Genomic DNA, 115,343 nt, shown 5'->3' with positions numbered 1-115,343 from the left:
CAAGCAATTTAATGTCACCTTGATTAATCGTAGTGAAAACTTCATTACTTACAGGACTAGGTATTTTAAATTCAGCTGGCACTATAGGAAGTTGAATAATTTGTTTACGATCCATCGTACTTAGAAAAATGTCCATTTGTTCAACCTCCTATAAATTAGCCAATCGCAATTGTAATAATGGCACAAGTTCATCGGCTACTTCCATTGCTGTTACGCCTTTAGCATTCAAGTTCTGAATAATAACCTGTACACCGCCAGTATTTGAAGCTGTTGGTTGTGGTGTACTTCCTGCAGGTGTAGGCGTTGCTACTACTCCTGGTGATGGTTGCACCATTTGATCCACATTATCGATTGATCCACCTGCAGCACGAATCCTTTCAGATTGTCGAGCAGGTATAACCATTTCGTCTTTGTGTAATTCTGCAATGTACCCATCGTATGGCACTCTGTTTAACCCATCGGCATGTGATCCTGAAACGAATTTACCAACGGCACCTGCAGCTTTTCCAATAACTCCACCTATTTTCGAAACCCATTCAGGCGGTTGGAAGTTGCTAATGGCATTTTTAAAGCCTATAAACTTATCATAAAGTCCTTTGAAAAAGCCTGTTACTGGCTGAATCTTTTGGGCAGCCCAATCATAAATACCTCCGAATACCTCTTTTGTTTTCTCCCACAAGCTTCCTGCAGCTGCTTTGACTGTATCCCAATTTCGATATAACAAGACACCTGCTGCTACTACTGCAGCTATCCCAACGACTACCCATGTTAAAGGACTGGCAAGCATTGCTGTATTCATGGCCCATTGTCCAGCTGTTGCTAGTCCCATTGCTGTCTTAAAGCCCTGTACCATGGTTGTTACTGTGGTAATCACCTTTAAAGCTCCCATACCAACAGCTACAACGCCTACAGCTGTTCCGACACCAATAAGCGTTTCTTTAATTGGCCCCCAATTATCACGGACTGTATTACCAAACTCGAAAGCTTTTTGTACAATTCCCTGAATTTTAGGCACCAATTCATCAGCTTTTTGAGCAACGCCCTGTAAAAACTCTTGCGCTCCTGCTCCGTTTACAACATCAGCTATACCGACCTGCAGATCTCGCCATGATTGTGTTAATTTCGATTTAAAGCTACTTTGTAGAGCATCGGCTGCTCGTCCTGTTGCTCCTTCGAAACCTTGTACAGATTTAGCGCTATCTGCCATCGATAAAACTACATCTTCGCGCAAATCCTCCCACATGGTCCCAAAAAGCGCAACGCCTGCAGCATTTTGTTCAACAGGATTTTTCATAGCTGCTAAACCTGCAATAGTAGCAGCAAAAGCATTGTTTGCTGTTTCTCCACCAGCAGTAAATTTCTCGGCCATTTCATCGGCATTTAATCCAATAGCTGCAAAACCTTCCTTTGTTCCTTTTGAGCCATCGATTGCGCGGATACCAAACTCTTTCACAGCGTCCCCGACTTTATCCATGTTCCAGGCTCCGTTTTCAGCGCCCGAAATTAAAATGCCTGTAAATTCTTCTGCAGACAATCCAAGCTTGCTAAAATGGACGCTATACTCATTAAACGTATCAAGTAAATCATCTGAGTAATCGCCTGTTTTTTGAAAGGCATGAGTCATTAAATCAAGTGCCTTTGTTTCACTCAGACCTTTGAAGTTACCTGTCATAGATTTAACAGTTTTTCCGACTTCTTTTGATTCAGCACCCCAAGCTTGTGAAATGGTTGCAGCTCCTTTGGCTACCTCTGTTAATGAATCTCCCTTTAAATTCTTAAACATAGCACTTAAAGTAGAAACATCATCAGCAACCTGATCCATGTTTTCACCAAAACCTGCTTTGAATACATCTTTGGCCACATTTTCAAGCCCTTTTAATTCGGCTCCTGTTGCTCCTGTGCGAGCTTCTAAACGCTTAAACGCTCCATCAGTATCAACTATCGACTTTGCAACACTTGCGCCAAATGCAGCGATTCCAGTTGCACCCAAAGCACCTGCGCCCATTGCTACTGTTTTAAAAACTCTTGCTGCTCCTTGTCCAAAGCGTTGTATTTGATTGCCCACTCTTGCAACGCCTCGTCCAAAATCATCAGCTCGATCACTAGCGCGCCTTAAATTACTAGAAAAATCGCGATCTTGCAATGTGAGAACAGCTGATATTACCCTTCTTCCCAATTCCTCACCGCCTTTTTACAAAAGAAAAAAAGCTAGAACGGTACTGTTACCATCGCTCCAGCTTTTAAATATTTGTTTCTTTCCTCTAGTTCCTTATCTAAGCTTGCTGTCATGAACAACTTTTCGTCATAAGGTAAATTTAGCAATTCATCTAACTTACGACCCTTTTGAACATAGTGATGAAGAAAATAAAAATCATCATCACTATTAATTAGTTTTTTATAATTGTAACGCCGCCATCTTTGTACTTAGCTAAATCAAATGCCATTTCTGATAGACTTGCTATTTCTCCTGGTTCAAAGATTTTTTCTACAATATCAGTAGGTAACACACAGCCGTATTCCTTTTGTAGTTCCTTATTCTTCAAGTCAGGTTCAGTCATAGTGTTATACACCATGTACACATCGGCATCTGTATCATTGTTTTTATCGCGATTCATTCGTAAGGCGTCAACACATAACGATTTTTCAGGTTTTCGAATAACGACTTCTGCGTTTAAACGCTCAACAAAAACTACTGCGACCTCGTCATTTTTTGTTTGGAATTTTTCCTTTTCCTTCATCAGATCTGTAACTGTTAATCGTTTTTTAGTTGTTTCACTCATTCTAATTTCCCTCCGATATTTTAAGCTGTAATTGAATCAATAAGATCATAATCTGCAAAACTAAATGGTAATTCCTCTGAACCAATTGTTTTTTGAGCGAACTGTAAAAGCATAAATTCACTAAATGTAACTTCATTAATAGCGATACGTTCAGTACCAAATGCGTCAGGATCAGCTAATTTACCCACCATGTTAATATCAGGAATACTGCCTTTTTTAACTGCCTCTGCTAATAATCCTGATCCACGGCTGTATACCTTTTTAACTTTCAAATTACCTTCGCCTGTCCAGCCTGTCATTTTCTTATGCGTGGCCAAATCTTCGGCCATGTTTACATCTTCATAATCAATTGTCACTTTAGCCTCAAATTCCTCAACATCAAGCCATTTTTCATTGTTGACCCATACGCTGCCAAATGTGCCGTTAATAACGCGATTAGATTTTAATTTACCCATGTGTCAATCCCTCCTTAAATCGCAATATCCATATCTAAATCCTCAATAGCATCCACAATTTTAATATTGCCCCCTACAAACACATTACGTTTAAAGGACATTTCTTTTACTTTTTGGTCATCCCACTCTGACGTATCTACTCCGATGCCTTCCCACGCCAAACGTTGTTTTCGGACATTAATTTCTGATTTATTATCATAATTTGGATCAAGGATTTCTTCACCTTCTAAACCATCAAAATAAGCATTAACTGATCGTAAAAACAAAACTTGATTATCGTAGATATTATTGTGTTTACCAATATAGTGCTTATTAAATGTTGTCCGAATATCGTCTTTTATCATATCCTGTACTTCCATGATACGGATTGATTTAAAGTCCTCCGTTTTCTTACCTGTTGTTGTTGTCAAACTGTTCACACCACGACCAATTTTGATGTTTTCCCCATCATTAATAAGTATAAGTTCTCCATCATCAACGGCCTTATCGGGATCTTCAATTTCTGTAAAAGAGTCAATTTCATTCAACTCATAGTAAGTAGCTGATCTTGTAAATGGCAGTCCAGCTAAGATGCCAGCAATTCGTGCTGTATACTCTGCAGTCGTATAATCTTTTTCACCGACTTTGATTCCAGTTGTAGTGAAATTAATGATTCCTTCATGATCTGCCTCACTGTTTGGCAATACTGCTTTGAACGTTTTCTTGTCATTTTCACGCTTTGTTTTTATCCAGGTAGAAATAGTTGTTGTGTCTTTATCTTCAATGCCTGGAATGGCCAAGTAATTGAATCGTTTATTATTTAAACGTGTTAAGGCTGCGTTGTAATCTGCTGCAGTTGTCGGTAAACGTTCAATAATAATTTTGCTTGGTGTCCCCATGAAAGTTTTTTGAATGTAATCTAAGTTTTCAGGTGACCACTGTTCTGTTTTTACTTCTTCAATGCTTTTGTATGTTACTGTATCAGCTGTTTGCACATCATCTTTTAGAATCAATGCTACAATCCCAAGTTGACTACGCTTAATCGCTGTAACGGCTTTACCAATAAACTCGATATTTATTTCAGGTAGGCCCATTCTTTAATCCCCTTCCTCATAATCCAACTCGCCCATAAGCTCAATTGGATGTTTTTCATAAAAATCTTTACCGTTTTTAATTTCATCTTCAATATTTCCACCTGGACTGCCTTCGCCATATTCACGGCCATCAAAGAATTGGAGATCAAATTCAAACTGCAACACACCATCTATTTCATCGAAATTAGGTTCGACTATATCCAAATGGCGATCTCCTACAGAAAATTTAAGATCAAATAAATTGCCTAACGCTTCTTGAACATCTAACAACTCAATCGCATTATCATTTTCATCTGTAGGAAAATAAAAAATGCGAACCGTACAAGACTTTTTAACTTGTGTTAAATAGCCCTCACGCTTCACATTATCTAATTCAACTTTGAATGATGGTCGTGTAAAACCTTTGCTTGCTGATTTACTAGAAACTTCAATATCAATAAAGTTTGACTGTAATTCCTCATTGATTGCTACCTTAATTTGCTTAAAAGTAATCATAATTTATTCTTCCTCAACAATTCATCTAGCCATTTTACCGTCTCTTTCTCAACGTCACCAGATGACTCAAATTCTCGCATCCCTTTGTCCATTGGTTTTTTACCTGGTACAAAATCACCTGTTTTATTGCCTTCATGGTCTACCATCCAATGGCCATCTTCCACTAAGTGCGCATGTGGTGAAGAATTATAAACACGAACAACAAGTTCGCCATGATAACCAACAAAAACTTTTCCTCGTTTCCACTTCTTGTGATAAATTCCTGTTTTCTTTTTTACAAGACTTCGAGATTTTTTAGCAACAGTTGTCCTAGCCTTTGAGCCAATTTTACGCATCAATTTTGGTGCCTCCTTTGGCACTTCCCTAGTGGCGACATTAAATAAATCTCTTTGAAAATCAGTTAAACCGTTCATTTGAATGCTCACTTCAACACCTCCTGGACAAAGATTTCTAGTGTCTCATTGCGAAAATAGGGATTAAGAATATATTTAATTTCAAATTCATGTCCTTTGTATCTGATCCGCATATCCTTTGTGATGTCTTTGCCAGCGTTGTATCGCACGATGATTTTATGTGTGACATTCGTTAAAATCGTATCGGCAACTTGCTTTTGTAATGAGCCTGTTTGCGGAATGATTGCTGCCCATATTTTTTTATCAGGTAGAAATTCGTAAACAGTTTCGTTCAATTGATTTTTTGTCTTTTGATTAGTGAGGATTTCAATTTTGTGTTTTAAATCGCCAGGATTCATAATGCTCACCTCAAAGTAAATTAATAGAATGCATGTCCAAAATAGATTGAACAACCTTATTTACGTTATTATCCTTCACAGTAAAGATGCGATTTTCATACATTTCATTAGCAAGAACAAATACAGCTATTGAAATATCCTCTTTGGTGTCCAATTGTTCATCTGATAACCCTGTGTAGCCTTTTATATAAGCTTTTACGGCTGAAAAAATAAGTGTGAATGTAGAAATAACATCTTGATCAGTTTCATCCTCACGTGCATATTTAGCAAGTTCATGAGGCGTGATTTCGCTAACCAGCATCAGTTTTCACCTGCTTTTTTGCAACAACTTCCTCTACATGGCCAGCTTGTAACAAGTCATCTGCCACATTTTTTGGTAGCACTTTTACTTCACCTTTTGACATTGTGACGCTACCCGAAAAGCTTACACGTGCTTTTACTTTCATTCTGTCACCTCCAATAAAAGAAGCGTAGAGTTTAGCCCCTACGCTGATTTCATCACTAATTTAGAGATTTTCTGTTCATTTTCAATCTTTGAATCAATTTCAATCCAGCCAACAACACCAATTGCATGTTGAGTAGCATATTTTTCGCGTAGAATTTCAATCGAAACATTCTCAGAAAGTTTTACTGCAAGGCCTGACATGTCACCGTAGTAAATTGCTGTTTTTCCAGCTTCCATGCCTGACATATTATCCGATGTATAAACATCTTTCCCTAGTAAAGTATACCCCCAACGTGCTGTGGCATCTTTGTTTAATAGATAGTTGCCTTGTCCATCTTTCAATTTTCGAATTGCTTTACGAGTAGTTTTATTCATGATCCAAATGGCATTGCCCTGGAAAGCATCAGGTACTTCTTCTTGTACATCAATCAATTCATCAGCTGTTAATACTGTAGCAGCTGCAGCAGTTACAGATTGCTTTACAGTTGAAAGGCCAGAAATCTTATTTAGCGTACCGTTTAATAATTGGTTTTCAATCCATTTTGCGATTGATTCAGCCATTTTCGCTACAACAAATGAAACAAGATCGAATTGTGAATTATTAACGAGTGACTTAGACACTTTACTTAATGCACCTGCTAAGAAGCCTTTTAACTCAATTGAAGTGAATCGTCCACTTGTAGATTCCAATTCAACAAATTCATCAGCATAAGCCATTTCGATTGTTCCTGCAGATTCATCATAATAAGGAATACTTAATGATCCAGCAATATTATAGCGAGTTGCTAATTGATAGATTGGTGAAATATCATATACCTTTTGAATGATCTTATTTGCAATGCTGGAAGGAATTACGGCACCGTTTGCCCCTACAGTTAAATTAACATCTGCTCGTTCCTCTACCACACCACGAATGTAATTTTCGAAAGCGCGTGTTTCAGCTTCTTCTTGTGTACGTTGTTCAGCTTGTTTAGCAGGTAATTTTTTGTCCAAAGAACGTGCTTCATCCAAAGCAGCGATTGTTTTATCAAGCCCTGCAATTTCGCTTTTAATTTCATCAAAACGAGTCGATTCTTGATCAGTTAGTGCGCGTGTTTCTTCTTTGGCACCCTTTAGTAAATTGTCCATTTCATCTAATAAATTGTTACGCTGCTCAACCAGTGACGGCATAGAACGTGTTTCAATAAATTTCTTAATATCTTTTTTCATGTTAGTTTCCACCTTTCAACTTTAAAAGCTCAATCTGTTTTTCATACAATGAGTAATCGACATCTTTTTTAGAACGTGTTTCTTCTGAGCGATTTTCAATCTCAGCTTTAAAATCTGCTCCGCGTGTTTCTGAAATCGTCTGATCTTCTCCGCGAGCTTCAATTGAAGTAGCAACATAAGCTGGCGTTTTATCTAAAATTGACACCTCTAATAACTCGATGTCCTCAAGTGTGCGTTTTTGGATACCATCTTCTCCGTCTTCCCATGATGGCTTGTTATCGACAAAACCAAATGACCAGCCTTTTAACTTGCCGTCTTTCGCCTTTTGAATGATTTCTTGGTCAGACACATGAGCAATAGCACGTAACCCGATGTTATCTTCATACAGTTGCAAATTGCCTTCTTGTAATGATCCAAGCTTACGGTTTTTGTCGTGATTGAATAATAGATCAACGTTTTCAGCCTTATCCAAAGCCCTTTCAAACGTTTTAGCACGTATTTTTTCTTTAAAACGTCCTCTTGGTGAAGGTAAAACACGACTTTCACGCTCGACAGCATTTACATAGCCATCGAGCAAGACCTGATTTTCTCTAATTTCAATCCTCAACTTCTTCACCTCCCTTCTCGGATTCCTGACCATTTCCTGAAATAGCAGCCTTTTTATTTGTATTTGGTGTGTAAATTGTCTTTGTTTTTGGATCATACAAGACATCTTGTAAGCCTAACTTAATGAAATCTAAACCAAGTGGTGGTTGATCTTCTAAATATCGAACCTCGTCTACTTGCATCCACCCATTTTTAAGGGCAATTTCATAAGCTTTATAGCGTTTTTCGGTATCACCTTTAACAAGCTCTTTCATATCGAAGGCAAAATAAAAAGACTGCTCTTTTTCCGATGGAAGAAGCAAGTCCTTGTTCAATGCCGTTTCAATTGCTCGAATAATCGGCAGTATGCAATTTTTGATAAAGTTTGTATGCACTTCTTCATTGGCCGATCCATCCAAAATGCTATCAGGTACTTTGAAAAGCTTATTTATTTCGCTTGAATTAGTCTTTTTGTTTTCATTCAGCTGCATTTCAACCGATGTACTCGACGCCTCTTTGAAATCTAAGCCATTATTTAATACAACAATATTCTCTGTATTGTTCTTGTATAAATTGTTCCAGGCTTCTTTTAATTCCTTGATTGCATCTTTTGACAATCGGCCCAATGACTTTAGGAAACCTTTTTTATTACCGCCAGTTTTAACAAGTGAGTCCTCAAAAACAAGCGTATTGTAAGCAACTGATAAAATTTTATTGTGATCCTTTATAATTCCACTACCTGTTACCCCATCTTTGGAATTTCGAGCGATTTTAATAAACTCAAATTCCCGATAGTTCACACCATTAACAGAAATATCATAGCTTTTAAATATTGGATCTACACCAACTGACACCGATACATTTCGATTCTCAACATAATGAAGACTTTCAACATTATTTCTTTTTCTGTTGATATACGCGTACCCTGCACCGTCCAATAGATAATCCATTACTAAAGCTTTTTTAAATTGGAAGCCGTCTAACGTGTCATGTGTCTCGTCATTAAGCAAAATGATACGTCTATCTTCTTCTATCTCTTCAACTTTACCGCTGTTTTCTTTGTACAATTTGATAGGTAGTGTTGCAATAAGGCCCGAAATTAAATCTACACAGGTGCCAACACTAGGAATACTAAGGGCTTCTTCTTTAGTTAAAACTGCATTTGCTAACCCTGCTTGCAGCAACAATTCATCCATTCCACTTTCACGAAACTCCTGAATACGCTTATAATCACGCCATTCACGCCACTCTTTAATAAATCCCACAATCTCACCTCCTTAAATGACTTGTGCGCCCCAATCAGCATCAGGATTAAAAATGACATCATGCTGCAGTAAATAGATTGCATTGATTAGGCTTACAACCATATCAACTTTGCCAGTGGATTTTTTCTTATTAACATAAATATTTTTGTTAGTATCCTCAGTGACTTTTGCATTTTGGAAGTTTTCTTCTAGCAATTCATTTTCGGTATAGTGAAACTCTTTATCTACAATCTTTTCTCTTAATAGCTTTGTAGCTGGATGCAACACGCTTGAATGCTGTTTGACCTCCACAGTAACGAGACCTTCCCTTTCTAGTTTTTGAGCCGTAGAAAGGCAGTTATAACGGTCATACGCTACGCCCATCACAATGACGTTGAATCGTTCTTCTACTTCCAAAACTTTTTGTTCAATAAAGCCATAATCGACAGTCATATCTCCGCAAGAAAAACACTTTCCTGACTTAATGTGATCGTAGTAATTAATCTTTTCCACTCGGTTTTTATCAGGAATACGCTCAGTTGGTACAAAGGCGTAGGAATCCGCATATATATGCATGTCTTCCTCTGTCACCATAGAGAATGAACAGTTATCATTCGTCATGGCCAAGTCTAAACCTAGCCATACTTGACGGCCTGACCAATCGAAATTATCCATTTTACATTTCCGAACGTCCTCTACATTCACATAAGCTTCACCACTATTAGAAGGTAAAAAGTGATTCATGTGTTTGCATAGATATTCCTCGCGCTCTGAGGGCTTTTCTATGGCTGATTTACGGCTATCTCGTATCTCGTTATAGTTTTCCTCAACTCTCAACGGATTAGCCTGTAACAGCCCCGTATCGTCCCACAAATGCTCGTCTTCAGCATAATAGAGCAACGCAAACATGCGATCATCTTCAATAAATCCATTAAAGACCTTCTTCGCATATGCCAACTCTTCCAACATGATCGATTTATCCTCAGCGTAGGCCGTTGTTAACTTAAAACGTAGTGGATTTTTAACGTTTAATTGCCCCGACTTCATGGCATTTATATTCTTGTAATCCTTAAATGCGCCCACTTCATCAGCTATAAAAGCAGATGGACGAATCGAGTTATTTCTATTTGCCTCTGCAGTACGTGCCTGGTAAAAACTATTTGTTAAAGTACATACAATTTTTCCACTTAACGTTTTTGGAATCACAAAGTATTTAGCAACACCTGGGCTGGCCATGATAATTTGAGTCATAGCCTTTTTAACTTCACCTGCAAGCTCACGGTCCAAACAGATAGAATAAAACTCCGAATAATCATCCTCAGTTAGCATTAAGATGATGATGATTAAGGCACAAATGAACGTCTTCGCATTCTTACGAGGAATAAACAGCGTAATATCACGGTATCTAAACTTTTCTTTATCGTTTTTAAATCGCCAACCGAATATATTGACAAGAAAAAAAGCCTGGAATCCTTCCAAGCCTTCTAAGATCGTTTTCCCTGCTACACCTAAACCTGTAGCAAAATTAAGTAATTCTAATAGACCTTCTATCTTTTCTATTTCTTCCATGTCGAAATAGTAATCAAAATCGCCCTCGTACTGCTTTTCTAAATCCTTTAGGAACCAATTACACTGAATAATGACCTCTTTTGTTGTAATTTCTTTGCCTTTTACAACTCTTTCAGCGTATTTTACAGCCTTTTCGTATATCATTTCTTACCACCACGCAATACTTTTAACAGCTGATCATCTTCTTCAACTCGAACTTGAAAATTAATATTACCTAGCTTTGCTCGACTTTGTGGTGACAGACTTAATTCATTACAGCAACGGAAAAACTCTTTTGAATACTTATCTTTAGCACTCAATAAGTTACGATCTAAAAGTCTTTCAATATCCCTGTTAATTATTCGTTCAATTTGTTGTACTCGATCAATGGCTACCGCACAGGTGCTTAGAATATAAATATCGAGATTCCCAAGAATCCCACTTGCCTGTAACTCCTTCACAATGAAATTGAATATTTTCTTTTGCCTTGCATTCAGGTGTGTAGGAGGCAAGATTTCATCGGCAGCACCTTTTAATTTATCTTCTGTTTGAGTACGAATTGCGATTTCTTCCTTCGTTAAATTCTTGCTCATTGTTTTCACACTTTTTGACGGTCTAACCAATTTCCTCACCTCCTTAAAAATTTTCATTTAGGGAATTTTTTTAGAGCAAATGGGGGCAGTCGGTGTACAGGAATTTCAGATTTTTTCACCAAATACCAGGGGGGTACTCTCCAAAATAATATTTTTTAATTCTTCTGCAGGTATTGTTCCCTTCTCTGCCAGCTCATGATGATAACGACACAATGATATAAGGTTGTCATCCTCTAGCCTCTTGTCCCATGCGTTAGCTATAGGCTCAATGTGATGCACCTCTAAGTCTGTAAAGTTATATTGCATCTGAGTATTGTATAAGTTGCGCAAGCATACCTGGCATAAGTGTTTATCACGATCAGCTATGTGTGCTCGCTTATTCTTCCATGCCCTTGACCATCTGAATCTATCAATGTATGTGGTCTGCTTTGTAGCAACTGGCTTAGATACACAGCGTTGACCACGCTTATGAATACCACCGCAATAAGTACAACTCTTTAACATCTAACTACCTTGCGTTACAGGACACTCAATATCTTTGTCGATAGTATCCAACTCATCAGCCAATGCACTAACATGCTTTGCGATTGCTCGTAACTTTAACTGCATCTTGTCTGTGTCCATATCTACTGAAATGGATAATGATTTACTTGGCTTTTCATTTCGTTTATTCGTGTTGTTCTGATACTTGTGTAACTTCCATACATCTACCATCGCACCATTACACTTTGGACATACACATACTTCTCTGTATTCCTTTTTAGTATGGAATATCGTTTCGCCATGACCACATGATAAGCACTCTGCTTTATGCTGATAACGTTTTACTTCCTCGTAAAACGGAATTTTTCCAAGGTCACTTTTATCTACTTGAGTAGCCCCTACAGGACCATTACAAATAGGACAACTAATGCCATCACAAATATTACTTCTCACTTTAAATAAATGGTTATTATTTTCATAACACATAAGAACTATCATTGTTCATCCCTCCACCATTTTTTAGAATAAAACAATTACTAATGGTTAAACTAAAATTACCCTTGAAAAGGAGGTGATTAATATGTTGAAGATTGAAGTAAAAATTTCAATCAATACAGTGTTGCTATTAGCAATCCTGTTACAACTACTTTAGTAACAAATTAAATAAAAGACAGAAGCAACAAAGCAACAGCTCTTATGAAAATAAGTGTTGTCGCTCGAAAGATAAACTAATAAATACATAAAATTAATAAGTACACAATTCAAGGCATAATAAAAAGCCACATCGTGATTGATGCGACTTGATAGTTTTATTATATTAATCTTATTTCCTTTTCTAAATCCATTAAGATTTTTTGATACTCCACCTTAAACATCTCTTTAAACTCTTCTTTCACACTATATTCAGAACTATAGTTTTTACCAGATAAAACACGTTCACCTCGATTTTCTCCCGAATAGAAAGGTATAATATCTAGTTTTACTGAGCCTTCATTGCCATGCCCTTGTAACTTTTCTTCAAAATATTTTTCAACTAAATATTTTACACACTGTTCAGCTTTCTCGAATGAATTAAAAACACCTAATGTTTTACCATTCAAATCTAGATTATACTTATATTCATTTACATTTATCATTTAATCAGCTCCTTAATTATTTATACTTTTATTATAAACAAATTAGTAGATTTTCTTCACGAAGGTGCAAAATGTAAAAAGCCACACCTTGTTAGATGTGACCTTATGCCTTACTTACTTTTTAAACGTGCTGATTCTGTATCAAGTATTTCTTTAATTTGGGAATCAAAATCTCTACTTTCTAATGGTTTATTAATAGTAGTCCCTGTCTGATATTCTATTGCAATAAAATGTGCTTCCTTGGTTAGTCCAAAATAAAAGTATTTATATTCCCAGATGAATTCATCACGTGTTACATAAACTCTTTGCTTATATATATCATGGAAACCTTTTGGTATAGACATTTAATCACCTCACATCTACCTATATCATAGAATAAGTGAGATATATTGTCATTATAAGAAATTAAAAGAAAGAAGATGAACAATACAGAAATACATTATTATTTTTATTCAATTATAAATAGAAAAGAACTTTAAGAGCTAATTATTTTTTTCTCTATCTACTTTAAACTCATCTTCTCTAGAAAATCCTAATTCATTGAATTGTTTATTTTTAATTATTGATTTTATTTTTGTTTCTCTCTCTTTAATTTTTCCTTGAATTAGTTTTGCCTTTTGTCTACAAAAAACTAGTTCACTCCAATAATGAATTTTATCTTTTTTTATAGTGTTAATTAAATTCAGTTTTTCAGAAGCTTTTATTATATTTAATGCCTCGGATGATGATTTTAAAGTTTGAATTTCAGATTGTAAATCATCCAAATTAAAAGCTATTACCTCTAGCATCCTTTTCGTACTTTCATTAAATTTCAACAATTCTACCAGCAATATTGGATCAGATATTTTATTTATGTTATCCCACCTTTTCCAAATAAGCGCATCTGGAGGTAAAGAATGATAATATAAATTCTCATTTATTTTTCCATCTCCAAAAATATCAAGAAATTCTGTTTGAATATTTATATATTCATCTAATTGAGCAATTATCTTTTCCAATTCTAAGGATACCCCTATTTGTATAGGCAACTCGGAAGTAAGTTTACTAAAATTCTCAATTTCTCTTTCTTTTCTGATTTGAAGATTTGCAGCAGTATATGCACCAATTGCTCCCATAGCTCCACCTACCATACTTAACAATCCACTTATAATAGTACTTCTATTGGCTTTATCTTTTAATCCTTCAACACCGATTTGATAGGCTATGATAAAAAGAATTATCGCAAAGAATATGGTGATACCTGCCAGTATTTTTAATATGTTCAAAAGTTTACTTTTATCTTTTTCCACTATAATACCCCCATAATTTACTAAATAGATAGTATCATGAGAGCAAAAGAAAGACTACACTCCTATGAATGTAGTCCTGATTGGCTAGGTTCAAGTAAAAATAAAAAGCCACACCTAGTTTTTTTTAGATGTAACTTCTATTTATTTTATTGTTCACTTTTAACTGTGTTTACAACATCTAAAAATATTTTAACAACTACATCTATTAATAAAAGTGAGTAAATTAGTAAACCCACCCAACAATAAAAAATTATATCCTTTAATATTTTCAACTCTTCGATTGAAGTTATCAACAGAAGTACTAAAGAAAATATTGATATAGCCAGCAACAATCTAATTGTAATAGTTAATATTTTCAATAATTTAATATCAGTTCCTAATGAAGTAAGTTTCATAAAAAACTTATTACTTTCAAGTGTAGACAACATTGATACTGCAGCTACTAGAAAACCTATACCTATTGATGCTAATGTTATTGTACCGAGAAGAACGTTATCTAGATTAGTAATATCTTTAGGAGTAATTTGAAAGTAAATCATAGAGAACACGATAAAAATCGAGATTGCTGGGTATATGATTTTTTCACGTCTCCCCAATATTACCACCTACCTTATACTAAGTATTTGAAATAAACATATCATTCAGTGTTCTAAATTTCTCTTTATACGCCTCTTCAATTGACTCTTCAACTTGAACAAAGGTTAATTTCTTTCCTTTTGTTAAATTAATGTATTTCGTAGCTTCAAATTTCCCATGAATCAAATCTAAAGTGTCAGTTTCATCTGATAAAACACCTTTAACTTTAAGCACAGTGACCTCTTGTTTAGCAAATGGTAATAATGATTTAATTTTCTTTAAAGCATTACTTTTGTCTATTTTGTCCCCTTTTTCAGGTCCAATACATACTTTCATTCTGCCAGCATTTAATTTTTGGGCCAAAAGTAGATCACTATTTATGTCCCTAGATGCAGAAGCCATTTTGCCCCATTTTTGAGGAGCTGCAATACTATACTCTATTTCTTTTATTTCAGGTATGTTCTGTAGTTTTGAAATCACATTAGGGTCAACTATCACCTCTAAAGAAAGCTCATCATCGTTTGTGATACTTCTAAGATACGAATTTAATTGCATGTAACTAAGTGTATTAGAACGATGAGATGAAATAATATTAATAAAAGGATCATATAAAAAGATTGAATCTTTTATTGGCCCCTCATCATCCCCTTCGGCATAAGTATTTCTATTACCAGTTAAATCTCCGACATACGCTTCTGAGTATGTATCTATCTTTTCGATATGTCCAATCCAACAATACCTATTTAGATTTTTATCATCTACATTTACCTTTTTTATGCTTCTGATCCTTAGGATATAACCGCTTACCTCAATATTACGAAATACTTTCGGGTTACTTTTAAGTTCAGTTTCCAGTTCAATTAATACATTTTCTAAATACTTACCCTTTGATGATTGTGTTAATTGGTAGTAATCAAATTTAATTTGTCTTTTTACCATTATATCCCTCCTATACCACGATGATATAGGAAATTTGTCATAATGACAATGAATAAATAAAGGTAAAAGTAAGTTCACACTAGTCTAAGTACAAGCTTACTTTTTTAACTTCTTAAATTGCATTTTAACTACATGATCTAAAGTTATAAGACGATCTTGAATATACAAATATTTATTCCTATTTTTTGTTGCTACTAATACATTGGCCCAAAAGACTTCTGAAACTTTTAAAACATCTTTTTCTCCAGTAGAGTAGGTAATAGTAACTTCAAGATTTTTAGGCAATTATTTATGGTCAATATCTTTTAGCAATTCTTCAATCTTATTAAAGAATAAATCCTTATCCAATGTGATCACTCCATAAAGATTTATTGATGGATTTAGTATAACACAAAAACAGGAACATTTGTTCTTTTTACTAATAATAAAAAGTCACACCTCATTAGTGTGACTCTAGTGTTGACGTTCCAGCAAACGTCTATTATGTTGTTTGCCTGTTTAAGAAACAGGACTTCACGTGTGAGTTGGAAGACTCTTGATGTAAAGTAAATCCAATTACTCTACATTTACACTATATAATATTTACAAAGCATTTAAAACGACATCTTTACGACACAGTTATAACTGTAACCGCAATCCATCTGTGCCGAAAAAAAGGACTGACATCGCATGAACTGCCTCTTTCAGATCCCGTTGAGCAGTACGTTCATGTACATTATGCAGTTTTGCTATTTCTGCGTAAGTCTTTCTTTCATCGTTTATATAAAAGTGTAAAAGTGTTTCATATCTTCGCACCGCTTCTGTACCCAAGTGTTTACAGTCCATTTTGTATACCCTAATCATATTGTCGATAAATCTCATCATTGCAAGCGTACGAGCTTCGCTTCTTTTTATAGATTCTAATGTAAGATATTCTTTATCAGGTGAAATTATTTCTTCTTGCTCCTCACCCTCTAAATCCATGTTTTCTTTCATTTCATCGCAATACACTTTTAAGTGACGGTAATTCTTCAACAATATTCTTGTGTTAAAAAGTCGTCTATCCAATCTTTTAGTTTTTTCTTCTTGTTGAAGCTCGTTGAATTTGGCTATAGCAACTTCTGCTATAGCAGCTATTTGTTCTTGTGCGATGCTACTCATCGGCACACCTCCAATTATTATTTATCCTTCTAACATTCTTTTTAGTAATTACTCAATGATGATAAATATGCACCTTTGTAATTGGCACAGGTGAAAATACTATAATAGCCATTAATATTCCAGTAAAAATAAACATTGTTGCTATTACTGATCTTGGGGGCATATAAACCTTAAATACAATTAATAGTCCAAGCATAATCCAATACATAATAAATAATATTTGTAACAAAAATATCACTGTCTGCATTTTTCACCTCTCTTTTCATGTTTGCTTCTGTACAATGTATTTAACCAGTCCTCAACTACGTTAGATACGTATCCCTCTCAATTGTTCTTGTTTTCCGCTTCGAAACGTTTTTAGGTTGACCATATTTCTCTTTTACTTCCTCTCGAGTCATACCGTGTTCAATTCGGCAGTGAGCTGCAGTAATGACGATGCCTATATGCTTACAACCTTCCACAGGACACTTAATATATTCACCTTGAGCAGCACTCCAATATAGTCCCGACATTACTACACCCCTCCCTCCAAAGTCGCACGCATTTTATCCATTAACTTATGGACAGCATTTGTATACTTGGTCTTCGTACCTTCGTCAACAATCTCTTCAAGGACCACCAATGTCGAATTAAATTCATCCACTAATGACTCGAAACGCAATTTGAATTTTATCTCAGCAGGATCCGTTGACTCATTCACTTTGCTACGAAGTTGATCTAGCTCTTTTTGCACATCATCTGGAATAACCTCAACAGTGGTCGCTTCTATTGGTTTGGCTTTTAAGCTCTCTTCTAATTTTTTCGCCCTAGACTCAGCAACAGCCAACTCTTGCGTTAACCTATTAATCTCTTTTTCCGAAACCTCATTCTGAACAGATTGTTCTTGAGCAGTTTCTAACTGCTGTTTAAGATCCTGAATATCCTTTTCTAATAAACTCTTTTCTTTTGTGGCATCCGCTTCACGCTTGGCCATTTCCTTTTCAAGTTTCTGTTTCTCCTTAACAATCTTTTGAAGCTCTCGAGTAGACATTTCATCTACATCGTTTTCTTGCAAAAACGCCTCTCGATTTTCCGCCTCTATGCCCAATAAAGCCACTGCTTTTGAATAACTCAAATTCCCAAACGCTTGGGAATTTGAACTATACTCTACATGGATTTGCATTAAGTTATTTGCTGTTGATTGACTGTACTCTACATTCTCCTTCAGCCATTTTCCCCACTCACCGTGAGGTAATTGCTCTTTTGCCTCAATAAGTCTTTTTCCTATTTCGGATGAAGCCTGTAACATCATTGTTTGTGTTTGAAATTTAATCGCATTGATTTCAGCTGCAATAACATCTGTAGACCTCTCTGTAATTAATTGCGTCATACTGCTTTCCTCGCTTTCTTAGTCAGTTTTTGTTTTTTAAATGTATCTATGAAAGCCTGCACATCTTTTGTAGATGGTTTATTATTTCGACCTCGCACTTGGGCGACTTCGCTCCCCCTCAATTCCACCGTATAAAATGGAACGGACGGTGCATCTTTTTTTCGTACAAACAACAAAGTACATTCTCCTTTGCTGTAACGATCCGCATAAGTTCCTACACAGTGTTTTAACTTTTTACCTTCATCCACAATTTCTTTAAATGTCTCAGGCGGCCTGATTATCAAACCATTCGACTCAAATACAAAGTGCTTTAAGGCCTCATAACGTTTTTGGATTTTTAAATTAGCAATCTCATCATTTTTTATTTTGATTAATTTAATCGTCTTTTCATGAGCTTTTTTCAAATTCTTGGGATACAAAATAACTTCATCATCCAAATTCAACTCAAGCTTCATACAATCGTTGATATAATCAGACCAGGTAACTAAAACCTGCGAAGGCAACATGTAATGTTTACTACTTAGTTCAAATTGCTTTTGTGCATAATTGAAAATACGATGAATTGTGCAATACCTTTTTATCTTTTTAAACTGGCTAAAGTATGCATGCACATTAAACGTGTTACACCCTTTTACAATTTTTTCGTATGACATTTTCGACTTCTCTTTTCTCGCTTGCTGCCACATCCACAAACCTATCGCAAAATCAGGAGCATGCATGACATGAATACCTGTTGCATCCGTCCGCTTCATCATTAAATAGTCCTGTTTAGATATTTTGAAAAAATCATGTAGCTTAAAAGCTTTCCAGTTAATTGTTCTATGAAGTGAGTTGCCATGAATTTTTGCTTCTACAACATTTTTAAAACCATTCTTGCTCAAAATCTCGATATTCGGCATCTCAGAAAATAAAGCAAGATATTTCAATAAAGTGTAGTGACTATATTTCTCCCAACCCGAATACTCGAATGGTGTACCTGGTATTGCATCTATTAAGCTTTGAATAGAAACCTTAACTAGTAGGCTGCTAGTGTTATAGTTATATATAGAACCACGCTTTTCTAACTTGTCATTGTGCCATGTATAAACTTCATACATTTCACTTTTCCCTAACTCAAATGTATAAAGAGCCATTCTTTTACATACTGTCTTAACATCTTTGTAAGCCCCACTATAATTTCTACTGCAATACACCCAACTTGCCACAATTGCTTTTGGATTTACTAAGGACTTTTCAAACCACAAAAAATAAGCTGAATCCGTTAAATATTTACGGCCTAACCAATCCTTTTTGTAAGTACATTTCGAATCACACTTAGGACAAGTAGCCGAAGCATTTTGCTTCACAGCCTCTTCTACATAAAATGATGCGTGGCAATGCGTACAGTATCCCTTTTTCATCTTCCCACTGGATACAAAAATGTACTTACTCCCTTTGAGCGCTTCATTCGTTGCATAATCAATCATTTTTTCATCAATCATCGGAAAGTGATTCCATACTTGTTGTTCTTCTGCTTTAGTTAAACTCGCCACTTTAATACACCCCAAATCACAGGAATTCATCTAGCGAAGCTTCAAAACGCGGTGTGGCTCCACTCGATAGAACTGTTGGCTTAGTCGGTTTAGATACATCCATTTGACTATCTGATGATAAAATCTTATTCGGCTTGGCACCTGTCTTTTTAATACCAAAATATTTCAACACAATATCAAATCCTTGATCACTAGTTAGAACTGCGCAATTATCCTTCTTTACTTTTTCAGCTTCTTTGCGCATTTCTTTCATACTTCCGATGATCGTTTTACCTTCAGCCATGATTTTTTCTGCAGCTGATGGGTTGTCCTTTAAAAAATCCAACAGGAAATTACCTATTGCCGAAATGTAAGGATGCACCCCTTCCATTCTGAGTTCTGTCATTAATTTTGCTGTCGCTTGTTCTACCATCTTTAAAGCCTCCTGTTCTTTCGCTTGGTATTCCGCTTCAAAAATATTCATTTGCCCTTCTTGTATCATTTCAATGTGATGGTCCATCTTATCCATCCCTATCGCCTCCACGATTTGTATTTCTTTTGACATAATTGTCAATACGCTTCATACGCACGTACAAATAAGCTCCTGAAACAAAATCAGAAAACTTCACTTGCATGTCTTTGAATTGATAATCCTTGTACCACTTTTCAAAAATTTCATGTGCCGATACTTCATCCTTAGCGATCTTCTCTGCACGTCTACGAGTTAGCTTTGTATCCGCCACTGTAACTGTTGGTTGCTTTAAATTGCGAGAAGGTGTATAACGCTTCATCGTTTTGCTACCTTTTTCTTTTGTGATATAACGAGCCATTCCCTCAAAGCCAAAATCATCACTTTGCAGTCGTCTTGATTGAGTACGTCCTCCACAATTCCACAACTTTTCAGCAACATCACGATTTGGAAAATTTGTAACCATATGATGGTGAGCTCTCACTTTACTGCCGTCCTTTGTATGCTCTGTCACATAGATATACTTCAACTCAAAATCCTTGTACTGCTCCTGTTTTTTAAGCCAATTTTTCATTCGTCTGATAAGATTTGTCATATCCTTTTTGGCCTGCTCAAAATCTACTGGCATTTTCCCTTGTGGGTAAGTGTACGTAAGCCAAATATCCACATAGTTTCTGAAATTTGCGTTAATAAGTCGTGTAACATGTTTCTTAGTGTTTTTATCATTCAGATTCTTTTGTGCTTGGCTACTCTCACTTTTCTTTTTACGTAAACCCTGTGGTACTTCCCAAAAAGGGTAGGCTTCAACTTCCAATATTTCTCCACTCTTAATCGTTTTCACACGATACCCAGCTAAAGAATTGGCACGTAAACTCTCAATATGTTCTTCTCTACTATCCTTTTTCTCTATCGCAAACGAATCCTCATATGCTGCTAATACATGCTTAATGTTGCGTTTTCTCTTCATGAAACTCTCTCCCCATGCTGTTAATAATCTATTATCCTTGTCATTTTCAGGGCATCGTCGTAAACCTAATATCTATTACAAGGACGCTAATTGACTAATTACCATGAGGGTTGCTATACTAGCGTTAAGGTATTTGGCAATAGTCAAATAAAGCCGTACCTCTCATAAGTACGGCAAAGGTTGTAAGGTTTCTAACTATGTCCAGTAGTTAGTAATTGAGATCAAATTTTCAAGATTTACATGCTGTTTAATCGCTCCAACGATTAAGCAGTTTTTTTATGCCCTCAACAGCTAGGGTTGACATCATATCTCACCACTTTTACTGATTTTCCCTGCTTACATAAATGACTAGCAATCTCGAATAATTTGTTACGACGCTGTTCTTTTAAATAACCTTCAAGCGACTTTATATAATCGACTCTATCTGTCAGAACGTCTATCCGTTCCTTCACTAAATCGAAATCTCCTTCGCGAAAATGTAAATTAATAGCCGTTATGATGTCTCTGCAACAAGCACTTTCTTTCGAATACTCCATTTCTAATGCATTTAATCCTCCCACACTTATCACTTTTCTATTAGCAAAATCTACGAATACTAGATTTTTTAAAGCTTGTCCGTATGCTGTTTTCAATTGCTCTAACATCACTGTTCCTCCAATACAAATTTTTATTTTCACCATATCTCACTTGCCCTCATAACCAAAAATCGAGCTATAATTTTCATCTATAAAGTTTGCCATCTTCATTGCATGAAACGACCACTTTTCCCCTATTCCTTTTGGATAATAAACACATCCACCGTTTTCGGTATCAAGTATTTCTCTAAACTTTGAAGGGAAAAGGACATTATCTTTAATCCAGTCACGCTTTTTCTTAATACGGCTTTCTAAATCCTGCATAGTCCAGCAAATACCACTTAAACTCTCCTGTTTAAGTTCTTCTAGTTCCACTTTTTTTACCATCACATAACCTTCTGGAACTGGAATTGTTAAATTGACTTGAAGTTGTTGCATTTATTATCACCTCGCTTCCATGTATTTTTTTAACGTTGCTTCCGTGGCATAAGTATCACAGCACATAGGTAATTTGGTATAATTCACCTAGAAAGGTAGGTGATAGAATTGATAATCATTAACATGATTGATGGAGAAAAAATTACTGTTTCTCCTGATACAGTTTTAGTTGGTATTAACAACTATTCTTCTGACAAAGGATTCTACTTAAAACAGAATTATGTTGGCGATATAGATGGTAACTTTGATAAAAAAGGTTCACCACTTAACACTACTGATGAAAGATTAGGAATTGGCGGATTCTTACTCTCCCATCAAGCATTTTCGATTGGTGAAGGTGAAGACAAAGAAATATATTTTACCTCTGCTGTTAAATCTATATCTGTAGTTGACTAATCATCAGTCCTCTCTAATTGAGAGGGCATTTTTTTCACTCTCTATTAATTGATAAAGAACATCAAACACAGGCTCCAATCTCTGAAACTTTTTCTGATACAAAACATCTCTTTTGAATTTATGGATAAGACAATCAAGCTCCCCATAAGTTGAGCAGTTCTCTTTCATACACTTCAACAATGAATCAGCCCGTTCCTGGATCACGTCTTGAGTATCTGATAGCCAAATCTCAAATTTTTCTTCCACACTATTCACCTCACTTTCGTTTTGATTAACATTGCTACCGTCTCTTGACGAATTTGTGAGTAGCTTACTCGACTAATCACACTGTTCGGAAACTGGATATTCACCAATAGACAAATTCTTTCTATCTCCTTCGCATTCTTCCGCTTAGGAGATTTTTGTTTTCCTCCCACCTCTCTCACCTCGCTTTCATGTTTTTTGACGTTGCTACCGTCTTATCAGCTATAAGGACTTATATACCGTCATTGGCTCGGTATCACATCACTTTGGTAATTTGGTATAATTCACCTAGAAAGCGAGGTGATATACAGTGATAAACACAGCCAGCGTCTTTAAAGATTTAAATGACTATGATAAAACACTAGTAAATATTGCTCTTGATTGGGCTATCAAAAATTGCCATTTATATTCTTGTGGTGAATCTGACGAAAGACGTACCAGAAGTAATACGACATTTGCTAAATTTAAATTCGAAGCCGAAAATTACACTTTTCCAAAAGAAGAACTAGATGCGCTAAATAAAGCTCTGAATTATTTTCACACCGAGTTAATCAAACGCAATATAAGTCCTTATGACGAAGATGAAAAAACTCTTGATATAATGCATATTTCATTGAGGAAAATTACTAGACAACTTGAAGATTTTGTATTTGTTGACTATCAATCTTAAGTTAAAATTTCCTTTCAAGCTGATTGCCCCGCTCCGGATACAATATTCGATACCATATGAGCATTTTTTCTCTCATTATTTCATTCAGCTCTTGGCTGTACTGCTCCATTTTCGTTTTAAACTCTTGCCCATTTTGCTCTTCTGGCGAATGGGCTTTTCCGTATGCCAGAACCTCATCCATTTTTTGGTGATGCTTTTCAGATAACTCCCGGAACCTTTGTTTATTCTTTTCTGCATCCATCCTCTCACCCCACTCCCAGTAATCTAACGTTGCTACCGTCTCATCAGCTATAAGGACTTATATACCGTCATTGGCTCGGTATCACAGCGCTTTAGTTATTTGACTACTTAACACGCTATAAATTAACTTAAAGTTAATTCATGTTCAAAAAAATTTAAGCAGTAATTTTAATTTCATCTAGTTCAACTTCATATAACTTTGCAAGAGCGTAAATAACTAATTCTTTAGCAATACTGTTATTTTCCCATTGTGCCACTGTTTGGCGAGATACACCTAAGCGATCTGCTACATCTTGTTGCGTCATGTTTCTATTAACTCTAAGTGCAGCTAAAGATAATCTTTTCATAGACTTTCTCTCCTCTCATAATTCTATTAACACAAATATAATAAACTTAAAGTTAATAGTCAACACTTAAAGTTAATTATTCTCACAAAATGTTAAAAATCATTTACCCTAAATAACTAAAAGTTTATAATGTTAGTAGAAAGGAGGTGCTATATTGCGAACTCAACGAGAGATTTTTGCAGATAACTTGCAAGCTCTATTAAACAGCCGTGATGTTAGTCAAAAGGTTCTTGCAGAACACTTAGGAGTTAGTGAAACTTCGGTATCTTATTGGTCACGGGGAGAAAAATACCCTCGAATAGATAAAATACAAAAAATTGCTGACTATTTTAATATCACAATGCGAGATCTCATGGAAGACAAAAGTAAATCGAGTATTGATGATACTAGCTTAGATCATCCACCTAATTTAATAGAAATATCTCCAGCAACTATCAAAATACCTATTTTAGGTAAAATTGCGTGTGGTGACCCAATCACGGCAGAGGAAAATTTAATTGGTTACAGGTATGAATCCCCTGAGAATTTACCAAGTGGAAAGCTCATTTATTTACAAACAAAAGGCGACAGCATGGAACCAACCATCCCTAATGGAGCATACGTTTTAATACGTGAACAACCTGAAGTGGAGAATGGTGAAATTGCTGCTGTCCTAGTTAATGGGGATACAGAGGCAACACTTAAAAGGGTTAAAAAACAAGGTGATACAGTTTTTTTAATGCCTGATAACCCTAAACATGAGCCTTACGTAATTTCAGCTGAAAATCCTGCTCGTATCATAGGTAAAGCAATTCGTTACACACAAGATCTTTAATTCTTAACGTTAAGTATTAAAAGTAAGAGCAGGCTCATCCGCCTAGCTCTTTTCTTACATTGAAGGAAGGAGAATGTATATGGCGAGTTTCACGAAACGCGGCAAGACATGGCAATATATCGTCAGTCGCATGATCAACGGTGAATCTAAACCTATACGCAAGGGTGGTTTCAAAACGAAGAAAGAGGCACAGATTGCTGCTGCTGAAATAGAATCTAAATTAAATAAGGGCTTAAATCCCATTATGAAATTAGAGCCAATCGATGAGTATTTTGAACAATGGGTGTCTATTTACAAATCTAATACTGCCCCACCTACAAAAGTACATTACAAAAATACATTGAAGGTGATTAGAAAGCACTTTTCTAACACCCCCTTACAGCATATCAAAAAGAGTGATTATCAATCTTTTCTTAATGAATATGGAAAGACCAAATCTAAAGAAACGGTTAAAAAGATAAATGCCCACATTAGAGCATGTGTACGTGAAGCTGTCGATGAGGGTATCATCCCTTCTGATTTCACAAGAAATGCAACAATTTCTGGCCAGGACTCCAAAAAGAGTGATGAAAAGCATATTAACTATACTGAAAGTAAATTGTTATCCAGTTATCTAATTGCATCACTAAAAGAAGATAACAGACCTGTGTATTATATTATTTTGCTGGCTTTGAAATCAGGTATGCGCTTTGCCGAAATAATCGCACTCACTAGAAATGATTTTAATTTCAAAGACAATACGATCAACATTAACAAGACATGGGGATATACAAACTCCTATGATGAAGGTATTAAAAAGACAAAAACGGAAAGTTCAAACCGCATTATTAAAATGGACAAAGTAACGATGCGTCTGTTCAATCATTTTTTTGAAGTGACTCCCGAAAACATTCATAAATTGGTGTTTTATAATCCCGCTTCTAAATACAAAGTCTTCAGTAATACAGGTGTTAATAAAGCATTAAAAAAAATATTATGTGAATTAAAGATAGAAGAAATTTCTATCCACGGTTTACGTCATTCTCATGCCAGCATTTTATTTTATAAAGGAATTTCAGTTCAGTATATTTCCGAAAGACTTGGCCACGCAGATGCAGATACAACCATTCGAATTTACACACACCTTATCAAAGAACTTCGTGAAGAAGATGAAAGAAATACAATGAATATTTTAGCCGCTTTATAATTTTACACATAATTTACACATAGGTATTTACAAACCCGCATGAATATTGATATGATTGCTCTTGCTCTACGTGGTTCGTAACCATCCCACGAAAAAAAACTAAGGAGAAATGAATATGAAGCTAAAATTTTTAGCAGCAAGTGGTATCATTGCGGCTCTCTATATAGCTGTAACCATGCTTGTTGCACCATTTGGTTTTACAGAGGTTCAGTTCCGAGTTTCTGAGATGTTTAACCATTTAGTGGCCTTTAATCCACGCTTTGCCGTAGGGATTATTATTGGAGTATTGATCTCTAACCTATTTTCACCACTTGGCATTTACGATTTAGTGTTTGGTGTAGGTCATTCAATGATTACACTCGGACTGTTTATTTTAATCTGCAAATTTGTCAAAAATATTTGGGCACGTTTAATTATTAATACATTGCTCTTTACCTGTACTATGTTTATTATTGCCTTTGAGCTGAACTTGGCTTTAGAGCTACCATTCTTTTGGACTTGGCTAACAGTCGCGGCGGGTGAATTTGTTGTATTAGCTGTAGGTGCACCGATTATGTATGTATTAAACAAACGCCTTCACTTTAAAAGTTTGATTTAACTGACGGGTCTTTTTAGATTCGTCTTTTTTCTTGACACTATTCTGAAAATACTCTACAATTCTTTCTAATAAATGCAAGGAAGAAGAGTAGTAGCAAGCATTGTTACTTCAAGAGAGCTGGTGGTTGGTGCAAACCAGTAGTACAAACTTGTGAATGGACTTCAGAGCAGCCTTATCAAATGTAAGGCCGTTTCGCTCCCCGTTACCGGAGCAGGAAAGCGCGCAAAAATTGCGAATGAAGGTGGCACCACGGTTACTCGTCCTTTTTATAAGGGATTGGAGTGGCTTTTTTTTTGGAAAAATTAGCATAGAGGAGTCGAGGAAAGATGAGTACAGTAGTAGAGAAAAAGGGATATTTCGGTGAATTTGGTGGAAGCTTTGTTCCAAAGGAGCTTCAAAATGTTTTAAATATACTAGATGAGAATTTTCAAAAGTATAAAGAAGATGATGACTTTAAACAAGAATTAGATTACTATTTCCGTGAATATGTCGGTCGTAAATCCCCTCTTTATTTTGCAGAAAATTTAACAAAGCAATTAGGTGGCGCAAAAATTTATTTAAAACGGGAAGACCTTAACCACACAGGCTCCCATAAAATCAATAATGTATTAGGACAAATTCTACTAGCCAAACGTATGGGCGCAAACCGTGTGATCGCAGAAACTGGTGCAGGTCAACATGGTGTAGCAACAGCTACAGCGTGTGCCATGTTTGGAATGGATTGCACGATTTATATGGGCTTGGAGGATACAAAACGTCAGGCATTGAACGTATTTCGCATGGAACTTCTCGGCGCAAAAGTCGTAGCGGTTGATAAAGGGCAAGGCCGCTTAAAGGATGCAGTAGATGAAGCATTTGCTGACTTGGTAGAAAACTATGAAACAACATTCTATTTATTAGGTTCGGCAGTTGGACCACATCCCTTCCCATCAATGGTTAAACATTTTCAATCAGTGATTAGCCGCGAAAGTCGTGAACAGATTTTAGAAAAGGAAGGAAAGCTGCCAACAGCTGTTCTTGCCTGTGTAGGAGGCGGTAGTAATGCCATTGGGGCATTTGCTGACTATATTGCAGACGAAGATGTTCGTCTGATTGGAATAGAGCCGGATCAAGCTGCTACCTTAAACGAAGGAACACCAGGAGAGCTACACGGCTTCAAATGTTTAGTTCTTCAGGACGCAGAAGGTAATCCACTTCCTACCTATTCAATAGCAGCTGGTTTAGATTATCCAGGTGCTGGGCCTGAGCATAGCCATTTGAAAACAATTGGCCGTGCTGAGTATGTGACCGTGACAAATGAAGAAGTTTTAGAAGCCTTCCAAGTACTTTCTAAGGTAGAAGGTATTATTCCTGCTCTTGAAAGCTCACATGCAGTTGCCCATGCTCTAAAATTAGCACCAACTTTATCACCTGAGGAAAGCATTATTATTAATATCTCTGGTCGTGGCGATAAAGACGTTGAACAAGTTTTCCACATGTTAGCTAAATAATAAAAAAAGAGCGACTTCCATTTATGGAAATCGCTCTTTCACCTATACCAATGATTTAGGATAAATTTCAGCTACATTATCTCGCAGCTTCGCTTTCAGGAATTTCCCGACAGATGTCTTTGGAATTTCTTCTAGAAATACGACTGCATCTGGTACCCACCACTTGGCAAATTGATTTTCTAAAAAGGCAAGAAGCTCTTGTTCAGTTACTGATTGTCCCTCTTTCAATACAACACAAGCTAATGGACGCTCCTGCCATTTAGCATGAGGCATGGCAATGACAGCTGCTTCAAAAACTGCATCATGCGTCATTAGTGCATTTTCCAAATCAACAGAGGAAATCCATTCCCCACCTGATTTTATAAGATCCTTTGTACGGTCCGTGATTTTAATAAAGCCATCCTCTGTTCGTACTGCAATATCACCAGTATATAACCAACCATCTCGATAGGCATCTGCTGTTCGTTCATCACGATAGTATTCGTCGGAAATCCATGGGCCTTTTAAACGTAATTCCCCCATCGTTTCGCCATCCCAAGGAACCTCACCCGCCTCATTAATAATACTAGATTCGATACCTGCCATTGTCATCCCTTGCATCGCTCGAGCTTCAATACGTTTTTCAATCGGCCAATCATCCATCCACGACATATAATTGGACAATGCCACGATTGGTGTAGTTTCCGTCATGCCGTAGACAACAATATAAGGAATTCCGTATTTTTCCTCAAATGTCCGAATGAGTCGAGTTGGTGAAGCCGATCCACCACAGCAGATCGCTCTTAAAGAACTAATATCTCGTTCTTTCTTTTCCTGCTCCTGTAAGGCGCCTATCCAAATGGTTGGTACACCAGCAGTTAATGTAACCTTTTCTTGTTCGATTAAATCCATTATTAATGCTGATGTAAATTGTGGACCTGGCAAAACTTGTGTAGCACCAACATTAACACTAGCAAAAGGTAAGCCCCATGCATTTGCATGAAACATTGGTACAATTGGCATCACGACATCTCTTTCCGCAATTCCCATAGAGTCAGACATACTCAGCATGATACTGTGTAATACTAGACCCCGATGGGAATAGACAACTCCCTTTGGATTCCCTGTCGTGGCACTTGTATAGCACATACCGGCAGGTGCTTCTTCGTCAATATCCTCTGGAAATTGAAATTCTTCATCAGCAGTAGCTAATAAGTCCTCATAGGATAAAACATTTTGTAGTGTAGTCTTGGGTAAAGCTGGTTCATCCGTCATAATAATATAGTGTTTCACTGTCTTAAGTTTTGGCGCAATATTTTCAATGATCGGTAATAAATCAACATCGACCATTAAAATCTCATCTTCTGCATGATTAATAATATAGATCAAATGCTCTTCTGATAAACGAATATTTACCATGTGTAAGATTGCCCCTGAGCAAGGTACAGCAAAGTAGGCTTCTAAATGCCGATGCTGATTCCACGCAAAAGAGCCGACTTTTGTTCCTCTTGTCATCCCAAGCTTCGTAAGGGCATCTGCTAAACAACGCGTTCTTTTCGCCCACTCCCCATATGTTAAACGATGTATTTTGTGTGGGCTTGTCCGTGAAATAATTGATTTTCTTGCAAAATAGCTCTCTGCTCGCTTGAAAAAACTAGTTAAAACTAATGGTGCTTGCATCATAAAACCCATCATCCCTTCATTTGTGAATTTCCCCTTGTGAAATTGTTATAGCATTAATTAAACTGAATACTATTAATATTCCGAATATTATTATATTTTAATTTCATAATTTAATCTATATATTCCAATAATTTTCTTTTATATATAAAAAAAACGGATGAAGTTTAGATCTTCACCCGTTGCCCATCTTTTATGAAATGGCTTTTTTATGCAGTTTGATTTTCAATTTTTCTAACATATCTACTGTCATTTTAGCTAAATCATATTCTGCTTTGAAGCCCCACTCTTTTTGAGCCGCTTCAATATTTAAAGAGTTTGGCCAGCTATCTGCAATGGCCTGACGAACTGGATCTACCTGATAGCTCATTGTGAAATTTGGTAAGTGTTTCTTGATTTCAGCCGCGATTTGCGAAGGTTCGAAGCTCATGGCTGTAATATTAAAAGCATTGCGATGAACAAGCTTACTACCGTCTGCTTCCATTAAATCCACAATAGCTTGTAAGGCATCTGGCATGTACATCATATCCATAAATGTACCTTCCTGAATATACGATGTATATTTGCCTTGTTCGATGGCTTCATAGAAAATTTCTACTGCATAATCTGTTGTACCACCACCTGGAGGTGTTACATAAGAAATTAGTCCTGGGAAGCGTACGCCACGTGTATCAACACCAAAACGATTGAAGTAATAATCGCATAATAACTCACCCGCTACCTTATTTACCCCATACATAGTTGTTGGTCTTTGCAAAGTATCCTGTGGTGTATCTTCCTTAGGTGTAGACGGACCAAACGCACCAATTGAGCTTGGCGTGAAAAATTGCATATTTAACTCACGTGAAACCTCCAACGCATTCATTAATCCACCCATATTTAAATTCCAAGCTAACAATGGATTTCTTTCTGCTGTAGCTGATAATAATGCTGCTAAATGCATCATTGTATCTGCACCGAAGTCCTTTGCTAAATCATGCATTCTTTGTCCATCTGTCACGTCCAATATTTCAAATGGGCCCTTAGTATGTTCAAGCTTTCTAATGTCTGTAGCAAGTATATTGTCCTCTCCATAAATACCACGAAGTTTTTCTACAAGCTCAGAACCAATTTGACCAAGTGCTCCAGTAACAATAATCTTTTTCATTTCCCAAAACCTCCACATGTGAACAATTGTACTTTCCGAAAGTACAAAAATACATTAATAAACATTGATTTAATAACACTTTCAATGGAATTCATTATAATGTGTTCGTTTTGAAAATACAACAATTATATTAATAATATTCCTTACAAAGAACATACAATCCCTTATTAACAGTATATGAGAACATGAAAAATATTGTGCTACAAAAATATATAAAACACATTTGTACATCTCAAAAACACAAAAAATTTATACTTTCATAAGCTAGTTTTGTAACCATGCAAAAAAAGAATCTTCTTTGCTATTTTTTGCAAAGAAGACCCTTTTCGAATATTATTCTTTAATATTAAATTATATCGAAAAACGTTTGACAGCTATTTGCAAAACTTTTGATACTTTGCGCAATTCCTTTATATAATTATGGAACTGTTGCTGAGCTGTTAATTGATCAGCTGTTAACGTAGCAACATGCTTAGTAGACACGGCATTCGTATCGGATAAGGCTGTCAGCATACCTGCATCCTCACTTACCTTCTTCGTGTGATTGGCAATCTCTTGAACCGTAGCAGATACTTCCATCATATAAGGCTTAATAGTATGTACTTTTTCTAAAATTTGATCAAAACTTGATGCAGTTTGTCCTGTAACAGCTACACCTTTTTCAGTCGCCACTAAAACGCCTTCCATCATTTGTACCGCATAACTCGAATCTAAATGGATGTTCTGTACAATGGATGTAATCGTTTGTGTCGATTGAACAGTTTGCTCTGCAAGCTTACGAACCTCATTAGCCACTACTGCAAAACCTTTACCATGCTCTCCTGCTCTTGCGGCTTCAATTGACGCATTTAAAGCCAGTAAATTAGTTTGTGCTGTTATTCTTTCTATTACTTCAATCATTTGATCGATCGATGCAGCCCGCTCTACTAAATTAAAGATAGCTGTATTAGATTTTTCAACCGCCTGCTTAATAGCTTGCATTTGCGTTAAATTAGCCTGCACAATTTCAGTTCCACTTTCTGCATCTCTGGCCGTTTTTTGCGCAAAACTTTCTACAACCTGAACCTTTTCTAAAATAACCTGTACATCATTTAAAACCTCCTCTAAGGAAGCCGTATTCGAAGCTAATTTACTAGAAGAAGCAGACGTTGACTCTGAGATAGATTGTACATCCTTCGCTATTTTTAATGTCGTTGTTGATGATTGCTCAGAGGAGTTCTGCAATTTCCCTGTCATTTCTTCTACTTCATAGGCACTGTCTGTCACAGTATGGAGTAGTCGTTTCACCTCTGTTACCATTTGATTGTATGACAGTACTACTTCACCAAGCTCATCATGAGCTACATAACTTGCATTGGCAGTGAAATCACCTTGTTCTGCACGTTTTAATAATGACTTTAGTTGACGGGTTGGTATATTGACTGCCTTCGTTGCGATAAAGCCGATAAGGATAACAAGCAAGACAACCGCTAAGCATACACCACCTAGTAACCAGTAGCCGAATTGTACATCTTTCAGATAAGCATGCTGTTGGTCTTTTGCTCGTTGAACCAAATAATTTTGCGTGTCTTCTAATAATGCATGACTCTCCTGACTAATTGGTAAAAATGTTTGCACATAAAACTGATCTAGCTCACCATGGTTCAATTGCTTAAAGTTCTCGATGGCTTCTTCCTGCTTCTTAAGCAATGACTTATACTTCTTAATTTGATGACTCATCTTTTTATCAATTTCTTGGCTATCTAGATGCTCTAAAGGCTGTGCCATATTTTGTAAAATGGCTGTCATTTCTTTATCGTTGCCTTTCGAATCTACTATTAAATCTAATCGACGCTGTGATTCTTCTAGCTCATTTAGCCATCCAATTGGGACAAGTCCCTGTGTATAACTCTCACTTGCATGCCACGACATTTTCCTTAAGTAATCTACACTGAATATACCTAGCAATACATTCGATAATACACAAACAATCATGAGTACAAGTAACTTGTCCTTCACCTTAATGAAACGGAAAAAATGCATGATCCCTGGCTCCTCCTCCAACTCTTACCAATAATGATAGTATAGAGATATAAAGCCAGTGTTATATTTTTGTAAATTTTAATCGAAACATTAAGAATTTATACCCATCATTTAGTTTTATCTAGGTAATTTAACTCGCTAAATTAGCCGGATGATTGCTTCTTATTCATACTATTTTCAGAAAAACATCCGCAACCTTCCATACATTGTCAGCGTTCATAATAGAGAATGGAGGTGTTACATTTGACGCAATTCAAGAAGTTAGATTGGAGTTTAGTAATAAGTCTTCTTTTACTCGGCGCTATTAGTTGCCTTTTTGTCCATTCTAGTAGTGTAAATTTTGAACAGTATTCAAGCTCCTTTATTATCAAACAGTTTTTATTTTATATCATCGGATTAACCATCATGTTTGGAATATCTTTGCTTGATATTGAACAGTTGAAGAAGATTGGATGGCCATTTTACTTCCTAATAGTTGCTTTAACGGCTGGTCTTATTGTTGCACCTGAAAGCATTGCTCGAACGATCAATCAGGCAAAATCATGGTATCAAATCCCGTTTTTAGGCTCCCTCCAACCATCGGAATTTTTAAAATTCGCTTTTTTAATAGTTGTGAGTAAGGTCATTATTGCTCATCAAGAGAAAAATGCCCGCCCCTCTTATCTAGCAGATTTTTGGTTACTTATAAAAATCGGGCTAATTGTCATTCCTCCTACGCTACTTGTTTATAGACAACCCGATACAGGTATGGTCATGTTGTATATGGCAATGATTTTACCGATGATTTTCTTTTCAGGTATTCATAGAAAGCTTCTTGTTGTATTTACGGCCGTTCCTCTAGTTATCGTCAGTACGATGGTAGTGCTCTATGTCAGATTTAATGAATTTTTTACAGAGAAGGTTTTGGGCGCTCTATCAGGACATCAGATTTCTAGAATTTATGGATGGCTTCAGCCTTATGAATATACAGATTCTTCTTTTCAAGTACGCCAGGGCTTTATGGCTATCGGATCAGGAGAATTTGTGGGCAAGGGCTATCTACATAATAATGTCTATGTACCAGAAAAACATACCGACTTTATATTCTCTGCTATTGCAGAAGAGTTAGGTTTTATTGGAGGAGCATTTGTAATAGCGCTACTATTTTTTGTTATCTATCGTATTGTCGTTATCACGGTAGTAGCGCGAGACCCCTTTATGACTTTAATGGGGGCAGGTATTTCAAGCTTACTAGCCTTTCAAATTACTCAAAATATCGGTATGACCATTGGGCTTTTACCTGTCACAGGTGTCACCCTACCCTTTTTAAGCTATGGCGGAAGTTCATTATTATCCAATTTTATGCTTATCGGAATCGTCATGATTATTCATAATTCATATAAGGGGTATATGTTTAAAGTAGGAGACTAACAAAATACAAGTAGAGATATAGTACATACTATTCTCTACTTGCTAAGTTAAGGGGGGATTAATTCGTTAAAAACTTCTTCATACTTGCATCATATTGATCGATAAATAACTTTGCTTCATCATATGGTAAATTTAAAGCAGCTAAAGCGGCACCACCTACTGGTAAGCTATAAGCACCCACGAAGTCATACTGATTACTATTCTTTTTATCAATAGCGATTAATTTTTTAGTAAATAGCTCCAATTCATTAAAAACTCCACCAGCCAGCACTACTTTGACTTGCTTATCTGCAAACGGGTTTTTTTTGTAACAAGCATCTATACTTTGATAAAAAACATGGCACACTTGATCAATAATTGTATTGGCTTCTCCATCACCACGTTTAGCGCATTCAATTGCAACCTTACTTAAAGGAGATATGGTATCCCGCGGATGTCCTTCACCATATACCACTTCAATTATCTCTGGAACGGAATGTAATCGAAAATATTCTAATACCGCTGTTGTTAGAAGCGTTTCAGGACCTCTTTTATCGAATGCTTTAAATACCGCTTTTAATGTGCGTATGCCAATATCATAGCCACTGCCCTCATCATCAAAAATATAACCCCATCCTGCTGTGCGCTCAATTCTTCCAGATGCATCTATACTGAGTGTAATCGCACCCGTACCAGAAATTTGTACAATGCCTGGCTGCCCCAAGGTCCCCGCATACAGCGCGTTCATTCCATCATTCGATAGTGATAGTTGACAGTCTTTCGGTAAAAGCGAGGTTAATAATGCATAGGTAATTTTCTCATTATTATTTTCTGTTACACCAGACAGGCCCGCATGGCACTTTGTAATGTGTTGAAATTCCTGAGGCTGTTGTCTTTTTAAATCATTTATTAATTCTGTTATCGTCTCTGTAAAATGCTCAAAGCTCATGGACGTGGGATTACTTTTGCCTGTTTCTGCTAGCGCCATAATTTGCCCATGACATGTTGAGATTGTTGCAATCGTTTTCGTTCCACCACCGTCTATTGCCAAAACATGCAAGTGCCTTCACCTCTAGACAATTTTAATTGTAGATACAATTTCTCCTACCTCTACCCCTGCATCATTACGCACAAATGTAGGAGACAATGCTTTAATACGCTCAATTGTTTCTTGATTTTTATACTGAATTTGTTCCAATACAGAAGCAATTACATTCGGCCATGGACTTTCTGAGCCATTCATTATTTTCAAGGCAAAACTTACTCCTTCATCTCTAAGAGCAAAACAGTATACACCCTGTGCTCCGCCCTTTGCCACAATATTAGGGTCCTTTAATAATGCCGTACAAATAAAGTTTTGTGCTGCAATGATATGATTCTCATGATTCATCACTGACGTAAGCTTGATTACTGCTTCACGAATTAGTTGATCATCAATTAATTCTGGTCGTGCTAACTTTAAATAGGCAATGGCCATGTTTTTTAACGGAATCGCAAAGACGGGCGCACCACAGCCATCAATCCCTGTACGAATTCTCTCTATCTCATATTCACTTAAATAAGCAATATATTTTTTTATCATCTGTTGCAGTGGATGTTCGGGATGACAATATTGCTTGACATCATAGCCATTTGCTAGACATGCAGTTAAAAATCCTAAATGCTTACCAGCGCAATTATGAAAGAGTTTCCTCTTTTCAAATCCCTGTTGAATATACTGTGTTTTAGGTTCCTCATTTAATGGATAGGATGCTGCACAAATTAATTCATTTTCATGAATTGGGAGTTTTTCCAGCAGAGAAACTAATGCCTCTTGATGGTAAACTTCGCCTCTTTGTGAAGCCAGAAATAGTGCGCTTTCTTTTGAAGTAATTTCGTACTTTTCTATAAAATCAGTCAGAAAAATAGGAATGGCTTGAAATGGTTTTGCTGCAGAACGAAAATATACAGGCTTATAATCTTGACCTACTGAGACGAATTCTTCCTTCGCTAGATTCACAGCACTCATTTGACCATAATGCACATTTTCCATTAATCCTGAACGATACTCCTTTAAAAATTCTGAGTAAGCCACGAATCAACCAACCTTTCTTTAAACAGACAGCAACTGCTTTTGTGCTTGTAATGCCGCTCCTTTAACAACCCCTTCTTTTAATTGATTGGAAAACTGCAAATCAAAGTAGGGTTGTAATTCCTTCCATATATACTGTTTACACTTATCACTAAGCAGTTTTTGAAATGTCACATTGTGCTCAATAATTTCTCCACTGACAATGACAGCCTCTGGCTCGTATAAGCAAACTAGATTATTGATGGCAATAGCTAGAAAAGTAGCTACATCGTGCTGAATATCGATCGCCCATTGCTCGCCTTGATCAACACAATGCAAAATCTCTTCTATTGATTGAATATTAAGATTTTTTGGTGTTCTTTTTAACAGCGTAACTTCAGAAACATACATGGATAGGCACCCTCTTTTACCACAGTGACACATCTCACCAAATGGATTAATTGTTATATGGCTTATCTCTCCAGCTTTATTTTGAATGCCACGATACACTTCTCCATTTAATAATATAGATGCTCCTATTCCTGTTCCAATTCCGACTAAAATACAATTTGAATACAGTGGTGTGTAGATATCTCCAATTTCAGCAATGATTTGCATTTTTAATTCATTATCTACGATGACTTCACAACCAAAAATACCATTTAAATCTTCTCTTATATGGCAGTTTTCCCACTTCAATTGCTCAGAGGAAACGATTATCCCTTCCTCGTTATTGATTACTCCTGGAACGCCTATCCCAATGCCTAGTAATTTATCCGAAGCAATCTGATATTCTGTCATGATATTATCTATAGACTGTTTCAGTAGGTGTAGAGCTTCCTCATATTGGTGTCTAATGCTACATTTGACTTCCTGAAAGGCAATAAGCTTCCCTAAGAAATCTAATATACCTATTCGAATAGTAAAACAGTCAATTTCTATCCCAATCGTATATAAAGCATCTTCTCGCATATGAATTAACGTAGGACGTCTACCAATGGCTGTTTCTTCCGATACCCCTTCAAGAATAAAGCCTTCCGCTTCTAGCTCCTGCACAATACGAGTAATGGTCGTAGGGCTCATTTTTGTATATTTTGATAATTGAATTCTTGAAATTGGCGCCATCTGCCTTATTGCGTCAAGCACAATATATTTATTTTGTCTTCGCATTTGTACTTGATCTTGCTTTTTCAAATTAGATTCAACCCCTATTTAAACTTTTCTATGAATTGTACAGCTTCTTTGATGTCTTTTTCGGGATTTGATCTCACTTCTCGTTCAATAGTTAAATAGCCATTGTATCCGATTTCTTGTAAAGCTGAAAAATAAAGCTCGAAATTGACATCTCCATGACCTAATGGAAGTTCTCTGAAAAACTCTCCATTTTCCACCATTTCTTCTATTTTATCATGAGACGTTCCAGAATCGTATCCTAAGTACCCGTACACATCTTTAGGATTCGTTGACTGTAGTTGAATACCATCCTTTACATGTGTATGTACAATATACTTCTTTAATAGTTTGACTCCAGCTACAGGATCATCTTTTGTTACCATCACCATATTGGCAGGATCAAAATTAACCGATACACCATTCGTTGATAGCTTATCTAAAAACCCTTTTAATGTTTTACTCGTTTCTGGTCCTGTTTCAATCGCAAAGTAAGCGTCTAATGATGTAGCATATTGTCCTAATTCTTCACAAGCTTCCAGCATTGTTTGATAGATTGGGTCATTTTCATCTTCAGGAATAATGCCAATATGGGTTGTAACAATGGATGTTCCTAGGTCCTTGGCTAATTGCAGTATGTCTTTCGATTTCTTTATTTTCCAGGCATTTTCTGCTTTATCTTGGAAGCCATGTCCTCCTAAATCTCCACATAATGCAGAGATTTCTAGACCTAACCCTAAGATATACGCCTTCAATTCTGCTCTCTGTTCAGCACTTAGGTTATCGGGGTCCAATTCTCCTGAAACGGCATACATTTGTACCCCCTGTGCACCAACTTCTTTCGCCTTTAACAAACCTTCAACAATAGGTAAACGAAAGCTGTCTACTATCACACCGATTTTATTATCCAATTTCACCATTTTAATAAACAACCTCCTTTCCTTCAGTTGCAGAAATATAAATACCTTCTAAGATTTTCATAATTTCTACCCCATCTTCCACAGGTGCAACTGATTCATAATGATGAAGGCAACAATCAACAAATGAATTGATTTCATTTTGAAAGGCAGTCGCAAAATCAAATGTTAGATCGTTAATTTGAGGATGAATATTTAAAATCGTATTATGCTCTTCACTTACAATTTTTAATTCAGGCTCTAGCTCTGCTCCACCGTTCGTGCCATATAGCTTAATACTTATTTCTTCTTTTATAGCATGTAGTGTATAGGAAACGTCTACCATTAGCGAAGCCCCATTCTCAAATGTAATGAGGGCATTTGCTAAGTCTTCTACTGTGTTTTTAGTAGCATCATAGTCTGCAGCCTTGTAAAAGGATAAATTTTCAATATGATTTCGATTTCCTAATTGATTGTAAGTATGACCTGTTATACGCTTCACCTTTGGTCTACCCATTAAATACCAACATATATCAATTACATGTACCCCTAGATCAATTAAAGGTCCGCCACCAGACTTATCAATTTCTGCAAACCAGCCTCCTGGATTCCCTAATCTTCTTAGGCAGGAAGCTTTGGCATAATAAATATCGCCCAATTTGTTATCGTCAATGAAGCTTTTCAGTACTTTGGTATTTGTTGCAAACCGTCTTACATAGCCCACTTGAAATACTTTCTGATGCTTTTCTGCAACCTTTTGGATATTTAGAGCCTCTGCATAAGTCATAGATAGCGGCTTTTCTATTAGAACATGTAAGTCATTTTCCAAAGCAAGAATCGCCAATTCTGCATGCGTATTATTCCATGTACAAATACTGACAGCATCCACATTTTTATCTGCGAATAGCTCTTCTTTCGTAGAAAAAACATGCGTTGCTCCAAATTGGGCTGCTTTCGCTTTGCCTCGTTCAATAGAAGCATCATACACGCCATATAATTCAACGAATGGATTATTCGTATAGGAACCTAAGTGAAAATCTGAAATAGAACCTGTGCCAATGACACAAACTTTTAATTTGTTCATGTACTTTCCCCCTTTAGAGCTTGCATTCGTCCCATAAACGACGTACATTATCCATTCCTATTTTTGAACCAACTTGACAATCTTCCATTCCTTCAAACTCAATAGTAAGATAACCATCATATCCACTGCCTTTTACGAGCTTAATAATTTCTCGAATATTTATATCGCCATGTCCGACAATAGCACCTCTGATGTAGTTGTTATGAACTGTACGGAACCACTCGCCCTCACCTGGATTTTCATAATAAGGACGAATATAAAAATCTTTAAAATGTACCGTAGCAGCATAAGGAATGTTTTTCATAACACCAATGAGAGGTTCTTCATCAATACATAAAAAATTACCGATATCTAAAGTTGTTTTAAAGTTGTCTCTGTTTACCGCATGAATTAATTGTTGTACACGATCACTTGTTTGAACATTAAAGCCATGATTTTCAATCGTTGTCGTAATATTAAATTGTTTCGCGTAATCTGCAATTAGCTGACAGCCTCTAACCATTTCTTCAAAGTGCTCGTTGTAATAATGAATGGATGTTTGCTCCTTTGGTAAGGTAAAAAGAGTAACGTCATGGCGCATAATCTGAATACCCATATGATGTACTACATCAATATGTTTCTTTAAACGTTCAACTTCTTCTAAAAAAGCTTCTTCTGTATCCTGAATAAAGTTAGCTGGTAAAGAATAGGCGGATAACTCTAATCCTAGCTCTGCTGCTTTATCTTTAATTTCAGTTGCAAGTTCATAGTTATCTACAACCGTAAATTCGTAGGGCACTAATTCTACATGCTGACCACCGTTGTCTGCTACCCATTGTAAAACATCCAGAACATCCATCTCTCCCTGTCTCATTTTTTTAACCATGCTGTATGTGCTTAACCCTATTTTCATTTATAAACATCCTCTCCATTAGTTAACAAAGTGACATGCAACACTTTGCTCTTCGTTAATTTTCTTCATTTCTGGTATAGCTTGCTTACATATATCTGATGCAAAGGGGCACCTTGTGTGGAAGGTACAACCACTTGGCGGATTTTTAGGATTTGGAATATCACCAGTTAAAACGATCTTCTTTTTTCGTAACGTTGGGTCTGCAATTGGTACGGAAGCAATAAGCGCTTGTGTATATGGATGCTTTGGTTCATTAAATATGGTTTCTTTACGCCCAATTTCTACAATGGATCCTAAATACATAACCCCAATATAATGGCTAATATGCTCTACAACACTTAAATCGTGAGAAATAAAGAGATACGATATTTTATATTCTTGCTGTAATTGCTTTAATAGATTCAATATTTGCGATTGTATAGATACATCCAACGCAGACACAGGCTCATCAGCAATAATTAATTTTGGCTTTGTTATTAAAGCACGTGCAATACCTAAACGCTGTCTTTGTCCACCACTGAACTCATGTGCATAGCGATCGGCATGTTCAGCATTTAATCCAACGACTTCCAGCATTTCAAGCACTAGTTTTTCACGCTCTGCTTTCGAAAGTTTTGTATGAATTTCTAAAGGTTCCCCAACAAGCTCCTTGACCTTCATTCTTGGATTCAATGAGGCATAGGGGTCCTGAAAAATCATTTGAACAGTTTGCCTTAAGTGCCTTAATTCAGATGGCTTTGCAGTAGTTACTTCTTTCCCATCCACAACGATACTTCCATTCGTTGGTGCTATTAATCTAGTAATTAATCTGCCTGTAGTAGATTTCCCACAACCACTTTCTCCTACTAGACTGAATGTCGTACCTTCCTCTATTTCAAAGGAAACATCTATAACCGCGTTAACATATTGCTTTTTTTGAAATAACCCTCCGGCTATTTGAAAGCTCTTTTTTAAATTCTCCACTTTTAATATACTGTTAGGCATTTACTTCCACATCCTTTTTCACATATAGCCAGCAGCTACATTGGCGTGTAGCTGAAATTTTTACTGTCGGTGGACTCTCCTGATGGCATATAGACATCGCTTGATTACAACGTGGAGCAAATTTACAACCATTCGGCATATTTTGTGGGGATGGTACTTGACCATTGATAGAATCTAATACTTCTTTGTTATCACCAATTTTCGGTACAGATGCAATTAAACCTTTTGTATAGGGATGCTTGGGGCTAGCAAATAATTCAAAGACATCTGCTTCCTCTACAACCTGCCCTGCATACATTACCACTACCCTATCGCACATTTCCGCAACAACACCTAAATCATGTGTAATTAATAAAATAGCTGTCTCATTTTCTTCTTTTAGCTTTTTCATTAATTCTAAAATTTGAGCTTGTATCGTGACATCAAGCGCAGTGGTTGGTTCGTCAGCAATAAGTAAATTAGGGTGGCAGGCCATAGCCATTGCAATCATTACACGCTGGCGCATTCCTCCTGAGAGCTGATGTGGATATTCATAAATGATTTCCTCGGCCCTTCCTATGCCCACGCTTTTTAACATTTGGATTGCATGATGCTTACTTTCGTTCTTCGGCAGTTTCAAATGCATCTCAATTGCTTCCATTAACTGCTTGCCTATTTTTAAGACAGGATTTAAAGAAGTCATGGGCTCTTGAAAAATCATGGCCATTTGCTTGCCACGAATCTTCCGAATTTCTGATTCGGACATTTTCGTCAAGTCATGCCCATTAAAATGTATAGAGCCATTGACGATTTTGCCTGTAGTACCGTGAAATAATTGCATGATGGATAACGATGTTAAGCTTTTTCCACTGCCCGATTCTCCCACTAAGCCTAATATCTCTCCTTTACCGATGGAAAAATTGACACCTCTTAAAATCTTGATTTCCTTATTATCACGCGTAAAGGACGTTTCTAAGTCACTTACTCGCAATACATGTTCTGGCATAGGCATTCTCCTTAATTATTCTTTATTTTTGGATCTAACACATCTCGTAATCCATCACCTATTAAGTTAAATGCTAGTACGGTTAAAAATATGGCAATGCCTGGCATGATGACTACGTGCGAAGATGTTCCTAAATAGTCACGCCCACTACTTAGCATTACTCCCCACTCAGGCATTTCAGGGCTTGCACCTAAGCCTAAAAAGCTTAAACCAGAAGCTGCTAAAATGGCTGTCCCTATACGCATTGTGACAAAAATGATTAACTCACTAATCGTTTCAGGGAAAATATGTTTCCACAGCACTCTAACATGCGAAGCCCCCATTGATTGTGCTGCCTCTACGTAGACATTCTCCTTCGCATTCAATGTAGCACCTCTGACTAAACGGGCAAAAGATGGCACACTAAAGATCATCACAGCAATGATGACATTATTAATACCAGGGCCCAATAAGGCTACAATGGCAATCGCTAATAATAAATCAGGGAATGAAAACAACACATCACAGCTGCGCATGATGATTTTGTCAATCCACCCACCAAAGTAACCGCTAATTAAACCTAAAATAGTTCCTAGTATTAAGCCTAAAAATACGGCACTAAAACTCACCATTAAGGATATCTTTGCGCCTACTATTAAACGACTAAATATATCTCGACCATACTCGTCCGTTCCTGCCAAATGACTTGCACTTGGTCCCTCTAATAAAGCATCATAATTCGGTTCAAAAGGATCGTAAGGTGCGATATAAGGACCAATAATGGCGACTACAATTAACAATCCTATAAAGATACTTGCTACCAAAGCAGCCTTTTGTTTTTTAAAAGACTTCCAAAATTCTTTAAGAGGAGAGTATTTTCTTTGTGTATTTTGCACTTGGCTATTTTGCATAGTAGTTGGTGAAGTCATTTTGTTCCCTCCCTTAAGAATTCAATTGGATTTTTGGATTTAACACGGTATAAAGCACATCAACAATTAAATTGACTAAAATAAATTCAAATGCAAATAACAGCAAGGCAGACTGAATGACGGGATAATCTCGAAAGGCAATCGAATCAATTAAAAGTCGTCCCATTCCTGGAAAACTAAAGACTGTCTCCACTACCACCGATCCTCCTAAGAGAAATCCGAATTGCAGACCTGCTACTGTTACCACAGAAATCAAGGAATTTCTTAAAGCATGGGTCACAATAACGGAGTGTTCTTTCAATCCTTTTGCTCTCCCTGTTCTTATAAAATCTGCTTGTAACGTTTCTAGCATGGAAGAACGAGTAAATCGAGCAATCATTGACATAATGCCAGCCCCTAAGGTCAAGGAGGGCAAAATATAACTAGTAAAGCCATCTAATCCACCTGTCGGAAATAGCCCTAGCTGCACTGAAAATAATTGAATCAATAATAAGCCCAACCAAAATCCTGGAATTGAGATGCCAGAAACAGCCGTTACCATACCAAAATAATCAGGCCATTTGTTTTTATTGATGGCAGAAAGAACACCAATCACCAAACCCATTAATGTAGCCCAAAACATGGAAAGGAAAGTAAGATGAAGAGAAGGCATAAACCTTGTTTTAAACATATCTATGACAGGTAGTCCGGTTGTTAAGGATGTTCCAAGCTCACCCGTCACAAGATTTTTCATATAATCCATGTATTGTTTAAGAATGGGTTTATCTAAACCTAACTCATGGCGTACATTTTCAACATCTTCTAGCGTGGCATCCTTACCAGCTACTAATCGTGCAGGGTCACCTGGTATGAAATGAATAAATAAGAATGTTAATATGGAAATGACAATTAATATCGGTATCATTTCAACAGTTCTTCTTGCTATATACTTCCACATGTTGCCTTCCTCCTTTCTATTTTTGTAGAAAAGGAATTGACGAGTATCAATTCCTTTTACTGTTCATTACTCCACTTTGGCATTCTTCACATCAAGTCCACCTGTAGGGTTTACTAGCACACCGCTTACATTTGAACGTACACCATATACAACCTCATCTACCCCTAAGAAAATCCAAGGTGTATCTTGATAAACGATTTCCTGTAATTTTTCATATAGTTCAGCTTGGCGATCTACATCTGAAATGGAATTAGCTTCATCCATTAATTGATCTGCCTCCGTATTATGATAATAAGCTGTATTTGCACCATTCGGTGGGAATGATACGCTATGGAAAAGAGGCTTTGTTGCATTCGTTATATCCGAAGCATACGCTGACCAACTCACATACCACATTTGTAATTTCGCATCATCTGGTGTTTGTGCACCATAGATTTCGTCTGATAAAGTTCCTTCTTCCATTGATTTAATTTCTACTTTTACACCGATTTGACCTAACTGTTGTTGAATAAACTGCATACCCTTCATCGTATCTGAGTTTGTGTTCCCCCAGATTTCAATATCGAAGCCATCTGGATAGCCTGCCTCAGCCAATAATTCTTTTGCCTTTTCAATATTGTGTTCATACATTTTTTGCTGCTTATAATAAACGGTTTTAGAAGGAATAATGGAGTCTAATGGTAAACCCAGCCCTGCATTCACCACTTTTAAATAAGCATCCTTGTCCACCGCATAGTTAAAGGCTTGTCGAACTTTAATATCATCCAAAGGCTTTTTATAGGTATTTAATGAAACATAATGTGCAATTGTAGAAGGAACCTTATTCACCTCTACATCTTTACTATTAGAAAGCTCATCAATATTTTGTGCTGGCACTGGATAGATAACCTGAGCATCACCTGCTTTTAGCATCGCTACGCGCGACCCATTTTCTGGCACTGGTTTATAGGTGATTTTAGCAACACGTTCTCCACCATCCCAATAGCCATCAAAGTTTTCAATTGTTAAATGGTCTCCTTGTACCCATTCAACAAATTTATATGGTCCTGTACCAACAGGTTTTTTAGGTATATCTGCTGAATTTTCTTTAATCATTTTTGGACTAATCATTTTGGCAACGCCGAATCGCGTAATCATTGGTCCATAAGGTTCTTTTAAAGTAACTTTAATTTCATAGTCACCTAGAATTTCAACATTGCTGATTAAGCTAAAACCACGAGAATATAAACGTAAGCTTTCATCATTCATGATCCGTTCAATGTTGACCTTTACAGCTTCAGCATTAAACTGTTCCCCGTCATGGAAAGTAACCCCTTCTTTAAGTTTGAACGTATAGACTAGAGCGTCTTCACTAATTGAATAGTCATCTGCTAGAACCTTAATAATTTGACCATCTGCATTAAAGCCTAACAATCCTTCTAGCATTGTCTCCTGAACAGAACTCGAATTCGTATCCCCTGTGTTATGCGGATCCATTGAAATAAAGTTTTCATTTACAGCGATAACAAGTTCATTTTTTGAACTAGCTGTACTTGAATCTGTAGTAGACTTGTCCCCAATATTTGATGCGTTAGAATTGTCTTTCTCTGCGCATGCCGCTAAAAGCAACGTACATAGAATTACAAAAACCAATTTTTTAACATAATTCATCTCATCTACTCCCTTTGTAAAAATATATAAAAATATTTCTTATAACTTAAATTAAGAAATATAATTACCAAAAAGCATTTATTTTCTCCACTGATGAAAATAATTAAGCAAAAAATAAACTATATTTTCTTACGATTAGACAATTCAATTCAGGAAAAATTTATCCCTCAACTATCACAATTGCTTTTAATCAGAAAGTATAGTTCAACATACAAGATGTATTTATTCCACTGCTGAAAATAAGTGATTAAAAAAATATTCCCTCTTAGGACATTTTTATTATCAGAAAATTAATTATTTTTTAACAACTATAAACTATGAAATCTAATATTTCCACTATTTTTTTGATAAATTTCAGAATTTTATAATTATTTTTATTGAACTATAATAATTATTCCTAGAATTTTTGTTGCCCCAAAGGCCAATAATAAAAGTTCTAAAAGCCCTTATTACGCGGCTTTTAGAACCTACATGAATAGTTGCTATAGCGTATTTATACTATTCACAACCACATTTAGTATGCGGTCAAGATCTTCTTGTGCAATATTAAGTGGTGGTGATAACGTTAAGACGTTATTAAACCCTGCTACAGTGGCTCCATTTTTCCCAATGATGACCCCTTGCCCTTTACATGCTGCAATGACAGCATTCACTTTCTCCACAGGTAAAGGTTCTTTCGAAACTTTATCTACCACTAATTCAATTCCAATCAATAAGCCTTTGCCTCGTACATCTCCTACATTTGGGTGATGCTGTAATTCTTGTTGCAGTGTTTTTAGTGTTGCTGGACCAATTTCCTTGGAACGGTCAAATAATGCCTCTTGTTCAAGAATCTCAATATTTTTTAATGCGACTGCACATGCCACCGGCGAGCCACCGAATGTATTAACATGGCGGAAATAGCCGTATGCATCTGATCCAGTAAACGCCTCATATATTTCACGCTTTACCGCTGTAGCTGATAATGGTAAATAGGCACTTGTAATTCCTTTAGCCATTGTAATAATATCAGGCTTTACACCATAATTCATAAATCCAAATGGCTTCCCTGTACGACCAAAGCCACAAATAACCTCATCTACAATCATTAAAGCGCCGTGTTTTTTACATACTTCTTCAATACCTTTTAAATAGTTTTCTGGAGGCATAATGACACCTCCACCTGTAATAATAGGCTCTAAGATCATCGCTGCAATGGTGTCGCTCAGCTCCCATGTCATCGTTTTGTCTACAGCCTTTACACTCGCTAAATCTAATGACGCAATTGTATCACTTTCATGCTCGCGATATTGATCAGGTGGTGCAACATGGATAAAGCCAGGTGATAGAGGCTCATATTTATATTTACGCTCCGCCTGCCCTGTTGCCGCTAATGCACCGAATGAATTCCCATGATAAGCACGGTAGCGAGAGACAATTTTATAGCGCGAGCTTTGTCCTTTTTGCTGGTGGTATTGTCGCGCTATTTTAAAAGCTGTTTCATTCGCCTCTGAACCACTGTTAGAGAAGAAAATAACATAATCTCCACCAAGCATTTCATTAAGTTTTTCGGCTAGTTCGACTGCTGGCAAATGTCCCTGAGATAAAGGTGCATAAGCATTTTTCATCATTTGTTCATGTGCTGCATCCGCTAATTCTTTACGACCATAGCCAACATTGACACACCATAGCCCAGCCATCGCATCAATATATTCCGCACCATCTGTATCAGTAATTCTTGCGCCATCAGATTTCTCTACTACATACGTGGCTTGTGGATTATAGGGTTTCATCGAATGCCATACATATTGCTCATCCTTTGCTAATACATCACTTTTAAGATTGATCTGCGTCATCGCCAAACACCCCTCATTATTATTTTAGTTTTTCGCATCGTTATTACTTGGAAACGCAAAGGAGCTTGCTGTATCCTCTGTCTCATCGGGCCAACGTTCAGAAATCGTTTTTGCCTTTGTAAAGAACCTCGCCTGATCTGGGCCAAACATATGCCCTTCACCAAACTTAGAGCGTTTCCACCCACCAAAGTTATGATAGCCAACTGGGATTGGGATGGGCACATTTACCCCTACCATGCCCACCTCTATTTCTTCTTGGAATTTACGCGCCGCCGCGCCACTGCTTGTAAACATTGTGACACCATTGCCAAGCTCATGACCATTTATTAAATCAATAGCCTCTTGTAGTGAATCAACCCCTACTACAATACGTGCTGGACCAAAGACCTCCTCTTTGAAGATCGTCATTTCTGGTGTGACATGATTAAGTAAAGTGGGACCAAGATAAAAACCATTTGACGTTTCACATACTTTTGGATTTCTTCCGTCGATGACAATATTGGCTCCTTCACTTATGGCCCCATCGATATAACGTATAATCGTTTCCTTTGATTGTTTAGTGATGACAGGACCAAAATCGACGCCTTGCTCTGTATAAGGCCCTACTTTTAGTTGGGAAATTTTATTTTTCAATATTTCTGTAAATCGTTGCTCTGTATCCTTCCCTACAACGAGTGCACCAGAAATAGCCATGCAACGCTGAGATGCTGCGCCATATGCTGCTCCTAAAAAGGCATTTGCTGTCTGTTCTAAATTGGCATCTGGCATAACAATCATGAAATTCTTCCCACCACCAAATGCAGCGACACGTTTATTGTGCTTTGTCCCAGTTTGATAGATATATTCAGCAACAGGCGTTGAGCCAACAAATGAAATTGCTTGAATCTCTTTGTTTTCTAATAGTTCATCGACTGCCTCTTTATCTCCATTCACCACTGTCCAAATACCGTCTGGTAGTCCTGCCTCTTTCCATAATTGGCTCAAATATAATGCTGAAATAGGTACACGTTCAGATGGCTTTAGAATAACAGCATTTCCTACCGCAACAGCCATACTTGTAATAGCCAGTGGTACCATAACAGGAAAATTAAATGGTGCAATGGTTGCTACTACACCAAGTGGCGATTTGGCAGAAAAAGCATTAATATTTCCACCTACATTGACGGAATACTCTCCTTTTAGCATTTGTGGGGCACTGATCGCCATATCCACAGATTCAATCCCACGAACAATTTCACCTTTTGCATCTTCCTTAGTTTTTCCACTTTCTTGGCAAATCAAATTGATAAGTTCTTCCTGTCTTTCTACTAACAGCTGACGGAAACGATGTAGCACTTCTACCCGCTTCCCAATTGATGTTTTTTTCCATGCTGGAAAGGCTTCCTTAGCAAGCTGAATAGCATGCTTTACCTCGGCTCTTGAAGCAAGGGGCACTCTTGCAATAACCTCACCTGTTGATGGATTATATACTTCAGAGAATCTGTTACTTGTACCTGCTACCTCTTCTCCTTTGATAAAATGTGTTAGCGTTTTCATTTCTTGTTGAACTGTCATACTGGACCACTCCTTTTTCGTCTTATTGTTCAAAATCAAACTCGTCTTTTGTGAAAAGGGAACTTGATTCATCGGCTTGTTTGATCACCTTTTTCTTTTGAGTCAGCATATAGAAAATCATCACAATGGCCACAATAACGCATGTAAATAATATTTGTGAGCGCATAGACTCTATAAAGAACATCGCAATGAGTAATGCTGTTGTTGCTAATATTGTTAAATATGTTAAATATGGAAATAGCCACATTTTCACCTTTAATAGCTCTGGATTTTCTTGCTCAATCTTCCGGCGCATTCTTAACTGTGAAAAGGCAATGATTAAATAAAGGATCAACGTAATAGCACTACAAGAACTTAATAAAAACATAAATACTTTATCTGGGGACACATAGTTCATAATGACCGCAATATATGAGAAAAATGTTGCGGCAAGTATGGCATTGACAGGTGCACCATTTTTGTTTAATTTTAAAAATGCCCTTGGTGCTTCTCCTTTTTCTGCTAAAGAAAATACCATTCTTGATGTAGCATAAAGTGCTGAATTTAGGCATGATAATACAGCAGTTAAAACAACAAAATTCATAATTTGTGCGGCTGCAGGAATACCAATATAATCAAGTACAGCTACATAAGGACTTGTTAAAATATCTGAGGAATGCCAAGGCAATAGCGTCACTACAACTGCAATAGAGCCTACATAGAAAATTAAAATACGCCAAGTAATAGAATTGGTAGCTTTTGTGACAGCGGCTAACGGTTCATCCGATTCACCAGCAGCAATCGCAACGATTTCTGTCCCCATAAATGAAAAAATAACTATAACGACACCCATTAGAACAGCGCCAAAACCATTTGGTAAAAAACCACCCTGCTCAACTAAGTTGGTCATACCAACAGCATTAAAGTTTGGAGCAATACCAAAGATAATAAAGGCACCAAGACCTAGAAAAACGACTATACTTGCAACCTTAATAAGAGAGAACCAATACTCAAACTCACCAAAAGCTTTGACAGAAAGAACATTTGTTAATGTAAGTGCTACAGTTAATAACAGACTTAATAGCCATAAAGGAATCCCATCATACCAATATTGAATAATGGCAGCTGCTGCTGTTGCCTCTAAAGCAATGGCAATCACCCAGAAAAACCAGTACAACCATCCAATCATAAAACCTGCCCACGGACCAATGGCTTCATGTGCATAGTGAGCAAACGATCCACTCGTTGGATTGACTGCCGCCATCTCACCTAGCATACGCATAACTAATACAACGATAATTCCTGCAAATATATACGATAAAATTGCCCCTGGACCAGCTAGGTTAATGACCGAGCCACTCCCCATAAATAGTCCAGCACCGATTACACCGGCAATCGCAATCATCGTCATATGCCGCTTCTTTAATCCTCTTTGTAAATGCGTTTGTTGCCCCATATCTGTCACCTCTTTTAGTAGATTGCTTGATCGCTTACAAAAATCTTACATCTTTCATAACGTTGAAGTAATAGACAAACTGTAAAATTCTATACTTTTGTTTTATACATAATGTAAAATAGACTAAATATTCTTAAAATAATTTTTAAACGATTTTATGAGTAAATTTATAGCACTAAGCAGAAATTATTGAATATCAATCACAGAGATGCATGTCAAAAGGAGGGGCAAAAATGAGCTCATTTCAACTAAAAGTACTAGACGTTTTACAGAATAAATATTTTCAAAATGCAGAGGTAGTTGCAGGTCATGAGGGACTAACAAGGAGCGTTAAATGGGTACATGTACTAGAAATCATACATGTTGATAATTTTTTAGTTGGTGAAGAGTTAGTATTAACTACAGGGCTTAGTCTTCAACATAGTATTGAGGACTTTGTATCCTTTATAGAAGCCATCATTCAAAAAAATTGTGCTGCACTTTGTATTGAATATGGCACCTCTATTCAAACAGTACCTGAAGCGATTTTAACGCTTGCCAACCGCCACCAGTTTCCTATTATTGTTTTCCATGAAGCAGTTCCTTTCGTTCGTATTACACAGGATTTACATAGCCAAATTATCAATCAGCAATATCTATTGATTTCTTCACTAGAAGCTTACTCACAAACATTGAACAAAAATGCACTATTGGGACAAAACACGGATGATATTTTACAAAATATGTATAATGAATTGAAAATACAAATTATGTTTTCCATTAAGGGAAGAGAGCCTATCTTTTTCCCCAATATGGCTCATAAAAAGCGGCAGCAATTCCTAACATTGAATATATCGACTCAGCAATTTAAACATGAGCCTATTTTTCTATTTGATCAACATTATGCTGATTTATCAATTTATCGAGAAGATGGGCTTTTCTCCGAATTTGAATTATTAATATTAGATCGCACGGCAACAGCGTTGGCACAGCTTTTAATGCGAGAGTTTTATATTGAGGAAAAAAAGAATATTGAGGATGCTTCGATTTTAGCTGATTGGATTGATCAAAAACTGTCTAAGGAGGAAATTTATAAATTTATCGTTACACATTATGCTAACTATACACAATCTAGTGGCACTGTCTTTATTTTGGCTTCTCCTAATACATTGACAAAGGCACAGGAGGATGTTGTCTATAGTAAGCTTTATTACCGTAATCTGTTTGAGCAACATGGCTTTATTCCATTTTTATTTGAAAGAAAAAGCTATGTTATTTTTATTTTACTGCATACAAAAGATAGTAAAGCCATTCGTGATATGTTGAACAACATGTTTTCCTCCTTGGCCAAAACTGAATTTTATAAAAAGCAGCAAGCACAAGGTTATCAGATAGCTATTGGGAAGGTTGTTTGTGATGTAGATGAAATTCCTAAAAGCTATCAAACTGCACAAGAAACCTTATATATTTGTCGAAAAGTACAAACGTCCTCGTTCTTTTACGATGATCTGCATTTATATCATTTAATCTATAAATTACAAATGCAAGTGGATTTACAGGAAGTGATTTACGACTATTTACAGCCAGTTATTGAATACGATGAAAAATATAATAGTAAGCTTCTCGAAACATTGCAGGTGTATTTACAAACAAATGGCTCTAAACAGCAAACAGCGAATCAATTGTTTATTGTTCGTCAAACACTCTATCACCGCTTAAAAAAGCTTGAAAGTTTACTAGGTAAAAATTTTATGAATGGGCATAACCGCATTACACTTGAATTTATGCTACTAGCCAATTCATTGATCGAGGATAAGAGCTAGAAAAAAGTTGGCACGCTCAAAAGGCTATCTACCTTCCTAAGCGTGCCCTTTATTACCCTTTCACAACTACATCCTGATACAGTTCAGGTCTGCGATCATCGTAAACAGGGATTCTTCCACGTACTTCATCGACAATAGAAAAGTCTACATCGATCACCGCTATTTCCTCGTCCTCAGCACCAACCCAAAGTACTTCTCCCCAAGGCTGAATAATCATGGATTGCCCATTAAAATTTTCTACCTTTTTTGAAATACGATTAACGGCTATGACAAAGCATTGATTTTCAATTGCCCGAGCCTGTAGCAATGTTTTCCAATGGTCAATCCTTGGAGTTGGCCACTGCGCTGGTACAAATAATACCTTTGCTCCTTGTAATGCATGGGCTCGTAACCATTCTGGGAAGCGAATATCATAGCAGATAACACCAGCAGCTTCAATGTCACCTAGAGCAAAACGATTCATTTCATTCCCTGCCTCTAAGTAAAGATGCTCGTCCATTAAACGGAAAAGATGTGCCTTGCTATATTCCCCAACAAGTTCTCCATTACGATTAAAGGTATACATTGTATTATAAAATTTGTCGCCTTTCTTTGTTGAAACAGAGCCCCCTACAATATGTACATCAAGTTCCTTAGCAAGTTTAGCCAAAAAGGCCTTTGTCCGCTCACCATTGATATCTGCTAGCTCAGACAGTTTTTCCAAAGCATAGCCTGTATTCCACATTTCAGGTAACACAATAATTTCTGCCCCTTGTTTTGCAGCTTCACGAATCTTATCCTCAGCAAGCACAAAATTTTCTTCAACTTTGCCAAAGCCAACATTTAATTGAATACATCCGATTTTCATATCCATTCCTCCTCTAGACAATTAACAGAAAAAGTAATACTATTTGCTTCATATTCTTCAATAATAATTATTATATTCTGAAAAAGGTGATCATGCATGGAATTCTCTAAAAAACTACAGCAACTACCCACTCAATTTTTTGCAGCACTTGTACAAAAAGTAAACTTGGCTCTAGAAGAAGGGCGTGATGTCATTAACCTTGGGCAAGGAAATCCCGATCAGCCAACGCCTACTCACATCATTCAAGCATTACAGGAAGCGGCTGAAAATCCTCAAAACCACAAATATTCACCATTTAGAGGTCTCGCTGAATTACGCCAAGCTGCTGCCGACTTTTATCAACGTGAATATCAGGTAGAACTAAATCCAGATACAGAGGTAGCGATTCTCGGTGGAACAAAAATTGGTCTAGTTGAGCTACCTTTAGCAGTGTTAAACCCTGGTGACACGATGCTCTTACCAGACCCTGGCTATCCAGATTACCTATCAGGTGTCGTACTAGGAGATGTCAATTTTGAAGTGATGCCACTTTTTGCCGAAAACGATTTCTTACCTGATTATGATGCATTACCTGATGAAGTGAAAGAAAAGGCAAAGCTTCTTTACTTAAATTACCCGAACAACCCTACAGGAGGTACAGCATCACTTGCGTTTTTTGAAGAGACTGTTCGCTTTGCGAAGGAACACAATATTATCGTATCACATGATTTTGCTTATGGGGCAATAGGATTTGACGGTAATAAACCAGTTAGCTTCCTTCAAGCAAAGGGTGCAAAAGAAGTAGGAGTTGAAATGTATACATTATCGAAAACCTATAATATGGCTGGCTGGCGTATAGGCTTCGCTGTAGGGAATGCCGAGATTATCGCTGCTATTAATCTTATTCAGGATCATCTGTTTTGTAGTCAATTCCCTGCCATTCAACAAGCCGCAGCAGTAGCACTGACAGCTTCCCAACAATGTTCGGATGAACTACGAGCTACTTATGAGCGTCGCCGCAATGTACTCATTGAAGAAGCTCGACGAATTGGCTGGCATGTTACGGCTCCAAAAGGCTCCTTCTTCGCATGGCTTCCTGTACCACTAGGCTATACAAGTGAACAGTTTGCTGATCTTTTGCTCGAAAAAGCTGATATCGCTGTAGCAGCAGGTAATGGCTTCGGTCAATATGGTGAAGGCTATGTACGCGTAGGGTTGCTAGTTAGTGAGGAGCGCTTACGTGAAGCAATCCATAGAATCGAGCAATTACAATTGTTTAATAGATAATGATGAGGGCGTATCCTGTAGCTATCCCTAGCTACAGGATCATTAATATTTTTCAATTTTCCTTGGTTGCCCTAAATCATTTTCTAATGGATAAAATTGAGCATGACCTGTTTCATCATCCCATTTTCGAATATGTTGAATACCTTGTACCTCTGCCAACACGATGTCAGCAGTAATAACAGGGTTTCCCCCTTTTATTAAATGCCCACCCGATACAACACCCCATTGATCGCTCATAGAGCCATGGAAATGTGTCTCATATCCACCATCTCGTTTACACACCACACCTGAACCTTGAATAAATTCTAATGGTCCCTCTTTTTCCATCACATCACTAAAACGAACTTGAATTTGAGCTGTTTCATCTGGCACTAAATAAACAAAGCTACTTTTTTGAAAGCTGCCAATACAGCTTACAATTGTGGCTGACTCTATATTATTCTCTTCGCAAAGCGCTTCAATCCCTTCAATGATATCTGTTCCCGTTAGAAAACGAGCACTAATAACCTTACCAAATGAACCTATACCATAATTAACTCTAACAGACATTGTTATCCCTCTTTTGCGTCGAAATATTATAATTATATAAAAAATTTAAAAATTATTTATTGACTTACTATACCCTATAAATTATATTAGTTCTATCGGAATTACAAAAAAATATTATAAATCTCTTATCAAGAGTAGCTGAGGGACTGGCCCTATGAAGCTCGGCAACCTCCTTTTTTAAAGGAAGGTGCTAAATCCTGCAAACGAACTTCGTTTGATAGATAAGAGAGGACATCTTTTCATGAGCCTCTCTTAATTTGTAAGAGAGTTTTTTTATTTTCAAAAAACCGATAAAAACAATCTTGGAGGTATTTTCATGAAAAAGAAAAATAAATTTTTAGTAGGTTTAGCAAGTCTAACATTAGTAGCAGCTTTAGCAGGCTGTGGCTCTAAAGAAGATAGTAAAAGCCAAGCTGAAGGAATTGATGAAAAGAAAATCGTTGTAGGCGTCACTTCTGGTCCACACGAACAAATTGCAGAAGTAGCCGCTAAAGTAGCAAAAGAAAACGGGCTAGAAGTAGAGCTAAAATCATTTTCTGACTATGTTTTACCTAATACATCCTTAGCTGAAGGTGATCTTGATGCGAACAGCTATCAACACGAGCCTTTCCTGGATACATTTAATAAAGATCATGATACAGATTTAGTACCAGTGGGCAAAACGATTTTAAATCCAATGGGTATCTACTCTGAAAAATATAAATCCTTTGATGACATTCCTGACGGTGCAACGTTTGGCTTACCAAATGACCCAACGAATGGAGCGCGTGCCCTCTTTGTTTTACAGGAAGCTGGCTATATTCAGTTAAAAGATGGCGCAGACTTAACAGCCTCGATTCGTGATGTAGAAGAAAACAAAAAGAATTTAAAATTCATTGAATTAGAGGCAGCTCAAATTCCTAAACAACTTAGTGAAGTAGACGTAGCAGCTATTAATACAAACTTTGCATTAGAAGCTGGTATTAACCCTAAAGATGACTCTATTTTATTGGAATCTACTGATTCTCCATACGTGAACTATATTGTTGTACGTGCTGAAAATGAAAATGATCCAACAATTAAAAAGTTCGTTGAGGCTTACCAATCTGATGAAGTACGTCAATTCATCGAAGAAGAATTCAAAGGTTCAGTAATCCCTAGTTGGTAATACATTCAGGAAGCTTCTATAAAGCCGAAGAATCTGTCGAAATTCCTCTATAGGAAAACGAGCAGATTCTTGCTTTTTAGAAGGTGGAGAAAGGAGCAAACAGTCGCATGATTCAATTACAAAATATCTCAAAAGAATTCAAGTCTAAAAAAGGCATCATAAAAGCTGTGGATGGCATTAATCTTCATGTAAAAAAGGGACAAATTCATGGTGTAATCGGCTATAGTGGTGCTGGTAAAAGTACACTCATTCGTTGCGTTAATCTACTCGAACGTCCTACAGCAGGAAAAGTAGTGATAGACAATGTAGATATTACGACCCTTTCTCTTCAAGAATTACGTCAAACACGCCAAAAAATCGGGATGATCTTCCAGCACTTTAATCTATTAAAAACAGCAACAGTTTACAATAATATTGCAGTTCCCTTAAAGCTTCTAGGCTATAAAGAGGCGGAAGTAAAAAACCGAGTAGCTAAGTATGCTGAAATTGTCGGTTTAACAGATAAACTTGATAGTTACCCAAATCAACTTTCAGGTGGTCAAAAACAGCGTGTGGCTATTGCACGTGCCCTAGCACAGGAACCAGAGATTTTACTTAGCGACGAAGCAACAAGTGCACTTGATCCTGAGACAACGGAAGCCATTCTTGAATTGTTGTTAAAAATTAATCGTGAATTAGGCATTACGATTCTGCTCATCACACATGAAATGAATGTAATTCAAAAAATTTGTGATGAGGTTTCTGTTCTAGAATCAGGGAAAGTTGTGGAATTTGGCACAGCGATTGAACTTTTTGCGAAACCGAAGCACCCTACAACGCGAAAGTTTTTAAATACAATTTCACAACGTAATTTATCCCCCTCTCTTATTGAGCAATTAAATGTTTCAGGAAGTGTAATCCGTTTAACATTCCTTGGTGAAAGTACTGGTAAGCCATTATTAGCAGAAGTCACTAAGGTATACGATGTGCAACCAAATATTTTAACAGCAAATATTATTGAATTAAAAAACGGTATTGTCGGCAATATTGTGGTGCATTTACATGGCGAAACGCAGATTGTCCAAAAGGCGTTAACTTATTTTTCAGAAAATGGCGTGGCAGTGGAAGAATTAGGAGGTGCGTTCAATGAGTAGTATCCAAAGTTTCTTTACAGATTGGTCAGATGTTATTGGCAAAGCAATTATCGAAACATTTCAAATGGTCGGAATTTCATTGTTATTCTCCATTCTGATTGGTATTCCATTAGGGCTATTAATTGTTTTAACACGACCAGGACAATCCTTTGAAAATAAATTTTTCTATCAGTTTTTTAATCTATTTATCAATATTGTTCGCTCTGTTCCATTTATCATTTTATTATTCTTCATCTTACCTTTTACCAAGTTAATTGTAGGTACAACAATTGGTGTTAAAGGTGTAATCGTTCCGCTAGTTGTTTACACAGCTCCTTATATTGCACGACTGATGGAATCTGCGCTTTTAGAAGTGGATTCAGGAGTAGTAGAAGCCTACACAGCCATGGGTATTAAACGTCGCCATATCATTTGGCATGTCCTATTACGTGAAGCTCGACCATCTATTATATTAGGCTTAACGATTGCCACAATAGGATTAATTGGTGCAACAGCAATGGCAGGAATGGTTGGTGCTGGCGGTTTAGGTGACCTTGCCTATCGTTATGGTCATTTACGCTATGAGGTTGATGTGATGTATGCAACTGTCTTTATCTTAATCATCCTTGTGCAGAGCATTCAATCCATCGGTAACCGCTTCGCCGCGAAGTTGAAAAAAGACTAATAGGAGAATGAAGATGACAAACGAAATTTATGTAGAGAAAAATGGCTATATTGCAACGTTAGTATTAAATCGCCCGGAAAAACGGAATTCTTTATCAAGGGCAATGTTTCAAGCCATAGTAGACCAACTAGAGCTGCTCAGTGTAGATTCTTCCATCAAACTTTTAATTGTTCGCGGTGTCAATGAAGTAGCCTTTTCTTCCGGTGCAGATATTACCGAGTTTTTAGATGTTCGTTATGCTACAGACAATGCCAAAGCCTATAATGAATTGGCTCTAAAGGCGATCGATGCTCTCTATAAATTTCCACACCCGACAATTGCTATGATTCAGGGCTTAGCAATTGGTGGTGGATTAGAGTTAGCAAACGCTTGTGATTTTAGAATAGCAACACCTAAGAGTAAGCTAGGCATCACCGCTGCAAACATAGGTATTGTCTATAATTTAGAAAGCACAAAACGTCTCATCAATATTGTTGGTGTCGCTAAGGCAAAGGAAATTTTGTACACAGCTACTATTTTTACAGCTGAAGAAGGAAAAAATATTGGTTTAATCACGGCCCTCCACGAACCGGAGGATATTGATGAGGCGACATTGCAATTCGCTGAACATTTATTAAGTAAATCATCCATTGCAAACACTGGCATCAAAAAAGTTATCCAGGCAATTGTTGATGGTGAAAATGAAGAAAACGATGCGTTGGCACAGTTAGTTTTGGATTCATTTAGTTCAGACGATTATAACGAAGGTATTCAAGCCTTTTTAAATAAAAGAAAGCCTATTTTCAATAAATAAGTGAGGTAGTAACGATGACAAACATAACTGATGGCGATCTACTCTTAAAAAATATAACTGCACAAGCCCCCTTCCCCATTTGCTTTGCAGATTTAGAAAAGGCCGTAGCGGAAAAAATCGAAGCTGGACCTTATGGCTATATCCGTTCAGGTGCTGGCGGTGAACAAACACTGCGCAATAATCGAGCAGCTTTTGAGAAGTATTCCATTGTTCCCCGTTTTTTAAATGATGTGTCAAACGTTGATACATCCGTTCATTTGTTTGGTAAAACATATCCAACTCCTTTGCTTTTTGCTCCTGTGGGCATGAACGGAATGGTTCACGATGAAGGTGAGCTTGCCGTTGCACGTGCTGCCCAGTTTTTAAATATCCCTTATATACAAAGCACTGTTTCCACTTTTGCTCTTGAAGAAGTTGCTCAAGCTGCGCCTTCTGCAACAAAATGGTTTCAATTATATTGGTCTACTAATGAAGAAATTGCTTTTAGTATGGCTGCACGTGCGGAGGAAGCTGGATTTGAAGCGATCGTTTTAACTGTCGACACTGTAATGCTTGGCTGGCGTGAAGAAGATGTACGCAATCAGTTTTCACCATTGAAGCTAGGCTATGCAAGAGGAAATTATATGAATGATCCCGTTTTTACAGCCTCTTTACCTGATGATTCATTCGAGTCCTATGTACAAGGTGTCTTGCAAAATATCTTCCACCCAACACTTAATTGGGAGCATGTTCGAGAGTTAAAAAAACGTACAAACCTTCCTATATTATTGAAGGGAATTTTACATCCTGAAGATGCAAAGCTAGCTATCGACAATGGTATTAATGGCATTATTGTATCAAACCATGGTGGCCGTCAATTAGATGGCGTGATTGGTTCACTTGATGCCCTTCCCGCTATTGCGAAAATTGTGAATGGACAAATTCCTATTATATTAGATAGTGGTGTATATCGTGGCATGGATGCCTTAAAAGCACTTTCTTTAGGAGCGGATGCTGTTGCAATAGGACGTCCTTTCGTCTATGGACTAGCCCTTGAAGGACAACAAGGCGTCGAAAAGGTGATGACCAATCTTTATGATGAATTAAAGGTTTCTATCGCATTAGCCGGTGCCACCTCTGTCAAAGGATTACGCAACATCACATTAGTCAAACAGGATGGGACTGAGGGTAAATGAAACAAGCATTACAAGGATTAAAGGTTGTCGATTTATCACAAGTCTTAGCTGGTCCCTATTGCACCATGGTATTAGCAGATATGGGTGCAGAAGTTATCAAAATTGAAAAATACCCAAATGGAGACGATACCCGTACAATGGGTCCATTCGTTAATGAAGAAAGTCATATGTATATGATGGTTAATCGTAATAAAAAAGGTGTCTGCATCAATTTAAAAACTACTGAGGGACTGGCTTTATTTAAAGAATTGATTCAATCTGTTGATGTACTTGTGGAAAATTATCGACCAGGTGTCACGAAAAAGCTTGGTATCGATTATGATACATTAAAAGCCATCAATCCAGGCCTAATTTACTGCTCTATTTCTGGTTATGGTCAAACAGGTCCATATAGTCAAAAGGGTGGCTATGATATTATGGCTCAGGGTCTGAGTGGCTTAATGCATATGACAGGTGAAGCAGATGGCCGACCTGTAAAAGTTGGCTTTGCGGTGAATGATATTGCTGCTGCACAAACAGCCTTACAATCCATTTTAATGGCCTATATTTATAAGCTTCGTAGTGGCGAAGGTCAATATATTGATGTGTCCTTAGTGGAGTCAGGTCTTGCGTGGACTGTTTGGGAGGCCGCTGCTTACTTCGGAAAGGGTGAGTTACCTGAGCGAACTGGAACCGCCCATCGTGTGTCAGCGCCCTATCAAGGTTTCAAAACACAGGATGACTATATTCTAGTAGGTGCTGGCAATCAAAAGCTATGGGAGATTTTTGCCGTAAAAGTTGTCAATCGACCTGATTGGTTAGACAATCCTCTCTTTGCTACCAACTATTCACGTGCCCAACATGTGAGGGAGCTGGAAGCAGAAATTGAAAGCGAGCTAATCAAGCATAAGGCTTTCTACTGGCTCGAACTATTGGATAAGCACGGTGTACCATCTAGTCCAATCTATTCCTATGACCAAACATTAAATGACCCTCATATACTAGAGCGTGACATGGTACTGTCCTATGAGCACCCGATTGCTGGACCGATGAGAACATTGGGCTTCCCAGCTAAGTTTTCACAAACGCCTGGACAGCTAACAAGTGCAGCACCTACATTAGGACAACATAATGAAGAAATTTTACAGGCATTAAATATTTCTGATCAAGCTATTCAACAGCTCAAGGCAGGAAAAATAATTGGGTCAAAATAAAGAAATTGTCTATTTTTAGATAAGATCGCTATCAGTTAGATTTAAGCTTCTATCGGTCACTTTTTTGGTTCTATCCTTCACTTTTTCTTTTCTATCATGCAAAAAAGGCTTCCCCATCCATGAGGAAGCCTTTTTCTTATTGAATAACGCCTAATTCACGACCAACCTTCTCGTAAGTCGCAATTGCATCATCAAGCATTTCTTTTGTATGTGCCGCTGTTGGCATATTCCGAACGCGACCTGTACCTTTTGGAACTGTTGGGAAGACAATCGATTTTGCATAAACGCCTTCTTCAAATAAACGTTTTGAAAATTCCTGTGTTAACTTTTCATCCCCAATGATGCATGGTGTAATTGGTGTTTCAGACGCACCAATATTAAAGCCAAGCTTCTCAAGCCCCGCTTTTAAATAATTACCATTATCCCACAGCTTATCGTGTAGCTCTGTTGAATCAATCAGCATTTGCACGGCTGCTGTAATAGCGGCTACATCACCTGGTGGTAATGCTGTTGAAAATAGGAATGGGCGTGAGCGAACTTTTAGCCAATCAATTAAATTTTTCTTACCTGCTACATAGCCACCTACTACACCAATAGCTTTTGATAATGTACCAATTTGGAAATCAATTTCTTTTTCTAATCCAAAATGCTTCACAGTTCCTTTTCCTTTACCTGTTACACCCGAACCATGTGCATCATCCACATACGTAATTAAATCAAACTCTTTAGCTATTTCCACAATTTCAGGTAATTTAGCAATATCACCATCCATTGAAAAGACACCATCTGTGATAACCATGATTTTATTGTATAAACCTGATTCCTTTGCCGCTTTTGCCTTTGCACGTAAATCCTCCATATCAGAGTGATTAAACGCGATGATTTTTGCCTTCGATAAGCGACATCCATCAATAATAGAGGCATGGTTTAATTGATCAGATAGAATGGCATCATTTTTATCCATTACAGCAGAAATAGCTGCCATATTACAATTAAATCCAGATTGATAAGAAATAGCCGCTTCTGTTCCTTTAAATTCAGCAAGCTTTTCTTCTAATTTTACGTGCAAGTCAAGTGTCCCGTTGATTGTACGAACAGCACCTGCTCCAACACCGTATTTATCAATTGTCTCTTTGGCAATACGCTTTAATTCTTCATTTGTTGCTAAACCAAGATAGTTGTTAGAGGATAAGTTAACAAGATTTTTGCCACGGACCTGAATAATTGGACCATTTGCTCCCTCTACTGGATCGATTTCATTGTATAAGCCTTGTTCATGTAGGGCTTGTAGGTTTTCATCTAAAAATGCATTCAATACTTTTGACAAGCGTATCATCCTTTCCTAGGAAAACTGTTCTCGCTCCTAGTTTAGCACATGCAAGCCATTAGCTACATTACTTTGTTAATCTTTCGAATAGTGGCGCTGTTTTTTCGCGCCATAAAGAAGCCGACAGACAATTATCTAATAAACGACGAACAGTATATTCAGCTTCTGCATATCGTTTAGAATGGCCCATTGCATCCTGTATAGCCTCTTTGTATTGTGCTCGCACTGCCTCGATTGCAGTTTCTGCTTCCTCTGAAAGCGTACAATGTTGACCAATATCAAATATCTTATCCCCTAACCTACCATCCTCTGGATTAAAGATATGAGGCTCTGTGCTATCAAAAATACAGAAATTGAGCTCTGGGATAATGACCATATCCACAGATCCTGCATCTAAGCCACACCAAACAATTTGTGCATCAAGCCCTCTTGCATTTGCTTCATCTGCTAAGCTTTTCATTAGTGAAGATTTGCCTGTACCTGGCTTACCTTTAATCATAAAGCGAGTCGTGATACTTTTGGTGATACTATCCACTGTATTTTCCGCACCTCTAGGAGTTAACGTTCCCAGTAAACGATGTGTCCGCATACCTGTTTTATTTAGAACAATGGATTGGAACACATCCGACTTTAAATTTTCCACCTGTTCATTTAATGCCTGCCAGTCCATACAGCTTTGTGTAACAACCTCCCAGTCATCATGTAACTTAATTGCTTGATTCAGTTTCGCTATGCATTTTTCACGCCATGTTACACGCTCTTGCATGGCCTCTGCAAGCTGTTCTCCAATCTTTTTAAGTTGTAGGTCCTCTAAACAATCGTAGAAAGACATGACACGATGCTTTGTACCGAGTAAAGTTGGCTCAATATTCCACTCAGATGCCCATACAAAAAGTCTGTTACAGCCTTTTATATAAACGGCCTCAACAACCTCCTCTAATAAAGCATGCTTAAACCACTCGACAGCAAAACCCTGTTTTACATAGAAGTATCCAAGTTCTTTTAACAGTTCTGAACCTTTAAATGTGGCAGGCCCTTGCAAAAAATAAACGAGAGACGCCTCTTCCATCATTTCTTTATATATATGCTTCACACCTTGGCCAGTCAATGCGTGTCCAAAATAATACGTTACATTTCCGTTCAAATGTTGTTCCTCCTTTAGCTTGTGCCCTGCATTATATGAAAGAACGCTAAAAAAAATGAAAAGCTACTTCTATTCTTTACAGATCTAAGTAGCTTCTTGGTTTAATAGAATGGCTTTATGCCCTCCATATTTCCAATACATTTCATCAATATTTTACGACAATACGGTAATGAATATTGCACAATATAGCCTGAAGTTAAGGCAATCAATACTGTCCCTACTCCAACTGGTCCTCCTAGAAGCCAGCCCACAATGGTTACAAGTACTTCAATTCCCATTCTTGCTGTTTTAATAGATCCACCAAACTTTTCGACAAGTATCATCATTAAGGTATCCCTTGGTCCTGCGCCCATATTCGGTGCAATATACATCCCACAGCCAAAGCTCAAAACAAATAAGCCAATAATAAAATATGTAATTTGTAAGCCATATACATCCGTCGAGGGTAACATCCAGTTAAATACATCAATGAACGAGCCAATTAACAGCATATTGAGCCAAGTACCTATCTTTGGCCATTGACGCAATACAATGGATGTTGAAGCAACTATAAAGAGTCCTGTTACAATAGACCATGTGCCAATACTTAACCCAAAATTTTGAAATAGACCTACATGTAAAACATCCCATGGGCTTGTGCCCACAATTTTCCCCTTTATCGACATCGTGATGCCAAGTGACATCACCATTAAGCCACCAATAAAAAAGGTCCAACGCCACCCCATTATTCTACGCATTCCTTATCCTTCTCTCTATGAATAATATTGCTATTACTGTATCATACTTTCAACCAAAATTAAGATATAGTGCTTGAACTAAACCGTTTATCTTACCACATAAAAAACTACCCATTCTCTCACTCATGGGTAGTTGTAATTGAGGCAAGTTGTGCCTTTGTTATATTCTTCAGATCTTCTATTTGTACATGAATTTGCATACCAATTTTCCCGGCACTAACGATTATACTACCTTGTTCTTGAGCAGATACATCGATGACCGTTGGATATAACTTCTTCATCCCTACTGGTGAACATCCACCGCGAACATAACCAGTATGGCTAAGTAGATCTTTTACCGCTAACATTTCAATTTTCTTTTCCCCAACTACCTTGGCGGCAGCTTTTAAGTCTAGCTCTTCAGCTACTGGAATTACAAATACAAACAACCTTTGTGCACTTGCTTTTGCTACTAATGTTTTAAATACCCGAGCAACAGGCTGCCCTATTTTCTCAGCTACAGAAACACCATCTACTTGACCGTCCCCTGTTTCATATTCCATCACATCAAAATGAATTTTTTGTTGTTCTAATAAACGAATCGCATTCGTTTTCGCATACTTTGCCTTTGCCATGTCAACAATCTCCTATCTACAGCATCAGGCTATCAAAGAGAACATAGAATCCTTGTCTGGACGATAGCCATTTTTCGTCATTTGAACGTGAGCCGCATATCTTTCCGATGCCTGTTTAAATACTCTTAACTTGAATGCAGTCTCATAGTTCTTACCGAAAATTGTATCTGCAAATGGGTCCAATTTCAATTCCTTCGAGTAACGTTCAGGAACCTTCACTTCAATGATGTCACGTACAAAATATGGTTCGCTTTCATTTGTGGCAACATCATCAAAATTTGCATTATTTAACATATGCTGTATTTGAGCGTCAACACTTTGCGCCACACGTAAATCTAGAGGAGAAGGCTCTGCTGATGACAATGCTGCATTACGTACCTGCTCTAAAATGTGCAGTGTGTCACCTTGTTCTGAATCGGATATATTCGAGGAATCAGCGTTATCATTCATTCCTACTTTATAAGTTTGCTCATGGGCCCGTACATTCTTTTCTGTTTGCTGTAAATCTTCCATAATGGCTTTCTGCTGAGGAGTTACTTCTTTTGACTCTTCTTGCTGTTGATCGTACAAATCTTGGTCAGTACGTCCTAATAATAAATTTTCAAGTTCAATCAATAATGGATTTTTCTTTGGCTGAAAATACATCGCATTTTTTCTATAGGCATCTCCTGCCTCTTTACGCTGAAGTATTTTTTTACGATTATGCTGGGATGAAATTCTTTCTTGCTCCATTAGATTTGATATTTTCATTGTTTTCACCTCGCCCTTCTATCTTCATATGCTAATAAGTTAATAGATATGAACATTCTTCCTCACACTCTATCTATACCATTTTAATAGTTTCTGTACACTCATTATCGGAATTTTCACTATTAAATTCAAGCACTAATGACTACTAAGCTCCTAAAGAGATACTAATTATTTTCAAAAATAGGCAGAAAGAACCTCATTCAGCTCATATTTTCATATTCATTTATTAGCTCCATACACTTTTCAATAAAATTTATTACCATATACACTAAACAAATGGTGTTAATCAACATTAAATAAAAAAACAGCCCCTTCATACGGGACTGTTTTTCTCATTTTTTGGGTCTAATCAATATACCTTTATAGGCTAAGTAACCAAGCCATGCACCAATTGTATTTAAAATTAAATCATCAATATCTGCAGAACCAACGGTAAAAATAAATTGAACGGTTTCAACAGCAAGACTAGAAATAAAGCCTAAACAAATAATAACCCACGCTTTTCGGAATTTCTTCGATAGTAATGGCAGTAAAAAGCCCATTGGAGTAAAAATTAATAAGTTGCCAAGTAAGTTAACGATTATAATTTCCCAATTAAAATACTGAGAGTAGTTTATATAACGGAGAATCGTTTCGAAGGGCATAAAATTAGTAGTTAATCGCCAGCTACTATAATCAAACAATCCTAAGTCACCTATAGAGTAATCTCCCTTTAATAAAATGACGACTACATCTACTAAGCGATCAATAACCAATTTATAAAAAGCCATAAATGAATAGATACTAAATAAAATCCAACCTGCAACCTTTAGCGGCAAATAATATGTATCAATGACATCCCGATATGGTAATGGGAGCTTGGCATTATTTTGAACATCCGCTATGTTGTTTTTAGACAAGCTTAACACCCACTTCCCTTTTATTCCTTCCCATATTTTAATATGCTCAACTATAGCTTGCAAGTAGCTGAAAAAATTATCACCCAAAAAGGCTGTCTCCTACCAGCAGAGACAGCCTTATAATAAGTATGTTTAAACTGGGTTTACCCCATGCTTACGTTGTGAGAATAATAAGTATTTTGACATATAAAGTTCTAAGCGATTTTCTAGTACCTTACGCAGCTCATTAGGCTCAATCACATCATCAATGATAAGCTCTGAAGCTAAGCGATACACATCAATTTCCTCTTGATATTCTTTACGTTTCTCGGCAATGAAGCTTGCTTGCTCTTCTTTTGGAAGTTCTGCAATTTTATTGGCATAGACTGCATTGACAGCAGCTTCTGGTCCCATTACGGCAATTTGTGCATTTGATAAGGCAATACAGCAGTCTGGTTCAAACGCAGGGCCAGCCATTGCATATAATCCTGCACCATACGCTTTACGCACAATGACTGTTAGCTTAGGAACAGTTGCCTCACTCATGGCAAAAATCATTTTAGCACCATGACGGATGATTCCTGCTTTTTCTACCTGAGTACCAATCATAAAGCCTGGAACGTCTGCTAGGAATAACAGTGGGATATTGAATGCATCACAAAGTGAAATAAATTTCGCCGCTTTATCAGCAGAATCATGGAATAGCACGCCTCCCTTGACGCGTGGTTGGTTAGCGATAATGCCGACTGATTGACCATTAATTCGGGCAAGGCCTGTAATTAATTCTGGTGCAAATAATTTCTTAACCTCACAAAACGAATCTTCATCGATAATACGATCAATTAGCTTATACATATCAAATGGAACATTTTGATTTTGAGGGATTAATTCTTCAATAGATTTATCAAATGAAGCCGGTGGTTTAGGAGCCTCTACCTTGCTACGCTCTGCATAGTTATTAGGGAAGTATCCTAAATATTTGCGCGCATAAGTAATAGCCTCCTGTTCGGATTTAACAAGCACATCTCCACAACCCGAAACGGAACAGTGCATTTTTGCGCCACCCATTGTTTCTAAATCTACTTTCTCACCGATAACCATTTCGGCCATACGAGGAGATCCTAAATACATAGAAGCATTTCCTTCTACCATCACCACGATATCGCAAAATGCAGGAATATAGGCACCACCCGCTGCGGAAGGACCAAATAATAAGCAAATTTGCGGAACTTTTCCTGACAGCTTGACTTGATTGTAGAAAATGCGTCCTGCACCTCTGCGTCCTGGGAACATTTCAAGTTGATCTGTAATACGCGCACCCGCTGAATCCACTAAATAGAGTAATGGACAATTCAACTTTTCAGCAGTTTCTTGAATGCGAATCATTTTTTCAACTGTGCGTTTTCCCCAAGAACCAGCTTTAATTGTTGAATCGTTCGCTAGCACACAAACCGTACGACCATGAATTTTACCAATACCAGTGATAACGCCATCTGCTGGTAAATCCCCTGCTAAACAGTTTGCATAGAGCCCATCCTCCGATTGAAGACCATCATCAAGTAAAAGTTCAAGACGCTCACGTACAAATAGCTTGCCTTGTTGTGCATTTTTATCATGATATTTTGGTAATCCACCTGCTAAAATTTTATCTTTCATTGTAGGTGGTGTATTTTCTGTCGAGATATTGCTCATGTTTATTTCCTCCCTTTGCCCAATCGATTACACCAAAATGATTTCTTGGCGTTTTATTTCCCTGAATATTGTGGCGCTCGCTTCTCTTGGAAGGCAAGTAAGCCTTCTAATCGGTCTTCTGTTGGGATCAGTGCACTATATGCAAGTGATTCAATTTTTAACCCGGTAGCTAAATCTACCTCAACACCTTGATTGATCGCAACTTTGGCTTGCACTAAAGAGAGTGGTGCATTTTTTGCCATTTCCAGTGCAAGCTGTTGTGCCTTATCTAATACCTCATGTCCTTCATAAACATATTCGATAATGCCATAATTTTCAGCTTCTTCGGCATTGAGCCTACGTGCTGTATAAATTAATTCCTTTGCTTTACCAAGACCAATTAAACGTGGAAGTCGCTGTGTCCCCCCAGCACCTGGAATAATACCGAGCGAAGTTTCTGTTAAGCCAAGCTTTACATGTGTAGCAGCAATTCGTAAATCACAAGCTAGTGCCAACTCCAAGCCTCCACCAAAGGCTACACCATTTAGGACAGCAATGACAGGCTGTGCAAGTGTTTCAACTTTTGCCACAGTGGCACCAATCAGCTGCACGATCTTCTTCACTTGTTGATCAGACATTCCTTTACGTTCCTTTAAATCAGCACCTGCACAAAATGCCTTTTCGCCCGCACCTGTTAGAAGGACTACACGCACTGCTGGATCTCCATTGATTTGATCAAGCGTGTCAGACAGCTCATGCAGTAATTGAACCGACATAGCGTTAGCAGCTTCTGGTCTTGAAAGTGTAATAAGTCCAATACTATCCTCTAGTAATTCAAAACGAACGAGTTGTGTCATCCCTGAATTGCACTCCTTTCATTGCGGACAATAGCCATTTGCTTTGATGCAACAGCCTTGCCTAACTTCTCTTCAATAAAGAGTGCCGCCTCTAGCACCTTTTGTCGATCTACGCCTGTTTCAATGCCCATCTCATCAAATAAATACAATAAATCTTCTGTGGCTACATTACCTGAGGCACCCTTTGCATATGGGCAGCCCCCTAGCCCACCAAGCGCACTATCAAATTTGCTAATACCCATCTCTAAGGATTTCATAATATTGGCTAATGCGGTCCCACGTGTATCATGAAAATGCATGGCAAATTTTTCAGCAGGATACCTTTTTAGTAATTCCTCTAAAAGAAACTCAACCTGCGTCGGTACACCAACACCAATTGTGTCACCAAGCGATATTTCAGTCACACCCATCTCTAATAATTTTTCCGTTACTCGTAATACCTTGTCAGGGTGCATATACCCCTCATAGGGACAACCAATAACCGTTGAGATATAACCTCGAACATGTTTCTTTGCAGCCTGAGCTCCTACTACAACTTCCTCTAATATGGGAAATGTATCATCTATGGTTTTATTAATATTACTTTGGTTATGACTTTCACTAGCAGACATAAAAATACTTACTTCATCTACTTCAGCCTGCAATGCGCGTTCTAAGCCCCGCATATTGGGTACAAGTGCCGCATAGGTAATATCCTTATGTCTTTTAATGGCTTGCAGAACCTCGACTGCATCTGCCAATTGAGGAATCCATTTGGGATGCACAAAAGATGTCACTTCAATATAATTTAATCCTGTTTGACCTAATAAATTTACTAATTGCACTTTATCAGCTGTTGAAATATGCGTTTTTTCATTTTGTAAGCCATCACGGGGACCAACTTCTTTGATTGTGACTTGCTTAGGTAGCTGCATAAACAAGCCTCCTCTTATTCAATTTCTAAAATATCATCATCAACGTTAATAAAGTCTCCCTCATTGGCAATGATTTTCGTCACTACGCCATCCTCTTCTGCTGCAATTGGAATTTCCATTTTCATCGATTCTAAAATGGCTACATCTTGACCTGCTGTCACTTTCTCGCCCTCTGTTACGACGATTTTCCATACTGTTCCTGCCATGCTTGCTTTTACTGTTGCCATAATCATTCACTCCTAATTTTTTTATCATGTATTCGTCCCTCTATGGAAGCACGAATACATGATCATTGTTATTTTGTTTCTGCTAATTGTGGTAAATAATATTGCTCTACAAATTTTGTTGTCGTATGCCCTTTTAAAAATTGCTCATGTGTGATGGTATTTAAAAGCATCGGGATATTCGTTTGAATCCCCTCCACTTTATACGCCTTTAGCGCTTGTGCTAATCTTTCACAGGCAATTTCTCTTGTTTCCCCCCACACTACCAATTTACTAATCATCGGATCATAGAATGGTGTTACCACTGAACCAGACTCTACGCCACATTCATGTCGAATTCCTTCACCGGTCGGTAATTCAAGAGTCGTAATGGTACCTGGAGACGGGAAAAATGTCGAAGGATTTTCAGCGTATATGCGCACTTCAATCGCGTGCCCTTCTTTAGTAATATTTTCTCTAGTAAATGTAAGAGGTTGTTTTGCCGCAATTTTTAATTGCTCTTCTACTAAATCAAGCTTCGTAATTTCCTCCGTAACGGGATGCTCTACCTGTAGTCTTGTATTCATTTCTAAAAAATAAAAGTTTTGATCTTCATCAACCAAGTATTCGATTGTTCCAGCATTGACATAACCAATATGCATTGCCGCCTTAACTGACGCTTCTAGCATTTTTTCTCTTGTCTCTTGTGAGATGAACGGGGATGGTGCTTCTTCTACTACTTTTTGATTTCTTCGTTGAATAGAGCACTCACGTTCAAATAATGGAACAACATTGCCTTGATGATCTGCAATAATTTGCACCTCGACATGGTGAGGGTTAGCAATGAACCGCTCCATATACATCGTGCCATCACCAAAGAATGATTGTGCACGCTTTTGATTGCCCTCAAAAGCTTTGGCTAGTTCCTCGGCATTTTCAACTAGTTGCATACCGATACCGCCACCGCCTGCAGATGCCTTTAACATAATAGGATAGCCTAAACGCTCCGCTATGCTAGTGGCTTCTTCTACATCCTTCACAGGCGCTTCTACACCCTCTACAATCGGTACACCTGCAGCTTTCATTGTTTTACGTGCCTCTAATTTACTGCCCATTGAAGCAATCACATCAGCACTTGGCCCGATAAACACTAAACCCGCCTCTGCACAACGTTTCGCAAAATTTGCATTCTCTGATAGTAAACCATAGCCAGGATGAACAGCCTCTGCGCCACTTTCTAGTGCAATTTCAAGAATGCGGTCGATATTTAAATAGCTCTGTGCAACCGGTGGCTTCCCCACACAGAAAGCTTCATCTGCATCTTTCACATGTAAGCTTTCTGCATCTGCCTCTGAATAGATAGCAACCGTATGAATATTTAGGCGCTTGCATGTTCTGATCACACGTCTAGCAATCTCCCCACGATTTGCAATTAATACCTTGTTGAACATATTCACTGCCCCTCCTTACTTTACGGTCATAACGAAATCTTCTCGTAATTTATATTTTTGAACTTTTCCAGATGCAGTCATTGGATAGTTATCAATAAAGAAAATATGTCGCGGAATTTTATGTCTAGAAATTTTATCTCGACAATAATCTCGGATTTCATCCGCTGTAGCCTGCTCCCCTTCTTTTAAAACAATCCAAGCTGCCGCCTCCTCGCCATAAACAGGATCAGGGACACCTGCAACCTGAACATCTGAAATTTTCGGATGTGTATAAAGGAACTCCTCAATTTCACGAGGATATAGGTTTTCGCCACCACGGATAATCATATCCTTTAAACGACCTGTTACACGGACATAACCTGCTTCATCCATTGTTGCTAAATCACCTGTATGCAACCAACCATCCTCGTCAATAGCCAGATCTGTTTCCTCCTGGTTTTTATAATAGCCCTTCATCACATGATAGCCCCTTGTACACAGCTCTCCCTGTTCATTTGTCAGAGCTTCCTCGGTAGTTCCAGGAACAACAATCTTTACTTCTAGGTTAGGTAAAGCACGGCCAACCGTCTCCACCTTTAACACTAGCGGGTCATCCGTTCTTGTCTGTGTAATAACAGGTGATGATTCTGTTTGACCGTAGCATATTGTTATATCTTTCATGCCCATCTTCTCAATGACCGCTTTCATAACCTCAATTGGACAGTTTGATCCTGCCATGACGCCTGTACGTAAAGTTGAAAGATCGAAAGATGCAAAATTTGATAAATTAAGTTCACTAATGAACATCGTTGGCACGCCATGTAAGGCAGTGCATTGCTCTTGTTGAACGGTTCTTAGTACCTCTTCAGGTGAGAACTCCTGTACTGGTACCATCGTTCCACCACTCGTTGTGATGGCTAATGTGCCTATGACACAACCAAAGCAATGGAAGAATGGAACTGGGATACATAGACGATCCTCTGCCGTTAAACGCATACATTCAGCAATATTGACAGCATTATTGACTAAGTTAAAATGCGTTAGCATTACTCCCTTAGGAAAGCCTGTTGTACCAGAAGTATATTGAATATTAATGACATCATCATAATGGAGAGATTGCTCTCTCTGATCTAACTGTTCCTCGGTTACTTGCTCGGCAGCTGTTAAAACATCTGACCAATTAAGTACGCCGGGGTATTTGGTTTCACCGATTAAAATAACATTTTTTAATAAAGGTAGTCGCTTTGATTGCAAATTACCTGGTTCACAATGTTCAAGCTCTGGACATAACTCTTGCAGTGTATTGATAAAAGAATGGTCTCGATAATTTTCAATTAAAAAAATCGTTTTAGCATCAGATTGCTTCAATAAATACTCCAACTCACTCGCACGGTAATTCGTATTTACCGTTACAATTGGAGCACCCATCTTCCCTGTACCAAATTGAAGCTGTACCCACTCAGGAACATTCGTCGTCCATACTGCGATATGATCTCCCTTTTCAATTCCAAGAGCCATTAAACCTCTCGCTACGTATCGCGCTTGACGATTTAGCTGTTCATAAGTCATGCGTAAATTTCTGTCAGCATAGACCAATGCTTCATTCTGCGGGTACTTTTTTGATTGTTCATCTAGCAATTGACCAATTGTTTGATACACAAGTTCTGCCATGAAGATCCCCCTTATTTATGCTATTTAACTTAACTAATGATGATTAACAGCCAATTAGACGAGAAATAACAAGACGTTGAATTTCAGATGTCCCTTCACCGATTTCCATTAATTTAATATCACGTAAATGACGTTCTACATCGTATTCTTTCATATATCCAGAACCACCATGAATTTGGATTGCTTGATTACATGTACGGAAGCCCATTTCAGAAGCAAATAGTTTAGCCATCGCAGCTTCTTTGCCAAATGGCTTCTTTTGATCTTTTAACCATGCCGCTTTATGTACTAACGTACGAGCTAGCTCTATTTCCATCGCCATGTCAGCTAATTTAAATTGGATCGCCTGTAACTTCGAAATAGGTGCACCAAATTGCTCACGTTCCTTCGCGAATTTTAGTGCCTTTTCATAAGCAGCCTGGGCAATTCCAACAGAAAGAGCAGCGATGGAAATACGACCACCGTCCAATGTATTTAAAAACTGGCTAAAGCCACGTTTTTCATCCCCTAATAGATTTGTTCTTGGGACACGAACATTTTCTAACACAATCTCACATGTATTGGAGCCACGTACACCCATTTTGTCATAATTACAGTTGATTGTTACACCTGGTGTGTTTGTTGGCACAATAATAGAAGAAATAATCTTTTTACCATCCTCACGTTTACCTGTTACCGCCGTTACAATAATTTGTCGAGCATATCCTGCATTGGTGATCCAGCATTTCTCTCCGTTAATGATGTAGTCATCACCATCAATAATAGCTGTAGTACGTGTGCCCCCTGCATCTGAACCAGCATTTGGCTCTGTTAAACCGAATGATCCTAATGTCTCACCCTTAGCTAATGGAACTAGCCACTCTTGCTTTTGTTCCTCTGTGCCGAAGTTGTAAATTGGTGAGGCTCCTAAGCTAACAGCAGCTGCATAGCTTAACCCTGTGCCCCCACATGCTCGACCAATCTCCTCTACAGCTAAAGCATAGGACACCGTATCACCACCTGATCCACCATATTCCTCAGGAAACGGGATACCCAATAAGCCTAGTTCTGCCATCTTCTTAAAGCTCTCTATTCTCATTGTTGATGTCTCATCAACCTCACGAGCATACGGTTTAATCTCCTTCTCAGCAAAATCACGCACCATGTCTCGAATCATTTCTTGCTCTTTTGTTAATTCAAAATTCATCCCTAGTCCCCCTAATGTCGAATTTGCCATAGTAAATGTAGCTTAAGAATAATTGCTTACAGTTAATACCGACTAGTCGGTTTGTAAAAACAAATAATAAAACCAGTGTTTCCTACTGGCTACCCCTTTATTATAAATTGCTTCGCTTCTTCCATGGCTTGTTCTGTCACAATTGCCCGTAATACCATATCGGTAAAAACATCTGTGATTTGCTCCATCGTTAATGGTCCTGATTGCTTAAACCATTTGTATGTCCAGTTAATCATCCCGACAATTGCCATTGTCACAATTGTACAAGGTAATTCGGTACGAAAAACCTTTGCTTCCTGACCCTCTGCTATCACTCTTTGTAAAATATCACGATAGTGATCTCGCTTTTTATGGATGATGTCACTATATTCATCTGAGAGTGAACGACTTTCTTCATAAAAAATCGTAATATGTGCTTGATACATATCAAATACTTGTGTCAGTGTTTGCAGCATGGCACACAAACGTGTGATAGGTGTATTGAATTTGTCATATGCAGCTTGCGATTGTTGAATGACATATGAAATAAAGACATCATGAATTTCATACAACAGTTCATCTTTTGATTTAAAATTATGATAAAATCCACCCTTTGATGCCCCAATGTATTCCACAATACGATCCACTGTTACATTGTGATAACCATCTTGTTGAAACAATTCAACGGAAGCGTCTACAATTCTTTGTTTTAAAGTTTTCTTTACCATAGGCACCTATCATCCTTCATCTAGCTCTATACTTCATCACTCCTTATAATCAGGAAAAATCATTCAAACCCATAAAGTATTCTATTTTTTCCTAATTATAAAAATACTATGACAACATAAATATAGCATTCTCAAAATTTGGTGTCTAGCAACAAAATAGATTTTTCGCAAAATTACGAGCATAATTTTTACATAGAACAGAAATTAAAAGGCTAAAATCACATATACACCATATGAAGTTTCTTTGCTCTTCATGACAATTTTTCTTCCCTTTCTTTTCTTTGCCTATTAAATGCATTTTACATTGCAGTTAAACTGCGAACCCACTCAACCTATGCTATATTTAAAACCATGGAACTATGAAAGGGTGTTAACAATGGCAAAGAGCGTAGTAATTGCTGAAAAACCTTCTGTAGCACGTGATATTGCACGTGTACTGAAATGTAATAAAAAAGGAAATGGCTTCCTTGAGGGAGATAAATACATTGTGACTTGGGCGCTTGGACATCTTGTAACACTAGCTGACCCAGAAAGCTATGATGTGAAATATAAAACATGGAATCTTGAAGATCTACCCATGTTACCTGAACGCTTAAAACTAACGGTTATAAAGCAAACTGGAAAGCAATTTAATGCGGTCAAAAGTCAGCTTACACGTAATGATGTTAATGAAATCATCATTGCTACAGATGCTGGACGTGAAGGTGAATTAGTAGCACGCTGGATACTCGATAAAGTGAAAATTAAAAAGCCTTTGAAACGCCTATGGATTTCCTCTGTTACAGATAAGGCAATTAAAGATGGGTTTGCCAATCTCAAGCCAGGTAATGCATATGATAATCTATATGCCTCTGCTGTAGCTCGCTCAGAGGCAGATTGGTATATTGGGCTGAATGCTACTCGTGCTTTAACTACCCGCTTTAACGCACAGTTGAATTGCGGACGTGTACAAACACCAACAGTAGCGATAATTGCTGCACGTGAAGATGAGATTAAAAACTTTAAGGCACAAACTTATTATGGTATTGAAGCGCAAACAGCTGACAACTTAAAGCTCACATGGCAAGACCAAAATGGTAATAGTCGTAGCTTTGATAAAGATAAAATCGATACACTGGTGAAAAAAATAGGAAATAGCAATGCCATCGTTGCGGACATTGAAAAGAAACCTAAAAAATCATTTGCACCTGGCCTTTATGATTTAACTGAATTGCAGCGTGATGCCAATAAAATCTTCGGCTACTCAGCGAAGGAAACATTGAATATCATGCAAAAACTTTATGAGCAACATAAAGTGTTAACTTATCCACGTACGGATTCTCGCTTTATTTCACAGGATATCGTTGCTACACTACCAGAACGCTTAAAGGCCTGTGGTATTGGTGAATATCGCTCCATCGCCAATAAACTGCTCACTAAACCAATCAAGCCAACAAAGGCCTTTGTCGACGATAGTAAAGTATCCGATCATCATGCGATAATTCCAACAGAGGGCTATGTAAATTATTCAGCTTTCACAGATAAAGAACGTAAAATTTATGATCTTGTTGTAAAGCGTTTCCTAGCTGTTCTACTTCCTGCTTTTGAATATGAACAATTAACATTACGTGCAAAAATTGGCGATGAAAGCTTTATTGCTCGTGGAAAAACGATTTTATCATCTGGCTGGAAAGAAGTTTATGAACATCGCTTTGATGATGAGGACACAGCAGATGACGTAAAGGAACAAATATTACCACGCATTGATAAGGGCGATATGTTAAAAGTAAAGCTTCTTGCCCAAACTTCTGGTCAAACAAAGCCACCTGCTAGATTTAACGAAGCTACTCTTTTATCAGCCATGGAAAACCCAACAAAATATATGGCAACGAATGATAAAAAATTAGCCGACACATTAAAATCTACGGGTGGTCTTGGCACAGTCGCAACACGTGCAGATATTATTGAAAAGCTTTTCAATTCCTTCTTAATAGAAAAACGTGGTGGCAAAGATATTTATATTACCTCTAAAGGTCGTCAACTACTCGACCTAGTGCCAGAGGAATTAAAATCCCCTGCCCTGACAGCAGATTGGGAGCAAAAGCTTGAGCTTATTGCAAAGGGTAAGCTAAAAAAAGATGTATTTATTAGCGAGATGAAAAATTACACAAAGGAAATTGTTACAGAGATTAAGGGTAGTGACAAAAAGTATAAGCATGATAATATCTCTACCAAATCATGTCCTGATTGCGGTAAACCGATGCTTGAAGTGAATGGCAAGAAAGGAAAAATGCTTGTCTGTCAAGATCGCGAATGTGGTCATCGTAAAAATGTCTCACGTACCACAAATGCACGTTGTCCACAATGTCATAAAAAATTGGAGCTTCGCGGAGAAGGCGATGGTCAAATTTTTGTTTGTAAATGTGGCTATCGTGAAAAATTATCTGCCTTTGAAGCAAGACGCAAAAAAGAAGGCGGAGGCAAGGTCGACAAGCGCTCAGTACAAAAGTACTTAAAGCAACAAAACAAAGAGGAACCTGTGAACAATGCACTTGCTGAAGCGTTGAAGGGGTTAAAGTTCGATTAAAAATAAAATATAAAAGAAGAGCATGTTTTGAAAGAAATCGTCAAAACATGCTCTTCTTTATATTAATAGAACTAGTTATCTAAAATTAAATTGATTATCGTACATAATTTTAAACGTTATAGCCAGCAAACCTATTTACTGTGCTTTCTTAAAAGTAAGTGATTTTCCTTTTGTTTCCTTCACCAGCATGATACATGAAATAGAAATGATACTTGATATAACCAAGTAAATTGAAATTGGGATGGAGCTATTAAATTTATTTAAAAGACTTAATGAAATTAATGGAGCCAATGAGCCTGCTAAAATTGGTGCTACTTGATAACATAAGGACAATGCTGTATATCTGATATGAGTTGGGAATAACTCTGTCATTAATGCTGAGTATGGAGAATACGTCATCGATTGAATGAATAAACCAAGAGTAATAGCAGACATAATGATCCAATCATTTCCTGTATCCATCATCGGAAACCCAACAAATCCCCAAAACGCTGTTAAAATTGCTCCTGTAATATAGATAGACTTTCTCCCCCAAATATCACTTAAGTGACCCATTAATGGTATGAAGAAAAAGTGAATAGCATGAGCACCAAACATTAATAATAAGATTTGGGTAGTGTCTTTATTGACGACAAGTTTTAAATAACTAATGGAGAAAGTAACCACCATATAGTATAAGATATTTTCTGCAAAACGAGCTCCAATACCTGCAATTATCGCTTTTTTGTGGTATTTAACCACTTCAATAATACCTAATTGTTGTTTTTCTAATTGCGCTTGTTTTTCTTGTGCTTCTTTGAAAACAGGGGCATCATCTACACTTTTGCGAATCCAAAGTCCAATCAGTACAACAACTGCTGAGAACCAAAATGCTACACGCCAACCCCAATCCATAAATTGCTCAGGGCTTAAGTTTTTAGATAAAAGTAAAAGGATAATTGTAGCTATTAAATTTCCCAGTGGCACACCCGCCTGTGGCCAACTTGCCCAATAACCACGACGATTGTTTGGGCTGTGCTCAGATACTAAAATAACAGCACCACCCCATTCTCCACCAAAAGCAAATCCTTGAATTAAACGTAAAGTAACAAGTAAGATAGGAGCCCAATAACCAATACTATTGAATGTGGGAATACATCCCATTAAGAAAGTCGTTATTCCAACGATGATCAAGCTAATTTGTAATAAATTTTTACGTCCGATTTTATCACCATAATGACCAAAAACAAGTCCACCGATAGGTCTGGCTAGAAATCCTACTGCATAGAGTGCAAATGCAGCTAAGATGCCATCAATAGCATTCCCTGTTTTCTGGAAAAACAATTCTCCAAAAACGAGAGCAGATGCAGTACCATATAAGAAAAATTCATACCATTCAGCTACAGATCCAATCATTGATGCAGCAACAACTTTTTTTAGTTGCTTATTGTCTGTTTTCTCCATATACACTCCCCCATAAAGGCCGATTCAAATTATTATGACTGAACGTACCAAATTACTTTTGTTTGCACATATTGCTCAAGTGCTTCCAAGCCATTGTCTTTACCACCAAAACCTGATTGTTTAAAGCCTCCAAACGGGGTAGTGATATCGCCCTCGCTAAAGCCATTCACAGAAACAGTTCCTGCTTTTATCTCACGTGCCACACGCATCGTTCGCTGAACGTTTTGGCTATAAAAAGATGCAGCCAGACCATAGGTAGTGTTATTGGCAAGTTCAATGGCCTCTTCTTCCGTTTCAAATGTACTAACTGCTAAAATCGGACCAAATACTTCATTTTGGAACAAGGTCATGTTAGCGGTTACATTGTCAAATATAGTGGGTTCAATGTACCAACCACTGCCCATCTCACAGTGAATATTACCACCAGTAACTAAGCGACCACCTTCTTGAATAGTAATGTCGAGGAATGATTTTACTTTATTAAAGTGCGCTTCTTCAATCATGGGACCAATGGCGACCGACTCATCCATTGGATTTCCTACTTTCCAGCTCTTTAAGCCTTCCTTTAGTTTTTCTAATAACACCTCTTTAATAGATTCATGTACAATCAATCGAGAACCACAGCTACAGTTTTCACTCATATTCCAGAAAGCGGCTGATAAAATATGTGGAACTGCCGCATCCAAATCTGCATCTTCAAACAATACTTGTGGACTCTTACCACCGCACTCTAAAATGATTTCTTTAAGATTACTTTCTGCTGAATATTTTAAGAAATATCTACCCACTTCTGTTGAACCAGTGAACGAGACAACATCCACATCCATATGTCTTCCCAAAGGTTCACCTACTTTTTCTCCCAAACCACACACCAAACTTAATGCTCCTTTAGGCACCCCCGCTTCATAAGCAAGTTCAATCATACGGAATGCGCTAAGTGACGTTAATTCCGCCGGTTTTACAATCACAGAATTACCTACTGCCAAAGCAGGTGCTACTTTCCAAGCAAACATTTGCGCGGGGAAATTCCAAGGTAATACTGCACCAACTACGCCAATGGGCTCAGTGACAATCAAACCCAGAGCATCTTTACCTGTAGGAGCAACTTTGCCAAAGACTTTATCAATGGCTTCAGCATACCAATAAAATGTATCAATGGTTGCTGGCATATCAGTATTCAAACATTCTGTAATAGGTTTACCTGCATCTACGCAATCCAAGGCGGCCAATTCTTCACTGTGTTTTTCTAGTAATTGTGCCCATCTAATCATTACTTTTTTTCTCTCACTCGGGGATAATTTACTCCAAGTACCTGTTTCAAATGTTTCTCTAGCTACCTTAACAGCCGCCTCTACATCCTGTGAATTACCATCGGCTATATAGCCAATTATGCTGTTGTCGATTGGAGTACGATTTTCTATTTTACAGTCTGTAGTCGAAAAACCATCAATTAAGTTACCAGCCCAAAGCTTCCCTTCTTTAGCAAGGGCAAAGATTTGTTCTTTTGATACGGTCATTTTATCTTTCCTCCAATTTATTTATTAAAAAAAGCCAAAAACTCCTCTTTTTCCTCTTCTGACAAATCAGATAAAGGTAGGCGCACTGTACCAACTTTGATTTCACCTTTCAGGCAACCTAACTTGGCCTTTTGGTTGTAGTTACCAGATTCCATCGAGTGGATAGCAGGATAGATATCCCTCATGATTTGCCGTGCTTTGTCCCAATCCCCTGCTATGGAAGCATTGAACATAGCTACTTGCTCCTCTGGGAACACATTACCTGCTCCAGCAATCCAACTTTTTGCGCCCCAAAAGAAAAAGTCAATTGGCTGATCGTCACAACCACAAATCACTTCAAAATTCTCAAATGGAGTTTGTAGCAAACGTAATGCACGGCTAAAATCACCACTACTCTCTTTAATAGCAACAATATTCTGATTTTTAGACAAATGCACCACCGTTTCATACTCAATTTCAATGCCGATACGAGCAGGGAAATTGTACATGATAATAGGTAAATCAGTTGAAGCCGCCACTGTTTCGTAATGGGCAATCAAACCACTTTGGTCAGGCAAGCTATAAGGTGTGGGTGATAACATTAAACCTTCATACCCTAAATCTTTAGCCTGTTTGGCACGGTTAACTGCCCCATCAGTTGATAAATCATTAATACCTGCAATTAAGGATATTCGACCTTTAGCAACTTCCGACACCGTTCTTAAAACGGTTTCACGTTCCACTTCATTCAAGGCGTAATATTCACCAGTTGTGCCACACACCACTAAACCATTAACACCTTTGTCAATAAATGTGTTTGTCAATTGCTTTAAAGTTTCTAAATCTAGGCTTAAATCCTGTTTAAATGGAGTCACTATAGGAACCAAAATACCATGAAAATTCATCTTCATTCTCCTTTATTATTTAATAGAATACTTGATTCAACAAATACAATATTGAAGTACAGCTTCAATTATTGAAGATAATAGCACACCGAATTTTCTATGTAAACTAAATTTTCCGAATATTTTTAAATGAAATCTTCTTTTATTTATATATTACACATATTTATTTAAGTGACACTTAAACTCGAATGATCAATCTTTATTGATGATTTAGATTGATTTACACCCAAATTTTGTAACCGTTCTGAAATTAAAGCTTTTGTGTTATCCTTATCAACGTGGCTTCTTCTATTTGGTGAAATATGTAGATAAACGAACACTGCAATAAGAATCATGAGAAGGTAACTACTATTGTATGGTTACTTTAGGGTCTAATTAGTTCTCGGAGTTATTGTGACTAGTCAAATTACAAAATAATAAAATAACCCTTAACATACACCTATGAAATAAATTTACTTAATGAATTTCACCCAAAGATATTTTTCTTGAATAGTAAATAGAACTAATATTTGTACAGGAGTGGAGAACAGTGACTGATATAATTGGAGCAAAAATAAAAAGTTTACGAAAAGAACGGAAGTTAACATTAAAACAAATAGCTGATCAAACGAATCTTTCAATTAGCTTTTTGTCCCAGGTTGAACGATCAAAATCATCCATAACGCTAGAATCATTGAAAAAAATATCTGAAGCACTTGGTGTTAATCCGAGCTATTTTTTTTCAGAGTCTGATGAAAAAATCGCACCTACAGTTATGCGTAATATTATTAGTAAAACGAACACCATGAATAACCAATTTTTTTATAGAGATTTAGCAGGAAACATTGAAAATCCACTCTTTAATCCCATCTTAGTATTATTGAATCCAGGTGCAAATCGAGAGGATTCTTATTCTCATTCTGGTCAAGAATTTCTTTATGTTTTGGAAGGCATACTAACCATTGTCATTGACAAAGAGGAGCATGATTTACATCCTTATGATTGTGTTTTCTTAGATTCAACCACCCCTCATAATTGGATAAATAAAACAGATTCAATTGTAAAGTTCCTTTGTATTTCAAGTATTCCGATATAATGTTTAGCAGGTTCGTAATACACTTTGCTTGATTAAAAAAATACTCACAGCGCATTGCACACTGTGAGTATTTTTCATGTATACAGTTAATTGCAGACAGTTAGTAATAGGCAAATTCACAATTAAAGTGAATTTGCTCTTTTATTATGCATACTCATCCCTTCGAAACATATCTTGAATTGACTGAATATTCTATATCGAGGGAGGTTTTTAATGGAAGCAAAAAATTTTAGGCCACGTAATGTGATTTTTATGACGGTTGTTGTAGGTGTTTCATTGTTAATTGGCCAAGCTATTTATGTCTTGTTTATTGATGTACCTTTTCCATAAGAAAGATTTATATCTTTAACTGACTAAGTAAATATTTTTCATTATTGATTATTTCTTGATGATTCGGTTTCCATTTTTGTGCCTCTAGATTATGCTGAAAGGCATTTTCAAATAACCGTAACTCCCTGTACAAAAGGCTTAATTGTAGATGTGGAATCCATGTTGAATAAGCACGCTTTTGGATAGTCATTGTATCGGCAGGAGCTTGTTGCAAGGCTTGAGAGTACCAGTAAATAGCCTCTTTATGTTTTAATTGCTCCATAAAAAATTGGCCCATTCGGCAACATGCTTCTGACTTTGGTCGATCATATAAGAAAGATTGCAAAACAGCTTGCTGTGCTTGTTGATCATCATGTAAACGTCGATAGCATTCCCCTACATGTAAACAAGCCTCAATGCGATTATCTGTAGTGCCTAAGTTGCTATCCAAAAATAGGTTGTATTGATTAATAGCTTCTAGGTAACGGTGATGTAATTTTAGTTCATTCGCATAATGAAATGTCTCAATTGCTGAAAGAGAATGTCCATTCTTTATTAATCCCTCATAAATATTTATATTGCGATGAATATCTTTCGTTAACGGTAAATGTGTGACAGCAATATCACTATGATAGAGCTGCCCTGACACCCTTAAATTCTCATGAACAGCACCCTCCCATTGAAAATGATTCGCCCTTTTTACTAGACGAAACTTTCGTTCACTACACTCCACTTCCCCATCACAATCAAGCGTCAAATAATAATCCATTGTTACAGCATCAATAGAGGGAAATAACGATTGCTTTAGTTGGCTGAACTTGTGCTGATTTTCCTTTGTCATAACATCATCAGCATCAAGCCATAAAATATAGTCTTTTGTTGCCTGCTGAAAGGAAAAATTTCTAGCTTTAGCAAAATGATCACACCAGGAAAAGTCATAAATTCGAGAGGTAAAATTTTGGACAATCTCTTTTGTACGATCAGTTGAACCAGTATCAATAATATTAATCTCATCCACGAGGTGCTGAACCGAATCTAAGCATCTTTCAATCGTACATTGTGCATTTCTAACAATCATACATAAACTAATCGTTAACATCTGTCCCCTCCTTAGCGATGGTTTAATTTGTGCTAATGCAGTATTTTATCGAAAAAATTTTTCGATTATCACCTAACTCTGTAAATTTATAATTAAAATAAAAAAACGAACGCGATTTACGTTCGTTTTTTCTAGCAATTGAAATTGAATCAAGATAAATATTGCTCACGCCATGTTAATTGTTCTTCGTCTGTAAGTTGTTGCTCTAAATGATAATCCCATTGATTGAGTAATGTATTCCAAACTCGTACAAATACTATATCCTGTTCCTTATCATAAAGAACAAACTCTAAACATGGGCTATCATTTATTTGCTGAGCTGCTGTTTGAACAATTTTTGCGATGACTTTCTGAGAGCTCCCTTCCTCTTCTTCATCCGATTCCTGTAAAGCTGCAATCACCATGGACTCCTCAAATTGTTCCTGTTGTTCTGCCTCTTTGTCAATATAACGATAAAGCTCTGGCAATTCATCATATTCATCATTCCTCGTATCGATAGTGAGAAACGATTGATGGCAGGGACTAAAGTAAAGCGTAGAGGTTTCTTCCTCTAGTTCTTCTTCAAAAATACCTCGTTCTAGCTGCTTCTGTCCTTTTTCAGTTAGCCTATAGAAATCATCTTCATTCTTCACAAGGTTTACTCGAATCATTAAAGAAACCAAGTCTTCAATAAATAATGAGTCTACCAGCAATAGCTCGCTCAATTCCTGTGCATTGCTAAAATCCGCCTCTTGAATACTAAGCAGAAGCATTGTCATTAAGACATCCATTGTTGAACGACGAACAGGCTCATAGGTCACATCAACTGTTCGAATGGGAATACACCATTCAGCCATTTTGACAATCTTAATATTACGATTCTGCTGAAGCTCACGCATTAGTCGTTGTTGTAATTTTGACAATCTATATCACCAATCCTTCATGATTACGTAAGCCATCGTAGGATTTTACTGTTTTTAATAAATTCGCATACATCTCTCTTGTTTCTTGATGTTTTGCACGTTTTGCAAACATTTCTGCACTTCCAACAAGCAGTAGTAACTCACGTGCACGAGATAGCGCGACATTTAAACGACGATAATCTCTGGCAAAGCCAATATCCCCGCCCTTGGGTGTATTACGAACCATGCTCACTAAAATGACATCCATTTCCATCCCTTGGAATTTATCAACAGTCCCTGTTCTAAATTGCAGATGTGGTAGCTGTAATTCTTGCTGAAGAAGGCGATTAATTTTCTTTACTTGCTCACCGTAGAAACTGATGACACCAACGCTTTTTTGAGCATCCTGCGGCATACGCCCTGCTTCTTTTGCTGCCTTCACCGCTTCATTGAGATCTAGTAAAATACGTCGAATTGTGAGCAATTCTCCTTCATTAAAACGACTCGTTCCGCCTTTTACTTGCTCCTCTAAATAAGGTTTTTCTGTTGGAATATCAATCCACAGTAAATGGTCATCACGTTTTATAAACTGCCCTTCTAAGCCGTGATCTCTTGCTGCATCCGAATCTGGTAAGCCACATTGCAAGCCATTTTCTTCTTCCGCATAAAATGGTGTGATACTTTGCATGATTTTCTCATGCATGCGGTATTGCAATGCTAGCATTTGCTTATGCGTTGGTGGCAAATTATTAAATAAACGCTCAAATAATGATTCACGCAACAGATTTTTTAATTCCTGTGCGCCTTCAAAGTTTGGATTTTCTTCTAGCATTGCCTTCAATGTTTCCTCCAGCGTATCATCCCCAAGTAATGGTGGTAGCTGATGATGATCACCTACTAAAATAACTTTTTTCCCCTTTAGCATTGGTAAGAGCAATTCTGGTGGTGTTGCCTTTGAAACTTCATCAATAATAACCACATCAAAGGTCGGATAATTTTCCATAAACTCCTTACTGGCAGAAGCTACGCATGTTGTACCAATAACGTTCGCATGACGTACATACAGTTTTCGAATTTCATCTAAATCATACTCTGTTGCGTTTTGTAATTTTTCACGCCATTGTTCTTGTAGTTTTTTGTGAAGGGGTAGCTGTTTTTCCTGACGTTGGAATGCTTCGATTGCATGCTTTGCAGTTTGAATAGCTTCCTTCACCTCTTCAGCCGTTCGTTCTGGCATAGATTGTAAAAGCTTTGTATAGGTAGCTAGTTGCTTTTCTTTCTTCAATCCAGCTATATTAATATCTTTTATCTGTTCTTCTATAAGCGTTAGCTGCTGTTCTACTTCCTGCAAGTTTGTTTGGACAGTCTGTAAAGAGGCTTGTTTAGGAACGAGTTGTACTTTAGCCTGCTCCACTGCCTCAAGCTGCTGCTTTGCTTGTAGAAGAGACTCTCTAGCTTGGGAGGCAAGAATTTTTAAATAGTCTACAGATTCTTCTGGTTCTTCAGTAATCTGAAAGGCGTTTGCTAATTGTTGTAACCGCTCTGTATGCTGTAAAAATGGTTGGAGCTGCCGCTGGTAACTTTGCACATCAAAGCTAGTTATTGCACACTCCTGATGAATTAAAGTTACAAGATTTTTACGAAAAGTTTCGTATTCCTGATCTTTATGCTCTTGCTGTTGCTTTAGTGCTATCCCCTTTTGCCAAACAAAATCACGACGCATATATAACCCGAGCAAATAACTTTCAATAACATCACTTGCGGGTGCTTGACCATCTTGAAAAGCCGTGTTTAATTGTGCGAATACACCAGTAAGGTTTTGCAAAGAAAACGATTGTACTGGTTGTAGTCTACTTTTAGCAAGGGCACGCTCCTTGACTTCATGCGTGACCAAAGCCTCTAGCTTCACAATTGCTTTTTGTAAACGAGCATTAATCGTTGACCATGCCTCTAAATCTTTCGCATCCTCTAAATGCTGCAAGCGACCTATTTGTTGCGAAAGTACATGAGAAGGGCGAATTTGATAATGTTGTAAAAAACGCTGAATACGGTCAAATGAGGTTAAGGTGTATATATATTTTTGCGCTTCCTTCATGATTACTAGACGATTGCTTTCGATTTCATATTTCTGCTGTATCTCTTCAAATTGCTGTGTTAACTGGTGCTTTTGTTCTTGTAGTTCTTTATATTGAGCAGCAGCCTCTAGATGTTTCACTTTTTCAGTAGTTTTCTGAATCGTACCCTGTAGTTTCTCGACTGAAGGGTAATCAGCAAGTGTCTGTTCAAGCTGCTGTACAATTGGCTCAATTTGTGCGAGCTGTTTTTCATAATGCTCTTTTTGAGTCTCACATGTTTGTTGCTCTGTTTTAGCAACCTTCAATTCTTTTTTTAATGCTTGAATCTTCTGCTGTAAAATGGGTTCTTCAATAGCTGCCTGCTCTTTTGCAGCCATTTCCTGTGTTAATTGCTCAAGCCATTGCTCTAATTTCTCTAGCTCATCTTTTGCTTTTACAAGGTTTGCTTCTAGCTCTTGCTGACGTTCTGGAAATATTGTAATTGCTTCTTCAATCGCAGCAAGTGTCTGCGCACGCCACTGAAGCGCCACATTTTCCTCTATAAATTTTTTACCCTCTTCCTCAATACTTTCCGTTCTACCATAGCGTAAAATTCGAATTTCTTGATTGGACAGTAAGCGTCCTAATGCATTATCTACAGCTAAATTAGACTGTGAGGCAACAAGTGTTTTTAAGCCTGCTTTAACATTTTGCTGACAAATCTCTGAAATGACAGTTGTTTTCCCCGTACCAGGTGGACCCTGAATGACATACAAATCCTCAACTGATAGTGCACCTAAAACGGCTCGTCGTTGATATTCATTTAAATTATTATGAAATTCAATATCTTCGCGTAGCTTGGATGCACGAACTGTAGGACGTCTCTCAAACAGTATTGTTTCTAAATTAGGGTTTACTGCCTCACCCTTTTCTAGCTTTGTAAAACCATTACGTAGTCGTCGAATTTGGCTTAATGTCGCAAAATTACTAAAGCTCGCTTGTTTTGAACGAAGATTCAGTCCGTCCTTGCGAGCCAAATCCTGTATAAAAGGCTTTACATCAATTTCTACCGTTTGCTTTCCTGCATTAGCCTTTATAACCTGTCCTATTTCGCCTCGAATTCCTTGAATGCTAACACTTAACCCCTCTAGCTTTTTCCATTCTTTACTCTTTATGTAGGGACATACAATGGTTAAGCGTGTAAAGTCTTCATTGAAATAGCTTTGCTTAAATTCTGTATGAATATCATCAATGGTTGCATCTCGTTCTTGTATTTTTAAATAGCCTTCCCAGCTGGCTATACGTTTTTTCACATACTCTGTACGTTCTTCTGCAATCGGTAGCTGTCTTATTTTGGTGTGCAGCTCAAGTGGAATACCTGCTCCATTATTAGGCTTCGTCACAAATTGTAATGCGGCTGCTAAGCGACGATTTGTGTTAATAGGTCCACGCATATGGACAAATCGAATATTGGTAGCCAGCAATCCTTCCACCTTTAGCACACAATCCATAATAACCGTTTTCTCAGCAAGAAGATCGCTTAATTTTTCATTGTCCTCCGCATTAAAATAGATGGATAAAAAGGTTTCACCAACTGTTTTTGCTTTTCGTTTTTCAATATAGACAGTAAAAGATCTTTGTAACGCAAAAAAGGCATGCTCGTTTGCTGAGCATTCCTCTACCGCTTCCTTCGCCTTATTGGTCAAAATAAGATTACAGCGTTGTTTTTCTAGTAAAGCGATGTCCTGCATGAGCAGCCCTCCTTCCTGAGTCACTAAAGTTTTATTTTATCACATACTAAAACAATACTTACAAAGAAAAATCCCCTGCACAGTGATTTCTTACCACCGTACAAGGGCTATCTTAATGTTGGTCAATTGTTTCTTTGGGCAAGTTCTTGCTCATTTCACAGTATTGAACAAATACACGAGCTAATTCACGTAAACGACTATGAACGTCTGCGTCTACAATATTATTATCTGCATCAAAATGTGATGTATGTGTATACACATAGTTTGGCGTAACAAGCGCTCGGAAGTAGTCTAAAATAGGTTTTAGCTGATTTTCGACTACAAGGTGATGCTGATATGTGCCTCCATTTGCAACAATGGATACGGGCTTATAGCGCATTGTTTTAGGGTGTAAGAAGTCAAAGGCATTTTTCAAAACGCCTGGAATAGACGCTTGGAAAATAGGCGTTGCAATAATGTAAGCGTCTGCCTCCTCAAATTGTTGAATCATTTTTTTCATATCATCATTTAATGGAGAACCATCCACAATTTGATGCTTATATTGACTAAAATGCATCATTTCTAACTCGAAACTAGCATCTAATTCTTTAATATATTGCTCCACTTGCTCTAAAATAGCACCAGTTTTACGACCAAACATCGTGCCATCTACGAGTAAAATTTTCATCTTTACTTTGCCTCCACATTCATCTTCTACAATAATATTGTAACAAATGAAAAGTGGCTCGGAAAGGATTGTCATGACAATTGATATAAATTCAGTCTTTAGACGGAACGAGAATTTAATCCCTAAATTAATTATCCTGATCACGTTGTCGGAAATGGACTTCCTTATCAATGACCGTTTCCTCAAGTTTATATTTATCTCGATTAATGACAACCTCCCGATTAACTTTCTCGCCTTCATTCAGCTTATCCCAATTAAATAATGTTTCTCTTGAAATGTCCTCTTCTGGTACTTCCGGATAATCTAATGTTGCTAACTCATCTGATGGATAAATAGTGACTGGCTGTTGTTTACCATATAGGGCAATAATAATCATAGCCTTTGCCACTTGTGTAGCTTCAATTGCTCTAGAACGTTTTAAAGGTCCAATTAATAAAGGCTGTGCAAGCTTTAATAATTTTTCTCCTGCCTTTTCTCCTAATCGAAATTCATCACGGTTCCCTACTAAGAGTGAGGGGCGAATAATGGAAAGTCTTTGTAAGCCTAGTTCCTCTAAATCACGCTCAAGTTTGCCTTTAACTCGATTATAGTAAAATGGAGAATTCTCATTAGCTCCCATTGCCGTAATCACAAGAAAATGAGGGATTCCCCGTTTTTTTGCTAAAGATGCAATTGCTAACGGGTATTCAAAATCTACCTTTTCAAACATTTCACGAGAGCCTGCCTTTTTAATGGTTGTACCTAAGCAACAATACAATTCATGAGCAAATCCTATATCGTTTTCTTCTATTCTATCAAAATCACGAATTTTCACTTCTAACTTTGGATGCATATAAGTTAGCTTTCTTCGTGCAATAACTGTTACTGAAATATACTCATCATTTTCACATAATTGTTCAACTAGAGCGGAGCCGGTTAAACCAGTCGCCCCTACAACAATCGCTGCACGCATACTCATTTTTTCTCCCGTCCTTCTACTTATTGATAGTATATCAATTACGGCTCACTCTAAAAGCTCGCCTTCAAATTCTTGACACCCTGCGTTGACCTTATCTTGACACATCGGAGTTAAGCAAAACATGCCATCATCTCCATTTGTAAAGAGATTTTTCTGAACCAAGATAAAGACCTTCCAGTTGTTATGTATATTTCTACAATTCGCCTTTCTATATATATCGACCATTTTTTGGTGATTAAAACTGTTTAAAGATAGCTATTTTAGAAGATTCCTCTAGAGACATTCATGAGCAAATCCTAAATTTTACACATACTTGCTCTTTCTTCGCCATAATTTAAAGAGACAGAGGAAAGGATGGGATACATTTGCAAAACGAAACACACGCAATTGAACCAAAAAAAACGATTGTTTTCATTATTGAAAGCTGTATTGATAAAGGGCTGTATCCTTTTGAACGGGTTTCAACATTAGCTAAACTACTTTCGAATGAGAAGGTTTTTATCTTTGTAAAGACTCCTTCAAATGACGGAATCCAAATTTTAATGAATGAAGGAGTTTCTCCTATTCTATTTGATCACTTTAACGAATTACCTAAGCAAATCAAAGGACTTCAACCTGATTTAATTGTTAGAGATGGGCGAAATTCTGAAGGCTGGCAAGTAGAAGAATTACGACCTTTCTGCAAAACAATTATTCATTTTGATGATTTTGGTGAAGGTGGCCAAGCCTGTGATTGTGTACTACTAGCACTCTATCAAGAAGTGAAAGATTATTTACCAGCACATTATATTGGTGGAAGCTTTGTTTTTGCCCTGCCAGATGCTTATCAGCATTTCGATAATATATCTGATAGTAAAACACCTGAAAATCCGCCTCATATCGTTGTCGCTTTCGAGGATGGGGACGAGCATAATTTAACGTATCGAACACTTCGACACCTAACTCAACTACAAATACCACTACAAATTACAGTTATGATTGACGAAAGCTATCGCCATGCAACGGATGACTTGCAAATGATGGTACTTAGTCGTCGCAATACTGCTATTCTTCGAGATAAAAATGCACTCCTCAAACTACTACCTAAAGCAGATGTCATTATTTGTAATGCTAACTATACACCTTATAAGATTGCCTCTTTTGGCGTGCCATGCATTACACTTGCGCAAACTGAAGCTGAGCTTTTACATGCTTTCCCTCGTGAGCATAATGGCTTTATCCATCTAGGACTTGGTCGAAAAATGAAGCAATCACAAATCCAAAATGCTGTCATGGAATTTCTTTTACACGAAGCTCGCAGTGAACGAGCAGTGAGAAAACAGCGACAACTCAATCTTGCTGATAATAATGAAACACTTCAAGCATTACTCTTAGATTTTGCTTATGATCGTCATAATATCGCTTCTACTTAGTGCTACTTCCAAGATGATTATGATACAATATATAAGAATTTTTCACTCCAACACCTCTTACAGAAGTTGGACATAAGTAAATTCAACAAGTACCCGATTGATTTTAAAGAATAAGCGGTGGGGGATTCTTAAAACCTCCATCGCTTTTACACGCATTCACTATAAAAATAGTCTCAAAAGGAGTAGTCTTCATGCCAACAAAAAGTGATATTGAATACCAAATTAGAGAGTTAAAAATGGACTATATGAATTTACAAGGTGATATAGAAAAGTTGGAGTCTACTGGGCACAACGATCAGGTAGCTAAGGCAGAGCAACGTCTTGCGAATATGGAAGCTCAATTAGCAGAACTTAACAAGCAGCTTGCAGAACTATAAAATGTAAACAAGAAAGATAGTTGGAGGAACAGAAATGGCAATATTAACAGTAGAAAATTTAGGTCATTCTTTCGGTGATCGTACACTCTTTAAAGATGTATCGTTTCGCTTAGTGGAAGGTGATCATATTGGACTTGTAGGAGCTAATGGTGTTGGTAAGTCTACATTAATGGGCATCATTACAGGTCAAACGATCCACGATACAGGAAAAGTTGAGTGGTTGCCTGGTACGCACTATGGTTATCTAGACCAACATACCGTACTAACGGCTGGTAGAACAATGCGTGAAGTGTTACGCGATGCCTTTTTACCATTATATAAAAAAGAAGAAGAGCTGAATGAAATTACAGGCAAGATGGCAGACGCAACGCCTGAAGAATTAGAAGTACTTTTAGAACAAATGGCAGAAGTACAAGATGCATTAGATGCAGGAGATTTTTATACATTAGATATGAAAATTGAAGAGGTGGCACGTGGACTTGGACTTGATGCCATTGGCTTAGAGCGTGATGTAGCTGCTCTTTCTGGTGGACAGCGCACAAAGGTACTCCTCGCTAAGCTTTTATTAGAAAAACCTAAAGTACTTTTACTAGATGAGCCGACGAACTATCTTGATGAGGAACATATTACTTGGTTGAAAATTTATTTAAAGAACTATCCATATGCTTTCCTTCTAATCTCACATGATACAGAATTTATGAACGAAACAGTGGATGTCATCTTCCAATTGGAATTTTCAAAATTAACTCGTTATACTGCAACATACGAAAAATTCCTTGAGCTTGCTGAAATCAATAAACGTCAGCATATTGAAGCCTATGAAAAGCAACAGGAATTCATTAAGAAGCAAGAAGATTTTATAGCTAAAAACAAGGCACGTTACTCCACTACTGGTCGTGCAAAATCACGTGCTAAGCAACTTGATCGTTTAGAGCGAATTGATCGCCCAGAAACAGCTGTAAAACCAGAATTCGGTTTTAAAGAAGCCCGTTCATCTAGCCGCTACGTTGTAGAGGCTGAGAACTTAGTGATTGGTTACGATAAAGACAAGCCATTACTTCCTCCACTATCTTTTGCGATTGAACGAGGAGAAAAAATTGCTTTAGTCGGTATGAATGGTGTGGGTAAATCCACATTATTAAAAACAATGTTAGGTAAAATTAATGCGCTTGGTGGGAAAGTAGTCCGCGGAGACTACCTATATCCTTCCTATTTTGAACAGGAAGTAAAAGCTGAGAAAATCACGCCAATTGATGATGTTTGGAATGCTTTCCCTTCTATGGAACAAGCCCAAGTACGTGCAGCTTTAGCAAGAGCTGGCCTAAAAACTGACCATATTACACGTCCGCTTAATTCATTATCTGGTGGCGAGCAAGCCAAAGTGCGTTTATGTAAATTAATGATGGAGGAAGCTAACTGGCTTCTCTTCGACGAACCGACAAACCATTTAGATGTAGATGCAAAAAATGAATTAAAACGTGCCATGAAAGAATTTAAAGGTACCATTGTGCTAGTAAGTCACGAACCTGATTTCTATGAAGGACTCGTAACAAAAGTCTGGAATGTTCAAGATTGGTTTACTTCTGGACAACAAGGCCAAGACTAATTATTTCAAGGGCAGCCCCAACATGTTATGGGGCTGCTCTTTTAAATTTTTTAACTTCGATGTATAAATAGCCTCATTTAAACATACTATAATCAGTGGACTAACAATTTTACTCCTACTTCCAACTAACTCTCTCCTACGAGACAATTTAGAATTCTAGTAGTCCCTATTAACTCATCATCGATTTTATGCTTAAAAAGACCAATTCTAAAAAGTTAACATAAACTTACATCATTGTAAGCTGAATAAACGAAACTTTTTACGCTTATCTTCGTATATTTTAATATAACTGAAAAAATAATAATACGATTGAGAAATTTTTTCAATTAACTATTGATTTATATATAGCTTACTAGTAAGATATATATATAAACTATTAACTTACTAATAAGCTATTTGTAAAATATAATCTAAAAAAGAAAGCGAGGAATGAAGAATGACAGTTACAATTTACTCACAAGCGAGCTGTTCTTCATCCAGAAAAGCACTTAAATGGTTAAAAGATCACAACATAGAATATAAAGAAAAACGTATTACATCTCACCCACTTACACTTGCAGAATTCAAAGAAATTCTAAGCATGACTGAAGATGGCACAGATGAAATCATTGCAACAAACTCAAATGACTTTAAAAACTTAAATATCGACATCGACCAACTTTCTATTCAAGAGCTATTTGCTATCATTCAGGCACACCCAAGAATGTTGCGAAGCCCTATTATAATAGATGAAAAACGTATTCAAGTTGGTTACAATGAGATGGACATCCGTCGTTTTATCCCACGTAAAGTACGTGCTTACGAATTAAATGCGATGACAAGATTGGCACAAGAAAGTTAAAACAGTTTTGGAGATGACCTTCTATGGACCAAGAAAAACAAAAAGCCATTACCTCGTTGTTTGAAGTCGTTTCATCTATTGAGCGTAAGTGGGCAAACGAGTGGAATAATCATAATGTACTCGGCTTTTCAAAATCCCATATTTTAATTTTAGACTACTTATCGCAGGAGGGCCCAAAACGCCCTTCTGCTATTGCTGAGCGGTTAAAAGTAACTACTGGTGGCGTCACTGTTTTAACAACCAAGCTGATAAATGGTGGCTTTATTGAAAAAACACAGCATGCCACAGACCGCCGTGCTTCTCAACTAGTCATTACGGCTGACGGTGAAAACATATTAAAGGAATCTCGTCAACAAGTGAGTGAAATCATTAATAATATGTTTGGTATGCTAACAGCGGAGGAACTGCAAACCTTACGAACTATTTTTTCTAAATGTTTATTGGATGTGGAGACAAATCGGCCAGATTGAAGCACAATAAAAAGATGCATTTGCAATTATTTGCGAATGCATCTTTTTTGATTAGTCGACCAAATACTTCCGTCTAAGTACCGTGATGTGCGACCAATCTGCTTTATTAAGCTGGTAGCACAGATTCCACTATAGCTGTATCTGACATGAGCATTTCTTTTAATCGAGCCTTTGCACGGAATAAACGAGATTTCACAGTACCAATGGAAACTTTCATAATTGTAGAGATTTCTGCAAGTGAATATTGGTCTATGTAGAAATACCATAAAGTCTTTCTATAAATGGCATCTAATTGCTCCATTTTATCTTGGACTAGTTTTGTCACAATGTCCTTTTCAATTTTTTCTTCTGTAGAAATATCGTTATTGGGAACCAAATCTAGAATCGGTACGTCTAATGTTTCAGGTTGGTTCATCATATACTTGCTACGTCGTACTTTTTTACGATAGCGATCTCTAAATGTATTCATTGTAATAGTTGTCAGCCAAGCTTTAATATGCTCTACTTCGGCCACGCTATCTTCATAGCGTACAACCTTAACCCAAACTTCTTGCATTAAGTCTTCCGCTTCTATATTATTGCGAGTTAGTTTTAAACATAAATGATATATATAACGATTGTATTCCTCGTATACGCCTTCTAATTTTTCATTCATTGTGTATGCCTCCGCTTCTTGTTCTTGCTTCTATACACATTCTCGCAAAATAATGTATTACACTCTATCGCATTGGCTTTCAATTTCATTACAATCGTGTAAGCTTAATCGCTTTCACTTGTAATATTCGTAAAAATTGTTTTACTACTATACTGCTTTCCCTTCAAAAAAGCTTTTGATGACAATAGTTATCTATTAATTAAACTATATTTTTAATAGTATTTATTGTCTGAATATTAATTAGCATTTGAAGAAACAAAAAATGCACTCCTAATAGAAGTGCATTGGTGTGTTAGCTTAGCAGCCCTAGACGAAAGGCTGAGGCAACGACCTGTGTTCGATTCTTTGCTTTGAGCTTTGTCATCAGACTGCTTACATAATCCCTGACAGTATGCTCACTTAAAAATAATAAACCAGCAATTTTTTTATTATCATATCCTTCGGCAAGCAGGCCAAGTATCATCGATTCCCTGTCAGTTAAATGAAGCACTGTATTCTTTTCTACCTTTTCGCCCTTACGTGATAAAAATAAACCTAAACGCTTCCCTACTTCCTCAAGGAGTGTTAATTCTTCCTTTGTACAATCAAATTCCTCCCCTAGTTGATCAAATGTTAGCCATCCAAATAATTGATCTTCACACAAAATGGGAATAAAAATAATCGAGGATAAATTAAATAATTGGATATGCTCTTCTTTCACGTAATTTTTAGGATTTTTTAAATAAATGGGTTTTCTTGAACTAAGTATCGTGTTTTCTCCAGTCAACTCCCCTTTCATGCTTTGCACCTTAGGTAGCTCTGCGCCAATAACTCCATAAAATTGATTGGACCATGGGACATATGCGTAAAATACACATCTTTTATAACTAAAATACTCTTCACATTTTTTTAAAATAAGGGCTAAATCCTGATAACCTGAAGAACTAATGAGCAATTTATCAAGCCTATCTAATAGCTGTAGATGCCTAATTTTTTGATTTTCAGTAGTTATGTTACCAGTTTGGTTATCTCCCTCACAGCCATAGTATAGCTCTACAAGTAATGTAAATGTCGATAATACATACATGAAGATGGCGTTCGTTCGACTACTCTTCTGTTGAATCATAAAAGTAATCAATGATTTCTCAAAAATTAATTGAAATAAATTAAAGCTCTTCCTATCAATAATGGACAACTGTGATTGAAGCCAAGTGTTAAAAAAATACTTATCATCATTATTTAGTTCATCGATATTTGCATGTGTCATTAAACGCAAAAATGAATCTAATAGCATTGCTGCTCTTTTTCGATCTACCCCAGTTATAGAAGGTTCTAGATTAAGGTAAATAATTGTATTCTCTTCAATTTGCTTATGATGAATTTTAATAAACAACACAAACTCTTGAATTGTTACTTCTTCAATTGATTGAAATGGATGCGTCATAGGAAATTCTTCTCCTTCACACTAAAAATACCCCTATAAATGGAGGATATTCATTCACTATATTATACAGCATCTTATAGGATAGTATTTCAAATTGAAAGGAGTAAGATGAAGGTATCGCTAGACAATGCGAATACTTTTGAATCCTCAGGCAACCATATAACCGAAAAAATGAAAGGTGCGTGCTTGAAATGAGATTAGAAAACAAAGTGGCCATTATTACAGGTGGAGGTACAGGAATCGGGAAAGAAACTGCATTATTATTTGCTAAAGAGGGAGCAAAAATAGTTATTACTGATATAAATGAACAATCTGGGAACGAAACAGTCCGTGATATTCAAACTATCGGCGGTGAGGCAGTATTTTTCCACCACGATGTAAGTAATGAAGAAGACTGGAAAAAGGTAGCAGATGAATCAATAAAAACATTTAATAAAGTGGATATTCTTTTCAATAATGCAGGTATCTATATCATAAAACCTCTTGCAGAAATCGAGCTTTCTGACTGGAACCGCTTAATGTCCATCAATGTGACAGGTGTGTTCTTAGGTATGAAGCATATTATGCCGCTTATGACAAAGCAACATAATGGTTCTGTTATTAATGCTTCCTCTATTGCAGGCTTAACAGGGGCAGCTGGTCACGTATTATACGGCGCGAGTAAAGGGGCTGTTCGCATTATGACAAAAGATGCTGCTATGGAGTATGCTCCATACGGCGTACGTGTCAACTCCATTCATCCCGGCTACATTGATACAGGTATGGCAGACTATGCATCAGCAACAACAGGAAGCTCAAAAGATGAATTAGGTAAAAACTTATTCCCATTAGGACGTTTAGGCTCTGTAAAGGAAGTAGCGCAAACTGTATTATTTTTAGCTTCTGATGAATCTTCCTTTTCAACAGGTGCAGAATTCGTTATTGATGGCGGTGCAACAGCAAAATAACATTACTAAAGGTGGTCATTTATATGAAACTAAAAGATAAAGTAGCAATTGTTACAGGTGGAGCTAGTGGGATTGGTGAAGCCACAGTTCGTCTCTTTGTTGAAGAAGGAGCTAAAGTCGTTATTGCCGATTTTTCTGATCGTGGACAAAGCGTTTCTGAAGAATTAAATAACAATGGTTTTGATACACTCTTCGTGAAAACAGATGTAACAAATGAAGCGGACATTCAAAACCTGATAAAGGAAACCGTTACTAAATACGGTAAACTTGATATTATGTATGCAAATGCAGGCGTAGCTGACGATGCACCAGCACACGAGCTTTCTTTTGAAAAATGGAAAAGAACAATTGATATTAATTTATCAGGTGTATTTCTTTCTGATAAATACGCCATTGAACAATTCCTTGCTCAAGGAACAGGCGGCGTCATTGTTAACGCTGGTTCCATTCATAGCTTCGTTGCCTTACCAAACCCTACAGCCTACTCATCTGCAAAAGGTGGCGTTAAATTATTAACACAAAACCTATGTACTGCTTACGCTAAACACGGTATTCGTGTAAATGCAGTGTGTCCTGGCTATATCGACACTCCCCTATTAGCTGAGGTCGATGCTCAGAAGAAAGAATATTTAGCTTCCCTTCACCCACAAGGTCGACTTGGTAAACCAGAAGAAATAGCTAAAGCCGTTCTCTTCTTAGCTAGCGATGACGCAAGCTTTGTTAATGGTACAACCCTTCTTGTTGATGGTGGTTATACTGCTCACTAATGAGGCTTTGAATAGACTTGCCTGATAGCTAGCGCATTTTAGTGATGCATTCTAGCTGTTAATAGTACGAAGCGATCTGGCTGTTGTATCTGAACACTTCACTGAAAAAATTTATAACCCACTCAAGTAATACTCAACCACAATTGCTATTTAGCACTTGTGGTTTATTTTGTAGGTGCTATGTGTAATCTTTCAAGACAATTTAAGTTTCCTAAAAGCAAATTATGCTATACTATTTCTATTATCGAAATATTAGAAAGAAGGATGCTAAATGACTAATTTACAGCAAATTGATGCTTACTTTGCAGAACATCGTGAGGCACATTTAAATGAACTGAATGAATTTTTACGTATTCCAAGTATCAGTTCTTTATCCGAGCATAAAGAGGATATTCAACATGCAGCTGAGTGGCTAGCCAGTGCGTTTGAAAAACTAAATCTTGAAAATATCTCCATTACACAAACAGCTGGGCACCCTGTTGTTTATGCAGACTGGCTACATGCTGAAGGTAAACCAACTATTTTATTTTATGGTCATTATGATGTTCAACCTGTTGATCCATTAAATTTATGGGACAGTGAGCCTTTCAATCCTACAATTCGAGACAATAAATTATTTGCTCGTGGTGCAAGTGATGATAAAGGACAAGTCTTTATGCACTTAAAAATGATTGAGGCATTGTTTGCTACAACAGGGACATTACCAGTTAATGTTAAATTCATTTATGAAGGTGAAGAAGAAATTGGTAGTCCACATCTACCTGCCTATGTTGAGCAAAATAAAGAAAAACTAGCCGCCGATTTAATTTTAATTTCCGATACAGGTCTTTATGGTCCTGGGAAGCCTGCGGTATGCTATGGTTTACGAGGCTTAACGGGCATTCAAATTGATGTGCGTGGAGCTAAGGGAGATTTACACTCCGGTCTTTATGGTGGTGGCGTACAAAATGCTATTCATGCATTAGCTGAAATTTTAGCATCCTTCCGTGATGAGCATGGTACGATTCAAGTTGAAGGTTTCTACGACAAAGTGTTGCCATTAACAGAAGAGGAACGTGAGGCTTATCTTGCGCTTGGCTTCGATGAAGAATCTGTTAAACAGGAAGTTGGCGTAAAAGAATTATTCGGTGAACAAGGATATTCTTATTTAGAACGTACTTGGGCACGCCCAACCCTAGAGGTTAACGGTGTATTTGGTGGTTTCTCAGGTGAAGGCATCAAAACAGTACTACCCGCTGAAGCTGGCGCTAAAATCACATGCCGCCTTGTACCAAATCAAGAGCCAGATGAAATTGTAGCACTTTTAAAAGCACATGTTGAAAAGCACAAACCTGCTGGTGTGGAAATCAGCATTTCTGAATTCGATAAAGGCCGTCCATTCCTAACGCCTTTCGATCATCCATTTATCCAGGCTGCTGGACGCTCTTATGAAAAAGTGTATAATGTACCAACAGCATACACACGAGGCGGTGGATCCATCCCTATCGTCGCTGCGTTTGATGAAATTTTAGAATTACCTGTAGTGTTAATGGGCTTCGGTCTATCAAGTGAAAACTTCCATGCCCCAAATGAACACTTCCATTTAGAAAACTTTGATAAAGGCTTACGTGTTCTGAGTGATTATTTATATGAGGTTTCAGAATTACAAAAATAAATATCGATTAATAAAAAAATCCCCTCACTTTTAAAGTGAAGGGATTTTTTGTTTGATTACTCACCAAAAATTGTAACGATATCAGCTGCTTGTTTGCGTTCTTTGCCTTTTGGCACCTCATCAAAATAACCAACTTGTAGCATAGCAATGACACGCTCACCTGGCTGTACCTTTAAAGCTTCACGGAATTTTGGGTTATCTAGGAAGCCTGGTGTTTTCCAGCAAGAGCCTATGCCCCTATCCCATGCCAGTAACTGCATGTTTTGAATAAATGTACTTGCCGCTGCATAATCTTCTAAACGTTCTTTTTGACGCGCATCCTCTGGAACGATAACAAAGGCATAGCCACCTGGTAATGTAAATTTCAACATCTGCTTCGCTAAATCTTCGCTTGAAAGCTCCTGCCATTTAGGAATTGTTAAGTCCCGTAATAGCTGATGAAGGCTTGTTAATTCCTTTCCACAGGCAATAACTAATCGCCACGGCTCGCGATTACCATGGTTGGGAGCCCATACTGCATCGTCAATAATAGCCATTAAATCCTCACGTTCTACTGGCTGGCCATTAAACTTTTTAATGGAACGGCGTTGAATAATTGCATCTCTAACAGATAAAATTTGTTCGCTCATATATCAATTCTCCTTCTACCATAAGACAACATATTAGAGTTTATCTCTTCTATCTTTCACATTATCATATATTTGTATGCTTTAAAACTACCTGTTCCTAAGCAAAACTGTCATCTATATGATAGAAAAAGTAGGTCATGCTTGGTGTATAGGCGGTGGAATCCTCGTAAAAATAAGGTCTATTAATACTATCTGAGGTATGGGCATTCACATAAGGAATACCATTTTGAATACTTGTAACAATAACGGAGTGGTCAATTCTCCCATTCCCTTGAAAATCATAAAAAATGACATCTCCAAGCTCTAGTTCCTCTGCATATTGAACACGTCTTCCCTTCAATCCAGTTGTAGATCCTTCTAAATACCATCGTAATGAATGGGCAACAGACCAGCTAAAGCTCCAATTCCCTTGCTGAATCCACCAGCCTTTCTCTCTACTTGGTGCACCTCGCATCGGTGCCCCCCCTGCAAGTAAACACTGAGATATATAGTTTGTGCAATCTACATCAAAATTTGGAAAAGCAGGATTGCGTCTGTTCCACCACAAATTAGCATATTGAACTGCAGCCTGCCTATTATACATTTTTGCCATACCATAACCTCCTCATGCCATCATATGTCTATTTAAGCATTTCTATTAGTTAGGTCCTTCCTCATAATTCTTATTGAAATCCATTATATTCAGCATGTTCCTTTCCAATTTCAAGAACATTTTTGCTACAATAGGGTTTAAAGATATGTCAATTTTATTTTATGACCAGAAGGGATGTTGAATGTGAGGCAGCATGCTGAGAAAGAGATTTTACAGCCAACTCTTTTATGCGACAAAAAAGGTAATTTAAATCCAGCAGCCATCGGATTTGCACGCAAACCACTTATTAATAGCAATTTAAGCGGCCATCTCATGCGCAAAAAGAAATGGAACTATTGGTGTGTCTACGGTGATGAAATCTTGTTTTCAGCTACGATTAGTCATCTAGATTACGCAGCAGTCTGCTTCGTTTATTTCCTTGAATATGAAACACAGCGCTATTTTGAAAAAACGATCACAATCCCCTTCGGTGGTAAACTAAAAATGCCTACACAGGTTTTAGAATCTGTTTCATTTAAAAATAGTGAAATGATGATTGATTTATTATATATACAAAATGAAACACATCTATCTGTTTCCATACCAAACTTTGACGGAGATGTTTTACGAGCAAAGCTTATCATTCAGCACCCACCAGCTGACGAAACCCTAAATGTAGTCATTCCTTGGAATCGGAAAACATTTCAGTTCACAGGCAAGCATCACATATTGCCAACATCAGGTGTTGTCACAATTGGTACTCGACGGTTTAATTTCTCAGCTGAGGAGAATTTTGCTGTGTTGGATTATGGACGAGGTGTATGGCCACGTGAAGCATTATGGAATTGGGGAATGGCCTCTCAACGAGTACGCGGACGACGGATCGGGCTTAATTTAGGAGGTAAATGGACAGATGGCACAGGCATGACTGAAAATGCTGTTTTTGTTGATGGTAAAATGACAAAAATACATGAGGATTTATTATTTCACTATGATTCCGAAGATTATATGCAGCGTTGGAAAGTAAAAACTAAATTTTCCAATCAGGTCTCCTTAACCTTTTCACCCTTTTTTGAGCGTATAGCCCAAACGAATGCCAAACTAGTTAAATCAGAGGTACATCAGCTATTTGGCTATTACGATGGTTCTATTTTACTCGACAATGGTGAAACACTGGTTATTCAACAAATGCTCGGATGTATTGAGGAGCATCGTGCAAAATGGTAAAAACCCTCTAGAAGACGTTGCTTTCCGTGGGTATTTTGAAAATGCAAATGATTCCACGGAAGCTTTTGTCTCTTAGCTGTCCACTTCTTCTCTAACTAAGGGCTCTTACTATTTTTTCTGGATCATCTGTAAATATCGCCTGTACACCGAGCTCTTGTAAACGTCGAGCATCACGTTGTTCATTGACTGTATACACACGGACAGTTGCGCCTTCAGCGAGAGCTAGTTTAACTGATTTACGAAAGGAAGTTGGCAAACTTACATGTAACGCCTTAGCGGGTATAAGAGCAATGTAAGTTGGGAAATCCACCAGCACCTCTGCAAACAATGCTGCACTTTCTATATAGGGCGCTATTTTTGATATTGTTTGCAATGATTCATGATTGAAAGATGAAATGATCACTCGCTCTGTCATTTGCTGTGCTGCTACTTCTTTGAGCACGAGCGCTTCTATTCCTTCATAGGCAATAATGTCTGTTTTCAGTTCAATGTTGATACGGTGATTGGTACCTGCAAATAACTCCAACACTTCCCCTAACGTAGGAATTACTTCATCTCCGAACTCCCGTGAAAACCACGAACCAAAATCAAATGTACGTAATTGCTGTAATGTAAAGTCTTTTACATAGCCTGAGCCATTGGAGGTACGATCAATGGTCTCATCATGAATCACCACTACCTCTTTATCTGCGGTTAAATGAACATCTAGCTCTATCCCTGCTATAGGGAGCTTTGATGCTGCTTGAAAGGCAGCCATCGTATTTTCTGGATAGTTTATCGAAACACCTCTATGTGCAAATATGTCCAAATTCAATAACCTCCTCTATTATTATCAAAGAAAAACCTTCCAGCCCCATGTAATAGTAGCACAATTAACTTTTTGCTTTCACTTGCTGGTAAATATTATATATAGTAGTATGATAATCTACTTTGAAATTGTAAGTACCTAGGAGGTGCTAAAAAATGACTGTACAACATCCAGATTTTCAGGCTGAAGTAGAGCGGTTAGCGTATACCCAGGGCTATATGCAACAAATATTAGACGAATCACAACGAGATTTAAAATCTGCTCAAGAAAATATCCGTAAATCTATGGCCGATCTTGATTACTTAGATTCGAGTTTAAGTTATTTAAATATCTTAACAAATGCCAGATTTTTTGAAATGGCACGTAATCAAAAAGAAGGTCTAGAGGCCGTTCGCAAGAAGCCCTATTTCGCTAGAATCCATTTCCAAAAAACCGGTGACCCAGAAGAATTCCTTTATATTGGGAAGACATCACTATTTCATCGTGAAACCCATGAGCCCATTATTGTTGATTGGCGCTCACCCGTAGCTAATGTTTATTATGATGGACGTCTTGGTGACATGGAGTATGATGTCCGTGGTGAAGTTCATAAGGGACATCTCTATGCTAAAAGGCAATACAAGATCGAAAATGGCGAATTACTCGATATAAGAGATATTGATCTAACAACAAATGATGAACTACTCCAAGAAGCATTGGCTGGAAAAGCTGATGTTCGTCTAACTGAAATTGTTTCAACAATTCAAAAGGAACAAAATGAAATTATTCGAGCACATCTTCGTCAACCAATTATTGTGCAAGGTGCTGCTGGCAGTGGAAAAACAACCATTGCTCTACACAGAATATCCTATTTCCTTTATACAATGGGTGAACATTTTAATCCTGAACAGCTCATGATTTTAGCACCGAATAAGCTATTTATTGATTATATAGGCGATGTTTTACCAGAGCTTGGCGTCGATAAAATATGCCAAACTACTTTTACAGACTACGTTCTTTCTGCCACAAAGTTAAAGCTTAAGCTTCAAAATCCAAATGAGCAATTAGAGTTACTCGTTGCTGGAGGTAGTCATCAGCCTACTGCCTGGATTGCTGAAATGAAAGGCTCACTTTACTATCGCGATGTCATCGAACGCTACGTACAAAAGCTGGAACAAAAGATCGCAGAGCAATTCGAAGATGTCTATATTGAAAAATACTGTATCATGCGTGCTTCCCACCTGAAGAAGCTGTTTTTATATGAATTTTCATATATGCCTATCGAAAAGCGACTTGAGCATATTAAAAAGGTCTTAGCAAGCCATGTACGTCAAAAAAAACAGGCTGTTTTAGCTACACTCCATAAAAAGTATGATGAGGCATTGGGTAAAGCCTTAAATGGAATTCGAGATGATGAAAAACGGCGACGTGTTGTCACAAAATTCATTGATGAGCGTGATGAACGAATTCCTGCCATTGAAAAAGAAACGAAGACAACGGCATCAGCTTATATGCGTCGCTTTCCAAAACATAATATTAAAACACTCTATCGTTCCCTTCTCACCGATGCAGAACTATTAGCAGAACTCGCCCCTGAATGGCATTACCTTGAACAGCAACAATTTTTGCAGGCACATCGTAAAGAACAATGGGCACTCGAAGATTTAGCTGCACTATACTATTTACAAGCACGTTTAAAAGGCATTGCAGATGAATGGAAGATGCGTGTTGTCTTTATCGATGAGGTCCAAGATTACAGTTTATTTCAGCTTGCTGCTTTAAAAGCAGGTCTTGATACAGATATGTTCACTATGGTCGGTGATTTAGCACAAGGTATCCATAGCTATCGCTCATTAACAGCCTGGGAGCCTGTCCAAAGCTTATTTCCCCGTGCAAGCTTCCGCACTTTGCAAAAAAGCTATCGAACAACAATTGAAATTATGGAAGTCGCGAATCAAATTCTAACACAAATGAATGAACAGCTACCTTTAGTAGAACCCGTTGTGCGTCACGGTAACGTACCAAGTTTTATTCAAGCGGAGCAATTCGATGCCTTCAAAATTAAAGAGATCTTTGAAGCCATTCGTCAAAATGGCCATCGATCCATTGCTTTAATTTGCAAAACTACTGCAGAAGCCATTACTATGCAACAGGCTTTAAAAGACAATAATATTGCTTCACAACTACTAACGGAAAATGAATCTATTAATCAAGAAATGTTACTTGTTGTTCCAAGTCACTTAGCTAAGGGACTTGAATTTGATGCCGTCATTGTAGCTGCCTATGATATACCATTTTACGATACACCAATTGACCGAAAGTTACTTTATGTAGCTCTTACACGAGCCATGCACGAGCTATACTTAATCGGACCATCCAAAAAAACATTTTTATTAGAAAATTAAAAAGTCGCTAAAAGGCGACTTTTTTCTTTGCATTATTAATTTCTTGGTGGTAACTTATAAAACTTTCCTTTGGATAAATAAGCTTTAACAACTTTCCACCATGAACTAGGGGCTTCCTTTGGAGGCGACTTCTTTTTTGGCAATGCTGGCATGCGCATGATCACGACTCCTTTCTTAAAGCTTATTAATATTATATGAAGATAGTAGGTGATTATGATAAAAAAGGGCGATGAGTTAATATTAAATACCACTCATCACCCTTTTTCTATTGTTTTACATAATAATCAATTTGCTGTGCTTTCATAAAGCCTGCTTTTTCATAGACAGAAAGTGCTTTTTTATTGTCTACTTCTACATCTAGCATGACAAACGCTGCACCAACCTTACTCGCATAATCCTTTGAAAAGGAAAGAAGGGCTGTCCCAATACCTTGTCCTTCACAATTTGGATGTACAGCAAGTGCTGTTACCCACTGGATTTCATTTTCCTTAGCTGTAGTCACTGTTCCAACAACTGCACCATCTCTGTAAGCAATCCAAAGCTCTCTTCCATTTGTTGATATATTAAAAGCAATAAGCTCTTCTGATTCTTCGGGTAGATCCCCAAAAGCCTCACAATAAATAGTAATCAGTTCAGCTTGCTCTCCGTTATAGGCTTGAATATTTATATCACCTCGCAATGTAACGGGCTCTGCTTTTGTTTCTAGAGTCGTTTCTGAAAAACTATAGGTAAACCCTTTGTTTTCAATAAATGTGTGCCCATAAGGGGAACCATCAATTACTACAGCTAATTGACCCTCTGCCCCTCTTTCTTTTAGCCCTACTTGTATACCCTCAACTAACGCAGTTCCAATACCCTTTTGTCGATATGCAGGTGTCACCACTAATGACCACTCATATGTATGAAGCCCCATTAAGTCGATAGCACTAGCAGCACCAACTAGTAAATCTTTATCATCCTCATACGCTAGTACCATAAAGCCTTTATTCTCGAAAGAGCTAGCCATTGGTACATTCATAATGGTTTCATATACTCGATAATCTTGAACTGTTGCTTCTTCACATAATAACTTTACTTCTTTCAATGTTTCTCCATCTAATGGAAAAGACACTGTCATCACTGAAATATTCATCATTTACTCCGTTCCTGTAACAGACTATTGCCCTATTGTAGCAAGAATGAAAATAAGCTGGCAACAAAATATATTAATACCCGCTATTAATCAGAATTTTACTTCAAATATTGGAAAAATAAAAGGATTTATACTATAAAAATTCAGTAAAATGACTGAAATTTACTAGAAATAATAGCTAAAAAATAATATACTAATTTTTCGAAAATAGAGATATTTATTCTGTTGCAACCTGTTACTTTTAAACTATATACCACTTCCTGATTTAATAAAAATTTTACTAACTATTCAAATTAATAATATTTTAATTCAATAAAAAAGAGCAACTTCAAATGAAATTACTCTTTTTCCATCTATTCCTCAAGATGGTGTGAGGATGAATGCAGCATTTGTGCATAAAGACCACCTGATTCGATTAGCTTTTGCTGAGGTCCAGCCTCCACTAATTCTCCTTTATGCATCACTAAGACCATATCAGCATTATGGATAGTATTTAAACGATGTGCAATCACAAAGCTGGTACGCCCTTGCATTAACGTATCGAGTGCCTCTTGTATGGCTAGTTCTGTCACAGTATCAATACTGCTTGTGGCTTCATCCAATAGTAAAATTTTCGGATCAGCAATAAGTGCCCTTGCTATAGAAAGTAATTGCTTTTGGCCTTGGGAAATCTCGCGTCCATCCGCAGCAAGAATAGTATCATACCCATCCTTTAGTTTCATAATGAAATCATGTGCATTAGCTCGCTTGGCCGCTTCCTCAATCTCTGCATCACTCGCATCAAGTCTACCATATCGGATATTCTCGCGAACAGAAGCCTCAAACAAAAATGGATCCTGTAAGACAAAAGCCATCTGTGAACGAAGGGATTGTCGATCAATTTGCTGTACATTTATACCATCAAATAATACCTCTCCCTTTGAGACGTCATAAAATCTTGCAATAAGTTGAAGGATTGTCGTTTTACCAGCCCCAGTTGCACCAACAAGGGCTACCGTTTGACCAGGTTCCACTTTAAAGTTTACATTTTTTAGTGTGTACCCTTCTTCTTCTAGTTCATATTTAAAGTACACCTTTTTAAACGTTACATGTCCCAATAGTTGATGCTTTTGTGCTGACACATTTTCTGCCTCTGGTTGTTCATCAAGCAAGGCAAATACACGTTCTGCACCAGCAATAGCTGACAGTACCGTATTAAACTGGTTTGCTAAATCATTTAAAGGACGTGTAAATTGTCGTGCATATTCAGTGAATATAACAATTACCCCTATCGATACATGTCCATATAACGCAAGGACTCCTCCTACACCTGCTACAATGGTAAAGCTCATATTATTTAAGAAGTTCATAACTTTAGGAATATAACCTGAGTATGTCTGTGCCCAAAAACCAGTTCTTTTTAAGCGCAAACTTTTTTCACGAAATTCTGTTTTCATTCGCTCCTCTTGTGAAAATGCCTTCACAATCCGCTGTCCTGAAATTGTTTCTTCTATCATCCCATTTAAAGCGCCAATAGCTGCCTGCTGTTCTTTAAACAGCGGTGCTGTACGACGTGTAATCCATCGCATCGCCCAAAACATCATTGGAATAATGATCATCGTCAGAACTGTCAGCAATGGGCTTAAACTGAGCATAATAATGACGGTTCCCCCAAGCGTAAGTACACTTGAAAATACCTGAATAAAGGAACTGTTCAATGTTGAGCTGACAGCTTCAATATCATTCGTCATTCTACTCATCAATTCGCCATGCTGACGACGATCAAAGAATGCCACTGGCAGTCTTTGAAAATGAGTGAATACACTTGTCCTTAATCTATAGATCGTTTGCTGGGCGATGCCAATCATCCAATAGTTTTGTAGGAAAAGTGAAACGGCTAATAACACATAAATACCAATTAATAAGCCAATCCCCTTACCTAAGCCTGAAAGCTTGCCATGCATAACATAGTGATCAATCATTTGACCGATTACATAAGGGCCAACTAAAGCTAGTATGGAGCTAATCATCACTAATAAGAGCACCACAATGAGCAGTGCACGTTGTTCGTCGACAATTTTCCATAACCGCAGCAATGTACTTTTCCAATCAGCTGCACGTGGCCCCTTCTTTTTCTTCACAGCCTGTTTCAGATCATCTTTTGTCAAAAGCGGTTCATAGCCAAAAGGTTTCTGGAAAAATCCCATTTTAATCCTCCACCTCCTGTTGAGAGATAGCTATTTTTTTATAAAGCGAGGAAGTCTCTAATAGCTCTTCATGTGTACCATAAGCAACTACTTTTCCAGCATCAATCAGTAGAATGCGATCCGCACCTTTAGCTGTACGTATTTTTTGCGTCACAACAAGCATCGTTGCTTTTTCGTCACTCAGTGCCTCCCACAAAGACTGTTCAGTTTTAACATCTAAAGCACTAGTGCTATCATCAAGCATTAAAATATGTCCTTTTCTCAAAAGAGCTCTAGCTATAGATAACCTCTGTTTTTGCCCCCCCGATAAATTAACACCTTTTTGCCCAACCTTTGTATCATAACCATTTGGAAAATCTTCAACAGATGCATGAATTTGCGCTTGCATTGTAGCCTGTAATACAGCATCCATTTTAGCCTGTGTATCTCCCCAACGCACATTATCTGCAATACTTCCTGTAAATAACAATGACTGCTGAGGGACATAGCCAATCACTTCCCGCAACTCTTGTAAATCCCAATGTTGAACATCCTGACCTTCCACAAGTATTCGGCCTTGCGTTACTTCATAGAACCGAGGAATGAGCTGTAATAATGTTGATTTCCCTGCACCAGTTGCCCCCATGATCGCTAGTTTCTCGCCAGACTTAACTTGAAAGCTTACATCTGACAGAACAGGAACATCTCCTCCTGGATAAGTAAAACTAACATGGTCAAAGGTTAATTCTCCATATTGTGTTGCATGATCTACTTCTTCTAAAAGGGACGTATCTTCAACCTCATTTTCAATGGAAAGGATTTCAGCCATACGTTCTGCAGATGCCTTCGCACGTGCATAGAAGATAATAATAAAAGCGAACATTGAAAATGAGCCTGTCATACGCATTGCATAATTCACAATAGCCACAATATCACCAAGTGGCGTTGTTCCTGTAGCAATTTGTTTTGTACCAAACCATAAAACTGCTAGCAGGCTCATATTCATAATGAACAAAAGAACAGGCATAATATATTCCATTATGCGTAAGGCCTTCACAGTATCAACCTTTAACCGTGATGCAACTTCATCAAAGCGTGTAGCTTCATATGCCCCTCTTAAGTAAGCCTTTACTAATCGTATCGCCTGTAAATTCTCCTGTAAAACTCTGTTTAAACGATCCACCCTCTTTTGTACACGCCCAAAATAAGTCACACCTTTTGCCACCATAAAAAGAAGAAAAATAAAAATGATGGGTGCACCTATAACTAAAAATAATGCTAATTTCGGATTTACGACAAAAGCCATAATAATGCTTCCTATCACAGCAAGTGGCGCTCGAAGCATTATACGCAAGCTCATAAACAGCACCGTTTGTACTTGTGTGACATCATTTGTTAATCGAGTAATAAGCGATGCAGTGGAGAATTTTTGATAGGTTGCTAGCGTAAAGGATTGAATCCTAGCAAACATGGCATTTCGAAGATCATACGAAAAGCTTTGAGCTGTATGGGAAGAAAAATAAGAATTGATAATGCCCGCCAGAAAGGCAACGAAAGATAGCCCAAGTAAAACAGCCCCCCATTGCAAAACCATTCCTTGATTTTGTGCCCTTACTCCCTCGTCGATTATTTTTGCCATAATGAGTGGCTGCACAAGCTCAACAAATAACTCTAAAAGCATTAAACATAAAGCAAAAATAGCTGTCCATTTATATGGCTTTACATAGGAAAAAACTTCTTTCATATTCTTTCCCCCTTGTTGGTAGATAAAATTTAAAGATAGTCAAAAACTACTAACACTATAGTATATTTATGCTTTCTCTCCCGCTATTGAAAGCCACGTTACACAAACAAGCATAACGAATACTCCTATTAGTTGCCAAAAACCTAAAGAAGTACCGAAAATAATAACAGAAATAACCATTGCTGTTAATGGCTCAATACTAGAAAGAATGCTCGTTTCAACTGCTGTAATGTATTTCATGCTACTTAAAAATAATATAAAAGCTACTGTTCCAAAAAATATTAAAGCAACTAATAACATTAAAATTTTAAAATCTACTAGAACAACCCATTGAGTGGACTGCTGCCAAACACGGCTTACTAAGCCTAAAGTGAAGCCACCCACCAGCATCCCCCAGCCCACTACTAAAAGCACACTCCACTCCTTCATTAAGCGTGCAGGATACAAGGTGTAAAATGCAAATGTTAAGCCTACTCCTATTCCCCATAACAAGGCTTTTGAACTAATAAGCAAACTTTCAAATGATGCATTCGTTAGTAACAGAAATAACCCTATAAGGGTACCAATAATACCTAACACTTGATATTTTGGTGGCCATTTCTTTAAACTAAGAGAGACATACGCGACAACAAATATTGGCGCTAAAAACTGTAGTAAGGTAGCAAGCACAGCATTACTTTCATTAATTGCAGCAACAAATGCAAATTGTACACCAAGCATACCTGCAATACCAAAAACGATGAGTTGCCTCCCCCATAGCTTGTGCTGCCAAATTCCAAAAATATTTTTTCCTGTTAACAATAAATATGTAAGTAGTAATATACCTGCAACCGATAAACGAATTGTTAACATAAAGGATACTGTCAAAGGTGTATGATTAAGCAACCACTCCATTAAAGGGCCAGTTGCTCCCCATAACATAGCACCTGAGACGATAAATATTATTCCTTTTAAACGTTTCATACCAATCCTGCTTCCTATATACGTACTAAAAATTGTTACTTTTCTTCAAATCATTTCTTGTATTTCACTAGAAAAGTCCTATTATTTTTTACTATCAAATATTTACAAATATATTCATAATGACTAATTCCCGATTATTATCTATAATATTAGTATATATTGATTACCCAAGGAGATCGAATAATCATGAGTCATATGCATAAATCATTTACGATTGATGAACATTATTTAAATTCACTTCCTTTTCCTGCAATTATCATTAATCAAGATGGACAAGCAACAGTCTGGGGAAAGAATGCTGAACATCTGATTGGCTTATTAGCTAATGATATTAAAGGAAATACTACTCCATCTATACACGAAAATCTACTGCGTCAGCTTCCTGTCGAAACATTTCAATCTATTTTACAAAATGAGGACAGTACGTATCTAGAAAAAATTCAAGTACACACAACTTCAAATGTAGAAATAACAACCGCTCTGCTAGCTAAACCTTTTACAGATGAGGGAGAGCGTTTTATTCTATTGATCTTTATGCTACCAGAATTAATGACGCAGGCTATCTCTCAATGCAATACCTTTGTAAATCTTAAGCAAGGTTTAGATGCGACCTTTATGACTGTTACACTCGATCACGATGGATTTATCTTGGAATGTAATAATGAATTTCTAAAAACAAGCCAATGGACACCAAAGCGTGTTATCGGCAAAACCTTTTGGCAACTGTTCCCTGATAATGAAGTGAGTGAAAAAATAACACATACGATCTGGCGTAATTTAAATAATGGTCATACATGGCAGGGAGAAGTTGAAAAAATCACAAAAACGGGGCAATCCTATTGGGTGCTACTAACGGCTATCCCCCTCGTTAATCTTGAAACAAATGAACAACAATTTATCCTAATTGAAAAGGATGTAACGAAATCAAAAACGATTCAACACCAACTTGAAAAAATTGCTTACATCGATACAGAAACTGGTTTGATGAATGCACATCGACTTGAAAAAGTAATCACCAATATGATTGACGATGAGAGACACTTTTCATTTGTTTATCTAAGTATTGATAAATTTTATACACTTAAAGAATTACATGATCAACAAATCGATCAAAGCCTGATTGTTGAATTTACAAATCGTATAAAAATGTATTTCCAAGATAGCACGATGGCTCGTATAAATGAAAATGATTTTGTTGTCATCACGCCTTTAAGTGAATGGTTTATTCGAGGCTTTTTATCTTACTTACAACAACATCCGATTTATAGCGACAATATTGCTGTACCAATTTCTATTAGTGGCGGCATAACTAGATATCCTGAGGATCAATCAACATTCTCACAGCTTATGAAGGCATCCATTGCTACTATTTCAACAGTACGTGAGGCTGGCGGAGATAAAATTGTTTCTTTATCAACAGCAACACATAAAGCTTTAAATCGTAAAGCATTAATTGAAAAGCGCTTACTCCAAGCACTTGACCAAAAGAACTTGAAGGTACTCTATCAGCCACAAATCGACGTGTATTCTGGAAAAGTTACTGCTGTTGAAGCACTTGTACGTTGGGAAGATGAGGTAATTGGTGTCGTAACGCCTGATGAGTTAATTCCTATCGCTGAAGAAACAGGTTTAATTAATAATATTGGGTCCTTCATGCTGGAAAAGGCTTGTGAACAAGCCTTACTTTGGAAAAAGGCAGGCTATGATTTAAAAGTATCTATTAACTCTTCTGTACGCGAATTCCGTGATAAGAATATGGCAAAATCTATACTTGAAATGATTACAAAAACAGGTTGTCCAGCGAACCTATTACAAATTGAGATTACTGAAAAATTTGCTTTAGAAGCTGAAGCCGCAACGTCTATTGCACAGCAAATGCGTAAGCTTGAAAACGAAGGCATTTCCTTTGTTTTAGATGATTTCGGTACTGGCTACGGCTCATTTAGATATATGCAAATTTTACCAATAAGTACATTAAAAATCGATCAAACGTTTACAAATTCACTCTTGAAATCCGAAAAGAGCCAAAAGCTTATGAATGGTATGGTACAACTAGGTAAATCCATGGAATTGAAAGTAGTCGCTGAAGGTGTAGAAACAGCTGAACAAGCAGATCTATTAATCACTTACGGCTGCGATGCCATTCAGGGCTATTATATTAGCAAACCTGTTACACCTGAAGAGATTGAACTATTACTGACTAAACAATAATAAATGAAGAAGGAGGCTGCGTTTATTTTACACGCAGCCTCCTTCTATTTTTTATAAACCTTTTGTAATTTTACTTTACTTGAACGAACTGAGCGGAATATGAGTTGAATAATTACTTCTGCAAAAACTAGTCCAATCACAATAGCACCTGTAATTAAAAATGCCTTTAAGCCATATTGCAGGCCTTGTAAGTAATCATCTTCTACCACATTTCTCATTGCATTATAAGCCATGCCCCCTGGCACTAATGGTATAATTCCACCAACAATGAAAATAATCATGGGTATTTTAAAGCGTCGGGCATATAAATGAGCAACAATGGCAATAACAAATGAGCCAAAGAAAGAAGCTTTGACAACATCCATCCCTTGCTCTGTTAGAACATAGTATATAATCCAGCCAATTACCCCAACGAGTCCGCAATGAAGTAGTGTTTTTCTAGGAACATTAAAAATAATGGCAATCCCAGCTGTCGCAAAAAAACTAACTATTAATTGTATAATAATGTCCATCATCTGCATTTTGTCCGCCTCCTAAAATCCTAGTGTGACGGCAATTGCTGCACCAATAGCAAAGGCTGTTAAAAAGGCCTCTGCTCCCTTTGCCATCCCTGACATAAAATGACCTGCCATTAAATCACGAACAGCATTTGTAATCAAGATACCTGGTACGAGTGGCATGACGGAACTAATAATAATTTTATCAAGTTCAGTACCATAACCATACTTTACTGCAAAGAAGGCAACAAAGCCGAGGACGAGTGATGCTGTAAATTCAGAAAAAAACTTTACCCTTGTTAAATGATTAATGATTA

Annotated in this window: 114 protein-coding genes, 2 riboswitches and 1 other annotated feature (2 of these 117 cut by a window edge); of the genes, 28 read left to right on the top strand and 86 right to left on the bottom strand. The window is 37.3% G+C overall.

Annotation, left to right across the window (positions count from 1 at the left end; all coding sequences use genetic code 11):
- The 31 genes from PSR12_RS02525 to PSR12_RS02375 all read right to left on the bottom strand — a co-directional run.
- Positions 1-136: the beginning of a hypothetical protein gene (locus PSR12_RS02525; protein ID WP_274771442.1), read on the bottom strand. 287 nt of this gene lie to the left of the window's left edge; the window shows 136 of its 423 coding nt (coding positions 1-136); its start codon is at positions 134-136; its stop codon lies off the left edge, out of view.
- Positions 137-148: 12 nt separating this feature from the next.
- A complete protein-coding gene (locus PSR12_RS02520) occupies positions 149-2,176 on the bottom strand; it encodes a phage tail tape measure protein (protein WP_274771441.1) in 2,028 nt (675 codons plus the stop codon).
- Between the two features lie 211 nt (positions 2,177-2,387).
- On the bottom strand, positions 2,388-2,780 hold the full coding sequence (locus PSR12_RS02515) for a phage tail assembly chaperone (protein WP_274771440.1): 393 nt from the start codon (positions 2,778-2,780) through the stop codon (positions 2,388-2,390).
- 20 nt (positions 2,781-2,800) lie between these two features.
- Entirely contained in the window at positions 2,801-3,235 is a 435-nt protein-coding gene (locus tag PSR12_RS02510) for a phage tail tube protein (RefSeq protein WP_274771439.1), read from the bottom strand.
- 14 nt (positions 3,236-3,249) lie between these two features.
- Positions 3,250-4,308, bottom strand: coding sequence for a phage tail sheath subtilisin-like domain-containing protein (locus PSR12_RS02505; protein ID WP_274771437.1), 1,059 nt, complete (start codon positions 4,306-4,308; stop codon positions 3,250-3,252).
- 3 nt (positions 4,309-4,311) lie between these two features.
- Positions 4,312-4,803, bottom strand: a complete 492-nt coding sequence (locus PSR12_RS02500; RefSeq protein ID WP_274771435.1) for a phage tail terminator family protein — start codon at positions 4,801-4,803, stop codon at positions 4,312-4,314.
- Positions 4,800-5,228 carry an HK97 gp10 family phage protein gene (locus PSR12_RS02495; RefSeq protein ID WP_274771433.1) on the bottom strand — a complete coding sequence of 143 codons (429 nt, stop codon included), beginning with the start codon at positions 5,226-5,228 and terminating at the stop codon, positions 4,800-4,802. Before PSR12_RS02495 ends, PSR12_RS02500 begins: the two co-directional genes overlap by 4 nt.
- On the bottom strand, positions 5,225-5,554 hold the full coding sequence (locus PSR12_RS02490; protein WP_274771431.1) for a phage head closure protein: 330 nt from the start codon (positions 5,552-5,554) through the stop codon (positions 5,225-5,227). The genes PSR12_RS02495 and PSR12_RS02490 overlap by 4 nt, the downstream gene beginning before the upstream one ends.
- Positions 5,555-5,564: 10 nt before the next feature.
- Complete coding sequence (locus tag PSR12_RS02485) at positions 5,565-5,855, bottom strand: head-tail connector protein (protein ID WP_274771429.1); 291 nt, start codon at positions 5,853-5,855, stop codon at positions 5,565-5,567.
- Positions 5,845-6,000: a hypothetical protein gene (locus PSR12_RS02480; RefSeq protein WP_274771428.1), complete on the bottom strand. Its 156-nt coding sequence runs from the start codon at positions 5,998-6,000 to the stop codon at positions 5,845-5,847. The genes PSR12_RS02485 and PSR12_RS02480 overlap by 11 nt, the downstream gene beginning before the upstream one ends.
- A 38-nt stretch (positions 6,001-6,038) precedes the next feature.
- Positions 6,039-7,208, bottom strand: a complete 1,170-nt coding sequence (locus PSR12_RS02475) for a phage major capsid protein (RefSeq protein WP_274771426.1) — start codon at positions 7,206-7,208, stop codon at positions 6,039-6,041.
- A 1-nt stretch (position 7,209) separates the two neighbouring features.
- Positions 7,210-7,815: an HK97 family phage prohead protease gene (locus PSR12_RS02470; protein WP_274771425.1), complete on the bottom strand. Its 606-nt coding sequence runs from the start codon at positions 7,813-7,815 to the stop codon at positions 7,210-7,212.
- Positions 7,805-9,058 carry a phage portal protein gene (locus PSR12_RS02465; protein ID WP_274771423.1) on the bottom strand — a complete coding sequence of 418 codons (1,254 nt, stop codon included), beginning with the start codon at positions 9,056-9,058 and terminating at the stop codon, positions 7,805-7,807. Before PSR12_RS02465 ends, PSR12_RS02470 begins: the two co-directional genes overlap by 11 nt.
- 12 nt (positions 9,059-9,070) lie before the next feature.
- Positions 9,071-10,750 carry a terminase large subunit gene (locus tag PSR12_RS02460; protein ID WP_274771422.1) on the bottom strand — a complete coding sequence of 560 codons (1,680 nt, stop codon included), beginning with the start codon at positions 10,748-10,750 and terminating at the stop codon, positions 9,071-9,073.
- Positions 10,747-11,208 (bottom strand): P27 family phage terminase small subunit, encoded by a 462-nt coding sequence (locus PSR12_RS02455; RefSeq protein ID WP_274771421.1) that lies wholly within the window; start codon positions 11,206-11,208, stop codon positions 10,747-10,749. Before PSR12_RS02455 ends, PSR12_RS02460 begins: the two co-directional genes overlap by 4 nt.
- A 75-nt stretch (positions 11,209-11,283) precedes the next feature.
- A complete protein-coding gene (locus tag PSR12_RS02450; RefSeq protein WP_274771420.1) occupies positions 11,284-11,682 on the bottom strand; it encodes an HNH endonuclease in 399 nt (132 codons plus the stop codon).
- Positions 11,683-12,159 carry a hypothetical protein gene (locus tag PSR12_RS02445; protein ID WP_274771419.1) on the bottom strand — a complete coding sequence of 159 codons (477 nt, stop codon included), beginning with the start codon at positions 12,157-12,159 and terminating at the stop codon, positions 11,683-11,685. It abuts the gene before it with no gap.
- A gap of 314 nt (positions 12,160-12,473) precedes the next feature.
- The gene (locus tag PSR12_RS02440) at positions 12,474-12,797 is read right to left on the bottom strand and encodes a hypothetical protein (RefSeq protein WP_274771417.1); all 324 of its coding nucleotides are present in this window, start codon (positions 12,795-12,797) and stop codon (positions 12,474-12,476) included.
- Between the two features lie 110 nt (positions 12,798-12,907).
- Positions 12,908-13,141, bottom strand: a complete 234-nt coding sequence (locus PSR12_RS02435; protein ID WP_274771416.1) for a hypothetical protein — start codon at positions 13,139-13,141, stop codon at positions 12,908-12,910.
- Between the two features lie 138 nt (positions 13,142-13,279).
- Positions 13,280-14,086 (bottom strand): hypothetical protein, encoded by an 807-nt coding sequence (locus PSR12_RS02430; RefSeq protein ID WP_274771415.1) that lies wholly within the window; start codon positions 14,084-14,086, stop codon positions 13,280-13,282.
- 146 nt (positions 14,087-14,232) lie between these two features.
- Complete coding sequence (locus PSR12_RS02425) at positions 14,233-14,682, bottom strand: hypothetical protein (protein WP_274771414.1); 450 nt, start codon at positions 14,680-14,682, stop codon at positions 14,233-14,235.
- A 19-nt stretch (positions 14,683-14,701) separates the two neighbouring features.
- Entirely contained in the window at positions 14,702-15,601 is a 900-nt protein-coding gene (locus PSR12_RS02420; protein WP_274771412.1) for a DUF6731 family protein, read from the bottom strand.
- A 618-nt stretch (positions 15,602-16,219) separates the two neighbouring features.
- Positions 16,220-16,741 carry a hypothetical protein gene (locus tag PSR12_RS02415; RefSeq protein WP_221679260.1) on the bottom strand — a complete coding sequence of 174 codons (522 nt, stop codon included), beginning with the start codon at positions 16,739-16,741 and terminating at the stop codon, positions 16,220-16,222.
- A 52-nt stretch (positions 16,742-16,793) separates the two neighbouring features.
- Entirely contained in the window at positions 16,794-16,988 is a 195-nt protein-coding gene (locus PSR12_RS02410; protein ID WP_221679259.1) for a hypothetical protein, read from the bottom strand.
- A gap of 55 nt (positions 16,989-17,043) precedes the next feature.
- Complete coding sequence (locus PSR12_RS02405; RefSeq protein ID WP_221679258.1) at positions 17,044-17,253, bottom strand: hypothetical protein; 210 nt, start codon at positions 17,251-17,253, stop codon at positions 17,044-17,046.
- 2 nt (positions 17,254-17,255) lie between these two features.
- On the bottom strand, positions 17,256-18,110 hold the full coding sequence (locus PSR12_RS02400) for a DUF3102 domain-containing protein (protein ID WP_221679257.1): 855 nt from the start codon (positions 18,108-18,110) through the stop codon (positions 17,256-17,258).
- Entirely contained in the window at positions 18,107-19,642 is a 1,536-nt protein-coding gene (locus tag PSR12_RS02395; RefSeq protein WP_274771410.1) for a PcfJ domain-containing protein, read from the bottom strand. The genes PSR12_RS02400 and PSR12_RS02395 overlap by 4 nt, the downstream gene beginning before the upstream one ends.
- A gap of 16 nt (positions 19,643-19,658) precedes the next feature.
- The gene (locus tag PSR12_RS02390; protein ID WP_221679255.1) at positions 19,659-20,150 is read right to left on the bottom strand and encodes a hypothetical protein; all 492 of its coding nucleotides are present in this window, start codon (positions 20,148-20,150) and stop codon (positions 19,659-19,661) included.
- Positions 20,143-21,057 (bottom strand): rolling circle replication-associated protein, encoded by a 915-nt coding sequence (locus PSR12_RS02385; protein ID WP_274771408.1) that lies wholly within the window; start codon positions 21,055-21,057, stop codon positions 20,143-20,145. Before PSR12_RS02385 ends, PSR12_RS02390 begins: the two co-directional genes overlap by 8 nt.
- A gap of 284 nt (positions 21,058-21,341) precedes the next feature.
- The gene (locus PSR12_RS02380) at positions 21,342-21,701 is read right to left on the bottom strand and encodes a hypothetical protein (RefSeq protein ID WP_274771407.1); all 360 of its coding nucleotides are present in this window, start codon (positions 21,699-21,701) and stop codon (positions 21,342-21,344) included.
- Positions 21,702-21,740: 39 nt separating this feature from the next.
- Positions 21,741-22,070, bottom strand: coding sequence for a DUF771 domain-containing protein (locus tag PSR12_RS02375; RefSeq protein WP_274771406.1), 330 nt, complete (start codon positions 22,068-22,070; stop codon positions 21,741-21,743).
- Between the two features lie 108 nt (positions 22,071-22,178).
- On the opposite strand from PSR12_RS02375, the gene PSR12_RS02370 reads away from it, so the two are divergent.
- Complete coding sequence (locus PSR12_RS02370) at positions 22,179-22,466, top strand: hypothetical protein (protein WP_274771405.1); 288 nt, start codon at positions 22,179-22,181, stop codon at positions 22,464-22,466.
- A gap of 3 nt (positions 22,467-22,469) precedes the next feature.
- On the opposite strand, the gene PSR12_RS02365 is transcribed toward PSR12_RS02370, so the two are convergent.
- Positions 22,470-22,712 (bottom strand): hypothetical protein, encoded by a 243-nt coding sequence (locus PSR12_RS02365; protein WP_274771404.1) that lies wholly within the window; start codon positions 22,710-22,712, stop codon positions 22,470-22,472.
- 307 nt (positions 22,713-23,019) lie between these two features.
- On the opposite strand from PSR12_RS02365, the gene PSR12_RS02360 reads away from it, so the two are divergent.
- Entirely contained in the window at positions 23,020-23,379 is a 360-nt protein-coding gene (locus PSR12_RS02360) for a hypothetical protein (protein WP_274771403.1), read from the top strand.
- Position 23,380: 1 nt separating this feature from the next.
- On the opposite strand, the gene PSR12_RS02355 is transcribed toward PSR12_RS02360, so the two are convergent.
- Positions 23,381-23,620, bottom strand: coding sequence for a hypothetical protein (locus PSR12_RS02355; RefSeq protein WP_274771402.1), 240 nt, complete (start codon positions 23,618-23,620; stop codon positions 23,381-23,383).
- 154 nt (positions 23,621-23,774) lie between these two features.
- Positions 23,775-23,966 carry a helix-turn-helix transcriptional regulator gene (locus tag PSR12_RS02350; RefSeq protein ID WP_274771400.1) on the bottom strand — a complete coding sequence of 64 codons (192 nt, stop codon included), beginning with the start codon at positions 23,964-23,966 and terminating at the stop codon, positions 23,775-23,777.
- Positions 23,967-24,117: 151 nt separating this feature from the next.
- Here PSR12_RS02350 and PSR12_RS02345 point away from each other — a divergent pair, with 151 nt between their 5' ends.
- The 4 genes from PSR12_RS02345 to trpB all read left to right on the top strand — a co-directional run bounded on the left by PSR12_RS02345 (position 24,118) and on the right by trpB (position 28,054).
- On the top strand, positions 24,118-24,780 hold the full coding sequence (locus PSR12_RS02345) for a LexA family protein (protein ID WP_274773412.1): 663 nt from the start codon (positions 24,118-24,120) through the stop codon (positions 24,778-24,780).
- Between the two features lie 79 nt (positions 24,781-24,859).
- Positions 24,860-25,966 carry a site-specific integrase gene (locus tag PSR12_RS02340; protein ID WP_274771398.1) on the top strand — a complete coding sequence of 369 codons (1,107 nt, stop codon included), beginning with the start codon at positions 24,860-24,862 and terminating at the stop codon, positions 25,964-25,966.
- A 64-nt stretch (positions 25,967-26,030) separates the two neighbouring features.
- Positions 26,031-26,075, top strand: a riboswitch (PreQ1 riboswitch).
- A 6-nt stretch (positions 26,076-26,081) separates the two neighbouring features.
- Positions 26,082-26,564: a QueT transporter family protein gene (locus PSR12_RS02335; protein WP_274771396.1), complete on the top strand. Its 483-nt coding sequence runs from the start codon at positions 26,082-26,084 to the stop codon at positions 26,562-26,564.
- Positions 26,565-26,632: 68 nt separating this feature from the next.
- Positions 26,633-26,832, top strand: a binding site (T-box leader).
- A 58-nt stretch (positions 26,833-26,890) separates the two neighbouring features.
- Positions 26,891-28,054, top strand: coding sequence for a tryptophan synthase subunit beta (gene trpB / locus PSR12_RS02330; RefSeq protein ID WP_016993395.1), 1,164 nt, complete (start codon positions 26,891-26,893; stop codon positions 28,052-28,054).
- Between the two features lie 42 nt (positions 28,055-28,096).
- Here trpB and PSR12_RS02325 read toward each other — a convergent pair whose 3' ends face one another.
- From PSR12_RS02325 to PSR12_RS02315, 3 genes are all read right to left on the bottom strand, one after another.
- Positions 28,097-29,716 (bottom strand): long-chain fatty acid--CoA ligase, encoded by a 1,620-nt coding sequence (locus PSR12_RS02325; RefSeq protein WP_274771394.1) that lies wholly within the window; start codon positions 29,714-29,716, stop codon positions 28,097-28,099.
- Between the two features lie 190 nt (positions 29,717-29,906).
- Positions 29,907-30,860 carry an L-threonine 3-dehydrogenase gene (locus PSR12_RS02320; RefSeq protein ID WP_004225462.1) on the bottom strand — a complete coding sequence of 318 codons (954 nt, stop codon included), beginning with the start codon at positions 30,858-30,860 and terminating at the stop codon, positions 29,907-29,909.
- A 351-nt stretch (positions 30,861-31,211) separates the two neighbouring features.
- A complete protein-coding gene (locus PSR12_RS02315; RefSeq protein WP_274771393.1) occupies positions 31,212-32,882 on the bottom strand; it encodes a methyl-accepting chemotaxis protein in 1,671 nt (556 codons plus the stop codon).
- A 243-nt stretch (positions 32,883-33,125) separates the two neighbouring features.
- Between PSR12_RS02315 and PSR12_RS02310 the strand changes: the two genes are divergently transcribed.
- Positions 33,126-34,292, top strand: coding sequence for an FtsW/RodA/SpoVE family cell cycle protein (locus tag PSR12_RS02310; protein WP_257521098.1), 1,167 nt, complete (start codon positions 33,126-33,128; stop codon positions 34,290-34,292).
- A 58-nt stretch (positions 34,293-34,350) separates the two neighbouring features.
- Here PSR12_RS02310 and PSR12_RS02305 read toward each other — a convergent pair whose 3' ends face one another.
- From PSR12_RS02305 to PSR12_RS02240, 14 genes are all read right to left on the bottom strand, one after another.
- Positions 34,351-35,331 carry an N-acetylglucosamine kinase gene (locus tag PSR12_RS02305; RefSeq protein WP_274771392.1) on the bottom strand — a complete coding sequence of 327 codons (981 nt, stop codon included), beginning with the start codon at positions 35,329-35,331 and terminating at the stop codon, positions 34,351-34,353.
- A 12-nt stretch (positions 35,332-35,343) separates the two neighbouring features.
- Complete coding sequence (locus PSR12_RS02300) at positions 35,344-36,345, bottom strand: asparaginase (protein ID WP_221679236.1); 1,002 nt, start codon at positions 36,343-36,345, stop codon at positions 35,344-35,346.
- An 18-nt stretch (positions 36,346-36,363) separates the two neighbouring features.
- Entirely contained in the window at positions 36,364-37,515 is a 1,152-nt protein-coding gene (locus tag PSR12_RS02295) for an ROK family transcriptional regulator (protein WP_221679234.1), read from the bottom strand.
- A gap of 14 nt (positions 37,516-37,529) precedes the next feature.
- The gene (locus tag PSR12_RS02290) at positions 37,530-38,411 is read right to left on the bottom strand and encodes a sugar phosphate isomerase/epimerase family protein (RefSeq protein ID WP_221679232.1); all 882 of its coding nucleotides are present in this window, start codon (positions 38,409-38,411) and stop codon (positions 37,530-37,532) included.
- 1 nt (position 38,412) lies between these two features.
- Positions 38,413-39,471 carry a Gfo/Idh/MocA family protein gene (locus PSR12_RS02285; protein WP_004225482.1) on the bottom strand — a complete coding sequence of 353 codons (1,059 nt, stop codon included), beginning with the start codon at positions 39,469-39,471 and terminating at the stop codon, positions 38,413-38,415.
- Between the two features lie 13 nt (positions 39,472-39,484).
- The gene (locus PSR12_RS02280) at positions 39,485-40,363 is read right to left on the bottom strand and encodes a sugar phosphate isomerase/epimerase family protein (RefSeq protein WP_221679230.1); all 879 of its coding nucleotides are present in this window, start codon (positions 40,361-40,363) and stop codon (positions 39,485-39,487) included.
- An 18-nt stretch (positions 40,364-40,381) separates the two neighbouring features.
- Complete coding sequence (locus PSR12_RS02275) at positions 40,382-41,347, bottom strand: ABC transporter ATP-binding protein (RefSeq protein WP_221679228.1); 966 nt, start codon at positions 41,345-41,347, stop codon at positions 40,382-40,384.
- Positions 41,340-42,332 carry an ABC transporter ATP-binding protein gene (locus tag PSR12_RS02270; protein WP_221679226.1) on the bottom strand — a complete coding sequence of 331 codons (993 nt, stop codon included), beginning with the start codon at positions 42,330-42,332 and terminating at the stop codon, positions 41,340-41,342. Before PSR12_RS02270 ends, PSR12_RS02275 begins: the two co-directional genes overlap by 8 nt.
- 11 nt (positions 42,333-42,343) lie before the next feature.
- Complete coding sequence (locus PSR12_RS02265) at positions 42,344-43,240, bottom strand: ABC transporter permease (protein ID WP_221679224.1); 897 nt, start codon at positions 43,238-43,240, stop codon at positions 42,344-42,346.
- Positions 43,241-43,253: 13 nt separating this feature from the next.
- A complete protein-coding gene (nikB, locus tag PSR12_RS02260; protein ID WP_221679222.1) occupies positions 43,254-44,177 on the bottom strand; it encodes a nickel ABC transporter permease in 924 nt (307 codons plus the stop codon).
- A gap of 66 nt (positions 44,178-44,243) precedes the next feature.
- Positions 44,244-45,827 carry a glutathione ABC transporter substrate-binding protein gene (locus PSR12_RS02255; protein ID WP_221679220.1) on the bottom strand — a complete coding sequence of 528 codons (1,584 nt, stop codon included), beginning with the start codon at positions 45,825-45,827 and terminating at the stop codon, positions 44,244-44,246.
- Between the two features lie 482 nt (positions 45,828-46,309).
- Positions 46,310-47,662 carry an aspartate aminotransferase family protein gene (locus tag PSR12_RS02250; RefSeq protein WP_257521096.1) on the bottom strand — a complete coding sequence of 451 codons (1,353 nt, stop codon included), beginning with the start codon at positions 47,660-47,662 and terminating at the stop codon, positions 46,310-46,312.
- 24 nt (positions 47,663-47,686) lie between these two features.
- On the bottom strand, positions 47,687-49,216 hold the full coding sequence (locus PSR12_RS02245) for a CoA-acylating methylmalonate-semialdehyde dehydrogenase (protein ID WP_221679216.1): 1,530 nt from the start codon (positions 49,214-49,216) through the stop codon (positions 47,687-47,689).
- 22 nt (positions 49,217-49,238) lie between these two features.
- Positions 49,239-50,651 (bottom strand): amino acid permease, encoded by a 1,413-nt coding sequence (locus PSR12_RS02240; protein WP_274771388.1) that lies wholly within the window; start codon positions 50,649-50,651, stop codon positions 49,239-49,241.
- A gap of 233 nt (positions 50,652-50,884) precedes the next feature.
- On the opposite strand from PSR12_RS02240, the gene PSR12_RS02235 reads away from it, so the two are divergent.
- On the top strand, positions 50,885-52,453 hold the full coding sequence (locus PSR12_RS02235; RefSeq protein WP_274771385.1) for a PucR family transcriptional regulator: 1,569 nt from the start codon (positions 50,885-50,887) through the stop codon (positions 52,451-52,453).
- Between the two features lie 52 nt (positions 52,454-52,505).
- On the opposite strand, the gene PSR12_RS02230 is transcribed toward PSR12_RS02235, so the two are convergent.
- On the bottom strand, positions 52,506-53,300 hold the full coding sequence (locus PSR12_RS02230) for a carbon-nitrogen family hydrolase (protein ID WP_274771384.1): 795 nt from the start codon (positions 53,298-53,300) through the stop codon (positions 52,506-52,508).
- A 96-nt stretch (positions 53,301-53,396) separates the two neighbouring features.
- On the opposite strand from PSR12_RS02230, the gene PSR12_RS02225 reads away from it, so the two are divergent.
- Entirely contained in the window at positions 53,397-54,566 is a 1,170-nt protein-coding gene (locus PSR12_RS02225) for a pyridoxal phosphate-dependent aminotransferase (protein WP_221679125.1), read from the top strand.
- Between the two features lie 42 nt (positions 54,567-54,608).
- On the opposite strand, the gene PSR12_RS02220 is transcribed toward PSR12_RS02225, so the two are convergent.
- On the bottom strand, positions 54,609-55,115 hold the full coding sequence (locus tag PSR12_RS02220; RefSeq protein ID WP_274771382.1) for a PPC domain-containing DNA-binding protein: 507 nt from the start codon (positions 55,113-55,115) through the stop codon (positions 54,609-54,611).
- A 122-nt stretch (positions 55,116-55,237) separates the two neighbouring features.
- Positions 55,238-55,343, top strand: a riboswitch (SAM riboswitch).
- Between the two features lie 88 nt (positions 55,344-55,431).
- Here PSR12_RS02220 and PSR12_RS02215 point away from each other — a divergent pair.
- The 6 genes from PSR12_RS02215 (at position 55,432) to PSR12_RS02190 (ending at position 61,220) form a co-directional block, all read left to right on the top strand.
- The gene (locus PSR12_RS02215; RefSeq protein WP_221679123.1) at positions 55,432-56,262 is read left to right on the top strand and encodes a MetQ/NlpA family ABC transporter substrate-binding protein; all 831 of its coding nucleotides are present in this window, start codon (positions 55,432-55,434) and stop codon (positions 56,260-56,262) included.
- Between the two features lie 107 nt (positions 56,263-56,369).
- Positions 56,370-57,395: a methionine ABC transporter ATP-binding protein gene (locus PSR12_RS02210; protein WP_274771380.1), complete on the top strand. Its 1,026-nt coding sequence runs from the start codon at positions 56,370-56,372 to the stop codon at positions 57,393-57,395.
- On the top strand, positions 57,388-58,059 hold the full coding sequence (locus PSR12_RS02205; RefSeq protein ID WP_004225517.1) for a methionine ABC transporter permease: 672 nt from the start codon (positions 57,388-57,390) through the stop codon (positions 58,057-58,059). The genes PSR12_RS02210 and PSR12_RS02205 overlap by 8 nt, the downstream gene beginning before the upstream one ends.
- Positions 58,060-58,072: 13 nt before the next feature.
- The gene (locus PSR12_RS02200; RefSeq protein WP_274771378.1) at positions 58,073-58,852 is read left to right on the top strand and encodes an enoyl-CoA hydratase/isomerase family protein; all 780 of its coding nucleotides are present in this window, start codon (positions 58,073-58,075) and stop codon (positions 58,850-58,852) included.
- Between the two features lie 14 nt (positions 58,853-58,866).
- Positions 58,867-60,027 (top strand): alpha-hydroxy acid oxidase, encoded by a 1,161-nt coding sequence (locus PSR12_RS02195; protein WP_274771377.1) that lies wholly within the window; start codon positions 58,867-58,869, stop codon positions 60,025-60,027.
- Positions 60,024-61,220, top strand: coding sequence for a CaiB/BaiF CoA transferase family protein (locus tag PSR12_RS02190; protein WP_257521073.1), 1,197 nt, complete (start codon positions 60,024-60,026; stop codon positions 61,218-61,220). Before PSR12_RS02195 ends, PSR12_RS02190 begins: the two co-directional genes overlap by 4 nt.
- A 136-nt stretch (positions 61,221-61,356) precedes the next feature.
- On the opposite strand, the gene PSR12_RS02185 is transcribed toward PSR12_RS02190, so the two are convergent.
- The 14 genes from PSR12_RS02185 to PSR12_RS02120 all read right to left on the bottom strand — a co-directional run bounded on the left by PSR12_RS02185 (position 61,357) and on the right by PSR12_RS02120 (position 75,339).
- Positions 61,357-62,556, bottom strand: coding sequence for a glycine C-acetyltransferase (locus PSR12_RS02185; RefSeq protein ID WP_257521072.1), 1,200 nt, complete (start codon positions 62,554-62,556; stop codon positions 61,357-61,359).
- A gap of 58 nt (positions 62,557-62,614) precedes the next feature.
- Positions 62,615-63,691, bottom strand: a complete 1,077-nt coding sequence (locus PSR12_RS02180; RefSeq protein WP_274771376.1) for a nucleotide kinase — start codon at positions 63,689-63,691, stop codon at positions 62,615-62,617.
- A 101-nt stretch (positions 63,692-63,792) separates the two neighbouring features.
- Positions 63,793-64,428 carry a YczE/YyaS/YitT family protein gene (locus tag PSR12_RS02175; protein WP_004225524.1) on the bottom strand — a complete coding sequence of 212 codons (636 nt, stop codon included), beginning with the start codon at positions 64,426-64,428 and terminating at the stop codon, positions 63,793-63,795.
- Between the two features lie 119 nt (positions 64,429-64,547).
- Positions 64,548-65,042, bottom strand: coding sequence for a Cys-tRNA(Pro) deacylase (gene ybaK, locus PSR12_RS02170; protein ID WP_004225525.1), 495 nt, complete (start codon positions 65,040-65,042; stop codon positions 64,548-64,550).
- Positions 65,043-65,066: 24 nt separating this feature from the next.
- Positions 65,067-65,792, bottom strand: coding sequence for a hypothetical protein (locus PSR12_RS02165; protein WP_274771375.1), 726 nt, complete (start codon positions 65,790-65,792; stop codon positions 65,067-65,069).
- Positions 65,793-66,124: 332 nt separating this feature from the next.
- Positions 66,125-66,778, bottom strand: coding sequence for a VanZ family protein (locus tag PSR12_RS02160; RefSeq protein ID WP_257521069.1), 654 nt, complete (start codon positions 66,776-66,778; stop codon positions 66,125-66,127).
- 45 nt (positions 66,779-66,823) lie between these two features.
- Positions 66,824-68,362, bottom strand: a complete 1,539-nt coding sequence (locus PSR12_RS02155; RefSeq protein ID WP_004225528.1) for an acyl-CoA carboxylase subunit beta — start codon at positions 68,360-68,362, stop codon at positions 66,824-66,826.
- Positions 68,363-68,415: 53 nt separating this feature from the next.
- Positions 68,416-69,198: an enoyl-CoA hydratase gene (locus PSR12_RS02150; protein ID WP_257521068.1), complete on the bottom strand. Its 783-nt coding sequence runs from the start codon at positions 69,196-69,198 to the stop codon at positions 68,416-68,418.
- Complete coding sequence (locus PSR12_RS02145) at positions 69,195-70,112, bottom strand: hydroxymethylglutaryl-CoA lyase (RefSeq protein WP_274771374.1); 918 nt, start codon at positions 70,110-70,112, stop codon at positions 69,195-69,197. Before PSR12_RS02145 ends, PSR12_RS02150 begins: the two co-directional genes overlap by 4 nt.
- A 14-nt stretch (positions 70,113-70,126) precedes the next feature.
- Positions 70,127-70,339 carry an acetyl-CoA carboxylase biotin carboxyl carrier protein subunit gene (locus PSR12_RS02140; protein ID WP_004225532.1) on the bottom strand — a complete coding sequence of 71 codons (213 nt, stop codon included), beginning with the start codon at positions 70,337-70,339 and terminating at the stop codon, positions 70,127-70,129.
- A gap of 68 nt (positions 70,340-70,407) precedes the next feature.
- A complete protein-coding gene (locus tag PSR12_RS02135; protein WP_257521066.1) occupies positions 70,408-71,766 on the bottom strand; it encodes an acetyl-CoA carboxylase biotin carboxylase subunit in 1,359 nt (452 codons plus the stop codon).
- A gap of 15 nt (positions 71,767-71,781) precedes the next feature.
- Positions 71,782-73,416, bottom strand: coding sequence for an AMP-binding protein (locus PSR12_RS02130; protein ID WP_257521065.1), 1,635 nt, complete (start codon positions 73,414-73,416; stop codon positions 71,782-71,784).
- A 43-nt stretch (positions 73,417-73,459) separates the two neighbouring features.
- A complete protein-coding gene (locus tag PSR12_RS02125) occupies positions 73,460-74,602 on the bottom strand; it encodes an acyl-CoA dehydrogenase (protein ID WP_004225536.1) in 1,143 nt (380 codons plus the stop codon).
- Positions 74,603-74,721: 119 nt separating this feature from the next.
- Positions 74,722-75,339, bottom strand: a complete 618-nt coding sequence (locus PSR12_RS02120; RefSeq protein ID WP_274771369.1) for a TetR/AcrR family transcriptional regulator — start codon at positions 75,337-75,339, stop codon at positions 74,722-74,724.
- 376 nt (positions 75,340-75,715) lie between these two features.
- Between PSR12_RS02120 and PSR12_RS02115 the strand changes: the two genes are divergently transcribed.
- Positions 75,716-77,905, top strand: a complete 2,190-nt coding sequence (locus PSR12_RS02115) for a DNA topoisomerase III (RefSeq protein WP_221679108.1) — start codon at positions 75,716-75,718, stop codon at positions 77,903-77,905.
- Positions 77,906-78,040: 135 nt separating this feature from the next.
- Here PSR12_RS02115 and abaF read toward each other — a convergent pair whose 3' ends face one another.
- The 3 genes from abaF to dapA are packed head-to-tail and all read right to left on the bottom strand — an operon-like array spanning position 78,041 to position 81,749.
- The gene (gene abaF / locus PSR12_RS02110; RefSeq protein ID WP_221679107.1) at positions 78,041-79,348 is read right to left on the bottom strand and encodes a fosfomycin efflux MFS transporter AbaF; all 1,308 of its coding nucleotides are present in this window, start codon (positions 79,346-79,348) and stop codon (positions 78,041-78,043) included.
- A gap of 32 nt (positions 79,349-79,380) precedes the next feature.
- Complete coding sequence (locus tag PSR12_RS02105; protein ID WP_221679106.1) at positions 79,381-80,865, bottom strand: aldehyde dehydrogenase; 1,485 nt, start codon at positions 80,863-80,865, stop codon at positions 79,381-79,383.
- Between the two features lie 17 nt (positions 80,866-80,882).
- Positions 80,883-81,749 carry a 4-hydroxy-tetrahydrodipicolinate synthase gene (gene dapA / locus PSR12_RS02100; RefSeq protein ID WP_221679105.1) on the bottom strand — a complete coding sequence of 289 codons (867 nt, stop codon included), beginning with the start codon at positions 81,747-81,749 and terminating at the stop codon, positions 80,883-80,885.
- 529 nt (positions 81,750-82,278) lie between these two features.
- On the opposite strand from dapA, the gene PSR12_RS02095 reads away from it, so the two are divergent.
- Positions 82,279-82,824: a helix-turn-helix domain-containing protein gene (locus PSR12_RS02095; protein WP_221679104.1), complete on the top strand. Its 546-nt coding sequence runs from the start codon at positions 82,279-82,281 to the stop codon at positions 82,822-82,824.
- A 337-nt stretch (positions 82,825-83,161) separates the two neighbouring features.
- On the opposite strand, the gene PSR12_RS02090 is transcribed toward PSR12_RS02095, so the two are convergent.
- From PSR12_RS02090 to PSR12_RS02070, 5 genes are all read right to left on the bottom strand, one after another.
- A complete protein-coding gene (locus tag PSR12_RS02090; RefSeq protein WP_257521061.1) occupies positions 83,162-84,232 on the bottom strand; it encodes a glycosyltransferase family 2 protein in 1,071 nt (356 codons plus the stop codon).
- Positions 84,233-84,381: 149 nt separating this feature from the next.
- Complete coding sequence (locus PSR12_RS02085) at positions 84,382-85,134, bottom strand: hypothetical protein (protein WP_221679102.1); 753 nt, start codon at positions 85,132-85,134, stop codon at positions 84,382-84,384.
- A 1-nt stretch (position 85,135) separates the two neighbouring features.
- Complete coding sequence (locus PSR12_RS02080; protein ID WP_274771366.1) at positions 85,136-88,918, bottom strand: DEAD/DEAH box helicase; 3,783 nt, start codon at positions 88,916-88,918, stop codon at positions 85,136-85,138.
- 112 nt (positions 88,919-89,030) lie between these two features.
- Positions 89,031-89,585 (bottom strand): NADPH-dependent FMN reductase, encoded by a 555-nt coding sequence (locus PSR12_RS02075; RefSeq protein WP_221679100.1) that lies wholly within the window; start codon positions 89,583-89,585, stop codon positions 89,031-89,033.
- A gap of 127 nt (positions 89,586-89,712) precedes the next feature.
- Positions 89,713-90,543, bottom strand: coding sequence for an oxidoreductase (locus tag PSR12_RS02070; protein WP_221679099.1), 831 nt, complete (start codon positions 90,541-90,543; stop codon positions 89,713-89,715).
- Positions 90,544-90,908: 365 nt separating this feature from the next.
- Here PSR12_RS02070 and PSR12_RS02065 point away from each other — a divergent pair, with 365 nt between their 5' ends.
- From PSR12_RS02065 to PSR12_RS02045, 5 genes are all read left to right on the top strand, one after another.
- On the top strand, positions 90,909-91,955 hold the full coding sequence (locus PSR12_RS02065; RefSeq protein WP_221679098.1) for a PseG/SpsG family protein: 1,047 nt from the start codon (positions 90,909-90,911) through the stop codon (positions 91,953-91,955).
- 191 nt (positions 91,956-92,146) lie between these two features.
- A complete protein-coding gene (locus tag PSR12_RS02060) occupies positions 92,147-92,332 on the top strand; it encodes an SE1832 family protein (protein WP_004225556.1) in 186 nt (61 codons plus the stop codon).
- A 34-nt stretch (positions 92,333-92,366) separates the two neighbouring features.
- Positions 92,367-93,938 (top strand): ABC-F family ATP-binding cassette domain-containing protein, encoded by a 1,572-nt coding sequence (locus PSR12_RS02055; protein WP_004225557.1) that lies wholly within the window; start codon positions 92,367-92,369, stop codon positions 93,936-93,938.
- 436 nt (positions 93,939-94,374) lie between these two features.
- Positions 94,375-94,779: a transcriptional regulator Spx gene (gene spx / locus PSR12_RS02050; RefSeq protein ID WP_004225558.1), complete on the top strand. Its 405-nt coding sequence runs from the start codon at positions 94,375-94,377 to the stop codon at positions 94,777-94,779.
- A gap of 23 nt (positions 94,780-94,802) precedes the next feature.
- Positions 94,803-95,249, top strand: coding sequence for a MarR family winged helix-turn-helix transcriptional regulator (locus PSR12_RS02045; RefSeq protein WP_009371643.1), 447 nt, complete (start codon positions 94,803-94,805; stop codon positions 95,247-95,249).
- A gap of 106 nt (positions 95,250-95,355) precedes the next feature.
- Here PSR12_RS02045 and PSR12_RS02040 read toward each other — a convergent pair whose 3' ends face one another.
- Complete coding sequence (locus PSR12_RS02040) at positions 95,356-95,904, bottom strand: RNA polymerase sigma factor (protein ID WP_036078118.1); 549 nt, start codon at positions 95,902-95,904, stop codon at positions 95,356-95,358.
- 292 nt (positions 95,905-96,196) lie between these two features.
- Complete coding sequence (locus tag PSR12_RS02035) at positions 96,197-97,327, bottom strand: LuxR C-terminal-related transcriptional regulator (protein ID WP_274771363.1); 1,131 nt, start codon at positions 97,325-97,327, stop codon at positions 96,197-96,199.
- Between the two features lie 191 nt (positions 97,328-97,518).
- Between PSR12_RS02035 and PSR12_RS02030 the strand changes: the two genes are divergently transcribed.
- The 3 genes from PSR12_RS02030 (at position 97,519) to PSR12_RS02020 (ending at position 100,695) form a co-directional block, all read left to right on the top strand.
- On the top strand, positions 97,519-98,274 hold the full coding sequence (locus tag PSR12_RS02030; RefSeq protein WP_274771362.1) for an SDR family NAD(P)-dependent oxidoreductase: 756 nt from the start codon (positions 97,519-97,521) through the stop codon (positions 98,272-98,274).
- 23 nt (positions 98,275-98,297) lie between these two features.
- Entirely contained in the window at positions 98,298-99,041 is a 744-nt protein-coding gene (locus PSR12_RS02025) for an SDR family NAD(P)-dependent oxidoreductase (RefSeq protein WP_274771360.1), read from the top strand.
- Between the two features lie 271 nt (positions 99,042-99,312).
- Positions 99,313-100,695, top strand: a complete 1,383-nt coding sequence (locus PSR12_RS02020; protein ID WP_257521056.1) for a dipeptidase — start codon at positions 99,313-99,315, stop codon at positions 100,693-100,695.
- 56 nt (positions 100,696-100,751) lie between these two features.
- Here the strand turns inward: PSR12_RS02020 and PSR12_RS02015 are convergent, their stop codons facing one another.
- Together PSR12_RS02015 and PSR12_RS02010 are read right to left on the bottom strand one after the other, a co-directional pair.
- Positions 100,752-101,324, bottom strand: coding sequence for a nitroreductase family protein (locus PSR12_RS02015; protein ID WP_221679095.1), 573 nt, complete (start codon positions 101,322-101,324; stop codon positions 100,752-100,754).
- Positions 101,325-101,421: 97 nt separating this feature from the next.
- The gene (locus PSR12_RS02010; RefSeq protein WP_004229655.1) at positions 101,422-101,916 is read right to left on the bottom strand and encodes an amidase domain-containing protein; all 495 of its coding nucleotides are present in this window, start codon (positions 101,914-101,916) and stop codon (positions 101,422-101,424) included.
- Between the two features lie 183 nt (positions 101,917-102,099).
- Between PSR12_RS02010 and PSR12_RS02005 the strand changes: the two genes are divergently transcribed.
- Positions 102,100-103,122, top strand: coding sequence for a DUF2804 domain-containing protein (locus PSR12_RS02005; protein ID WP_004229659.1), 1,023 nt, complete (start codon positions 102,100-102,102; stop codon positions 103,120-103,122).
- 91 nt (positions 103,123-103,213) lie between these two features.
- On the opposite strand, the gene PSR12_RS02000 is transcribed toward PSR12_RS02005, so the two are convergent.
- Positions 103,214-103,930 carry a glycerophosphodiester phosphodiesterase gene (locus PSR12_RS02000; RefSeq protein WP_257521055.1) on the bottom strand — a complete coding sequence of 239 codons (717 nt, stop codon included), beginning with the start codon at positions 103,928-103,930 and terminating at the stop codon, positions 103,214-103,216.
- Between the two features lie 155 nt (positions 103,931-104,085).
- Between PSR12_RS02000 and helD the strand changes: the two genes are divergently transcribed.
- Complete coding sequence (gene helD, locus PSR12_RS01995; RefSeq protein WP_274771356.1) at positions 104,086-106,314, top strand: RNA polymerase recycling motor HelD; 2,229 nt, start codon at positions 104,086-104,088, stop codon at positions 106,312-106,314.
- 265 nt (positions 106,315-106,579) lie between these two features.
- Here the strand turns inward: helD and PSR12_RS01990 are convergent, their stop codons facing one another.
- The 4 genes from PSR12_RS01990 to PSR12_RS01975 all read right to left on the bottom strand — a co-directional run bounded on the left by PSR12_RS01990 (position 106,580) and on the right by PSR12_RS01975 (position 112,318).
- Entirely contained in the window at positions 106,580-107,449 is an 870-nt protein-coding gene (locus PSR12_RS01990) for a GNAT family N-acetyltransferase (protein ID WP_274771354.1), read from the bottom strand.
- Between the two features lie 350 nt (positions 107,450-107,799).
- Complete coding sequence (locus tag PSR12_RS01985; protein ID WP_274771352.1) at positions 107,800-109,632, bottom strand: ABC transporter ATP-binding protein; 1,833 nt, start codon at positions 109,630-109,632, stop codon at positions 107,800-107,802.
- Position 109,633: 1 nt separating this feature from the next.
- Positions 109,634-111,355: an ABC transporter ATP-binding protein gene (locus PSR12_RS01980; protein WP_221679091.1), complete on the bottom strand. Its 1,722-nt coding sequence runs from the start codon at positions 111,353-111,355 to the stop codon at positions 109,634-109,636.
- A 66-nt stretch (positions 111,356-111,421) separates the two neighbouring features.
- Complete coding sequence (locus PSR12_RS01975) at positions 111,422-112,318, bottom strand: DMT family transporter (RefSeq protein WP_221679090.1); 897 nt, start codon at positions 112,316-112,318, stop codon at positions 111,422-111,424.
- Positions 112,319-112,504: 186 nt separating this feature from the next.
- Here PSR12_RS01975 and PSR12_RS01970 point away from each other — a divergent pair, with 186 nt between their 5' ends.
- Positions 112,505-114,529, top strand: a complete 2,025-nt coding sequence (locus tag PSR12_RS01970; RefSeq protein ID WP_274771350.1) for a GGDEF domain-containing phosphodiesterase — start codon at positions 112,505-112,507, stop codon at positions 114,527-114,529.
- A 44-nt stretch (positions 114,530-114,573) separates the two neighbouring features.
- Here PSR12_RS01970 and PSR12_RS01965 read toward each other — a convergent pair whose 3' ends face one another.
- Positions 114,574-115,050, bottom strand: a complete 477-nt coding sequence (locus tag PSR12_RS01965; RefSeq protein ID WP_081010948.1) for a threonine/serine exporter family protein — start codon at positions 115,048-115,050, stop codon at positions 114,574-114,576.
- 12 nt (positions 115,051-115,062) lie between these two features.
- Positions 115,063-115,343: the 3' portion of a threonine/serine exporter family protein gene (locus PSR12_RS01960; RefSeq protein ID WP_009371811.1), read on the bottom strand. 472 nt of this gene lie beyond the right edge of the window; only the last 281 of its 753 coding nucleotides appear in the window; the start codon falls outside the window, past its right edge — the gene reads right to left on this strand; it ends in the stop codon at positions 115,063-115,065.

Origin of the sequence: Lysinibacillus sp. G01H (assembly GCF_028872195.1) — a bacterium.
Taxonomy (GTDB): domain Bacteria; phylum Bacillota; class Bacilli; order Bacillales_A; family Planococcaceae; genus Lysinibacillus; species Lysinibacillus capsici.
This window is presented reverse-complemented; position numbering and strand designations above follow the sequence as displayed.

Coding starts and splice junctions, on each gene's coding strand:
- PSR12_RS02325 (WP_274771394.1), bottom strand. CDS start 29,716: ATGATGCAAGCACCATTAGTTTTAACTAGTTTTTTCAAGCGAGCAGAG.
- PSR12_RS02340 (WP_274771398.1), top strand. CDS start 24,860: ATGGCGAGTTTCACGAAACGCGGCAAGACATGGCAATATATCGTCAGT.
- PSR12_RS01990 (WP_274771354.1), bottom strand. CDS start 107,449: ATGATGAATATTTCAGTGATGACAGTGTCTTTTCCATTAGATGGAGAA.
- PSR12_RS02440 (WP_274771417.1), bottom strand. CDS start 12,797: ATGATAAATGTAAATGAATATAAGTATAATCTAGATTTGAATGGTAAA.
- PSR12_RS02225 (WP_221679125.1), top strand. CDS start 53,397: ATGGAATTCTCTAAAAAACTACAGCAACTACCCACTCAATTTTTTGCA.
- PSR12_RS02335 (WP_274771396.1), top strand. CDS start 26,082: ATGAAGCTAAAATTTTTAGCAGCAAGTGGTATCATTGCGGCTCTCTAT.
- PSR12_RS02315 (WP_274771393.1), bottom strand. CDS start 32,882: ATGCATTTTTTCCGTTTCATTAAGGTGAAGGACAAGTTACTTGTACTC.
- PSR12_RS02490 (WP_274771431.1), bottom strand. CDS start 5,554: ATGAATCCTGGCGATTTAAAACACAAAATTGAAATCCTCACTAATCAA.
- PSR12_RS02350 (WP_274771400.1), bottom strand. CDS start 23,966: ATGAAAAGATTATCTTTAGCTGCACTTAGAGTTAATAGAAACATGACG.
- PSR12_RS02070 (WP_221679099.1), bottom strand. CDS start 90,543: ATGAGTATGCGTGCAGCGATTGTTGTAGGGGCGACTGGTTTAACCGGC.
- PSR12_RS02190 (WP_257521073.1), top strand. CDS start 60,024: ATGAAACAAGCATTACAAGGATTAAAGGTTGTCGATTTATCACAAGTC.
- PSR12_RS02035 (WP_274771363.1), bottom strand. CDS start 97,327: ATGACGCATCCATTTCAATCAATTGAAGAAGTAACAATTCAAGAGTTT.
- PSR12_RS02235 (WP_274771385.1), top strand. CDS start 50,885: ATGAGCTCATTTCAACTAAAAGTACTAGACGTTTTACAGAATAAATAT.
- PSR12_RS02015 (WP_221679095.1), bottom strand. CDS start 101,324: ATGAGCGAACAAATTTTATCTGTTAGAGATGCAATTATTCAACGCCGT.
- PSR12_RS01965 (WP_081010948.1), bottom strand. CDS start 115,050: ATGCAGATGATGGACATTATTATACAATTAATAGTTAGTTTTTTTGCG.
- PSR12_RS02090 (WP_257521061.1), bottom strand. CDS start 84,232: ATGTTAACGATTAGTTTATGTATGATTGTTAGAAATGCACAATGTACG.
- PSR12_RS01975 (WP_221679090.1), bottom strand. CDS start 112,318: ATGAAACGTTTAAAAGGAATAATATTTATCGTCTCAGGTGCTATGTTA.
- PSR12_RS02460 (WP_274771422.1), bottom strand. CDS start 10,750: ATGATATACGAAAAGGCTGTAAAATACGCTGAAAGAGTTGTAAAAGGC.
- PSR12_RS02140 (WP_004225532.1), bottom strand. CDS start 70,339: ATGGCAACAGTAAAAGCAAGCATGGCAGGAACAGTATGGAAAATCGTC.
- helD (WP_274771356.1), top strand. CDS start 104,086: ATGACTGTACAACATCCAGATTTTCAGGCTGAAGTAGAGCGGTTAGCG.
- PSR12_RS02130 (WP_257521065.1), bottom strand. CDS start 73,416: ATGGCAGAACTTGTGTATCAAACAATTGGTCAATTGCTAGATGAACAA.
- PSR12_RS02135 (WP_257521066.1), bottom strand. CDS start 71,766: ATGTTCAACAAGGTATTAATTGCAAATCGTGGGGAGATTGCTAGACGT.
- trpB (WP_016993395.1), top strand. CDS start 26,891: ATGAGTACAGTAGTAGAGAAAAAGGGATATTTCGGTGAATTTGGTGGA.
- PSR12_RS02420 (WP_274771412.1), bottom strand. CDS start 15,601: ATGGTAAAAAGACAAATTAAATTTGATTACTACCAATTAACACAATCA.
- PSR12_RS02175 (WP_004225524.1), bottom strand. CDS start 64,428: ATGCGTAGAATAATGGGGTGGCGTTGGACCTTTTTTATTGGTGGCTTA.
- PSR12_RS02105 (WP_221679106.1), bottom strand. CDS start 80,865: ATGACCGTATCAAAAGAACAAATCTTTGCCCTTGCTAAAGAAGGGAAG.
- PSR12_RS02265 (WP_221679224.1), bottom strand. CDS start 43,240: ATGACTTCACCAACTACTATGCAAAATAGCCAAGTGCAAAATACACAA.
- PSR12_RS02435 (WP_274771416.1), bottom strand. CDS start 13,141: ATGTCTATACCAAAAGGTTTCCATGATATATATAAGCAAAGAGTTTAT.
- PSR12_RS02510 (WP_274771439.1), bottom strand. CDS start 3,235: ATGGGTAAATTAAAATCTAATCGCGTTATTAACGGCACATTTGGCAGC.
- PSR12_RS02380 (WP_274771407.1), bottom strand. CDS start 21,701: ATGTTAGAGCAATTGAAAACAGCATACGGACAAGCTTTAAAAAATCTA.
- PSR12_RS02280 (WP_221679230.1), bottom strand. CDS start 40,363: ATGAAAATAGGGTTAAGCACATACAGCATGGTTAAAAAAATGAGACAG.
- PSR12_RS02445 (WP_274771419.1), bottom strand. CDS start 12,159: ATGATAGTTCTTATGTGTTATGAAAATAATAACCATTTATTTAAAGTG.
- PSR12_RS02240 (WP_274771388.1), bottom strand. CDS start 50,651: ATGGGGCAACAAACGCATTTACAAAGAGGATTAAAGAAGCGGCATATG.
- PSR12_RS02500 (WP_274771435.1), bottom strand. CDS start 4,803: ATGATTACTTTTAAGCAAATTAAGGTAGCAATCAATGAGGAATTACAG.
- PSR12_RS02055 (WP_004225557.1), top strand. CDS start 92,367: ATGGCAATATTAACAGTAGAAAATTTAGGTCATTCTTTCGGTGATCGT.
- PSR12_RS02195 (WP_274771377.1), top strand. CDS start 58,867: ATGACAAACATAACTGATGGCGATCTACTCTTAAAAAATATAACTGCA.
- PSR12_RS02255 (WP_221679220.1), bottom strand. CDS start 45,827: ATGAATTATGTTAAAAAATTGGTTTTTGTAATTCTATGTACGTTGCTT.
- PSR12_RS02290 (WP_221679232.1), bottom strand. CDS start 38,411: ATGGTGAAATTGGATAATAAAATCGGTGTGATAGTAGACAGCTTTCGT.
- PSR12_RS02145 (WP_274771374.1), bottom strand. CDS start 70,112: ATGCAGCTACCTAAGCAAGTCACAATCAAAGAAGTTGGTCCCCGTGAT.
- PSR12_RS02010 (WP_004229655.1), bottom strand. CDS start 101,916: ATGGCAAAAATGTATAATAGGCAGGCTGCAGTTCAATATGCTAATTTG.
- spx (WP_004225558.1), top strand. CDS start 94,375: ATGACAGTTACAATTTACTCACAAGCGAGCTGTTCTTCATCCAGAAAA.
- PSR12_RS02450 (WP_274771420.1), bottom strand. CDS start 11,682: ATGTTAAAGAGTTGTACTTATTGCGGTGGTATTCATAAGCGTGGTCAA.
- PSR12_RS02120 (WP_274771369.1), bottom strand. CDS start 75,339: ATGGTAAAGAAAACTTTAAAACAAAGAATTGTAGACGCTTCCGTTGAA.
- PSR12_RS02515 (WP_274771440.1), bottom strand. CDS start 2,780: ATGAGTGAAACAACTAAAAAACGATTAACAGTTACAGATCTGATGAAG.
- dapA (WP_221679105.1), bottom strand. CDS start 81,749: ATGAATTTTCATGGTATTTTGGTTCCTATAGTGACTCCATTTAAACAG.
- ybaK (WP_004225525.1), bottom strand. CDS start 65,042: ATGGCAAAGGCAAAGTATGCGAAAACGAATGCGATTCGTTTATTAGAA.
- PSR12_RS02030 (WP_274771362.1), top strand. CDS start 97,519: ATGAGATTAGAAAACAAAGTGGCCATTATTACAGGTGGAGGTACAGGA.
- PSR12_RS02375 (WP_274771406.1), bottom strand. CDS start 22,070: ATGCAACAACTTCAAGTCAATTTAACAATTCCAGTTCCAGAAGGTTAT.
- PSR12_RS02075 (WP_221679100.1), bottom strand. CDS start 89,585: ATGAAAATTTTACTCGTAGATGGCACGATGTTTGGTCGTAAAACTGGT.
- PSR12_RS02200 (WP_274771378.1), top strand. CDS start 58,073: ATGACAAACGAAATTTATGTAGAGAAAAATGGCTATATTGCAACGTTA.
- PSR12_RS02275 (WP_221679228.1), bottom strand. CDS start 41,347: ATGCCTAACAGTATATTAAAAGTGGAGAATTTAAAAAAGAGCTTTCAA.
- nikB (WP_221679222.1), bottom strand. CDS start 44,177: ATGTGGAAGTATATAGCAAGAAGAACTGTTGAAATGATACCGATATTA.
- PSR12_RS02390 (WP_221679255.1), bottom strand. CDS start 20,150: ATGGATAAGATGGACCATCACATTGAAATGATACAAGAAGGGCAAATG.
- PSR12_RS02250 (WP_257521096.1), bottom strand. CDS start 47,662: ATGACGCAGATCAATCTTAAAAGTGATGTATTAGCAAAGGATGAGCAA.
- PSR12_RS02405 (WP_221679258.1), bottom strand. CDS start 17,253: ATGTCGGGACTATATTGGAGTGCTGCTCAAGGTGAATATATTAAGTGT.
- PSR12_RS02080 (WP_274771366.1), bottom strand. CDS start 88,918: ATGCAGGACATCGCTTTACTAGAAAAACAACGCTGTAATCTTATTTTG.
- PSR12_RS02205 (WP_004225517.1), top strand. CDS start 57,388: ATGAGTAGTATCCAAAGTTTCTTTACAGATTGGTCAGATGTTATTGGC.
- PSR12_RS02270 (WP_221679226.1), bottom strand. CDS start 42,332: ATGCCAGAACATGTATTGCGAGTAAGTGACTTAGAAACGTCCTTTACG.
- PSR12_RS02245 (WP_221679216.1), bottom strand. CDS start 49,216: ATGACAGTTCAACAAGAAATGAAAACGCTAACACATTTTATCAAAGGA.
- PSR12_RS02320 (WP_004225462.1), bottom strand. CDS start 30,860: ATGAAAAAGATTATTGTTACTGGAGCACTTGGTCAAATTGGTTCTGAG.
- PSR12_RS02480 (WP_274771428.1), bottom strand. CDS start 6,000: ATGAAAGTAAAAGCACGTGTAAGCTTTTCGGGTAGCGTCACAATGTCA.
- PSR12_RS02220 (WP_274771382.1), bottom strand. CDS start 55,115: ATGTCTGTTAGAGTTAATTATGGTATAGGTTCATTTGGTAAGGTTATT.
- PSR12_RS02115 (WP_221679108.1), top strand. CDS start 75,716: ATGGCAAAGAGCGTAGTAATTGCTGAAAAACCTTCTGTAGCACGTGAT.
- PSR12_RS02210 (WP_274771380.1), top strand. CDS start 56,370: ATGATTCAATTACAAAATATCTCAAAAGAATTCAAGTCTAAAAAAGGC.
- PSR12_RS02165 (WP_274771375.1), bottom strand. CDS start 65,792: ATGAAAATATCAAATCTAATGGAGCAAGAAAGAATTTCATCCCAGCAT.
- PSR12_RS02385 (WP_274771408.1), bottom strand. CDS start 21,057: ATGAAGAGAAAACGCAACATTAAGCATGTATTAGCAGCATATGAGGAT.
- PSR12_RS02475 (WP_274771426.1), bottom strand. CDS start 7,208: ATGAAAAAAGATATTAAGAAATTTATTGAAACACGTTCTATGCCGTCA.
- PSR12_RS02060 (WP_004225556.1), top strand. CDS start 92,147: ATGCCAACAAAAAGTGATATTGAATACCAAATTAGAGAGTTAAAAATG.
- PSR12_RS02285 (WP_004225482.1), bottom strand. CDS start 39,471: ATGAACAAATTAAAAGTTTGTGTCATTGGCACAGGTTCTATTTCAGAT.
- PSR12_RS02215 (WP_221679123.1), top strand. CDS start 55,432: ATGAAAAAGAAAAATAAATTTTTAGTAGGTTTAGCAAGTCTAACATTA.
- PSR12_RS02485 (WP_274771429.1), bottom strand. CDS start 5,855: ATGCTGGTTAGCGAAATCACGCCTCATGAACTTGCTAAATATGCACGT.
- PSR12_RS02355 (WP_274771402.1), bottom strand. CDS start 23,620: ATGGATGCAGAAAAGAATAAACAAAGGTTCCGGGAGTTATCTGAAAAG.
- PSR12_RS01980 (WP_221679091.1), bottom strand. CDS start 111,355: ATGAAAGAAGTTTTTTCCTATGTAAAGCCATATAAATGGACAGCTATT.
- PSR12_RS02155 (WP_004225528.1), bottom strand. CDS start 68,362: ATGAGCAATATCTCGACAGAAAATACACCACCTACAATGAAAGATAAA.
- PSR12_RS02040 (WP_036078118.1), bottom strand. CDS start 95,904: ATGAATGAAAAATTAGAAGGCGTATACGAGGAATACAATCGTTATATA.
- PSR12_RS02150 (WP_257521068.1), bottom strand. CDS start 69,198: ATGACACAACTCGTTCGTTTTGAATTACTAGAGGATAGTATTGGACTT.
- PSR12_RS02400 (WP_221679257.1), bottom strand. CDS start 18,110: ATGACGCAATTAATTACAGAGAGGTCTACAGATGTTATTGCAGCTGAA.
- PSR12_RS02230 (WP_274771384.1), bottom strand. CDS start 53,300: ATGAAAATCGGATGTATTCAATTAAATGTTGGCTTTGGCAAAGTTGAA.
- PSR12_RS01970 (WP_274771350.1), top strand. CDS start 112,505: ATGAGTCATATGCATAAATCATTTACGATTGATGAACATTATTTAAAT.
- PSR12_RS02410 (WP_221679259.1), bottom strand. CDS start 16,988: ATGCAGACAGTGATATTTTTGTTACAAATATTATTTATTATGTATTGG.
- PSR12_RS01985 (WP_274771352.1), bottom strand. CDS start 109,632: ATGGGATTTTTCCAGAAACCTTTTGGCTATGAACCGCTTTTGACAAAA.
- PSR12_RS02020 (WP_257521056.1), top strand. CDS start 99,313: ATGACTAATTTACAGCAAATTGATGCTTACTTTGCAGAACATCGTGAG.
- PSR12_RS02125 (WP_004225536.1), bottom strand. CDS start 74,602: ATGAATTTTGAATTAACAAAAGAGCAAGAAATGATTCGAGACATGGTG.
- PSR12_RS02025 (WP_274771360.1), top strand. CDS start 98,298: ATGAAACTAAAAGATAAAGTAGCAATTGTTACAGGTGGAGCTAGTGGG.
- PSR12_RS02045 (WP_009371643.1), top strand. CDS start 94,803: ATGGACCAAGAAAAACAAAAAGCCATTACCTCGTTGTTTGAAGTCGTT.
- abaF (WP_221679107.1), bottom strand. CDS start 79,348: ATGGAGAAAACAGACAATAAGCAACTAAAAAAAGTTGTTGCTGCATCA.
- PSR12_RS02185 (WP_257521072.1), bottom strand. CDS start 62,556: ATGATACGCTTGTCAAAAGTATTGAATGCATTTTTAGATGAAAACCTA.
- PSR12_RS02505 (WP_274771437.1), bottom strand. CDS start 4,308: ATGGGCCTACCTGAAATAAATATCGAGTTTATTGGTAAAGCCGTTACA.
- PSR12_RS02415 (WP_221679260.1), bottom strand. CDS start 16,741: ATGAGTAGCATCGCACAAGAACAAATAGCTGCTATAGCAGAAGTTGCT.